This is a genomic window from Cupriavidus sp. D39 (assembly GCF_026627925.1).
GTDB classification, from domain to species: Bacteria; Pseudomonadota; Gammaproteobacteria; order Burkholderiales; family Burkholderiaceae; genus Cupriavidus; species Cupriavidus ulmosensis.
Window position 1 is genome coordinate 57672 of record NZ_JAPNLE010000011.1, and the last position, 115343, is coordinate 173014.

Annotated in this window: 87 protein-coding genes, 2 tRNA genes and 17 pseudogenes (1 of these 106 only partly in view); 40 read left to right on the plus strand and 66 right to left on the minus strand. The window is 59.8% G+C overall.

Going from position 1 to position 115343, the window contains the following annotated elements:
• Nucleotides 1-5: 5 nt before the first annotated feature.
• The 3 genes and pseudogenes from OMK73_RS37285 to OMK73_RS39535 form a co-directional block, all read right to left on the minus strand.
• Nucleotides 6-257 carry a hypothetical protein gene (locus OMK73_RS37285; protein ID WP_267606711.1) on the minus strand — a complete coding sequence of 84 codons (252 nt, stop codon included), beginning with the start codon at nucleotides 255-257 and terminating at the stop codon, nucleotides 6-8.
• Nucleotides 254-1048: an ExeA family protein gene (locus OMK73_RS37290; protein WP_267606712.1), complete on the minus strand. Its 795-nt coding sequence runs from the start codon at nucleotides 1046-1048 to the stop codon at nucleotides 254-256. The genes OMK73_RS37285 and OMK73_RS37290 overlap by 4 nt, the downstream gene beginning before the upstream one ends.
• 3 nt (nucleotides 1049-1051) lie before the next feature.
• A pseudogene (locus tag OMK73_RS39535) lies at nucleotides 1052-1681 on the minus strand (integrase core domain-containing protein); the annotation flags it as partial.
• Between the two features lie 312 nt (nucleotides 1682-1993).
• Between OMK73_RS39535 and OMK73_RS37305 the strand changes: the two are divergent.
• A pseudogene (locus tag OMK73_RS37305) lies at nucleotides 1994-2719 on the plus strand (IS3 family transposase); the annotation flags it as partial.
• 259 nt (nucleotides 2720-2978) lie between these two features.
• Here the strand turns inward: OMK73_RS37305 and OMK73_RS37310 are convergent.
• Both OMK73_RS37310 and OMK73_RS37315 read right to left on the minus strand, forming a co-directional pair.
• Nucleotides 2979-3218 (minus strand): hypothetical protein, encoded by a 240-nt coding sequence (locus tag OMK73_RS37310; RefSeq protein WP_267606714.1) that lies wholly within the window; start codon nucleotides 3216-3218, stop codon nucleotides 2979-2981.
• 7 nt (nucleotides 3219-3225) lie between these two features.
• Entirely contained in the window at nucleotides 3226-3639 is a 414-nt protein-coding gene (locus OMK73_RS37315) for a hypothetical protein (protein ID WP_267606715.1), read from the minus strand.
• A gap of 168 nt (nucleotides 3640-3807) precedes the next feature.
• On the opposite strand from OMK73_RS37315, the gene OMK73_RS37320 reads away from it, so the two are divergent.
• The 3 genes from OMK73_RS37320 to OMK73_RS37330 are packed head-to-tail and all read left to right on the plus strand — an operon-like array spanning nucleotide 3808 to nucleotide 7051.
• Nucleotides 3808-5061, plus strand: a complete 1254-nt coding sequence (locus tag OMK73_RS37320) for a tyrosine-type recombinase/integrase (protein WP_267606716.1) — start codon at nucleotides 3808-3810, stop codon at nucleotides 5059-5061.
• On the plus strand, nucleotides 5058-6029 hold the full coding sequence (locus OMK73_RS37325; protein ID WP_267606717.1) for a tyrosine-type recombinase/integrase: 972 nt from the start codon (nucleotides 5058-5060) through the stop codon (nucleotides 6027-6029). The genes OMK73_RS37320 and OMK73_RS37325 overlap by 4 nt, the downstream gene beginning before the upstream one ends.
• Nucleotides 6026-7051 (plus strand): tyrosine-type recombinase/integrase, encoded by a 1026-nt coding sequence (locus tag OMK73_RS37330; protein WP_267606718.1) that lies wholly within the window; start codon nucleotides 6026-6028, stop codon nucleotides 7049-7051. The genes OMK73_RS37325 and OMK73_RS37330 overlap by 4 nt, the downstream gene beginning before the upstream one ends.
• A gap of 87 nt (nucleotides 7052-7138) precedes the next feature.
• Here the strand turns inward: OMK73_RS37330 and OMK73_RS37335 are convergent, their stop codons facing one another.
• The 3 genes from OMK73_RS37335 to OMK73_RS37345 form a co-directional block, all read right to left on the minus strand.
• A complete protein-coding gene (locus OMK73_RS37335; RefSeq protein WP_267606719.1) occupies nucleotides 7139-7549 on the minus strand; it encodes an ATP-binding protein in 411 nt (136 codons plus the stop codon).
• Nucleotides 7546-8976, minus strand: coding sequence for a DDE-type integrase/transposase/recombinase (locus tag OMK73_RS37340; RefSeq protein WP_267606720.1), 1431 nt, complete (start codon nucleotides 8974-8976; stop codon nucleotides 7546-7548). The genes OMK73_RS37335 and OMK73_RS37340 overlap by 4 nt, the downstream gene beginning before the upstream one ends.
• A 103-nt stretch (nucleotides 8977-9079) precedes the next feature.
• A complete protein-coding gene (locus OMK73_RS37345; protein ID WP_267606721.1) occupies nucleotides 9080-9619 on the minus strand; it encodes a transposase in 540 nt (179 codons plus the stop codon).
• A 286-nt stretch (nucleotides 9620-9905) separates the two neighbouring features.
• On the opposite strand from OMK73_RS37345, the gene OMK73_RS37350 reads away from it, so the two are divergent.
• Both OMK73_RS37350 and OMK73_RS37355 read left to right on the plus strand, forming a co-directional pair.
• Nucleotides 9906-10883, plus strand: coding sequence for a tyrosine-type recombinase/integrase (locus tag OMK73_RS37350; RefSeq protein WP_267606722.1), 978 nt, complete (start codon nucleotides 9906-9908; stop codon nucleotides 10881-10883).
• Complete coding sequence (locus tag OMK73_RS37355; protein WP_267606723.1) at nucleotides 10880-11908, plus strand: tyrosine-type recombinase/integrase; 1029 nt, start codon at nucleotides 10880-10882, stop codon at nucleotides 11906-11908. Before OMK73_RS37350 ends, OMK73_RS37355 begins: the two co-directional genes overlap by 4 nt.
• Before the next feature lie 34 nt (nucleotides 11909-11942).
• Here OMK73_RS37355 and OMK73_RS37360 read toward each other — a convergent pair.
• The 5 genes and pseudogenes from OMK73_RS37360 to OMK73_RS37380 form a co-directional block, all read right to left on the minus strand.
• Nucleotides 11943-12470, minus strand: a pseudogene (locus OMK73_RS37360) (ATP-binding protein); the annotation flags it as partial.
• Nucleotides 12457-12780 carry a hypothetical protein gene (locus OMK73_RS37365; RefSeq protein ID WP_267600164.1) on the minus strand — a complete coding sequence of 108 codons (324 nt, stop codon included), beginning with the start codon at nucleotides 12778-12780 and terminating at the stop codon, nucleotides 12457-12459. The gene OMK73_RS37365 and the pseudogene OMK73_RS37360, both read right to left, overlap by 14 nt.
• Nucleotides 12781-12921: 141 nt before the next feature.
• A pseudogene (locus OMK73_RS39540) lies at nucleotides 12922-12972 on the minus strand (hypothetical protein); the annotation flags it as partial.
• Nucleotides 12973-13163: 191 nt separating this feature from the next.
• Entirely contained in the window at nucleotides 13164-13526 is a 363-nt protein-coding gene (locus tag OMK73_RS37375; protein WP_267600166.1) for a hypothetical protein, read from the minus strand.
• Nucleotides 13523-14026: a hypothetical protein gene (locus OMK73_RS37380; RefSeq protein WP_267606725.1), complete on the minus strand. Its 504-nt coding sequence runs from the start codon at nucleotides 14024-14026 to the stop codon at nucleotides 13523-13525. Before OMK73_RS37380 ends, OMK73_RS37375 begins: the two co-directional genes overlap by 4 nt.
• A 43-nt stretch (nucleotides 14027-14069) precedes the next feature.
• On the opposite strand from OMK73_RS37380, the gene OMK73_RS37385 reads away from it, so the two are divergent.
• On the plus strand, nucleotides 14070-15332 hold the full coding sequence (locus OMK73_RS37385) for an ISAzo13 family transposase (protein ID WP_267606726.1): 1263 nt from the start codon (nucleotides 14070-14072) through the stop codon (nucleotides 15330-15332).
• Here the strand turns inward: OMK73_RS37385 and OMK73_RS37390 are convergent.
• From OMK73_RS37390 to OMK73_RS37410, 5 genes and pseudogenes are all read right to left on the minus strand, one after another.
• Nucleotides 15263-16747 carry an integrase gene (locus tag OMK73_RS37390; RefSeq protein ID WP_267606727.1) on the minus strand — a complete coding sequence of 495 codons (1485 nt, stop codon included), beginning with the start codon at nucleotides 16745-16747 and terminating at the stop codon, nucleotides 15263-15265. The genes OMK73_RS37385 and OMK73_RS37390 overlap by 70 nt on opposite strands.
• The gene (locus tag OMK73_RS37395) at nucleotides 16744-18624 is read right to left on the minus strand and encodes an integrase (protein ID WP_267600168.1); all 1881 of its coding nucleotides are present in this window, start codon (nucleotides 18622-18624) and stop codon (nucleotides 16744-16746) included. Before OMK73_RS37395 ends, OMK73_RS37390 begins: the two co-directional genes overlap by 4 nt.
• Entirely contained in the window at nucleotides 18621-20114 is a 1494-nt protein-coding gene (locus OMK73_RS37400) for a site-specific integrase (protein WP_267606728.1), read from the minus strand. Before OMK73_RS37400 ends, OMK73_RS37395 begins: the two co-directional genes overlap by 4 nt.
• Before the next feature lie 38 nt (nucleotides 20115-20152).
• Nucleotides 20153-20773 (minus strand): annotated as a pseudogene (gene istA / locus OMK73_RS37405) (IS21 family transposase); the annotation flags it as partial.
• Between the two features lie 104 nt (nucleotides 20774-20877).
• On the minus strand, nucleotides 20878-22296 hold the full coding sequence (locus OMK73_RS37410) for a transposase (RefSeq protein ID WP_267606677.1): 1419 nt from the start codon (nucleotides 22294-22296) through the stop codon (nucleotides 20878-20880).
• 93 nt (nucleotides 22297-22389) lie between these two features.
• Between OMK73_RS37410 and OMK73_RS37415 the strand changes: the two genes are divergently transcribed.
• Complete coding sequence (locus OMK73_RS37415; protein WP_267606678.1) at nucleotides 22390-22734, plus strand: DUF6788 family protein; 345 nt, start codon at nucleotides 22390-22392, stop codon at nucleotides 22732-22734.
• Here the strand turns inward: OMK73_RS37415 and OMK73_RS37420 are convergent.
• From OMK73_RS37420 to OMK73_RS37455, 8 genes and pseudogenes are all read right to left on the minus strand, one after another.
• On the minus strand, nucleotides 22635-23684 hold the full coding sequence (locus OMK73_RS37420) for a hypothetical protein (protein ID WP_267606729.1): 1050 nt from the start codon (nucleotides 23682-23684) through the stop codon (nucleotides 22635-22637). The genes OMK73_RS37415 and OMK73_RS37420 overlap by 100 nt on opposite strands.
• Nucleotides 23681-24931 carry a site-specific integrase gene (locus tag OMK73_RS37425; RefSeq protein ID WP_267606730.1) on the minus strand — a complete coding sequence of 417 codons (1251 nt, stop codon included), beginning with the start codon at nucleotides 24929-24931 and terminating at the stop codon, nucleotides 23681-23683. The genes OMK73_RS37420 and OMK73_RS37425 overlap by 4 nt, the downstream gene beginning before the upstream one ends.
• Before the next feature lie 151 nt (nucleotides 24932-25082).
• Nucleotides 25083-25445, minus strand: coding sequence for a transposase (locus tag OMK73_RS37430; RefSeq protein ID WP_267606731.1), 363 nt, complete (start codon nucleotides 25443-25445; stop codon nucleotides 25083-25085).
• Entirely contained in the window at nucleotides 25442-25870 is a 429-nt protein-coding gene (locus tag OMK73_RS37435) for a hypothetical protein (RefSeq protein WP_267606732.1), read from the minus strand. The genes OMK73_RS37430 and OMK73_RS37435 overlap by 4 nt, the downstream gene beginning before the upstream one ends.
• Nucleotides 25871-26234: 364 nt before the next feature.
• Nucleotides 26235-26498, minus strand: coding sequence for an AAA family ATPase (locus tag OMK73_RS37440; protein WP_267606733.1), 264 nt, complete (start codon nucleotides 26496-26498; stop codon nucleotides 26235-26237).
• A gap of 1 nt (nucleotide 26499) precedes the next feature.
• Nucleotides 26500-27834, minus strand: coding sequence for an integrase core domain-containing protein (locus tag OMK73_RS37445; RefSeq protein WP_267606734.1), 1335 nt, complete (start codon nucleotides 27832-27834; stop codon nucleotides 26500-26502).
• A 57-nt stretch (nucleotides 27835-27891) separates the two neighbouring features.
• Nucleotides 27892-28326 (minus strand): annotated as a pseudogene (locus tag OMK73_RS37450) (helix-turn-helix domain-containing protein); the annotation flags it as partial.
• Nucleotides 28327-28454: 128 nt separating this feature from the next.
• Nucleotides 28455-28988, minus strand: coding sequence for a DUF6431 domain-containing protein (locus tag OMK73_RS37455; protein ID WP_267606736.1), 534 nt, complete (start codon nucleotides 28986-28988; stop codon nucleotides 28455-28457).
• Nucleotides 28989-29179: 191 nt separating this feature from the next.
• On the opposite strand from OMK73_RS37455, the gene ltrA (OMK73_RS37460) reads away from it, so the two are divergent.
• From ltrA (OMK73_RS37460) to OMK73_RS37495, 8 genes and pseudogenes are all read left to right on the plus strand, one after another.
• The gene (ltrA, locus tag OMK73_RS37460) at nucleotides 29180-30376 is read left to right on the plus strand and encodes a group II intron reverse transcriptase/maturase (protein ID WP_267606737.1); all 1197 of its coding nucleotides are present in this window, start codon (nucleotides 29180-29182) and stop codon (nucleotides 30374-30376) included.
• A 181-nt stretch (nucleotides 30377-30557) separates the two neighbouring features.
• A complete protein-coding gene (locus OMK73_RS37465) occupies nucleotides 30558-31805 on the plus strand; it encodes a tyrosine-type recombinase/integrase (protein ID WP_267606738.1) in 1248 nt (415 codons plus the stop codon).
• Nucleotides 31802-32737, plus strand: a complete 936-nt coding sequence (locus tag OMK73_RS37470; protein ID WP_267606739.1) for a tyrosine-type recombinase/integrase — start codon at nucleotides 31802-31804, stop codon at nucleotides 32735-32737. Before OMK73_RS37465 ends, OMK73_RS37470 begins: the two co-directional genes overlap by 4 nt.
• Nucleotides 32730-33725 (plus strand): tyrosine-type recombinase/integrase, encoded by a 996-nt coding sequence (locus tag OMK73_RS37475; protein ID WP_267606740.1) that lies wholly within the window; start codon nucleotides 32730-32732, stop codon nucleotides 33723-33725. Before OMK73_RS37470 ends, OMK73_RS37475 begins: the two co-directional genes overlap by 8 nt.
• Before the next feature lie 299 nt (nucleotides 33726-34024).
• Nucleotides 34025-34291 (plus strand): annotated as a pseudogene (locus tag OMK73_RS39545) (DDE-type integrase/transposase/recombinase); the annotation flags it as partial.
• 541 nt (nucleotides 34292-34832) lie between these two features.
• Nucleotides 34833-36068, plus strand: coding sequence for a group II intron reverse transcriptase/maturase (ltrA, locus tag OMK73_RS37485; RefSeq protein ID WP_267606741.1), 1236 nt, complete (start codon nucleotides 34833-34835; stop codon nucleotides 36066-36068).
• An 83-nt stretch (nucleotides 36069-36151) separates the two neighbouring features.
• Nucleotides 36152-36358 (plus strand): annotated as a pseudogene (locus OMK73_RS37490) (IS3 family transposase); the annotation flags it as partial.
• Between the two features lie 35 nt (nucleotides 36359-36393).
• A complete protein-coding gene (locus OMK73_RS37495; protein WP_420715710.1) occupies nucleotides 36394-36828 on the plus strand; it encodes a transposase in 435 nt (144 codons plus the stop codon).
• Here the strand turns inward: OMK73_RS37495 and OMK73_RS37500 are convergent.
• From OMK73_RS37500 to ltrA (OMK73_RS37545), 10 genes and pseudogenes are all read right to left on the minus strand, one after another.
• Nucleotides 36806-36886, minus strand: a pseudogene (locus tag OMK73_RS37500) (IS6 family transposase); the annotation flags it as partial. The gene OMK73_RS37495 and the pseudogene OMK73_RS37500 overlap by 23 nt on opposite strands.
• Nucleotides 36887-37785: 899 nt before the next feature.
• Nucleotides 37786-38719 (minus strand): annotated as a pseudogene (locus OMK73_RS37505) (IS5 family transposase); the annotation flags it as partial.
• A 655-nt stretch (nucleotides 38720-39374) separates the two neighbouring features.
• A complete protein-coding gene (locus tag OMK73_RS37510) occupies nucleotides 39375-39830 on the minus strand; it encodes a hypothetical protein (protein ID WP_267606742.1) in 456 nt (151 codons plus the stop codon).
• 441 nt (nucleotides 39831-40271) lie between these two features.
• Nucleotides 40272-40454, minus strand: coding sequence for a hypothetical protein (locus tag OMK73_RS37515; protein ID WP_267606743.1), 183 nt, complete (start codon nucleotides 40452-40454; stop codon nucleotides 40272-40274).
• A 48-nt stretch (nucleotides 40455-40502) separates the two neighbouring features.
• Complete coding sequence (locus OMK73_RS37520; RefSeq protein ID WP_267606744.1) at nucleotides 40503-40901, minus strand: hypothetical protein; 399 nt, start codon at nucleotides 40899-40901, stop codon at nucleotides 40503-40505.
• 576 nt (nucleotides 40902-41477) lie between these two features.
• A tRNA-Ser gene (locus OMK73_RS37525) sits at nucleotides 41478-41571 on the minus strand.
• Nucleotides 41572-41573: 2 nt separating this feature from the next.
• Nucleotides 41574-41647: transfer RNA gene (locus tag OMK73_RS37530), tRNA-Gly, on the minus strand.
• A 605-nt stretch (nucleotides 41648-42252) separates the two neighbouring features.
• Nucleotides 42253-42606, minus strand: a complete 354-nt coding sequence (locus tag OMK73_RS37535; RefSeq protein WP_267606745.1) for a hypothetical protein — start codon at nucleotides 42604-42606, stop codon at nucleotides 42253-42255.
• 106 nt (nucleotides 42607-42712) lie between these two features.
• Nucleotides 42713-43276: a hypothetical protein gene (locus OMK73_RS37540; protein ID WP_267606746.1), complete on the minus strand. Its 564-nt coding sequence runs from the start codon at nucleotides 43274-43276 to the stop codon at nucleotides 42713-42715.
• A gap of 197 nt (nucleotides 43277-43473) precedes the next feature.
• A pseudogene (gene ltrA, locus OMK73_RS37545) lies at nucleotides 43474-44950 on the minus strand (group II intron reverse transcriptase/maturase).
• A 668-nt stretch (nucleotides 44951-45618) separates the two neighbouring features.
• On the opposite strand from ltrA (OMK73_RS37545), the gene OMK73_RS37550 reads away from it, so the two are divergent.
• From OMK73_RS37550 to OMK73_RS37560, 3 genes are all read left to right on the plus strand, one after another.
• Entirely contained in the window at nucleotides 45619-46122 is a 504-nt protein-coding gene (locus tag OMK73_RS37550) for a hypothetical protein (RefSeq protein WP_267606747.1), read from the plus strand.
• 71 nt (nucleotides 46123-46193) lie between these two features.
• Entirely contained in the window at nucleotides 46194-46715 is a 522-nt protein-coding gene (locus OMK73_RS37555) for a hypothetical protein (protein WP_267606748.1), read from the plus strand.
• A gap of 97 nt (nucleotides 46716-46812) precedes the next feature.
• The gene (locus tag OMK73_RS37560) at nucleotides 46813-47529 is read left to right on the plus strand and encodes a molecular chaperone (protein WP_267606749.1); all 717 of its coding nucleotides are present in this window, start codon (nucleotides 46813-46815) and stop codon (nucleotides 47527-47529) included.
• Nucleotides 47530-47546: 17 nt separating this feature from the next.
• Here the strand turns inward: OMK73_RS37560 and OMK73_RS37565 are convergent, their stop codons facing one another.
• Nucleotides 47547-47753, minus strand: a complete 207-nt coding sequence (locus tag OMK73_RS37565) for a hypothetical protein (RefSeq protein WP_267606750.1) — start codon at nucleotides 47751-47753, stop codon at nucleotides 47547-47549.
• 27 nt (nucleotides 47754-47780) lie between these two features.
• Here OMK73_RS37565 and OMK73_RS37570 point away from each other — a divergent pair, with 27 nt between their 5' ends.
• The 10 genes and pseudogenes from OMK73_RS37570 to OMK73_RS37620 all read left to right on the plus strand — a co-directional run bounded on the left by OMK73_RS37570 (nucleotide 47781) and on the right by OMK73_RS37620 (nucleotide 69378).
• Nucleotides 47781-50318 carry a fimbria/pilus outer membrane usher protein gene (locus OMK73_RS37570; protein ID WP_267606813.1) on the plus strand — a complete coding sequence of 846 codons (2538 nt, stop codon included), beginning with the start codon at nucleotides 47781-47783 and terminating at the stop codon, nucleotides 50316-50318.
• Nucleotides 50319-50409: 91 nt separating this feature from the next.
• A complete protein-coding gene (locus OMK73_RS37575) occupies nucleotides 50410-51225 on the plus strand; it encodes a hypothetical protein (protein WP_267606751.1) in 816 nt (271 codons plus the stop codon).
• A gap of 411 nt (nucleotides 51226-51636) precedes the next feature.
• Nucleotides 51637-52686, plus strand: a pseudogene (locus OMK73_RS37580) (IS110 family transposase).
• 970 nt (nucleotides 52687-53656) lie between these two features.
• Entirely contained in the window at nucleotides 53657-54517 is an 861-nt protein-coding gene (locus OMK73_RS39550) for a hypothetical protein (protein WP_420715704.1), read from the plus strand.
• Nucleotides 54514-56220 carry a ShlB/FhaC/HecB family hemolysin secretion/activation protein gene (locus tag OMK73_RS37595; RefSeq protein WP_267606753.1) on the plus strand — a complete coding sequence of 569 codons (1707 nt, stop codon included), beginning with the start codon at nucleotides 54514-54516 and terminating at the stop codon, nucleotides 56218-56220. Before OMK73_RS39550 ends, OMK73_RS37595 begins: the two co-directional genes overlap by 4 nt.
• Nucleotides 56221-56291: 71 nt before the next feature.
• Nucleotides 56292-56537 (plus strand): ESPR domain-containing protein, encoded by a 246-nt coding sequence (locus OMK73_RS37600; protein ID WP_267606754.1) that lies wholly within the window; start codon nucleotides 56292-56294, stop codon nucleotides 56535-56537.
• Nucleotides 56531-58255 (plus strand): filamentous hemagglutinin N-terminal domain-containing protein, encoded by a 1725-nt coding sequence (locus OMK73_RS37605; protein WP_324291842.1) that lies wholly within the window; start codon nucleotides 56531-56533, stop codon nucleotides 58253-58255. The genes OMK73_RS37600 and OMK73_RS37605 overlap by 7 nt, the downstream gene beginning before the upstream one ends.
• Before the next feature lie 71 nt (nucleotides 58256-58326).
• Entirely contained in the window at nucleotides 58327-60831 is a 2505-nt protein-coding gene (locus OMK73_RS37610; RefSeq protein WP_267606756.1) for a beta strand repeat-containing protein, read from the plus strand.
• 32 nt (nucleotides 60832-60863) lie between these two features.
• Complete coding sequence (locus OMK73_RS37615) at nucleotides 60864-62348, plus strand: beta strand repeat-containing protein (RefSeq protein WP_267606757.1); 1485 nt, start codon at nucleotides 60864-60866, stop codon at nucleotides 62346-62348.
• 25 nt (nucleotides 62349-62373) lie between these two features.
• Nucleotides 62374-69378 (plus strand): YDG domain-containing protein, encoded by a 7005-nt coding sequence (locus tag OMK73_RS37620; protein WP_267606758.1) that lies wholly within the window; start codon nucleotides 62374-62376, stop codon nucleotides 69376-69378.
• Nucleotides 69379-70460: 1082 nt separating this feature from the next.
• Here OMK73_RS37620 and OMK73_RS37625 read toward each other — a convergent pair.
• The gene (locus tag OMK73_RS37625; protein WP_267606759.1) at nucleotides 70461-71438 is read right to left on the minus strand and encodes an IS5 family transposase; all 978 of its coding nucleotides are present in this window, start codon (nucleotides 71436-71438) and stop codon (nucleotides 70461-70463) included.
• 147 nt (nucleotides 71439-71585) lie between these two features.
• Here OMK73_RS37625 and OMK73_RS37630 point away from each other — a divergent pair.
• Nucleotides 71586-72612: pseudogene (locus OMK73_RS37630) on the plus strand (IS30 family transposase).
• A 470-nt stretch (nucleotides 72613-73082) separates the two neighbouring features.
• Here OMK73_RS37630 and OMK73_RS39555 read toward each other — a convergent pair.
• The 7 genes from OMK73_RS39555 to OMK73_RS37660 form a co-directional block, all read right to left on the minus strand.
• On the minus strand, nucleotides 73083-74045 hold the full coding sequence (locus tag OMK73_RS39555; RefSeq protein ID WP_420715705.1) for an AfsR/SARP family transcriptional regulator: 963 nt from the start codon (nucleotides 74043-74045) through the stop codon (nucleotides 73083-73085).
• Nucleotides 73937-74665: a tetratricopeptide repeat protein gene (locus OMK73_RS37635; protein WP_267606760.1), complete on the minus strand. Its 729-nt coding sequence runs from the start codon at nucleotides 74663-74665 to the stop codon at nucleotides 73937-73939. The genes OMK73_RS39555 and OMK73_RS37635 overlap by 109 nt, the downstream gene beginning before the upstream one ends.
• A gap of 38 nt (nucleotides 74666-74703) precedes the next feature.
• Nucleotides 74704-75879, minus strand: a complete 1176-nt coding sequence (locus OMK73_RS37640; protein ID WP_267606761.1) for a hypothetical protein — start codon at nucleotides 75877-75879, stop codon at nucleotides 74704-74706.
• 2524 nt (nucleotides 75880-78403) lie between these two features.
• A complete protein-coding gene (locus OMK73_RS37645; RefSeq protein ID WP_267606762.1) occupies nucleotides 78404-79138 on the minus strand; it encodes a hypothetical protein in 735 nt (244 codons plus the stop codon).
• A gap of 629 nt (nucleotides 79139-79767) precedes the next feature.
• Nucleotides 79768-80217 carry a hypothetical protein gene (locus tag OMK73_RS37650; RefSeq protein WP_267606763.1) on the minus strand — a complete coding sequence of 150 codons (450 nt, stop codon included), beginning with the start codon at nucleotides 80215-80217 and terminating at the stop codon, nucleotides 79768-79770.
• Nucleotides 80218-80670: 453 nt separating this feature from the next.
• Nucleotides 80671-81630: an IS5 family transposase gene (locus OMK73_RS37655; protein WP_267606764.1), complete on the minus strand. Its 960-nt coding sequence runs from the start codon at nucleotides 81628-81630 to the stop codon at nucleotides 80671-80673.
• Between the two features lie 158 nt (nucleotides 81631-81788).
• Nucleotides 81789-82271 (minus strand): RNA-guided endonuclease InsQ/TnpB family protein, encoded by a 483-nt coding sequence (locus OMK73_RS37660; RefSeq protein ID WP_267606814.1) that lies wholly within the window; start codon nucleotides 82269-82271, stop codon nucleotides 81789-81791.
• Here OMK73_RS37660 and OMK73_RS37665 point away from each other — a divergent pair.
• Nucleotides 82266-82478 carry a hypothetical protein gene (locus OMK73_RS37665; RefSeq protein ID WP_267606817.1) on the plus strand — a complete coding sequence of 71 codons (213 nt, stop codon included), beginning with the start codon at nucleotides 82266-82268 and terminating at the stop codon, nucleotides 82476-82478. The genes OMK73_RS37660 and OMK73_RS37665 overlap by 6 nt on opposite strands.
• Here the strand turns inward: OMK73_RS37665 and OMK73_RS38590 are convergent.
• Together OMK73_RS38590 and OMK73_RS37670 are read right to left on the minus strand one after the other, a co-directional pair.
• Entirely contained in the window at nucleotides 82414-82560 is a 147-nt protein-coding gene (locus tag OMK73_RS38590; RefSeq protein WP_324291839.1) for a helix-turn-helix domain-containing protein, read from the minus strand. The two genes, OMK73_RS37665 and OMK73_RS38590, sit on opposite strands and share 65 nt — an antisense overlap.
• Nucleotides 82561-82593: 33 nt before the next feature.
• Nucleotides 82594-82809: a MerR family transcriptional regulator gene (locus OMK73_RS37670; protein WP_267606765.1), complete on the minus strand. Its 216-nt coding sequence runs from the start codon at nucleotides 82807-82809 to the stop codon at nucleotides 82594-82596.
• A 676-nt stretch (nucleotides 82810-83485) separates the two neighbouring features.
• Between OMK73_RS37670 and OMK73_RS37675 the strand changes: the two are divergent.
• From OMK73_RS37675 to OMK73_RS37690, 4 genes and pseudogenes are all read left to right on the plus strand, one after another.
• Nucleotides 83486-84244: pseudogene (locus OMK73_RS37675) on the plus strand (IS30 family transposase); the annotation flags it as partial.
• Nucleotides 84245-84303: 59 nt separating this feature from the next.
• Nucleotides 84304-85870, plus strand: a pseudogene (locus tag OMK73_RS37680) (IS3 family transposase).
• A gap of 41 nt (nucleotides 85871-85911) precedes the next feature.
• Nucleotides 85912-86181, plus strand: a pseudogene (locus OMK73_RS37685) (IS30 family transposase); the annotation flags it as partial.
• Between the two features lie 750 nt (nucleotides 86182-86931).
• Nucleotides 86932-88155, plus strand: coding sequence for a hypothetical protein (locus tag OMK73_RS37690; protein ID WP_267606766.1), 1224 nt, complete (start codon nucleotides 86932-86934; stop codon nucleotides 88153-88155).
• A gap of 85 nt (nucleotides 88156-88240) precedes the next feature.
• On the opposite strand, the gene OMK73_RS37695 is transcribed toward OMK73_RS37690, so the two are convergent.
• The 18 genes from OMK73_RS37695 to OMK73_RS37780 all read right to left on the minus strand — a co-directional run bounded on the left by OMK73_RS37695 (nucleotide 88241) and on the right by OMK73_RS37780 (nucleotide 105772).
• Nucleotides 88241-89218 (minus strand): IS5 family transposase, encoded by a 978-nt coding sequence (locus OMK73_RS37695; protein ID WP_267606759.1) that lies wholly within the window; start codon nucleotides 89216-89218, stop codon nucleotides 88241-88243.
• 94 nt (nucleotides 89219-89312) lie between these two features.
• Nucleotides 89313-91865 (minus strand): beta strand repeat-containing protein, encoded by a 2553-nt coding sequence (locus OMK73_RS37700; protein WP_267606767.1) that lies wholly within the window; start codon nucleotides 91863-91865, stop codon nucleotides 89313-89315.
• 11 nt (nucleotides 91866-91876) lie between these two features.
• A complete protein-coding gene (locus tag OMK73_RS37705; RefSeq protein WP_267606768.1) occupies nucleotides 91877-92191 on the minus strand; it encodes a hypothetical protein in 315 nt (104 codons plus the stop codon).
• An 11-nt stretch (nucleotides 92192-92202) separates the two neighbouring features.
• The gene (locus tag OMK73_RS37710; protein ID WP_267606769.1) at nucleotides 92203-92844 is read right to left on the minus strand and encodes a hypothetical protein; all 642 of its coding nucleotides are present in this window, start codon (nucleotides 92842-92844) and stop codon (nucleotides 92203-92205) included.
• Between the two features lie 11 nt (nucleotides 92845-92855).
• Nucleotides 92856-93170: a hypothetical protein gene (locus OMK73_RS37715; protein ID WP_267606770.1), complete on the minus strand. Its 315-nt coding sequence runs from the start codon at nucleotides 93168-93170 to the stop codon at nucleotides 92856-92858.
• A gap of 11 nt (nucleotides 93171-93181) precedes the next feature.
• Nucleotides 93182-94780, minus strand: coding sequence for a beta strand repeat-containing protein (locus tag OMK73_RS37720; RefSeq protein ID WP_267606771.1), 1599 nt, complete (start codon nucleotides 94778-94780; stop codon nucleotides 93182-93184).
• Nucleotides 94781-94791: 11 nt separating this feature from the next.
• The gene (locus tag OMK73_RS37725; protein WP_267606772.1) at nucleotides 94792-95106 is read right to left on the minus strand and encodes a hypothetical protein; all 315 of its coding nucleotides are present in this window, start codon (nucleotides 95104-95106) and stop codon (nucleotides 94792-94794) included.
• A gap of 11 nt (nucleotides 95107-95117) precedes the next feature.
• Complete coding sequence (locus OMK73_RS37730; RefSeq protein ID WP_267606773.1) at nucleotides 95118-95432, minus strand: hypothetical protein; 315 nt, start codon at nucleotides 95430-95432, stop codon at nucleotides 95118-95120.
• An 11-nt stretch (nucleotides 95433-95443) separates the two neighbouring features.
• Nucleotides 95444-96217: a hypothetical protein gene (locus OMK73_RS37735; RefSeq protein WP_267606774.1), complete on the minus strand. Its 774-nt coding sequence runs from the start codon at nucleotides 96215-96217 to the stop codon at nucleotides 95444-95446.
• An 11-nt stretch (nucleotides 96218-96228) separates the two neighbouring features.
• Nucleotides 96229-96963, minus strand: a complete 735-nt coding sequence (locus tag OMK73_RS37740; protein WP_267606775.1) for a hypothetical protein — start codon at nucleotides 96961-96963, stop codon at nucleotides 96229-96231.
• A gap of 11 nt (nucleotides 96964-96974) precedes the next feature.
• Entirely contained in the window at nucleotides 96975-97289 is a 315-nt protein-coding gene (locus tag OMK73_RS37745; RefSeq protein WP_267606770.1) for a hypothetical protein, read from the minus strand.
• An 11-nt stretch (nucleotides 97290-97300) separates the two neighbouring features.
• Entirely contained in the window at nucleotides 97301-97618 is a 318-nt protein-coding gene (locus OMK73_RS37750) for a hypothetical protein (protein WP_267606776.1), read from the minus strand.
• Between the two features lie 11 nt (nucleotides 97619-97629).
• Complete coding sequence (locus OMK73_RS37755; RefSeq protein ID WP_267606777.1) at nucleotides 97630-98160, minus strand: hypothetical protein; 531 nt, start codon at nucleotides 98158-98160, stop codon at nucleotides 97630-97632.
• Between the two features lie 11 nt (nucleotides 98161-98171).
• Nucleotides 98172-99932 carry a beta strand repeat-containing protein gene (locus OMK73_RS37760; protein ID WP_267606778.1) on the minus strand — a complete coding sequence of 587 codons (1761 nt, stop codon included), beginning with the start codon at nucleotides 99930-99932 and terminating at the stop codon, nucleotides 98172-98174.
• Between the two features lie 68 nt (nucleotides 99933-100000).
• A complete protein-coding gene (locus OMK73_RS37765; protein ID WP_267606779.1) occupies nucleotides 100001-101983 on the minus strand; it encodes a beta strand repeat-containing protein in 1983 nt (660 codons plus the stop codon).
• Nucleotides 101984-102864: 881 nt separating this feature from the next.
• Nucleotides 102865-104208, minus strand: coding sequence for a filamentous hemagglutinin N-terminal domain-containing protein (locus OMK73_RS37770; RefSeq protein WP_267606780.1), 1344 nt, complete (start codon nucleotides 104206-104208; stop codon nucleotides 102865-102867).
• 86 nt (nucleotides 104209-104294) lie between these two features.
• The gene (locus OMK73_RS37775; protein ID WP_267606781.1) at nucleotides 104295-105236 is read right to left on the minus strand and encodes a hypothetical protein; all 942 of its coding nucleotides are present in this window, start codon (nucleotides 105234-105236) and stop codon (nucleotides 104295-104297) included.
• Nucleotides 105233-105772, minus strand: coding sequence for a POTRA domain-containing protein (locus OMK73_RS37780; RefSeq protein WP_267606782.1), 540 nt, complete (start codon nucleotides 105770-105772; stop codon nucleotides 105233-105235). Before OMK73_RS37780 ends, OMK73_RS37775 begins: the two co-directional genes overlap by 4 nt.
• Nucleotides 105773-106785: 1013 nt before the next feature.
• Between OMK73_RS37780 and OMK73_RS37785 the strand changes: the two genes are divergently transcribed.
• From OMK73_RS37785 to OMK73_RS37800, 5 genes are all read left to right on the plus strand, one after another.
• The gene (locus OMK73_RS37785; RefSeq protein ID WP_324291840.1) at nucleotides 106786-108159 is read left to right on the plus strand and encodes a peptide transporter; all 1374 of its coding nucleotides are present in this window, start codon (nucleotides 106786-106788) and stop codon (nucleotides 108157-108159) included.
• Nucleotides 108141-108677: a hypothetical protein gene (locus OMK73_RS38595; RefSeq protein WP_324291841.1), complete on the plus strand. Its 537-nt coding sequence runs from the start codon at nucleotides 108141-108143 to the stop codon at nucleotides 108675-108677. The genes OMK73_RS37785 and OMK73_RS38595 overlap by 19 nt, the downstream gene beginning before the upstream one ends.
• Nucleotides 108678-108680: 3 nt before the next feature.
• Entirely contained in the window at nucleotides 108681-110504 is a 1824-nt protein-coding gene (locus OMK73_RS37790; protein WP_267606783.1) for a methyltransferase domain-containing protein, read from the plus strand.
• A gap of 572 nt (nucleotides 110505-111076) precedes the next feature.
• On the plus strand, nucleotides 111077-112597 hold the full coding sequence (locus tag OMK73_RS37795; protein WP_267606784.1) for a hypothetical protein: 1521 nt from the start codon (nucleotides 111077-111079) through the stop codon (nucleotides 112595-112597).
• A gap of 199 nt (nucleotides 112598-112796) precedes the next feature.
• Nucleotides 112797-114455: an EAL domain-containing protein gene (locus OMK73_RS37800; protein WP_267606785.1), complete on the plus strand. Its 1659-nt coding sequence runs from the start codon at nucleotides 112797-112799 to the stop codon at nucleotides 114453-114455.
• Nucleotides 114456-114905: 450 nt separating this feature from the next.
• Here the strand turns inward: OMK73_RS37800 and OMK73_RS37805 are convergent.
• Nucleotides 114906-115343: pseudogene (locus OMK73_RS37805) on the minus strand (IS4 family transposase); it runs 862 nt beyond the window's last position.

A 115343-nucleotide genomic window follows, 5' to 3' on the forward strand; every position in this document is an offset into this window, starting at 1 on the left:
TGAAGTTAGAAGGGATGGTCGAGCTCGTCGGCGGGATCGTCATCGGGGTCGAGGTCTGGCGGTGGGCGATAGCGGCGCGCCTGCTCGCCGTAGACGGTGTTGAACCACAGCCAGATGTCGTCGAGGATGAGCTGGATGAAGAAGGCGGCCTCGTCGGAGAGCACGGGGTCGGCCAGTCCGGCATTGCGCGTGAAGATGTCCATGATGGCCTCGCGGGTTGGCGTTGAAGTCAGATCGTGTTGGATGGCGGGGCTCACCGCACTTCCTCAATGGCCCGCTGCAGCAGCTCGTCGGGGATATGGTTCAGTCCCTTGGGCACGGCCAGCCGCATGGCGTTGCGCAGGATGCGCCCGGCCTGGCGGGGCACGCCACGCGAGGCCTCGCGCAGTTGTTCGATGCCGGAGTCCGAGAGCAGCGTGTGGTTGCAGCCAGCGGCGGCAAGCGCGTGGCCGATGAGCTGGGCGAAGCGCTCGCGTTCGATGACCGGGGTGAAGTGCACGCGCACCTGGATGCGTCCGTAGAGGGCGGCGTACGGCGCGCGTTCGAGCACGTCGGCCAGCGACGGATGACCGGCCAGCCAGATGGTGATCAGATCCCTGGCATCCATGGCGAAATTCAAGAACGCGGGCAGATCGCGGAAGAATGCGGGTGGCAGGTTCTGGCTCTCGTCGATGACCCAGACCGGCAGCACCTGCCGGTTCTGGGCCAGTTCGGTGATGCGCCGCTTGATGTCGCGCCAAAGGTCGGCGCGCCGGTAGCTGGGCTCAAGGCCGAGCTCGCGGGCCAGCGCCCGGTACAGATCGATGCGGCCGAAGTCGGACTCGGCCGTATAGATGACCTGGTAGCGGTGCGGGTTGAGCGAGCGCGTGATGTGACGCAGCGCGGCGGTCTTGCCCACGCCGGGCTCGCCGGTGAGCAGGCCCACGCCGGGGCTGGTGAGCAGCCACTGGAAGCGTTCATGCAGATGGGCGATCGCGCCGTCGTCCCACAGGCTGGTGGCGTCCTTGTCCAGTGGTGCGCAGCGCAGGCCGAAGTGCTGGCGGTACATGATTCAATGCTCCATGTGCGGATAATGTTGACGGTGGGCGAGCTCGATCAGGTTCGGGCCGGCCACGGCGGGTTCGGCGGTGGCGGGCTCGGCCTGGGGACGCTGGCGCCGGCGCGTGCTGTTGGCCACGGTATCGAGCTCGGTGGCCGCGCCCAGTTGCTGCCCGGCTTCGTTCTCGACGTGCATGACCACGCCGGTATGCGGATCGACGACAAGCCGCACGTGCTGGCCGGCGAGTTCGTACGGCACCTCGAAGCGTTTGCCCTGGTAGGACACCGTGCCGTCGCGGCGCACCAGGCGTGTGATGCGATACCAGAACAGCTGGTCGAGCTGCGCGGCCAGCGGTCCGAGCAGGCGGATGCGCGGCAGGTCCTGCTGGTAACGTGCCAGCGGCGTGAGCCCGCCCAGCGAGGCATGCTTGCTGCGGTGAAAGATCTGTTCGATCCATGGCCAAAGCCGGGCGTTCAGATCGCCCAGCTCGCGGATGCGGCTGGTGTCGAGTTCGGCCAGGAACTGCTCGCGCAGCGTGCGGTGCCATCGTTCGATCTTGCCCTTGGCAGCGGGCTGGTACGGCCTGCAGTAGATCAGGCGGATGGACAGGCGCGCGCAGATGCCCTGTAGGGTTGCGCTGCGATCGAGAACCTGTTCTCACGCCACACTGGTGGGCAAATGCGAGGTGAACGGGTCAAGCGTCTGGATCTCTGGATCAGACACAGGTCAGCGAATTCGGCTTTGCACCGGATGTAGCGCTCGCGATGCAGGCCAATCTGGCGGTGACGCAAACCTTGCAGGAGCAGATCGGAATCCTCGAGAAGCGACTCATGGATCGGGTGAAACTGCAACCCGACTACGTGTTGCTGAACTCGGTGCCCGGCATTGGTCTGATCTTGCCCCCGAAGAGTGGAGTTCTTAGCCTATGTTCAAATACGAGCAAGGAGCTAAGACATGTCAGGCAAGCAAACGCGAGCGAAATACACGCAGGAATACAAGTTGGAGGCGGTTCGCCAGGTGAAGGCCGGCCAATCGATTGCGGTCGCGGCCAAGGTTCTCGGCATTCCCAAGGGTAGCCTTGGGGCTTGGATGCGTCAGAGTGAAAAGGGAGAGCTGGCGGCAGGAACGACTGGCAAGCCGGTGAGCGTCACGCCTGAGCAGATGGAGCTGGCTCGGCTGCGGGCGGAGAATGCGCGCCTGAGAATGGAGCGCGATATCGCAAAAAGCCGCGGCATACTTTGCGCAGGACGTGTTGCAAGGTATGCCTGGATTTACCAAGTGAGAAAGCACTGGCCAGTGAGTATCTCGTGCGAGGTGCTGGGCGTGAGCGTCAGTGGGTATTTCGCTTGGCGCCAACGGCAGTCAACTAGCCCCGGCTCCAGCGGACGCCAGAGCGATGAGGCCGTGCCGGTGCTGGCCCACCTGCGCGCCATCCATGCCGAGGTCAAGCAGGAATATGGTTGGCCCCGCATGCATAAGGAGTTGCTCGCGCGCGGCGTCAGGGTGGGCAAGGAGCGGGTGCGTCGCCTGATGCAGCGGCATGGCCTGCGCGCGCGCACCAAGCGTAAGTTTGTTGTCACCACTGACAGCAAACATAACTTGCCGGTGGCCGCCGACTTGGTGCAGCGCAGGTTCACCCCTGAGGCGCCGAATCAGCTCTGGAGTGGAGACATCACCTATAGTACGCCCAGCCAGCATAGCCCGCCCGTTTGGGGGTGAAGCTGCTTGAGCATGTTTGGAATGCAGGACCCGGTGGAATTGATATTGCAGTACCGGGGCATGCCCTTCCTCTGCTGTGAGGGGAAGTGAGCCGAAGCGGCGGTGACCTGCTGACACTGGCAGGGTGACGTAGTGAGCGTGAGCGCGGGATTTGATGGAGAGGCGATCAAGGTAAATGATGGAGAAGGAGCGAGCCGCGAGAGCGGCTCGGCGAAGACCATCACGGCTGTTGATCGCGATGCGGTGGAATGGTGATGGACGTGCTCACGCCGGCGCTTCCGGCGCTGAGTTGATCTGCGAGTTGGAGTTGCGACTCGGCATGGCGCCGGATCTGCACGAGGTAATGCGACTCGACGAGCATCACCAGTTCGTGGAGATAGTCGAGGATCGCCGCGGCGTCCGCGTCGGTCAACTCGGGCAGGATGGGGCCGAGCAAGGGAAGGAAGGTCTGGTCTGTCATCGGATGCTCAGCGCTTGCCGCGCCGGGTCTGGGTTGCGGTATAGGTTTCGAGGTAGAGCTTTTCGTCGATCTGCGGCAGTTCGCGCTGCGCAGCCTGGGCCAGCAGTTCGCCGGCCAGGTTCATCAGGATGCGATGGTTGCCGGCGGCATGCTCGCAGAGAGTCTGGCGCAGCGGATCGGTCATCAGGCTGGCGTTGCCGGCGCTAGCCAACAGGTGACTCAGGCAGGCCTGCAGTTCGTCCAGGGTGGCGGCCTCCAGGGCCAGGCGCGCGCGGATGCGGCTGCCCAGCGGGATCAGGTCGTCGCGGGTGAACTTGTCGGGCAGGCGGGCATCGCCGGCGAGCACCACGCACAGCAGCGCCTGGGAGTCGAAGCGCGCCGACGCCAGCAGGCGTAACTCCGAGAGGACCGGCGCGCTCATCTCCTGGGCTTCGTCGATTAACGTTATGTGTAACGTTAATCGACTAATGTGAAGTAGTCCGAGATGTTAAGTGCCGCTGATCTCCTCCTGCTCTCCCGTCAAACTGCACGGCGTTTCTCAACATAACTGAATCCGCCGGGCGTATGGTGGTATCTCCGTCTGACGTTGATGGAGGCCATGATGCTTGAGCAAATCTTTCCCAAGGGTCAACTGTCTTACACACAGTCACCCGTCACCAATGTGCTTGAGGACTTCGCCAGCTGGCTTGTCGATGAAGGCTATAAGGGCACGGCGCTTCGCCGCCATCTTTTTCGTTTAAAACAGACACTCGAGGGTGTCGGCAACGTCACTGCAGAATCAAGATTCTCGGCGGCAGACCTAGCGGCGCTGTTTGCAGTTCCAGCTGCAAATCCGCAGGCGGCGAAACTGTACCTGCATACGCAGCACCGCTTCGAACGCTTTCTTTCGGCGCGAGGTCACTTGCTGCCCATGTCACGGCATGATCGCTTCGCGACATTACTGGATGCATACCGGGACTCGCTGTTCAATCAGCGCGGCATGTCGCCCTCGACGGTCCGCAACCACATGCGTACGGCCATGGCTTTCCTGAGCTACGCGGTTTCGCCAGAGACTTCCCTTGCCGAACTGTCGATGCATTCTGTGGATCGTTTTGTGGCTGCCTCGGGCGAGCGCATGAACCGCCAGAGCCTGCAACAGGTGGTCGCGCATCTGCGCTCATTCCTCCTGTTCTGCCACGCCCGTGGCGATATACGCGAGCGCATCGGAACAATCGACACCCCGCGTACGTATCGTGATGAACTGCCACCACGCGCACTCCCGTGGCGCGACGTTCTCGCGCTACTTCATTCCATCGATCGGTCAAGCATGGTTGGCTGCCGCGATCATGCCATTCTCTATCTGATGGCGCACTATGGTTTGCGGCCTGCTGAGATCGCCGCCTTGCAACTGGATTCAATCGACTGGGCGCAAAGCACTCTGCGCGTTCACCAACGCAAGACCCGCTCGGAGCTTCTCCTTCCTTTGTCCATTCAGGCTACCCGCATACTCAAACATTATCTGAACTTCGGCAGGCCAGTTGTCCGCGGTCGAACAGACCTGTTTCTGCGGTCGCATAGGCCCGCAACTGCATTGTGTCCCACCGCGATCAACGAAATCTATAAAAGAAGCATGCTCGCGAGCGGATTGGCTCTACAAGGAAGTTCAGCCTACAGCCTGCGGCACTCCTTCGCCATGAGGCTATTGAACAGGGGCGTTGGCCTCAAGGCAATTGGCGACCTGCTGGGCCACCGATCGCTGGAAAGCACATGCGTTTACCTTCGGCTGCAAATGGAGGTGTTAAGAGAAGTCGGCCTGCCACTGGGGTCAGCAACCACGAACATTCCGCTGTGGAGCTCATCATGAACCACCCTCAGACACCACTCGATCTTGCTATCGAGCGCTATCTTCTGCACTGGCGAGCACTTGGCCGCCGCTACTTCAAGGAAGAGCAGACCCTGCGGTCATTGAGTCGATTCCTGAACGAGCATGGCTTCAGCGACCTAACCCAGCAGGGCTTCGAGACGTGGTGCCAGGCATTCTCCTCCTTGCGAGGAATCACACAACGACACCGGCAGCTGACAGTGTGCAAGCTGTGTCGCTTCCGGCAACGCACCGAGCCAGAGTGTTTCGTTCCGGATCGACGTCGATTCACGCGGAGCAGTCCCCATGATCCTCCAGTTATCGTCTCCGGAACAGATGTCGCCAAAATTCTGGACGCTTGTGATCAACTTCGCGCCACCTGGCAATCCCCGCTTCGACCAGCACTGTGTCGTTTGGGGGTGGCGTTGCTCTACAGCGCGGGGCTTCGTCGTGGCGAGCTCGTACGGTTGACCCTAGCCGATGTGAACGAGGTGCAAGGCGTGCTGCATATCCGCGAGTCGAAGTTCCACCGATCACGGTTTGTACCACTGTCGGAGGATGCTCGCGCGGAAGTTCGCCGATATTTGCGCAAGCGATTGCAGGCGCAGTTCGACTGCGCGCCCGATGCGCCGCTGTTGTGCCACTGTGTCGCAGGGTTTCACGGCTACACCGGCCAAGGATTCCAGCACCTGTTCGCGGAAGTGATGCGCTCGGCCCGCATTCAGGGTGCTGACGAACGCCAACCCCGGATTCTGGATCTTCGACACAGCTTCGCGATTGGCGCCTTGCTACGCTGGTACAGGGAGGGGGCTGATGTGCAGGTCAAACTACCCAAGCTGTCGATGTACATGGGTCACATATCGATCCTTTCTACTGCGCACTACCTGCAGTTGACGCCCTCGCTTGCGCAAGCCGCCAGCGAGCAGTTCGAGGCCGGCTTCGGCAGTCTGATTGATGGAGGTACATCATGAAACCCGATCGGCCGAACTCATTGGGCAAGGCGCTCGTTCGGTTTTTCCAGGAGTATTTGCCGAACCTGCGGGGAATGAGCTCTCATACGATCCACGGCTATCGCGATGCCGTTGTTCTATTCTTGCGCTTCGCCTCCGAACAAACCGGCCGGTCCGTGGAGGACCTCGATATGGCGGATCTCAATGCCGAACAAGTGGTCGCGTTTCTGGATTTCCTCGAGCGCGAACGACGTAATGGCATCTCGACCCGCAATGCCCGCCTTGCGGCACTGCACTGCCTCGCCCATTTCCTCGCCGGTGAGCATCCGGAACGCTTGAGCCAGTTACAACGCGTTCTCGGTGTTCCGTTCAAACGCGGCACAACGCAACATACGATCGAATATCTGGAAGCCAACGAGGTCAAGGCGCTGTTGTGCCAGATTGACCGTTCAACGCGTTCGGGCCAACGCGACTACGCGTTATTCGCATTGATGTTCAACACCGGCGCGCGCGTTCAGGAAGTACTCAACCTTCGCCGATGCGATATCCGGACGGAGCCACCGTATCAGGTGAGACTGCTGGGCAAAGGTGGCAAAGTAAGAACCTGTCCGATCTGGGCCAACACTGCTTCGCTTTTGCGCGGTCTGTCGCAGGCACTACCGGATACGCAGGATAGCCAGGCCACGCTGTTTCGCAACGAGCGGGGTGGTAAATTGACGCGCTTTGGAGTCGGCTATCTTCTCCGCAAATATGTTGCGGGAGCAGCCACAACCGTCGACACGTTGCGCAACAAGCGCATTCATCCTCACTCGGTTCGGCATAGTACTGCTGTCGCGCTTCTGAAGGCCGGCGTTGACTTTGCCACCATCAGTCAATGGCTCGGGCATGCGAGCCTGAACACGACCATGGTGTATGCGCGCGCAGACCTCGATCTGAAACGGCAGGCATTGACGCAGGTCTTTCCGGATGTACTGGCAGCGTCGGCACCGGGACGGCTTACGCACGGAGCCGCCGACCTGCTCGGATGGTTGCGTCACCTTTGAGGGTATTGTTATGTGGAGCGCGAAGCGACCTATCAGCGTCTACGCTTGACTACCGCTTCGTAGCTTCACATCTCGGAGGACTTCACATTAGTCGATCAGCAGCACGCAACGACGGCGACTGGCGTCCAGATGGGCCAGCCAGCGTTCGCGCAAGGCCTTGAAGCCACCCCAGCGGTTCTGCGGCTTGATCGGCACCGCAAAGATGTCGCTCAGCTCCCGGTAGAAGTCGGAGAGGCTGCTCTGTGGGTGGGTAATCGAGCCCACCATCAGGTCGGGCAGACGGGTCAGGCGCTGATGGAGTAGGCGCAAGGCGATGCTCTTGCCGGAACCGGGATCGCCATGCACCATGGCGAAGCCGCCTTCGCGTGCCAGGCCGTTCTCGATGCGCCAGCAGAAGTGATCGAGTCTGGGGTTCACGAAGACCGCTTCGACGGGGATGTCCTGCGCAAAGGGGTTGAACTTCAGGCCGTACAAGGCCAGCAGATTGGGTTGCATCATGGCTTCGCAGGCGGAGTCGGGGGCAGATAGGCGGGAGGCAAACCAGTGGCGGCGTGTTCGGCGAGCAACTGGCGCAGCAAGGGCGCGATGCCGTCCGGGCTGGTTTCGGCTGCGGGTGCGACCCGCACTCGCCCGCGCAGCCCATCGGCATTGGCAGACTTATCCAGTGGGAAGACGGCAACCAGTGGCGTGCCGGTGCGCGCATCGACCAGTTCCACTTGGGAGAGGTCCCAGCGCGCATAGTGCAGGCAGACCTGCTCCAGATGGCGATAGGCGGACGGCACCTCGAAGCGCACGGCGTTGAGGGTGAAGGTGCCATCGGAACGGCGCTGGCGGCGATGTTCCTGGATCCGGAAGGCCCGGCGTAACGCCAGCGCCTCCGGGCAGGTCCGCGACACGTCGGCGCAAGACAGGTAGCGTTCGAGCGGCGCCGCGCCGAGCTCAGAGTGTGGCTTGCGATGGTATTCCTGCTCGACCCAGGCTTGGGTGGCCAGGTTCAGCTTGTCCAGCGTCAGATCAGGGTCGCCTTCGAGCATGGCCATCAGTCTGGATTCAACCTGCGCCCAGAAGCTCTCCTGCTTGGCATTCTGATACGGAGAATAAGGTAAGGTGGTCTGGTGCAGAATGCCCAGATGGGCAAGTCCCTCAGTAAATTCGTCGGCCAGCATGGCTGCACCGTTATCGCTCATGATGGCCCTTGGCAGGCCACGCTTCATGAGCGCCTGCGAGACGCCGTGTACCAGCGATGCGGTCGTTTCGTCGAGGAACCACTGTAGGTGGCAGACCAGCCGGGAGTGATCGTCCATGACACACAGCAGCAAGGGCTTGTGCCACTGACCATCGGGCGTGAGGACCTTGCGCGAGCCGTGGTGGAAGTCCAGGTGCCAGAGCGCGGCCACGTGATCGACTTCGTAGCTGCGCACCTCCCGTTGTTCGCGCCGGGCGGCCGCGGCGATGGCGCCAGGGGTGGTCGAGCGTGGGGTCTTCTGGCGCACGAGGCCGTGGGCTTTGAGGTACCGGCAGACCGTCGTGTAGGAAGGCAGCACGATCGGCGTGCCCTTGAGGGCGGCGACGAGGTTGTCGTAGTGCAGTTGCATGCTCCAGCCGGGATGGGCGCGGTACTGTGCCACCAGCACGTCGGTGATGGCGGCGATCATGCTGGGGAAGTGGCCGTAATCGTCGCGCAGTCGATTCTTGAGTTGGGCGACTGGGTCGTGGACATAACGCGCGCGATAGAACCAGCGCTCGATGGTGGACGCGCCGAAGCGGACGTCGGCGCCGGTGACGGGATGGCGCCAGACCTTGGCCGCCAGCGCCTGCAAGGCGTCCTGCAGCGCGCCCTTGCCCGGCGGCGAGGCCAGCAATGGGCCGATGACCGAGAAGCGCAGGCGCGCCCATCGGTTACGGTGATCGATGGATAGTGACATAGCCCTCCCGAGGGGGTGTGGATGATGGGAAGGGAGGCTACGGGCTGACCAAATGCGCCGCCATCGACAAGTTCTGCGGATCGCCAGCTACATTGGACGCCCCTCAGTCATTGCGATCAGAGCGGGGAAGCAAGAGACGCAGCAGCGCAGTGAGGCGGCCGGTGTCGGTGTCGGCCTGGACCGTCTGCAGCAGGCGCTCGGGATAGACAACGGCATCTGGCGCGGGCGGCAGACGACCCTGCAGCCACCGGCCGACGGGCGTGGCCGGGAAGGTATCGGTCCACCAGAGGCGCCAGCGTTTGAGCGTGACCCAACTGACATCCGGCAGCCCCTCTGTGCCGGAGCCGTGGGTGCGGCTCGATCGCAGCACCAGAATGATGGCCAGGTAGACGCGCCGGCCGAGGAACCGCACCGAACCTGGCGTCGTGCGTTTGCGGCAGCCGGCGCAGCATAGGCTCAGGCGCGTGCTGCAATCCGGGCGCGCCGCCGGCGGGCAACCCCGCGGCTTGCGGGGATAGTCGGCTCGGTGGAGTGGATGGCCACAATGGCAGCAGCCATTCTGATGGGCGGCTTGCATCAGGTCTTCGTCGATCTGGCGCAACAGGGTAAAGAACGCTGGCGTTTGTAGCAGGGCGTGGCACACTGGCGCAGTCTCCTTCATTGCTGGACACAATAAAGGCGACATCTTCTCTCAGGGCAGTGCTTGCACGATCCCTGAGGGAAGCTCTCCGGCTTCCCTCATCGTGCTTGATCAAATCTCACAGATTCGACATCACAAACGCCGCTCATGCTCAGAAGACGATCGGCGATCTGCTTGGTCACGACTGCCTGGAGAGCACGTGCGTCTATCTTCGCCTGCATGTGGAGGCGCTGCGACATGTCGCCTTACCCGTCCCTTGTTGTGGCCACGTCTCGACGAAGGAGGCATCATGAACGACCATGTCGCGTCAACTGCGCTTGATCCCGTCATCACTCGATACCTTGCGCACCGCCGAGCGCTGGGACGTCAATACGACATGCAGGAACGTACCTTGCACTCGCTGACGAACTTCCTGGTCCAGGCTGGCGAATCGGACCTGAGTAGCGGGCTATTCGAATCGTGGTGTAGGATGTTTGAGTCGCTCACCGCGAATGTGCGCCGGGCCCGCCAGGTTGCCGTGCGCAACTTCTGCCTCTACCGGCAACGTACTGAGCCCCGGTGTTTCGTGCCGGACATCAACCGGTTTGCGCGGACGCAGCCGCCTCCCGCGCCAACTATCCTGACTCCTGCGCAGGTGGGTCAGTTACTCGAACTTGCGGACACGCGCGAGGCCACGGCGACATCGCCATTACGACCGTATGTCCTGCGCCTGGCGCTTGTACTGCTGTACACCGCTGGGCTCAGGCGAAGAGAGCTGGTACGGTTGACGCTGGCCGATGTGGACGCGCACGCTGGGGTCCTGCGCGTGCGGGAATCGAAGTTTCACAAATCGAGGTGGGTTCCGCTTTCGTGCGGTGCCCGGCGGGAACTATGCCGCTACCTCGTGCACCGCCTGGCCACCCCGCTCGACACGACGCCGTCGTCACCGTTACTGTGCAATATGCACCATGGTCTGCGGGGCTACACTGGATCAGGATTGCGTCGCGGTATCATGGAACTATTGCATGATGCCGGCATATGGGATGTCGACGGACGTGTTCCTCGCATTCAGGATTTTAGGCACTCCTTTGCAATTGAAGTTCTGATGCGATGGTACCGACAGGGTGCTGATGTTCAGTCCAACCTGCCAAAGCTCGCACTTTACATGGGTCACGTCTCAATCGTGTCGACGGCCTACTATTTGCGCTGGACTCCTGAACTCCAGGAGCTGGCCAGTAATCGGTTCGCCAAGCAATTTGGTTATCTTGTCCGAGGAGAGCAGCGATGAAACGGCGCTCATATTCCGATGAATTCGGTCGGATCCTTGCCCGATTTTTCCAGGATTATCTGCCCGCGTTGCGAGGAATGAGCCGGCACACAATTCATAGCTATCGCGACACGCTGGTACTCCTGTTGAGATTTCTCAGTGCGAAGCGACACTGCGGGATTGAACGCCTGGATCTTGCCGCGATCACCGCGGAATCGGTCGGACAGTTCCTGACATCTCTCGAGCGAGACCGGCACAACGGCATTGCGACGCGCAATATCCGGCTTGCTGCGATTCATACATTCGCGCGGTTCCTGGCAACTGAACGTCCTGAACACCTGGCGGCGTCGCAGGCAATCCTCGGCATTCCATTCAAACGCGGTGCCCGGTCAGCGCCGATCGAGTATCTCGAGCCGGATGAGGTCGAGGCGCTGCTGAATGCGGTCGATCGAACGACCGCCGCCGGACGGCGAGATTACGCCTTGCTGTCGCTCATGTTCAATACCGGTGCAAGGGTGCAGGAGGTACTCGACCTTCGTTTGTGCGACCTGCGCGTGCAGCGGCCGTGCCAGGTCAGACTGCAAGGCAAGGGGAACAAGGTGCGCGTCTGCCCCATCTGGCCGCAGACTGCCAGGTTGCTGGAGCGGCTCGTCGAAGAGCGCCCGCATCCCCTTGACGTGAACGCGGCACTGTTTGTCAATAGTCGCGGCGACAAGCTTACCCGCTTTGGGGTCCGTTACCTGCTTCGCAAGCATCTGGTCGCGGCCGAAGCGGTCGTACCTACCCTCAGGGAGAAACGCATCCACCCGCACTCTCTAAGGCATACGACTGCGGTCAGCATGTTAAAGTCGGGCGTGGACTTCCCAACGATCAGCCAATGGCTGGGTCACGCGAGTCTCGATACAACGATGCGCTATTCGAAAGCAGACATCGACATGAAGCGCCAGGCGCTCCTACAAGTGTTCCCCGACATATTAACGATGGCGCCGACTGACCGCCGAACATTTGAACGCCTGCCGATTATCGAGTGGTTGAAGCGGCTCTGAAACTTATGTGGAGTCCGCGTCCGGGATACCGGCTGTCACCATGCCTCGATCGGCCGGACTCTACATAACTGGGCACTGCACATAGGTCAATGACCAGCACGTCCGGGGTTGCATAGCGGTGCAGGCGTCGGCGCAGGGCCGAGTCGCTGTCGAGCGCGGCCAGTTCGCCGAGCATCTGGCCGGCGGTGGTGAACAGCGCGGTATGACCGTGCACCAGCGCCTGATAGGCCAGATTCAGCGCCAGCGTCGACTTGCCGACGCCGTTCGGGCCGATCAGCACGACGTTGGCTTTATCCTTGAGGAACTCGAGCGACATCAGTTCCTCAACGGTGGCCCGGTCGCAGCGCGATGGCCAGGTCCAATCGAAGTCGCACAGTGACTTGAAGTTGCCCAGACGGGCATCCCGGATGCGTCGTTCCAGCGAGCGACGGGCACGCTCTTCTTCTTCCCACTGCAGCAGCGGCGCGACCCATGGCTCGATCGCAACCTCCGGCCAGTGCGCCAGCAGTCCAACCAGGCGCAAGGCGTTCGCCCGGGCTTGCAGGTTCTCAGGCGTGGTCATCGGCCTCTCCCGTGAGTTGGTCATAGATGTCGAGCCGGTGGGGTGTCACCGGCCTGTCCTTGTGCCGGACGTGCTCGGGCAGATTGACGAGCACTGGCGGAGGCGCGTGTCGCGCCTCGCGCCGGCGTTCCAGCGCCAGACGCACTGGGTTCTGGTGTGGTGCGGCATCGCTGGCGAGCGTTTCGTCGATCGCTGCCTGCAGTTCGGCAGCGCCATAGCGGTCCAGCAGCCGCAGCAGGTGGGTGGTGATATTGCCCAGATTGCCGCCCCGTTCAGCGGCGCGCAGCATCAGCGCCTGGCTGGCCGGCACGGCTCTGGTGAGATGGTCGAGGCCGCGATGGTGGCGGGCTTCGCGTTTGCGCGCAACGAGGGCGTCAATGTGGGCGGCAATCTCGATCTGCGCGCCGCGATCGTAACTGCGCCCATGGGTGGCGAGCAGATCGGCACCATCGAGAATGCGTACCTGGCGGGGATCGGCCCGTACCGTGAGTGTGCGCTGCACATGGGTGTGCGGGATCGTGTTACGCGCAAGAGAGAAAAATGGACATCAGCCAGAGCCTTGAAAATACTGGAATCAGCAGGCTGCCTGGTGTCCATAAAGTCAGCAGAAAAAATGGACACAACGACCGTCGGAATGTCCATCTTCAGTCGCAAGTTTCGCAGCTGATTTCGAGCGAAGATGCCCGCCGCAATCTAGCGCGGCTGCAAGGGCAGGACGCTACCGCCACGCAGCGCGGCCAGTTCCTTGCGCAGGCGGAACACCTGATGCAGCAGAGCAAGTTCACGAGCCAGCGATTCGTCAAGCTGTGCCTGCAGATCCTTCGCGTCGCCCTTTGCGCGGTTCAGACGCTCGGTGAGCTCGAGCTTCGGGCGCCCGGCCACTGCGTTGGCCGCGTCGATCGCTGCGATCAGTTCGGTGAACTGTGGGCGCGACTTCTTGATGCTGCCCTTCTTGCGGCCCGCCTCGATCGCCACGGTGTCGTTGTTGATACGCGCACCCTTGCGGTTCTTCAGCCGCTCAAGGGCGGCATAGTAGTCGGTCATGGCGCCGCTCATGCTGCCTCCGGTTTGATCAGTTTCTCCTGCGCGTCAAGCAGTCGTTGAAGCACCTGCGCCTCGATCCGGTATTCGACGCTCGTCTCATCGACCGCGCGCAGCTTCGCGACCGTAACCTGCTGCGCGTTGATCACGCGCCGAAGCTTCGATGGCACGACCACGAGGTTACGGCAGTCCGATTCAAGGCAATCCAGACGCATCCAGTCGAGCGGCGTCGACTTGCACTGCTCGACACTGGCGCAGCCGCCCAGCACCGTCTCGCGGTACGCCAGCTCGCCCTTCACGAACATCCTCACCGTCTGCTCGCGTGAGTAGACCGACACAGGCGAGGCCTGCACGGCACGGCTCTGCGTCCACGCTGCGTGGCCGCCGAACAGCCGCTCGTCAGAGAACAGCACCTGCTCGGCGTATGCAAGGTACTCGGACAGGCCCTGTGCCCCGGCCCATTCCTTCGCGAAGTGGGTCTTGTCGGCGTCGATGAAGCCCTTAGGAACTGTCAAAAAATAACTTTTACAAGTGGACGTGTTTGTATAGCATGAAAGGATGGATGAAAAAGAAGCTGGAATCGCAGAGAAGTTCAAGTCATTGAGTGAGCTGTTAGATGAACAGCAGCGGCGGCTATGGGCGGCCACGGAGGCTCGCGCGTTGGGTTATGGCGGGGTAAGCATCGTTGCGCGAGCGACCGGACTGACGCGTCCGACGATCGTTGCAGGACTCAAGGAACTCGACGATGCGAAGGGGCCTGCATCGACAAAGACGCAGCGGCGTGTGAGACGAGCTGGAGCGGGGCGTCCGCGAGTGACGCACAGTAATGCAGAGCTGCGTCCGGCGTTGGAGGAACTGGTCGAACCGACCACGCGAGGCGATCCGATGTCGCCGCTGCGCTGGACGTGCAAGAGCGTGCGGATTCTGGCGTCGGAGTTGACCCGCCAAGGCCACCCAGTCAGCCATCAAAGCGTGAGTGCGTTGTTGCAAGAAGCTGGCTACAGCCTGCAGGCCAATCGCAAGACACGCGAGGGTGCCTCGCATCCGGACCGCAATGCGCAGTTCGAGCACATCGCCAAGCGTGCCCGGCAATTTCAGCGACGCGGCCAGCCCGTGATCTCGGTGGATACCAAGAAGAAGGAACTGGTCGGAGACTTCAAGAATGCCGGGCAAGAGTGGCATCCCAAGGGGCAAGCGCCCCAGGTGCGTGTGCATGACTTCCAAGACAAGGAGCTGGGCAAGGCCATTCCATATGGCGTCTATGACCTGAACGCCAACGCCGGATGGGTCAGCGTCGGTGTCGACCACGACACGCCGGAGTTTGCGGTCGAATCGATCTGCTGTTGGTGGCGACGCATGGGGCGGAAAACCTATCCCGACGCAACCGAGTTGCTGATCACCGCCGATGGAGGCGGCAGCAACAGTTCGCGCGCACGGCTGTGGAAGGTGGCGCTGCAGCGCATGGCCGATGCCACAGGGCTGAAGATATCGGTGTGTCACTTCCCGCCGGGCACCAGCAAGTGGAACAAAATCGAACACCGGATGTTCTGCCATATTACCGAGAACTGGCGCGGACACCCTCTCGTGAGCCACGAGGTGATCGTCAACCTGATCGCCGGCACAACCACCGCGAAGGGGTTGCGCGTGAAGGCTGCTTTGGACAAAAGATCCTATCTGACAGGCGTACAGGTTGACGACTCGACGATGGCGTCGCTGCATTTGAAGACCGACAAGTTCCACGGCGACTGGAACTACACACTATCTCCTGCTGCGTCGGTTCGATCCGTAAAATCATCCATCAAGTCGCGCGAAAAGTTGTAAAAGTTATTTTTTGACAGTTCCTTAGCGAATGCCGAGCCACGAGCGTAGTACATGCTCATCTCCTGCGTGACGTGCTGCAACTGACGTTTGAGCGTCGGCAGCGTCACGAGTCCGCTCCGATGGGCGTAGAGGGCCAGGGTACGGCGAAGCTGATGGCGCGTGAACGGCCACTGCTGCCCGACCGCGTACTTCGGCTCGTCTTCCCACGCGCGGTGCATGTCGACACGCTTCAGTTCAGCGATGTCCTCGACCGTGATTGTCGGGAAGACGCGCTCACGAAAGGCTTCGATATCGTTATGAACGGTACTCGCCGCCCGGTTTGCTACGTACCCCAAACGCAGCCCCATCCGGCAGAACAGCAGGTGCGAACCGTCCGTCGATTCGGCGTAGCCCTGCGCGCAGTGCGCACGGTGTGCCTCGCCCGACAGCCGTTGCGCGAGCCTGACGGCACGGGCAGCGAGCTGGCTGGTCACCCAGCATGCGCGCCTGGAACGACCGCCCGACAGCTTGGTCGTGATGCCCTCGATCGTGTAGTGCGTCACGCCATCCAGACGGGTCTCGCTCAGGCAGTTGTACGGCAGGTTCTCCGCTTCTGCCGCACGCATGCCGGTGAACGACAGGATGACAAGCTGGCATAGCCCGCCGATCGCCGCTACAAGAAACGACACAACGTAAGGGGAGTCCTTGCACCCGAAGTGCAAAGCAGTCCTCGCCAGTTCCACAGAGACGCCCGGCCTCTCTCCAGCGTACCTGCGTGCGAGGTAGTCCGACAGCATGTCAGCGACGCCCTCTGCGATGCTGAGGTCATGCTCACAGGCCGACAGGAAGTGCTGGTAGATCCGCGTCGGGATGACAGGGTGTTGTGAGTATCCAGCACGTTGCGCGAAGCGCTCGAGCAGAGGCTTGTGCAGTTGGCCCAGTGGTACGCGCAGCCCTGTGGTCCCGACGCCCAGACGGTGAAGCTTTACCAGAATCGAATGAAGGATCTGGGCCTTCGTCTCCATCCCGGTTTGCGCCGCATAGTCCAGAACAACAGCGACAGTGGACAGGCCCTCGTAGAGCGTAAGCTGACGTGCGGCGGCAAAGAACGCGAACGCCCTCAGGTGATTTGAACGAGCGTGTAGCGTACCGGACGCCGGGACCGTATCGGTAACTTCGTGCATCAGAAAGTACATCACCTGCTTCCACTGACGCGTAGTCGCCTCTGAAAGGGCGCGACTCGCGCCGTCAGGCAGGTGTCCCCTGAAATGGATGTGGGTGCGACGCAGTCCGATCGTATATGCCTGGATGTCCCAGGCGTCGTCACCAAACAGCGAAACCGCGTTTCCAGCCTTGTCGCGCGTGACGACCGTATCATCCTCGACCCGATACCAGTCGGGGCACTCAGCGATCGGTGAGATCAGCGTGTTGTTCATGCCACTCCCAATTCGTAAAGCTGGTCGAGCTTCGTCGACCAGAAAGCGTCCAGGTTCCCCTCAATATCAACGTCCTGCTCGATCTGATTGACCAGCGCGGCGTCGCGCTTACGCAGTTCATCCAGCAGGAAGTCAACGCGGCGCAGCACCGCGCCGAACGAGCTGTCGTACTGCTCGACCGATCCAGCACGCCCACTCACGAGCCTGATGCAGTGACGGCAGCCCAGCAGCTTGCGGATGTCGGTGGCGTCGGCGTGCACGCGGTACTGGTCGCAGAAGAGGCACCCTTCGGTCGAGCGGCAGTCAGGCTGCACGGTGACCGAGTCCGCGATCGGTGCAGGCTTGTGGAACCCGATGCAGATGCCCACCGCGCCCCTGATGCTGCCAGCTGGGTCGTCGCCGGGCTTCAGCACGGTCTTCTCGACCGAAGCGAGGAACGCGCCCATCTCAGCCTTGTGCGCGGCATCCGTACCGTTGGAGTACGAGCGCAGCGCCGTGACCAGCGAGTGCCCCATCAGCGTGGCTGCGACGACAGGGCCGTGGTTGCTCACCGCCCAATCCTGTTTCACCGCACGCCATTGACGTGCGCTAATGCGTGGCAGCACGATCCCGAACGTGTCGAGTCGACGGTAAAGCTGAACCAGAAACTGGGGTGAGAGACCCACTGGCTGTCGTCTCTGTGCAGAACACCCGACTACCATGAACAGTCCGTCGTAGTCTGCGTCCTGCACCAGATACTCGCGCAATGCCAGATACGCCTTGAGCTTCGGCATGAAGCCCAGCGAGACGGTGAACGTAACGTCCCTACCGCCTGCACGGTACTTGACCTCACGAAACTTCTGACGTGCAACCGACGCATCCTGCAGGCTCGCGGCAAACTCCGGGCTCCACCTCATGGCCAGCAGTTGTGCGGGGTTGACGCCCGTTTCGGCCAGAAACAGCGCGGCAAAGCAAAAGACCGCCATCGAAGCATGTGAGCGACGGATCGGTGACTGCGCGTCCTCGTTCGCCGCCGCAAAATGTTTAGCCGCACGCGTCGCGATGTCCCCCGAACGCTTAAAAGGGTTTTTAGCGCCAGCCTCCGCCATGCGCATCGTGAGTTCTTCCCGGGTGCGCGGCTCTCCCGTTTCCAGATTCCAGCCGGCCAGGCCGTGCGAGCCGTCGCCTTCGCGACGATGGTGTCTGTACGGAACAAGGCAAAGACTCTCACCTCGCGCGGTAGTCACGTGCACCGGGTACGGCTTGAAGTCGAGCACCAGCGTGCTGATGCCGCTGAAGAGCGCGTCAGCCCACGCGAGCAGGGCGGCTTGTGCCCCGGCGTCAGGCACAGCCGTCGGCACAGAAGCATCCAGTTGACGGCGTAGCACCTTCTCATCGGCGCAGAAGTCGTCGTTTCGAAATAACTCACGTAGCATCGACAACAGATAACGCTGATTGGTGCCGACGGAATTGCGCTTCAGGTTGCCCAGCGAGACCTGTTCGCGCTTCTCACGGAAGTAGCGATGAACGGCCTCCGCCGTAGCCTTCTCGTGACAAAGCGTCTGATGCAAGCCCTGCCTGTCGGCCCAGTTGACGAACTCAAGCACGACGCGCAAATACATGGAGATCGTCTCCGGGCGCCTCGTGCCAAGGGTCATACGCCCGGAAATCTGGGTCACCAGCAGGCGCACGACCCTGGCGCGTTCGCTGCTGAAGCTTGAGTGCTCGAAAGTGTGTCGCGTGCGCTGCGGACTTGACGTGTCACGCGTCAGATAGCAGATCTGACCGATATCGGAACGGCTGTTGGTGCCTTCCCACTTGAGCAGCGCGCGCTCGGGGTGCAGCAGTGTTGTGCCCTCCGCGAGCGGCATGTGCACTTCCTCGTACTGGCGACTCATGCTGCCACCGCCGTGTCGAGGGTGCGCGCAACCAGCGTCGACAGATGCGCGCCCCAGCCGTCCTGTACCGCGTCGAACAGCTTGCAATTCTCGCGGTAAGCGAGGTAGCGCTCGGTCGTAGACGGTTGTACGTGCCACATCAACTGCCGCAACTGATCGAGCGCCCGCGTGTACTTCGTCTCATTCGCTGTCATCGTGTCGACCATGTTCAGCCCGAAGGTGGCGCGCAGGTCGTGGAAGCTGAACTCGTACCTGGGGTTGCCAAGCTGCACGCGCATCACGGGCAACAGTTCGTCCCTGATGAACTGGCGCACGGCCTGCCCGGTCTTGACATGGCGGCGTACCTGCGGGCCAGCGCTGAGCGGGGCACGCGACGCGCGATCCTCGTAGAGTGGCGCACCGCGATGGCTCAAAAAGAGCGGCTGGTCGGGATGATCGCCGCCGTCTGCCAGCTGGCGACGCTTGCGAGCACGATCGCTGTGCACGTAGATGTACAGCCGCTCGTACAAACCGCGCGGCAAGTGCAACACGCCCTTGACTCCGCCCTTCGTGTCGATGCCCGTACCCGGCCCGCAGGCGAGACGGATGTCGTCGCCGTGATACCCGCCAGGCTTGCGCATCACGTGTTTCGCTCGCACGGTCAGTACCGTCTGGATACGAGCGCCTGTCAACAGCGCGAACAGATGAACGAGCGTCATCTCGGTGTTGCCGAGTGCGGCTAACGATTGGAGCAGCACCGACTGCTCGGAAGAGGACAGTGGGCGCAGGCGACCGCCGTCCTGAATGTGATCGTCCCACGGGTCTTCGGCGCGCCGACCACTGATCGACAGGTCGGTAGTCTTGACCTCGACCGCGCGGCTGAAGCCCTTCTGGTCCTTGAACTCGATGAAACGGCCAGATTCGACCCACGGCGCGTTTGCGGGCCTGAAGCCTGCTTCGGCCATGAGCCAGCGATAGAAACGCACCACGGCACCCATACGACGCCTGGCAACGCCCGGAGACAGTTCGCCTGCCTGCACAGCCAGCCTGATCGAGGCGCTGTAGCGGTAGGTGGGCCGTTGCCGTTTGTTCGCGGGGAACATCAGCCAGTCGACGTCCTCGTCATCGAGATAACGACGGAACGCCACCAGGTCGTCTGCGATGCTGGCGAACGTCAGCATGTTTGGCGACGACTTCGACTCCATCATATCAATGAGCCAGACGTTTGCCTCAGCCCACGGCGCGCCGTCAGCGAGCCGGACAACGGGAAAGAGAGGGAAAGTGCCTGCGATCCACTGCGGGCGGGCGTCGCGTCGCCTGCCGGTGTCAGGGTCTGCGAGTGGGACCGTGTGATAGATAGTGCCGCCCTCGGAGGCGGTGATGCTGACCGGCGTCGCACCGGGTGTGTCGCGGTCAACGACCTCGGTCAGCGGCAGTTGCCGGATGGTCGTTCGTCTTGCTGTCATCGTGCAGATCCTCTGCTGTGTTTGTGCGGGTGTCCGCTTTAACACAGCCTGCGAGTATCCGGAAATCGTTCTTCACTTGCGCATATCGTGTAGTCGTTCAGGTCGAAGCGCACGTACGGCGTCTTGCCGACCTTCACGGCCAGTTGCAGTTCGCACGGGTACGGATTCTCCGGCAACGCGAGCAGACTGGGCTGTTCGCGGGCGAAGGCTTCGCGCACACTGATCGTGGGCTCTTCCCGGCAGGGGCGATCGGCGGCGGCACCTGCGCACCAGAGCGCAGCCTGAGCGTTGAGATCGTCGAGATCGACGAATTTGCGCGCGGCAAAGAAGCTATCCCGTACAAACCTGATTGCTCTTTCGACGCGCCCCTTCTCGTTGCCCCGAGCGACCGCCACGGGGCGGGGCTCGTAGCGATGATGCGCAGCAAACGCGAGCAGCGTCGGGTGGAAGCGGATCGCATCCCCTTGGCGCTCAAGGACTGCGCTCTTCAGGTTGTCGTAGAGCAGGACCCTGGGCAAGCCGGACCAGGCTTCGAAGGCCCCGGCATGGCCGGCCAGGAAGCTGTCCATGCGGGCATCGAGGAAGAAGCGCAGATAGACCTGCCGCGACCACGACAGCACCATCACGAAGGCCATCAGCGGCCGGCGAGCGCGGCCGATCTGCAGATGACCGAAGTGAGCCCAGTCGACCTGTCCCTGTTCGCCTAATCAGAAGCACGTGGTAATAAGAAGGAAATGGCCTGCCTCCCGGCGTTTTCTGGGCGGCAGGCGGCACGACCTTCTCATTATCTGGACAGTGCCAAGTTCTTCTACGCTGCCCGCTGCATGGGTGGCCAATCGTGGAGGGGACCGTCTTGGCGCCTATATTTGTCGAGGATTTTCGTGAGGCCTGGTACCGAACTGCAAGTCGCGAAAAATGTTGGCAGGCCTGAGCGCAGGGCGTTTGCCACGACCAGTTCCGATGGAGGCATCGCGACATTCATGGTGCGCAGCCAACTCCAAAATCCATGCCAAACCTTCGCTGTGTGGTTTATGGCCAGGTGCAGCAGGAGTCCCTGTGCGACGGCGCCGAGCTGCACATAGGCATGGAAGGCGCGCATCTTTCGGCGCACGCCATCGCGGTACTCTTGTGATTCTCGGTGCAGATACTGGTCGCCACTGCCGCGGCGCAGCGGCTTCATGCCGGCCATCCAAAAGTGATAGGCATATGCACCCAGCACATGCACCGCTTGACGAAACCCCAATTCGATTTTGAAACGGTAGCCGTAAAGCGACAGAATCTGCAATGGTTCAAGTGTCAAGTCGGTACAGAGCAGGAAAATTGTGCCTCGCTGGGGATGGTGAACGATCACGAAACGCACCAACCGGCCAACGGGTCGCCACATCAAATTCAGCGCGCGATACCGCAGCGTCACGTTGCTGTCGCCGTAGACTGGACTTGGTGCGCTGGTGAAGGCGCCTTCGTCGCTGGCCAGGTCCTTGAGGCGCACCTTGCTCCCATAGATGGCAGGGCGTCCCTTGCCTCGTCGCTCAGGCTGAGCAGCAGGCAGATAGGCTACCGCATTGCTTTTGGCGCGCGAAATCAGGTGATGCCCAGCTGCCAAAAGAGGGGCAATAACCTTGGCGCTGGCGTAATATGCATCGGCAACAAGCAGCACCTGGCGATCCATGTCAGTGGCCACACGCTTGAGCAATTTCACCAACTTATCAAGCAGCGTGGACGAGTCACGATTGGAGAACACCAGCCCTTCGTGAATGCGCGAGGTCAGCGGCACTGCTGCCACTTGCCCCGCTGCGGAGTGCACCAACAAAGATATCGCCTGTAGCGAATGACCCATGATGTACTCGGGCTTGGTGTTCGAAGCCGACTGCTGATGTAACAACTTCACGCCCGGCATGCGTTTGCCCTCCTTGGGTGCCTTGATGCCGTCGGCAAGCAGAACCACGCGCGAGCCGATCTCGAACGGCTGAAACAGCTTGAGGCACAGGCGAGACCAGCAAGCAGTCAGCACATCCAAGTCCAAAGCGTCGCTATGAAACAGGTGCAGAAAGCGGTGATATGCCGCATCGCCGAAGTTGAGTAGACGCACAAAGCTGGTGACCCCTGCATTGTCGCTGCGACAGCAAAGACCGACCAGAGTAAGCAGCATCCAGAGAAACGTTCGTGCACGAGAACAGGCGGGGCGAAGCTCAGCAACGGCGGCGAGCCAGTGGGACCAAAGAGTCATCAGAAAGTTTTTTGATAATTATCCGATAGCACTATAATACTATCGGTAAAATCTGAAAAACTTTTGTCACACGAAACCGTGGAAGTTCAAGTCATGAGCACTCGTCGCGAAGCAACGTTGGAAAAGCAGATAGAGAAGACCAAACAACAATTGGTCGAGATAGGCGACATGCGTCCGGGCACACTGTCAACGCAGTACAACGTATGCGGCAAAGCGGGGTGCCGTTGCAAGGCAACGCCGCCGCAAAAGCATGGTCCCTATTACCAGGTCAGCTATACGCGCAAGGGGAAGAGCGGCAGCAAATTCGTGAAGAAGGAGGATTTGCCAGAGGTGCGCCGTCAACTGAAAAACTTTGAGCGCATGAAGATCCTGTTGGATCGCTGGATCGACCTATCGATGGAGTTGTCAACTTTGCGGCTGGCCAAAACCGGGGACTGAGCTACCGGAAGAACTTGGCACTGTCCAGTTATAAAACTTCGTCTCCCGAATCTCGAAAGTCTGCTCACGTAGATCGACATCGCCGAGCACCAGACGCGCGATCTCACCCCCCGAAGACCGGCACAGTACGCCAGCACGAGCATTGTGAAGAGGGTGACAGGACGCCACGGAGCCTTCGGCGAGGGATACAACAGCGCCGTCTGCAGAATGCGCTGTATCTCGTCGTCCGTGTAGAGATAGGGAACTCGCTGCTGCTGCCGAGCCGCACGAGCTACCCCATCGCCGATGGGCAAAACCGGCACCCGCGGGTCAAGCCGGTGCATCGCTTTAGACACGATGCGGCCGGTGCTTCGAGCTTCAAACAAGTGGTACGGTGACGGTTCTTCCTGGCTCCAATTCTCAATGAGTTCGGCCAACGTAAGCCCGGCCAGCTCAGGATGACATTGCAAGAAGCGATCGAAGCGCAGCAGCCCTTGCTCTTCGGTACGATAGCGATAGCCGAGGACGTGCATGTGTGTAACATGCTCATCCATCAATAGTCCGAGGAAACTTCGAAAGCGAGGAAGCCGTCGCTGCTTCTGAAGCGCTGCCTTGCTATCCTCACTGACGAGGGCTCGAACAATCGGTGTGGTGCGCGGACCGTACTGCCGATGTAATTCGGCGAATGGATTTGACGCGATGAGTCCCTGATCGTGCAGCCACTGAACATATCGCTCGATCAGGAGGGTTCGGTGATAGAGGATGTGTGCCTGCCACTTGAGACTGTGTTCCTTCAGCCATTGCTGCACGATGGAGACGTCCGGTGAAGTAATCGCGCCGCGGTTCGTGAGAAAGCTGTTGAAGTTGCAGAGGAGGTTCGCATAGTTCTTGTGCGTGGCAGGATGGCGAAATCGTTGCGCCTGCAAAAATTGCTCGACGGATGCTGCATCGATGGACGGGAAGTGAGTCATGGCAAAATTCCTCCTGGCAGATCAAGTCCGATGGTTCGCAGATCCTCGGTCGCGAGCTTCAGATACTCTGCGGTCGCGGCAGCAGACGTGTGGCCCAACACGTCGCCGATGATCTTGAGCGGTACTCCAGATCGGAGCAGGCTCACGGCGCGTGCGTGGCGGAAGGCGTGAGGGCCTTTCCTTCCTAGCGGCGTGACTCCAGCCGCCCTCAGACGAGCGCTCGTGACACAGTTGAGGATCGATCCGTTCTTGAACGGGCGGTGCGGCGCCTGGATGCGTAGGAATAACTCCCGATGTATGCTTGACGGGCGCGCCTTCTCCACGTATCGGAGCACGGCTTCGCCCGGTTCGCGTAGCAATGGAAGCTCGGAGTAGGTTCCTGTCTTTGAGTGGCGCACGCGAAGAATGTCCCGCCTCCAGTCGATGTCGTCCAGGCGCAAATTGACGACCTCTGCAGCACGTAATCCGTAAGTCGACAACAGGATCAAGATGGCGTAGTCGCGCAGACCAACTGGCGAGAGATCCTTCCGAGTCACCTCCAGAACGCGCTGCACTTCCTCTGTCCGAAGGGCGACCGGAATATCTTCGTGCTCATAGATGTGCGGCCCAATCACGGTGCTCGCGAGATCGACGGCCGTGCAGCCCGTGCGCCATAAGTGGCGAAGGAAATCACGGAGGCAGGCGGTTCGATCTTCGATGGAACTGCGCCGCAATCCGTCACAACATTGCTTCAAGTACGCGTCAAGATCGCAAACGCCCAGATCAGCAAGACCCTGGTGGTCTGCTCGCTGCCCGAGTGACGTCAGGAATTGCAGCGCATGCTTGGTGCGCTTGGCTCGTGTCAGTGGGTGCAGTCCACGCAGGTCGCGCAACCACGCATCGTAGTCCTTGACGATGTCGCGATGAAAGACTTCGAGCGCGGTGCACGGTGGATCCGGAACTGGCCATGTTCCATGCACAAGACGCATCATCATATTGATGGCACCGGTGTATCGATGTCGCCACGTCTGAAACGGTGGCAACTTGCTGTACCGTCTCTGTGCGAGCCGATATTGCCCACGCAAGAACCGCGTGACCTGCCCCGAACGAACGGTTTCGATCGATAGTCCATTACGGTTGCAGTAATCCAGTAACTGACGTACGCGAGCTGGATACCACCGCTGGATGCGTAGGGAGTATCCCTCGTCCCTAAGGTGAGCCAGCAGTTTCTGAATCAACATCTCATCAGTTGATGACGGAGCGGACATGGGAACCTCCTCGGAGAAGACCAAACCTGAGGATGCCACTTGCCCATAATGAAAAGCAGAATCGCGAAAAGATACGAACTGTCCTGGGACTCGGCAGTGTCCTTCCGATTACGGGATTCTTCGTATTAGGCGAGTAATCGAAAGCTTGCGATTACTCACCGGGCAGCGTACGCAGCCGCAGATAGGCCTCGGGAACGGAACGCGGCCGGTGCCGTGAGATCAGGTGCCGGAAGTGGTGGGCATTGCCCCGGTAGCCACGTTCGGTGACCATCGCATACAGGCGGCTAGCCGTAAGCGATGGAAACCTCTTCAGCGTCTCATGGATGAACGGCAGGTAAGCATCGATTTGCGAGGGCCGCAGCACGGCACCGATCCGGGGCAATCCGGCCTGGGCCAGCACGCGTTGGACAGTGCCGCGGTGCACATGCAGTTGGCGCGCGATGGTGCCGGCGCGCCACTTCTCGACATGGTAGTAGCGCAGGATTTGCGCTTCGAGTTCGGGTCCAATGGTCATGGGTCGCATCCTGTCGTAGGAACTTCAAGGAAGACCCGACGGCGCAATGGCCCAAGGCGTACGAAGCCAGAACAGACGCCGTGGCAGAAGTGGCAATGTTCAGGAACCCGTGCGGCAGTAGCGGATGTCGATGCGTTGGCCGGCGTCGTCGAAGTCAGCGGCAGTAGAGCATTGGCGGCTGGCACCACGGAACCGTGATGCGTCACTTTCTTCTGGCGGTTGCGATAGCGGCGCATCCGCTCGGCATGCGCAAAGCGGCCTTGACGGCTGCGCTGGTAGCGCCGGCCAGCCTCGCTCAGGCTGGCCTGGCGTGACACCTCGGAGCAGTCGCCGTCGCAATAGATTTGGCCGCGGTCGCAACGGCGGCAAACGATGACCTGCGCCCGGCAGCGAGCGCACACAAAGAGGCGGCCCGTGGCCAGCATCGGCAATCCCTGTCAATGCCGAAACGGTATCGACGGGGCGGGCGGGCCATGCCATACTGGACCGGCACCCGTGCCCCGTGCGCGCGTGGGGCTCGACATCGGAGTGAACCTGGCAGTTTGTGCCGGTGTCGGGCCTGTTTCTTCGGCGGTAAGCTGTTCTTCTACCGCATCCCGACTTCTGCGTCATCCCTTCACGAAGCGAGCCATACCGGGAGCGTCTGCACTCGCCCTCCGGGCTCCTTCCGACGCTCCCGGTACCGCCCCTCAATGCCGTCGGCAACAAACACTAATCAGCTCCACAGAACGGGAATCGTTTCGCCTTTCTGATCGATGCCGCCGTCTAGTGTCGGATTTGGACCGCCGTTCACACCCGGTACAGATCGACGCGCCCGAACTCGGTCTCGGCCAAGTAGATGACCAGATAGCGATGCGGATTGAGCGTGCGGGTGATGTGGCGCAGCGCGGCGGTCTTGCCCACGCCGGGCTCGCCGGTGAGCAGGCCGATGCCGGGGCTGGTCAGCAGCCACTGGAAGCGCTCAGTCAACTGGGCGAGCGCACCGTCGTCCCACAGTTCGGTCGAATCCTTGTCCAGCAGCGCACGACGCAGGCCGAAGTGTTGTCGGTACATGTCATGCCTCCGGTGCGTAGTGGCGCTGGTGAACGAGCTCGATCAGATTGGGCCCCGGCGAGGCAGGTTCGCCGGTCGCCGGTTCCGACAGGGGCTTGCGACGCCGGCGGGTGAGGTTTGCAACGGCGTCGAGTTCGGTGGCGGCGCCCAGCGGCTGTCCGGATTCGCTCTCGACCCGCCTGACCGTCGCGGTATGCGGATCGACGACGAGCTGCACGGTCTGGCCGGTCAGCTCGTACGGGACCTCGAAGCGCTTGCCCTGGAACGACACCGTGCCATCGCGACGCACGTGGCGCGCGACGCGATGCAGGAACAGCTCATCGAGTTGCGCGGCCAGCGAGCCCAGCGAGCGGATCCTGGGCAGGTCCTGCTGATAGCGGGCCAGCGGCGTTTGGTTATCGAGCGCGCTGTGTGGGTTGCGGTGATAGACCTGCTCGACCCAGGCCCACAGGCGGGCGTTCAGGTCGGCCAGGTCGCGCAGATGGGTGATGTCGAGCTCGGCGAGGAACTGCTCGCGTAGGGTCCGGTGCCAGCGTTCCAACTTCCCCTTGCCTTCTGGTGCGTATGGCCGGCAATAGACCAGTCGGATCGACAGGCGTGCGCAGATGCCCTGCAGGGTCGAAGCGCGATACGCTGCGCCGTTGTCGAGCGGGCGCAGGCGGCCGCCATCCTGAATGCGATCGTCCCACGGGTCCTCTGCGCGCCGACCACTGATCGACAGGTCGGTGGTCTTGACCTCGATCACGCTGCTGAAGCCCTTCTGGTCCTTGAACTCGATGAAACGGTCAGATTCTACCCACGGCGCGTTCGCGGGCCTGAAGCCTGCTTCGGTGATGAGCCAGCGATAGAAGCGCACCACGGCGCCCATACGACGCCTGGCGACGCCCGGAGACAGTTCGCCTGCCTGCACGGCCAGCCTGATCGAGGCGCTATAGCGGTAGGTCGGACGTTGCCGCTTGTTCGCGGGGAACGCCAGCCAGTCGATGCCTTCGTCATCCAGATAGCGACGGAACGCCACCAGGTCGTCAGCGATGCCGGCGAACGTCAGCATGTTCGGCGACGACTTCGACTCCATCATATCGATGAGCCAGACGTTCGCCTCAGCCCACGGCGCGCCGTCAGCGAGACGGACAACAGGAAAGAGAGGGAAGGTGTCTGCGATCCACTGCGGGCGTGCGTCGCGTCGCCTGCCGGTATCGGGGTCTGCGAGCGGAACGGTGTGATAGATGGTGCCGCCCTCGTGCGTGGTGATGCTGACCGGCGTCGCGCCGGGAGTGTCGCGGTCAACGACCTCGGTCAGTGGCAGTTGCCGGATGGTAGTTCGTCTTGCGGTCATCGCGCAGATTCTCGTGCTGTGTTTGTGGGGATGTCCGCTTTAACACAGCCTGCAAGTATCAGGAAATCGTTCTCGACTTGCGCATAGCCCATGCGTCTGAAGCAGGCGGTGCACCGCGCAGCGCGAGAGCGAGTCGCGCGGCACAACGCCGCTGGCCTCGAGCAGCAGGCGAATCTGGCGAATCGAGCGGCGCGGGTTCTCGCGCTTGGCGGCCAGCACCGCGGTTTGCACCGGCTCGGGCAGCTTGGAGCGGCCGGTATCGGTGCGGGGCTTGTCGGCCAGCCCCGCGATGCCCTCGCGCCGCCAGGCGTAGTACCAGGCCTGCAGGGTCTTCTCGCCGATGTGGCGCCGGCGCGAGCCGGGGATCGCATACTCCTGGCGGGCCAGTTGCCGCAGGAGCTGCTGCAGCTCGCCGCGGCCCAGCTTCTCGCGGCTGACCAGCGGGCCCAGCACGGACAGGCGAAACAGTGCCTTCGGATCGATGTCATTCATGAACGTTCCTCGTAAAAAGGGAAACGCCATGAGACCTGCAATCCGAATCCGGCGGCAGTGGGCAAAGTGTGTGGAGTCCCGGTGCCAATGCGAATTGGCCCATCGCGGCCCGCGTTGGAGTCAATTGATCACGGGACATCCTGGTCGTCGTGATCGAGCCAGGCCATTGCCTCACACAACGGCATTCGCGCGAAGCAGGTGAGCCAGAACGTGGTGGAATCGGCGGCGCGGCCCAGTTCGGCAAAGCGGCTGCGCAGATGGAACATGAAGGTCGCGCCGTGCGCCTGGAGCCAGTGCCACCAGCGCCGCACGGTGTGGTAGCTCAGCGCGAACACGGCGGCCACGCGGCGCAGCGATGCGCCGATGAGCAGGAGCAGCAGGACTTGCTGCTGCAGTGCCCAGTCGTACCAGCGGCGTGGGCAGATGCACAGCGGCAGGCGCGAGCAGGTGCGGCGGCACGTTGGGCAACGAAAGCGTGGAACCGGTGCCGGATTGAGCGAGCCGTCCTCACCGCGGTCGGCCTTGCGGTGGTAGCAGCCATGGCACCACAGACAGGCGCCACCGCAATGGATGCAGACCTTGGGCCGGTACGACTGCGGGGTGGCACGAACGGCGCGAAGATGTTGTTCGAGAGTGGGAAACGCGAATACAATCCGATGCATAGGCCAGTCTGTTCTGATGTTCGTACGAGGTCCGGAAACGTCGCACGATATCAGAGGAGTACTGGCCTTCTTTACGCCCGTCGTGTCTCGCGATGGTCAAGGCGATGTTCCTAAACTCGCTCTTGCCGAAACCGCGACAAACACCCCTCGCCAAACCTCAAAATTGGCGGGACGTAACACATGTCTGCAAGATGGAAACGCTGCGCGAGGCGTATGCGCTGGCCAGAAGGAATAACGGCGCTCCGGGTATCGACGGGGTGACGTTCGAGGTCATCGAGGCGCAAGGCGTAGAGGCGTTCCTTGAGCAGATACAGGGCGAACTGATCGAGCGCACCTACATACCGCTACGAGCACGGCGGCAGGAGATACCGAAGGACGGGGGCAAGGTCCGCGTCCTATCGATTCCCGCTATCCGTGACCGGGTGGTTCAAGGCGCGCTCAAGCTCCTACTGGAGCCGATCTTCGAAGCAGACTTCCAACCGGGGTCGTTTGGCTATCGTCCCAAGCGCACCGCGCATAAAGCGGTGCATCGGGTGGCGACGGCGATCGTTCAGCGGAAGACCCGAGTCATCGATCTGGATTTGCGCGCCTACTTTGACACGGTTCGGCATCACCTACTGCTTGAAAAGGTGGCGCGACGAGTCAATGACGACGAGGTCATGCGTTTGCTGAAGTTGATGCTGACGGCGTCGGGTAAACAAGGCGTTCCGCAAGGCGGGGTGATTTCGCCGTTGCTCAGTAACATCTATCTCACTGAGGTGGATCGGATGCTGGAGCGCGCGAAAGAAGCCACGCGCAACGGGAAGTATAACTACGTCGAGTATGCCCGCTTCGCTGACGATCTGGTCGTGCTGATCGACGCCCATCCGCGCAATGCGTGGTTGCTGGGTGCGGTGAGCAAGCGACTTCGGGAAGAGTTTGCCAAGCTACAAGTCGAGATCAACGAAGAGAAGAGTTGCACCGTGGAATTGGACTGCGGGGAGAGCTTTGGCTTTCTCGGATTTGACTTCCGTCGACTCCGCAGTATGAAGAAGCAGGTGTGGCGGGCGCACTATACGTCGAAGTTGAAGAAACGCACGGCGTTGCTGCGCAAGCTCAAGGAGGTGTTCCGGCGATACCAGTCGCAGCCAGTGGATCGGGTGGTGCAACTGATCAATCCGGTTCTGCGCGGTTGGGTGAATTACTTCGCCGTCGGACACGCCAGCGAGTGTTTTAGCTTCGTAAAAGACTGGGTCGAAAAGAAGGTCAGACGCCATCTGGGGCGATCCCGGAATCGCCGGGGCTTCGGCTGGACGAGGTGGAGTAGGCGCTGGCTCTACGACGAACTGAGGCTGTTTAACGGCTACCGCGTTCGTCGTGGACCATCGACGAAAGCGTCTCCGGCATGATAGGTCCCATAAACCTTGAAATGAAGCAAGCAGGAAAGCGTAGTGCGATATGTGGTGTTGGCTCAAATGTGGTCTTGCGGGGACAGGACGAGGTTCGTCAGCGGTGTATGCCTGTTGAAGGCCACATAAATTAGCGCCGGAGTAGTGTCGGAGATCCGAAGGTTAACTCGGAGATCCGATCATGTTCGGTACGTTGTTTCATTACCCTCGTGTACTGGCTCGTCATCGCAATGGTCCATCGGCCGATGATCGAGAACGCTATCTGGCCCACTGCGCACAGGGCGGTGCAGCCCACTCAACGCTGTTGAGCCTTGCACCTGAGCTCCTGGCAATTTCCCAGCGCATCGCGCTCGACAACGGACGATTGATTCCGTCTGCTGAGGTCGAGATGGCAGCCGATCGCTGGGTTCGTTACCAGCGACGGCATCAGCGAATCTTGACGGCAAAGTTCTCGCGGGAACGGTTTATTCAGACCGCTACGGCCTGGCTTCGCTTCCTGGGACGACTGCAGGAGCCGCAACCTGAAACGCCGCCATTCGTCGATCTTGTTCAACGGTTCGACAGCTACTTGCGCGAGGAGCGCGGCCTGTCGTCACACACGATTCACAATCGATGCTGGCACGTTCAGGCGTTTTTGTCCTGGCTCAGTGAGCAAGGAAGCAGCATCGGCGAGATGCGACTCGAACAGGTCGACGCCTTTTTTGCACTGAGACGAATGCAAGGCTGGTCCCGGGTATCGATGGCCAGCCTTGCCGGCGCGATGCGAAGTTTCCTCCGCTACGCCGGTGAGCAAACCTGGTGCTCGAAGAGAATCGCCCCCGGTATCGAAGGACCGCGTCTGTTCAGCCACGAGACGCTTCCAGCCGGGCCAAAGTGGGAAGACGTGCAGCGACTCATTCGCAGCACCGATACGGACAGTCCCCATGATATCCGGGACCGCGCCATTCTGTTGCTCCTCGCAGTCTACGGGCTGAGAAGGGGTGAAGTCGTGGGCCTGACTCTGGACGACGTGGACTGGGAACATGACATCCTTCACATCAGCCGTCCAAAGCAGCGGAGCAAACAGGACTACCCGCTTGCAGCCGAGGTAGGTGAAGCAATTCTGCGATATCTGGAACAGGTGCGACCTCATATTGTCTCGCGCTCTTTGTTTCTCACCATACGAGCCCCGTTTCGTCCACTCGCGCCTACGAGTCTGCACTACCTGGTCAACCGACGATTGCGGGTTCTGAATATCAGTTGCCGTCGTGGTGGACCGCATTCACTTCGACACGCGTGCGCGACCTACCTTGTGGCTGAGGGACTTTCACTCAAGGAAATCGGTGACTACCTGGGTCATCGCAGCGCTTATGCAACGCGCACCTATGCCAAGGTCGATTTGGCTGGCCTGAGGCAGGTTGCAGACTTTGCCCTGGGAGACTTGCTATGAAACTGCCTGAAGCGGTTGTCGCGTACGTGGCCTACAAACAGTCACTGGGGATGCGCTTTGCCACTGAGGCGCGTACCTTGAAGTCCTTTTATCGAACGCTCGGCGACATCGATATGCGCGAGATCGACGCCGATCGTGTCTATGCGTTCCTTGCTGGTAAGGGTCCCATCACGGCTTTCTGGCATCGCAAGCTCAGCGCGCTGCGCGGCTTCTACCGCTTTGCCATTGCTCGCGGCTACACCACCAGTTCACCATTACCCTTAACGGTACCCAAGGAACCCCGGACCTTCGTCCCGTACATCTATTCGCGAGAAGAGATGAAGCGTCTACTGGCGGCGACGGCGGATCGTGAGCGCTGCAATTTGTCATCGCTCACCTGCCGGACGCTCCTGCTACTGCTCTATGGTACCGGGCTTCGCATCGGCGAGGCTGTCGGTCTGAATCTGGCGGATGTGGATCTGGACTCTGGAATCCTTTGCATCCGTGAAAGCAAGTTCTACAGGACACGGCTGGTGCCGACCGGACCAGATCTGACATCGGTGCTGGTTCAGTATGCCGTCGAACGCAACAAATGGCCGCCGCTCAACCGCGACGCTGCCTTCCTGTTGACGAAACGCGGACAGCGCCTGTCCAGAGCCGGCGCCGAGTATGCCTTCAAACAATTGCGTGAACGCGCACAGGTACGTCGTGACAATAGCGCACGGTATCAGCCACGACTTCATGACATTCGGCACACCTATACGGTTACCCGGTTGGTCTCCTGGTATCGCGAAGGCGCCGATGTACAACGCTTGCTGCCTCAGTTGGCAACCTATCTTGGTCACGTGCATATTGCCGCCACCCAACACTACCTGACCATGACGCCAGAACTGCTGCGACAGGCGAGCTTACGGTTCGAGCGCTACGCCCGGGGAGGTGACGATCATGCGTGACACAATGCTACTTGGCCCATGGGTCCGGCGCTTCCTGCTCGAGTACCTGATTGGCGAGCGGAACCTCGCTCGCAACACCCAGCAGAGCTACCGCGACACGCTGTGCCAACTGATCCCTTTCGTTTCAGGTCAAGCCCACAAACCGGTCGACCGGCTGGCAATGACAGATGTGTCGGCCGAGATCGTCCGGGACTTCCTCTCAGATATCGAAGTCTGTCGCGGATGCAGCGTCGCGACGCGGAATCAGCGTCTGGCTGCTATCCATGCTTTGGCTCGATTCGTTGGCGAGCACAGCCCGGAACATATCCAATGGTGCACCCAGTTGCGCTGCATCCCCTACAAGAGGACTACAAGAGCGGTGGTGACCTATCTCGACAAAGCTGAAATGGATGCGCTCCTTGCTTGTCCAGATCGACGTACATCTCAAGGTCGCCGTGACTACGCCCTGTTGCTGTTTCTCTACAATGCCGGTGCGCGGGCGGACGAGGCGGCCCACCTGACCATCGGCAACGTCGATGCGATCTCCAGCAGCGTGAGCGTTCTCGGCAAGGGACGCAAACAGCGTCAGTGTCCACTATGGCCTGACACCATGCAAGAGTTGTGCAACCTCGCTGGCCAACGACCACCGCAGGAACGGGTATTCCTCAATCGCTGTGGGCAACCCCTGACGCGTTTCGGTATTCACGCGGTCGTAGAGCGTTACGCTGTCAAGGCGCGAGCCAATATGCCCTCGCTCGCATCCAAGCGCGTCAGCCCGCACAGCATTAGACATTCAACAGCGACCCACCTGCTTCGATCCGGCGTCGATATCAACACAGTACGGGCGTGGCTTGGTCATGTCTCCATCGATACGACCAACGTTTACGCCGAAATTGATTTGGAGACGAAGGCTAATGCCCTGGCGCGGCTTACTATCCCTAGCGATCGAAAGGCGAATAGGCGGTGGGCCAAAGATCCCGAGTTGATGGCGTTTCTCCGGTCCTTGTAGCAGGCTTTATATGTGGCGTTCGGCCGGCCAGATCCTGTCAGGATCGCGGCTCGGGCGCCGCAAGACCACATTTGAGCCAACACCACATATCGCACAAAATGAGTTCGATCACATTTGTCGCGGGAAAACCGCATGCTGCGTTTGACGTGGCGGGAGCTGGAAACGTGATCATGGTTGCCGGATTGCGGGCCATTGCGAAAGCGGTGGAATCACCACCGGCGCCTACCGGTGCGCGCGCCAGTTCTCGACCCTACCGGAGAGGAGAGGCAGGGAAATAGTCCGACTACGCCCTGTCTCTTACTCTACTCGCCACCGATGAGGGGTGGTTGTACCTGGCCGCGGTCATTGACTTGTTCAGCCGCCAGGTGGTGGGCTGGAGTATGGCGCCACACATGCAGACCAGCCTGGTCCAGGACGCCTTGCGGATGGCCTGGTTCCGGCGCCGCCCGGGTCGGGGGGTGATCTTCCATAGTGACCGGGGCAGCCAGTATTGCAGCCATGAATTCCAGCGCACCATGCGCGACTGGGGCATGCGCTCGTCCATGAGCCGGAAGGGGAATTGCTGGGGTGTGCCAAGAACGTGAGCGTCAGTGTACCGACGTTTGCGGTGCTTTACTGGAGATGAAGGTAGGCCCTTCGGAGTCGGCTTGCAGGAGCGGGCTCCAAACCACCACGAGCTGCGAGGGTAAAGAGCCCTCGTGGTGAGCGTCGATGGAAAAGGCGGAGAGAACTCTGTCAGGTAGGAATCAAAGAGATGAACGCAAGTGAACCGCTGACGACGTGTCGATAAACCTACAACGATGTCAAAACCGAAGAGCCCAACAGCTTCGGGACAAGATTGGACGATGCCTGTTGACGGTCCAGTCGGCATCCGGCATATAGGCGGCATGACTTTGATTCAGGCTTCAGTAAGGAACTTGGGAACCTGTCGTCCCGATGCTAAGGGAGAAATCCAAGTGGAAGGCCTCCACAAGGATGAGAGTACCGACGCGGGGCACAGGGACGGAGACGTCCGTAGTAGGGGTGAAGGTCCTGTAATGGGACTGGACCGAAGGGCCGTCATCGTTCGGCGTTACTACGTCGGCAACTTGAGAAAGGAGGACCGGCGTGGATAAGGCAAAACCGTTTTGTATTTCCAAACACGAGGTGTGGGAGGCTTATAAGCAGGTAAAGGGAAATCGTGGAGCCGCAGGCGTGGACAGGCAATCGATGGCGGAATTCGAGGAGGATCTGAAGAATAATTTATATCGGATCTGGAACCGGATGTCGTCCGGGAGCTATGTTCCGCCGCCAGTTCTGCGGGTTGATATACCCAAAGCGGGAGGAGGGACGAGGCCGTTGGGAATACCTACGGTATCGGACAGAATCGCGCAGATGGTAGTCAAACGATATCTGGAACCCATCGTGGAGCCGGTGTTTCATGAGGATTCTTATGGATATCGTCCTGGGCGGTCGGCACATCAAGCACTCTCGGCTGCACGACAGCGATGCTGGCGTTACGACTGGGTGCTCGATCTCGACATCAAGGGTTTCTTCAATAATATCGATTGGGAGCTTCTGATGCGGGCGGTGCGTCGTCACACGGATTGCGCATGGGTGCTTCTGTATACCGAGCGTTGGCTCAAAGCGCCAGTGTGCATGCCGGATGGGGCTTTGGTGCACCCCGACAAGGGTACACCGCAAGGCTCGGTCGTCAGCCCAATACTCGCGAATTTGTTCCTGCATTACGTGTTTGATCGGTGGATGCAAAAACACCATCCGGAAGTTCCCTTCGAGCGCTATGCTGACGATGCCATCTGTCACTGCAAAAGTGAAGCGCATGCGCGTTCACTCAAGCAGGAACTGGAGGCGCGGATGGCGGAATGCTTGCTGGAGCTTCATCCAGAGAAAACCAAGATCGTGTACTGCAAGGATGCAAACAGACGAGGAACCTATTCGATCTGTCAGTTCGATTTCCTGGGCTACACATTCAGGGCGCGAAGCGCACTGAACCGAATGGGGAAATTGTTTGCAAGCTTTACTCCAGCGGTTAGCAACAAGGCTGCGACGGCGATGCGGCAAGATATGCGTCGGCGTGGTTGGCTAAGGCGCTACGATTTTGGACTAAACGAGCTGGCGGACCGAACTCGTCCGATCCTGCGCGGCTGGATTCAGTACTACGGGCGGTTTCACCGGTCTGTGCTTATCAATGTCCTACGCGCAATCGATTACGCGCTGGTGCACTGGGCCCAACGGAAATACAAAACCCTTCACGGTCGCAAAGCGCGAGCGTGGGCATGGCTGAACGGCGTCAGAGCTCGCCAGCCGGGCCTGTTCCCGCATTGGTCGTTGGAGGGAGGTTGAACGATAGGAGCCGGATGAATCGAGAGATTCACGTCCGGATCTGTGAGAGCGTGGCGGTGAGACTCCTCTGCGCTACTCGACATAATGCGCCGACCGAGAGCTTCTGGGGACGGCTCAAGACCGCCAGTTTGCACGGAAGAAAGTTCGCCACCCGGCGGGAGGCCATGGACGCGGTGCTCGACTGGATAGCCTTCTATAATCACCGACGGCTGCATTCCACGCTGGGTTATCTCAGCCCCATCCAATACGAGCAACGCTGGCATGCGGCACAGCGTAAAAAGGCCGCATAACCCGAGCGCTAAGAGCTACACCAAACAGGGGCAACATCAGTCCGGTTCTCGCAACCACGATCATGCTGGAAACCGGAACCATCTCGCGTTTCACCGAGGTTGGTGATTTCAGTTCGTACTGCCACTGTGTGGACAGCCGGCGCGAAAGCAACAGCAGGAAGAAAGGCGAAAGCAACGCAAAGAACGGCAACAAGTATCTGGCGTGGGCATTTGTCGAGGCGGCCAACTTCGCCATGCGCTCGTGCCCGGAAGCCAGGCGCTTTTACGAGCGCAAGAAACGCGCACGTAACGGGATGATCGCGATCAAGGCGCTGGCGCACAAGCTGGCGCGCGCCTGCTATCACATGCTTCGGGAGCACAAGCCATTTGACGTAACCCGCTGCTTTTGGCTAAAAGGCGGTGCAAGGGGAACGAGCCCAGTATCGCGACTGGTGAAAAGCCGGGTCCCAGCGGATAGTGCAAACGCTTGAGTACCTTGCCTATCCCTGCGGGCAGGCCCGTGCGGGGCGTCTTCGCTGACTGGCTCATCATATCGCTTCTGAACTTTTGTCCGCAGATCCTACCCGAGCGCCTTATCGCGACAGCCCCTCTTTTGCAGGGACGACTATCGAATGCCATTCCGCCTCGGAATTGCTCATGATTCTTCTATCTCATGTGTGTACCATTAAACCACTCAATAATCTTTGAGTGGCTCCTCATTAAACATGAAGAGCAGAAGATGGGGTAAACGTCCTTTTGCAGCAGATTGATACGGACGCGCCGCCAAATTTCTTGTGAATCAACGACTTGCGAAAGAGTCGACATTCTCGACAAAGGGAAGTCGGAAAGCCTTGCTGGGAGCGGCTTTCCGGACGGTCACCGTATCAATCTGCAGCAAAAGGACGGTCACCCCAAGATCAGCCAATTCTTTGGGGATGAGTACTATGCAAGAGTTGACACTTGAACAGATGGACGCCATTGGCGGTGGCATCAATTGGACTGTGGTTGGAGGAATGACTGCCGCCGGGGCTTTTGGGGGCGCTGCGGGCTGGGCGGCGATGGGGCCTGGTGGTGCTATCGCAGGTGGCATCATTGGGGGCCTGGTAGGTGCGGGGATTGGCGCTGCAGTAACTTCCTCTTAATGCTGATATGACTCCCCGTGTCAATCTGGATTGGTTTGATTTCAGTTCCACAGTTGCATGTTGTTCCCCCAATTTCCTGAGGGCGACGTAGCAGTAAGTCTCGACGGTGGATAACGCTGATATCCGCGGGTTGGTTACCGCATTACAGAGGTCCGCCCAATGAGCCTGCCGCTATCTAACGCCGCAAGTCGGATGCAATCCGTTGCCTAGCATTGTCGCGGGTTGCTCGTGTGCCGGGCTACGCGGCGTTGGTGCATGGATCATGAGACGAACGAGCTTGGCTCTTTGAGATGGAGTTCTACGGGAGGCGCCCCTCACTGCGGACGGAGTGGCGGCGGCCAGCATCCGGTTGAGCACGGCCACGCCGATGGCTGCCTCGGTGTGCTGGGCAGCCGGATCGCGTGCGCGCAGACGCGGCCCGATCAGCGCCTTGTAGCGGCCCATCGTGGTCTCGACCCGGGCGCGTTTGCCGTAGCCGGTGGCCACCTGCCAGGCCAGCCACCCCTTCGCCTCGATCACTTCGAGATGGCGGTCTCGCTGGGTGGGCCGGGCGCGGCGGAATCACGATCATAATGCCCTCGCCATATTGTGCGATCGTCTGATACGTCGGCGCGCCGTCATAGGCCCCATCGGCGGTGACCTTTGCGATTTCGCCGTCGATCTGATCGAGCAGTGGCGCTACCTGTGACGGATCATCGCCGTCCTGGTCCGTGAGCGTCTGCGCCACGATCATGCCGCTGTCGGCATCGACCGCCAGATGCAGCTTGCGCCAGCCCCGGCGGGATTTTGCTCCGTGTTTGTCCTGCAGCCACTGTCCCGCGCCGAATACCTGCAGCCCGGTGCTGTCGATCAGCACATTCAGTGGCCCGTCGGGCAAACGGGGCCGGCTAACAGCCGGGCGCTTCTTCGCACGACGGCTCATGGTCGTATGATCAGGGACCGGCACCGTCAGTCCCATCAGCGCGATCACCGAGCCCATCAGGCCTTCGGTCTGGCGTAGCCGCAGTTTGAAGGCGCAGCCCAGCATGAGCGTGGTTTCTATCGCCAGATCCGAATACCGTGCCTGTCCACCGCGCGTCGTGCGCGGTTCGGCCTGCCACTGCACTACGGCTTCGGGCGTCATCCAGAGTGTCAGACTGCCCCGGCTGCGAAGGCCCGCTTCATAGGCAGACCAGTTTGTCACCCGGTGCGGCATCTTCGGGATGTGATGCCGCCCAGCGGCGTTGTGCTTGTTCGGCATGCCTCTGCAGCGAAGGGAGGGATCCACCACTTTATCCTCAATCCTTTCAAATCGCTATCCATGCACCAATGCCCATCAAATAGGTAATGGGAATTACTTTGGCGCCACTCTACTGAACAGTACAGACGGTGCTGGCGACCCGCTTACTTTGTTCCCAGCCTGGCCAGTGTTGCCACTGGCACTCGTGTTGTCGTCCACACTCGCGGTCGGAATCACATAATGCCGATGCCGCTTGATGGTGACGATGACCGGCTTTGGCACCCCGGATCCGGCTTGTGCGGCCGGCATCTTCGCCGGTTGGGGGATCGGTAGCGTTTCCAGTTCGCCCATCTTGCGCGAGCAACGCCGGTAAGGGTGGCCGACGCCATGCCCGTGGCCATCACGCAATGGATGCCCGTCGTGCTCATTCTCCTGTTGGAACAGCCCTACTTGCCCGGGGCGAGTCATTTTTTCCTGGCCTGTTTCGGGCCAATCAGTCTCGATAGACCCGGATGTTAGCGTGAAATGCGCGGGACGACATCCAACAATCGTCAAGTCAAAAGCCGCACTTCGTTTTTTGCACAAAATAGGGCTAAGAGCTCCGCTGCACCTTGACCATCCATCTAAGCAAGGTAGCCGTCAAGAATGTGCCAAAGGTCGGCAGCGGTAAGCGCGCTCAGGCATTCACCGACTGCCGTATCGTTTGTGTCGTAGATCGCTGCGGAACACTTCGCAGCGCGGCCAGCTCGTGCAGCTCCTCCAGCGCGAATGCATTGTTGATGATGCCTGCCGGACCGCCGCTCCACGTCGATTTCCGTGGCATCTGGATACGCCATGCAGCAAGCAAGTTATCGAAGCACATCGCTCGTGGTCTCGCTGGTGACCGGGCCGCCCTGGGCGGGCTCAGCGGTACCTCCGTCGCTTCATAGCGTACATCGCGGGCCGGCGCGTTGGCGCTGACAGTGCAACGACGGATGGCGCCGGCGGCCCGTAGAGACTTGAGCGCGCGATCGAGCTCCTTGTCGGTAAGCAAGCCTTTTGCCAGCATGCCACGCCGGCCTAGCGCCTTGTTTTGCCGCAAAGCCGTCAGGATGATTTCCGTACACTCGCGGGTGGGTCTGTCTCGGTCCATTGTGGAAAAAAATAGCGAAATTGAGCTGGCGTCTCTGGAGGCGCGTTTCGATACCCTTGACCTCCTCGCCCTGGCATATCATAACAATGACTGCTGGTCCTCATGTTACGCCTGCTTGGCGGACATCCCCCGCAAGGCTGCACCGGGCTGTCTTCATTCCGCTGTTGTCGCAGCCATTCCAATGAGCGACGCCATGGAGCGAGGGCAATCATAGGGTTGGCCGCGAAGTACCGCAGCAGACCATTATGCTTGGCACGGGCGATCAGCTCTTGAAATTGTATCGATCTGGTTCCTTTTTGCCAAGATCCGGCCGCGCCTCCATCTGCAATCTCTGCGTGATGATTTCCGCTAGCGCCTGCGCATACAGGCTGCCCTTGTCCGGCAAACGGTCGTAGGCGTCGGACAGCGGGACATCGCGTAGGTGGGCTTCGCAGTCATGGGTTAGCCCTTCTTCTTGCCACGGATCTCATCTTTCTTTGTTTCCCGTATCGCGGCCTCCAGTCGCTCGCCTTCCACGATCAATGCGGCTAGTGCTTGCCCGAGTTCGCTGTGTGGGTCGGCTAGCTTTTCGTAGGTCGCGCGCAGTTCTGTCAGTGCGCGGGTATTGGGGAGACGTCGAATCATCTGGTGTTCTTGGCATACAGAAGCCGGCAACGCGCAGCGGGCGGGCCATCACGTGCCGTGGTTGGCTGGTGGCTCTTCAGCAGCCTCATCAGCCCTGTCTTGCACGGCATCCCAGTGGATGCGCAGTGCGACGCTTTGTGCCGCGTCGGCCAACTCGACGGGCGACTTGGTGGCGGCGTGGGGGCGCACGGCAGCCAGGCAATCCAGGGCGGCGGCGATCGCTTCTTCGGAGGCTTGGCCGGCCTCGAGGAGACGGGCCATCCGGTGCAGTGGTTCCACGTCCGGGCAGCCGGGATCCCGCATTCTCACGACGCTGAAGATTTCCGCGAAAGCCTTGAGCGCGACAATCACTTCGTGAACCTTGCCGCTTACACGCGAGGCGTAGAGCAAGTCCCCATACCCGCCTGCATCCCACAGCGTGCCTTGGCGCGCGACATGGTGCAGCATTTCCTCCAGCGGCCCAAGCGTGGCTTCCAGTACCCAGAGCTGGGTGCGCGTGGGTCCTGTGAGATTGGGTGGGCGCGGTCGGTACCGTCTGCGCGGCTTGTGGCTTTTTCCCATGCTGAATGGCTGCGGGACGAGCGCGGCCTGTTATACGCGAAGCTGCACGCGCCAGGGCTGGCGTCCCGCTTGCGTGGAGGCGACACGGCGGTCAGATTGACGATGTGGTTGGCCCATATCCATGCGATAACGTATTCAGCAGAAAAGAAAAGGGCCAGCCGGTCTAGCATGGCGCTACGCCATCGATGATGATGGCGTGCGCTAAGCCAAAACAGGCTAGCCCCGTGTTCGTGAGCCCTGCACGGCCGATGCCGGCGGGCTCTTTTCATAGAGCAGGAGCTTAAACTCATTTCCGTCCGTGTCAAGAGTTCTCGAACCGGCACGACTTGGGGGATTAAGTCCCCTGCGTCTACCCATTTCGCCACCCGGGCAGGTGATGGGCCTCCCGTGAGTCGAACACGGCACCGACGGCACCGATGGATATGAGTCCACAGATCGAACCAAGTATGAGCAAGAGGCCCTTGGCGGAAACGGAGGGATTCGAACCCTCGATGCGGGTTTTAGCCTACATGCTCCCTTAGCAGGGGAGTGCCTTCGACCTCTCGGCCACATTTCCTCTGGAGCGGGTGAAGGGAATCGAACCCTCGTCGTAAGCTTGGAAGGCTTCTGCTCTGCCATTGAGCTACACCCGCACAGTGCAACGGATTTTACAGCTAGGTCACTGAGGAGAAACCGTGCCCCCAAATCAGTGCGCCCTGCCGGCGCCCCAAAAAAACCACACCGTGAAGTGTGGTTAGCGGGAAAGCGCAGATCGACCGGGGGCCGTCACGCGAGGATGCACGCATCGAGCTCATCCAGGACCGATGTTATGCTCAACGGAAGTTGCGTTTCTGAGAAATTGTGAGCGACCGGAGAACACGCGGGAGATAGTATCCAATGGGGCGGCACACGACCGGCATGCTCCGCTCGATCAACGGGTTGTCGTCCTCGAGCTCGATCCGCTGGAGTCCGAACTGGTTTGTCTTCTGCAACCGCGGCGGCCCTGGACCTCACTGCGCGGCACAATCCCTGATCTGCGTTCCCCGATTCTAACGACAAAGAGCTTTCGCGGCATTCTGCTGAAGGCAGAGGCTTGCCGCGCACCGGGTCAAGGGGCATTGTCGCCAATCCGAAGCCCCCGAACTCCGGGGCTGCTTTCCTCAACGGTGGTTACAACACCGTCAACGTCACGTCATCCAGCAGAAAGGACGTCTGTCGCCTTGCCCTTCTCGCCGGGTAGCTGAGTCCACCAGGTCGCTCATCCTGCCGGACCGCCGCGCCGCTTCGACTTGCGCGGCATCTGGATGCGCCATGCCGCAAGCAAGTCCTCGAAGCAAAGCGCTGGTGGCTTTGCCGCCGGTGACCGCGCCGCTCTGGGCGCGGTCACCCAGACATCGGTTACCTCATAGCGGACGTCGCGTGCTGGCGCATCGGCGCTGGCCGCGCAGCGGCGGATGGCACCGGCAGCCCGTAGGAACTTGAGCGCGCGCTCGACCTCTTGTTCGGTGAGCTGGTTCCTGGTCAGCAGGCCACGCCGGCTAAGCGTCTTGTGCTGCCGCAAGGCGGCCAGGATGATTTCCGCGCACACGCGGGTGGGTCTGTCTTGGTCCATTGCGGTGATCAAAGTCGTTCGACCAGGAAGGGCAAGCCGAGCAGAACAATCGCAGCGGCGAGCAGGAGGTAGTAGCGGATGTTGTGGCGAGAGCGTGGAGCGTGTTTCAGGTGGAAGTTTCGTCGGGGTCTCGATAGCGGTTGGGGAAGTATTTTGCATCACGAGCGCGATCCCGTTCGATTTTCTGCGCCGGGGTAAGCAGCTTTGCCTGAGCGGGGAGGAGGTGCCCGGTACGCCAGTCGTTAGGCAGGGAGGGATGGACTTTCTCAGGTGGAATTGGAACGAATGAGGCCGGGGAGCGCTGTACTTGTGTGGGAGCGTTTGTGTGCGGAGTTACGGCGTTTGTGGTTGCGGCGCTGCTACTTGGTGCTGAAGCGGCGTGACGAGGGGCAGTACTGGAAGCCGATTGCAGCGGTTGTGCTGGCGACAGCGCTGGAGCGAGGCTGGCGCGTTTTCGCAGGCGATACATGGCCTTATCGAATGCGGCAAGATTCATCGCGATGCCGTTGTCATTCAGCGTGGCGAAAATCTGTTCACGACGGATTCCTATGCTGAGGGCGGTCTCGATTTTTTCGAAATATGGTCGAAGGCGAGCGGCTTGGGATGGCGCTGCATTGTTGGCAACAAGCGAATCGAGCGCGTTGTCGATGACGTCGGCGGCGTTGTCCAAATCGTGTCCAATATCAGTCCAATCGGCGTCCAATAAGTGTCTTATAAGTAAGCGTCAGCGGAACCCATCTGTAATGGACTTGACGCCTTCCTCTGACCGTGGGTGACGGCTACAGATCGACCACTTATCGCGGTAGGAATACCCATTACTGGGCACCCCGCACAGATCCCGGCGTGCCCAATTCGGGCACCGGGCTCCTACCTTGGGTGTTTGACGGCAAAGCGCTGGTTTGGCCATGGATGAAGAATGCGAGGTTTGGGGAGCCAGGCGTCAGCGATCTTGGTGATCCGCTCCCAGGTCATGCCATCCTTCTGACTGCGCCGCCGTAGCGTGCGTCGCCAGAGATCAGTGACGTGGTGACGGAAGGCGCCAAGTGCCCGCGAGTTCGTGGGCACCGCGTGATATGCGAAGTAGCCACTGACCACCTGTTTGAACCACCGGCCCTGTACGGGGATCGGGTCATGCATACGCTTTCGCAACTGCTCCTTCACCCGCCTGAGCGCTTCTCTCATACGGTTGCGGCGCGTCTTCCGGTGAAGCAAGAAGGAGCCGCGCCGCGATTTCCCGCATATATGGATAAAGCCCAGGAAGGTAAAAGTCTCCGGTTTGCCAAGTCCGCGGCGCGCCCGGCTTGCCGCTGCAAAGCGACCAAACTCAAGCAACCGGGTCTTGTCCGGATGAAGCACAAGCGAGAATTGCTCAAACCTCGCCCGCATCGCGTCCCAGAAGCGCCGAGCGTCTGCTTCTTGCGCGAAGCCAACAACGATATCGTCCGCATAGCGCAGGATAATGACGCTGCCTTTGGCTTCTCGCCGCCGCCATTGCTCGGCCCAGAGATCGAAAACATAGTGCAGGTATATGTTCGCAAGCAGCGGTGATACCACTGCTCCTTGCGGCGTACCTGTCACGCTGACGCTCCATTCTCCGTCCTCCAGAACACCCGCCTTGAGCCACTTGTGCATCAGGCGGATGATGCGTTCGTCGCCGATCCGGTGCCTCAGGAATCGGGTCAGCCATTCCTGGCTTACCGAGTCGAAGAACGCTCGGATATCGGTGTCTAGAATCCAGTTCACCGGGGTGGTGGTGATACCAACCGCCAGCGCGTCCAGCGCATCGTGTTGGCTGCGCCTGGGCCGGAAGCCGTACGAAAACCCGAGGAAGTCTACCTCGTAGATCGCATTCAGCACCTCGACCACCGCTCGCTGGACGATTTTGTCTTCCAGCGCGGCGATCCCCAGTGGACGCTGCTTGCCGTCCGGCTTCGGTATGTACTGTCGCCGTACGGGCAGTTGCCCGGTACGCTCCGCTCTGAACTGCCGCATGCAAGGCGTGGAGGTGATCTTCCAGCCCTGCCTCGTAGTCCTGCCACGTCAGGCCGTCCACTCCAGGTGCCGCCTTGCGCTTGAGCGCAAAGAAAGCCTCCCGGAGCACGTCAACCGTAACGTGGTGCATGAGCGCGGTGAACCGCTCCTTCTTCCGCTGCCTTGCAGCGTGCCATACACGGTCCAGCCCCTGTGGCACGCTTTCCCGGTTCTGTGCCCGGCACGTGTGTGGCTGACCCGCGTTCCCCTTGGTCTCCGCCCTTCGCTCCACCCACTCCGCCGCCGGTTTCTCAGCCTTGTTCGCAGGTTTCGTCGCTACTATTGCGGAGTCTGACTTCTCTTGTCCGTTCATCATCGGCTACGGCTCCTCGCCTTCCCGACACGGACCAGCCCGTGCTGCAGCTGGCCAGACAAGAGATCTACCGGTTCCCGCGCAAGGAACGTACGTACATGCCAGGGTCTCCGACCACGCTGGGTCGTCCAGGCGCTCGCTATAACGCGCCCGGTCGTGTTGCCTTCCATGTTTAGAACCATGTCTGCACCCAGGATAGCTCAACTGTCGCGGCTCAATGGCTGGCCTGTACGCACCCCTACCGACGCTTCGCCGACGTCCTCGCGGACGCCTGCGCACGGCTCGGGGCCGACGTGAGTTGCTAGCTCTTCATCGTAACGGACTTCCACCGTCTACTCCTTGCCGGTCTCCCGGCGCACTCTAATGTTGAGTACCTTGATGCGACCCATAACCTTCAACGTGACAGCGCCGTCGGCTTCATCTCGCAACGCAGTTCCGTCCAGCGGCTTCCTCTCAGATTTGCTCATGCAGAAAAACGTGTGATCTGCCATTCTTTGCAATCGGAACCACCGGTTTGGTGGCGGCACAGTTCGGGGGGCAAACTCAACCATATGTACCATAGCGTTGACTTAGATCATGTGCCCAAGCGTTTGAAGAGCTGGAAGCAGGATGCCGGGTGCTGGCATTTCGCCACCCGTTCATGTCGACCCCTTTGCAAGGAGAAAATCATGAAGAAGCTCGCCCTGGTTTTGGTGCTTGGCGCTGGATGCCTGTGGGTTGGCCAGACGTACCCGGCTACGGTGGGTGCCAACTTCAGCGCGTCGGTGACGCTGACCTCGGTTTGTCGTGTGAAAACCGGGTCAGACAATCTCACGTTGGACTTTGGAACCTATACGGCGTTCGGTGCTGCAAAAGATGCTACGTCGATCAACGTAGATTTTGAATGCACCCGTGGTTTTGCTGCAACTCCCAGCGTCTCCTTTGATACGGGCACCGACAAGACCAGTACTTCCGGCGCCTCCGCTAGTGGTGTTGGTGTAGTGTCCGGCCTTCAGTATTCAATAGGCGCCGCTGCCGGCGTTCAGACCGCAGGGTCTGCGGCAACGACTGCTAGTATCGGCACACCGGATACCTATCGCTATGTGGTTTCAGGAACGATCGCGGCGGCGCAAGCCGGTACGACCTCCACAGGCATTCAGACCCAGGCCCGTGTGGTGACGATAACTTACTGAGTTTCATAAAACGTGACCTCGGTAGTTTCCGTTGCCTCGGTCGGGAGAGTCTAGTAATCTAGGTGATCCGCATGAAGCAAACCAACATGGCAAGAAACGGGAGCCATCGTGGCGACCGGTTCACCCTGCCAGTAGCGAGGCAGACCCAGCGCGGTCCATCAGTTCAATGTCTCTATCGATTGGCGTTATCGGCCTGCCTTCTGACCGCTAGCCCTGGCATGATGGCGGCGACTGCCTCTGCAGGCTTGCAGATACGGGTGCAAATTGTTCAGACTAACGATCTTTGCGCCGGCGAGACTTTGCGAATTCGTAGCGATGCTTCGGTCCGAGTTGTGTGCGGCGGCGAGCAGTTCGTTAGTGTCGAGGCCAGTACCAATCGAACGGTCCAGGTGATGCGCGCCACACCGGTGTTTTACAACTTCGGCGCTACGAGCGCCACTACCAATCAAGCTGGTTTGGGACGGATACCTGATCTCTCACGCGCGTCGCCTCAAGTTACCGCCAGTAGCGATACTGCGATGGTTCGCGGCATCGATGTCCAGAATACGCGCGAGTTCAAAGACGATGCGGTTGTAATGCTGGTCACATTCTAGCCCAGCGAAGCCCGCGTTCTGCTTCAGGTCTTCTGGCCCTTGTTTTGCTTATTGGTTGTACATGCGTATTCAATCTGTCTTTTGGTTTAGTCAGCGCATGGCGGCTGCGCTGACATATACGGTATTGTCAGGCATTATCGCTGTAGCTGGGCCAGCATTCGCGGGTTCGTTCTCAGTGTCGCCGGTCCGAATATATATGAAGCCACGTGACCGCGCCGTGGCCGTGGCAATCGTCAACGAAGGCAATTCTGAGCTTGTCCTGCAGGCAGATCTGAATGCTTGGTCGCAGCAGCCCAACGGTGCTGACGACCTCGTCCTGAGCGACGACCTTATTCTCTCGCCTCCCATCATCAAGCTCGCACCCAACGCACGCCAGGTCGTACGGCTGGCGCAGCTCAAGCCGCCCGATTTGAGCAAGGAGCTCACTTACCGACTCGTTGTGCGCGAGGTGCCAGAAGTTACGCAGTTGAAGGACAAAACGGTGCAGCTTCCGATTGCGCTGGCGCTTTCGATGCCGGTATTTATTACGCCACCCAACGCCCAGCGAAAATTGGAGTGCCAGTTGGTGGGGGCAGCCAAGGCGTTAAGTATAACCTGCGCGAACAGCGGAACAGCCTATGCGCAAGTCCGGGAGGTATTGCTTACCCGCGATGGGAACGTCCTGACCCGCTTCAATGGTGGCGTATACATTTTGCCAGGTGCCAGCAAGACATGGGCGTTGCCCGCTAGCAGTCCGTCCAGTGCAGGAGCGGCAAAGATGAATGTGGGCCTTGACGATGGACAGTCTCAGATGTTTGATGTCTATCTGCCGTGACGCTAGTACGCGAGCGCCTACATGTGCCCCGTACCTGCATGGCATGCCTTGCGCTTGCGCGAGATCATCTCTGTTTGCCCGCTTATCGCCCAAATCCTCTGCTGCATGGTGATCATCACGCCTGCAGCAGCCGTGTTGGCCAGCAACGAAGAAGCCTTTCCAGGGGAGATGTCCGTGTACAGTCCCCACGATACGACGGGCGTGATACTGGCGAGGCTGTCCATATCAGCCTTGAGCAACGCTTGATTGCCATGGCGAACTCGGGCATCGCGGCGGAATCGTCCGCGCTTGAAAAGGCATCCATGCGATCAGGCCCGGATGCACCGTTGGCGGCATCTCAGGCGGCAGGCGCAACTACCTTCCCGTCAGCGACCTCGGACAAGGAATTTCCCAGTCCCTCGACAGCGATCGCTGTCGATCCGGCAGTGACTCCGGCTCGTCCTCAAGGTCTTCCGGCAAAAAGGTCTGGTGCCCAGTCCAAGATCCTATCATCCGCCTCAAACAGTTCAGCAGCATCCGGCCCTCACGGAATGCGCCTCCTTCCGCTGGAGATCGTTCTCAATGGTGCGAATGTTGGAAGCTGGACGTTGTTGGAGTCCCACGGCGAACTCTATGCTCCGGCGGAGGCCTTTGAAGAATGGCGTGTCACGCTAAAGCACGGGGAGCAAGCCATCGAATACCGGAACCAGCGCTGGTATGCACTGGGGGCCGTTCCGGGTTATCGGGGAAACCTGGACTTCTCCAGCATGTCGCTCGATGCGAAGTTTTCCGTCCAGGCCTTCATTGCAACCCATATTGCGACAGAGCAAGAAATGCGTCCAACGGTCGCACCAGCCATACCGGCAGTATTTGCTAATTACGATTTGAGCTTTACCACGATCGCGCAAAAGGGGAGTCCCGCCACGCAGGATTTGGGGGCGCTCACCGAACTCGGCATGACTGGGCGTCTCGGTGTACTCACATCGAGCTTCTACGGAAGCAACCTCGCCGGCGCAAACGCTGGATTGCCGCCGCAGGTACGCCGACTCGAAACCACACTGACCCGTGATTTCCCAAGCAGCAACACGACGCTGCGGCTTGGAGATTCATCCACGCGCGCGCGCCTCATGGGGCGCCCGGTCTATTTCGGAGGCATTCAGATTGGCCGCAATTATGCGCTCAATCCAGGGTTCACCACGCAACCAATTCCGGTGTTGGCGGGCACGGCGGGAGCGCCAAGTACAGTGGAACTGTACATCAACGATGCACTGCGCCAGACGTCGAGTGTGCCAACCGGTCCTTTCACGATCAACAATGCTCCCCAGATTTCAGGTGGCGGTGAGGCGCGTCTGGTAGTGCGCGACGTACTGGGACGAGAAACGGTTGTGAGTCAACCATTTTTTACGCATGCTGACCTGCTCGAGCAGAGCTTGCACGACTGGAGCGCGGAGTTGGGGGCTACAAGGCAGAATCTTGGCACCGCCAACGCGGACTATGGAGAAAAATTCGTCTCGGGCCTTTGGCGCTACGGTTGGTCAAAGTCGCTGACTGTGGAGGCGCGTGGTGAGATCGGGAAGGCGACGCGTGATGTCAGCATGGGAAGCACCATTGCCCTGCCGTGGCAGACTCTGGGCCAGGCTGCGGTGGCAGCGAGTAGCCGTGCCCATACTGGAAGCGGGCAACAATGGCTACTTGGTCTCGAGCGCGCTGGCACGCGCCATAGTTTCTTGATGCACGCAGAGGGGGCCAGTGCGGGCTATCGATGGATTGGCAATCCGGACAACGAATCTCCGAGATGGCAGTTCTCGGGTAACTATAACTATACGAGTGAGAGCTTCGGCTCCTTTGGAGCGGCCTTTGGCAAAGTACACATACGAAGCAGTGGTATTCAGGAATTTCGCAGCCTGAGCTACTCCTTGCGGATCGGACAAGCTGGCTCGGTTACGCTGTCGGCAACCCAGGCACGCGGCGCAGCTACCTCTGGTGCCGCTTTCGGCATTTCCTTTGTCATACCGTTGGGCAATCAGGCCAGTGTATTCACCAGCGTCACTCAGCGTAGCGGGCGCACTGAAGGCTATACCAGCGCCAACAAGGGATTGACCGCAGAAACGGGTACGGCATGGCGGACCCTTGCGGGACGGCGTGGAGGCGAATTGTTCAGTGAGGGCGGGCTGTATTACCAAAGTACCAGGATGCTGCTCACGGCGGATGCTACGGCGGGAACCGCCCAGCAAGCGCTGCGGCTTGGCGCGCAAGGCGGTATGGTTGCTGCCGACGGTCAGATATTTGTCACGCGCACTGTGCAGGACAGCTTTGCGATTGTGGAGGTACCAGGCTACGCAGATATCGGCGTTGGCTTTCAGGGCAGCAAACTGACCCGCACGGATAGCGACGGTGTTGCCTTGCTGCCCCGCCTGCAGCCCTATGTCAACAATAACATCCGTTTAGACCCGACTGAGCTGCCCATCAGCGCGGAACTGGACAGCATCGAACAGACGGTGGCCCCAAGCTGGCGTAGCGCTGTCAAAGTACGGTTCCCTGTGCGCAGCGGCCGTGGGGCTCTTTTGACTATCAGGCTTGATGATGGGGAGCCCGCCCCGGCCGGCGCCGAGATCGAACTGATTGGTGACCACCAGACTTTCTTTGTTGCACGCCGCGGCGAAGCCTTTGTCACAGGCTTGCAGCCAAGTAACGAACTGCGTTTGAAATGGAAGGGCGTCAGTTGTCGAATGAACGTCGAACTTCCAAGCGGCGGCATTGACGAGATCGTGCGCATTGGACCGCTAGCCTGTTCGGGAGTAAAACCATGACATTACACTCCCTGCCTATCGGCGGTTTCTGCGCCTTCCTTTTTTCGTATCAGCCATCCTGCCGGGGCGCGCCGGTGCCTACAGTTGCAGCGTGACAGCTACCAGCGCAGGAGTGCTCTATAATTCGAGCGCCAATACCGACACCAACGGTACCACGACACTAACGTGCATGCGGACTTCCGCGGAAGCGAATTCGCTGACATACCGCCTGAAGGCTGACACCAGCAGTAATTACAACGGAAATCGGCGTGTCAGCCTAAGCTCGACCAGCAACTACCTCACGTACTATATGCGCCGTGGAACATCCGGGGGCGGCTCCGCAACCTGCAGCAATTCCAGCAACTGGTTCGCCCCTACTACCGGAACATCGAACGTCATCACTGGGACGCTCAGCTTCGGTGCAAGCCTGATTGCGTCGGCCGTATGGGGCTATTGCCTGCGCGTGCGCGGCACCGCCGGCGGGAATCCTTCGGCGCCGACAGCAGGGATATATACGGATCTAATTGACGTTTTTGCCCAGTATCCCGGTAGCGATTCAGGCACTCTGACAGCCATGGCGCAGGTCACGTATGCTGTTGGCGTCACTAATCAATGCGTCTTTAATACGTTCCCCGGCAGCATAAGCTTCAACTACACGGCGTTTAGCACGACAATTCAAACCGCTTCGACAAGTTTTGCTTTGCGCTGCAGTAACGGGCTGCCATGGTCCATCTCAATTTCCCCCGGCACAACCACCCTTCTGGGCCTGAACTACAGCATCACAGCCTCGCCGGCAGCGGGAGTCGGCAACGGCAACACCGGGCAGACGGTGTCATTGACGGGGAACATGCCAGCAAACCAAGCAGGTACGTGCTCGACAGGTACCTGTACAGCGTCGCAAGTCCACACCGTCACAATCACATACTAGTGGGCCGTAACGTTTGAATTGGAAGGAATTCGCCGCGCATGACGCGATAGATGGCTGGTCCCCCGGGATGTGTCTCGGAGAACGTGGGGCACTCCTACAACGAACCCCGATATCAGATATATTATCTGCTCATATTTGCTCATTAATATTGAGGGTTAGAGTTGTATCATCGTCACCGATGCTTCCACTCACGTGGGCGTCGTGGCGTGATGACCTTTGACCCTGGTTATCGTGCATTTTCCCGCACCCCCACGCCTTCGGGCGTGGGTTTTTGGGGTGCGCCCGGCAGGGCGCACTTACTTGGGGGGCAAGTCAATCCACCCTATAAGGAGCCTCGCCTTTAGCCCCACCGGCACAATCCCATGCCATCATGGTTGACATGCCGACCAGCTTCCAGGAAGGAGGGAAACCATGAACACGATTGCCCGCATCGGAGTCGACCTTGCCAAGAACATCATGCAGATCCATGCCGTCGACCAATCTGACCACATCGTCACGCGCAAGGCGATTAGTCGTGCAAATTTCCTCAACTGGTTCGCGAATCTCCCACCCTGTCTTGTGGCCATGGAAGCCTGCAGCGCCGCGCACTACTGGGCCCGCAAGCTCCGTTCGCTCGGGCACGACGTACGCCTCATTCCACCGCAATTTGTGGCGCCATACCGCAAGGGCGGCTCGCGCATGAAGAACGACGCGCTCGACGCCGAAGCTGTCTGCGAAGCCGCGAGCCGTCCACAAATGCGCTTTGTGCCGGTCAAGTCCCCGGCTCAGCAAAGCGTGCTGGTGCTCCACCGTCTGCGCACCGGTTATGTCGAGGAACGCACAGCACTCGTGAACCGACTGCGCAGGCTGCTTGTCGAATTCGGCGTGTTTCTCCCGCAGGGCATAGATCAACTGCATGCTCACTTCATCGAAAGTCTTGAGGGCGGCACCAACGAACTGACCGGCACCGCACGTGAGGCACTGATGCGTGGCTAGGCGCAGTGGCAAGCACTTGACCAGGAAATCGCCTGGTTCGACCGGCAGATCGCCACGCATGCCCGTCAGGATCCCCAGGCAAAGCGATGCATGGATATGTGCGGCGTCGGGCCGCTCACCGCGTCCGCCACCGTCGCCACCATCATCGATGCCCGGCAGTTCAAAAACGGCCGGCAGATGGCGGCTTGGCTCGGCACCGTGCCCAGACAGAAGAGCAGCGGCGGAAAGCAGCGCCTGGGCCGCATCACGAAGCAGGGCAACGACTATCTGCGCATGCTGCTCTTCCTTGGCGCTCGTGCTGCACTCCATACCGCGCCCCGACGTAACGACCGGCTCTCGCGCTGGATTGTCCAACTGCAGGCCCGCGTCGGCTACTACAAGACCTTGGTTGCAATAGCCAACAAGCACGCCCGCATCCTTTGGGCCATCCTCGCGAAAGGGGAAAAATTCGATCCCGCCCATGCCCGCCCGAGCGCGGCCAGGTGAGCGTGACACTTCCTGCAATTACATCCAACCGCCAGGACGCAACAGGCAACGATAGCGACAGGCAGACCGGCAGCAGGCGAACTCGGCAATCCACCAGGCGCCACATCACGTGTATTCGCCGCATCTTGGATGGAGTCCTGCTGCGCGGTTACTATCCGGGCCCGGATGTGCAGTGACTCCGTCCACCAAGGCCGATTATAGGTGTGCAGTCTCTCCCGCCGCTTCATGCCAACTCGTCCCCCCCAAGGAAACGCTCCCCTCACCACACCTCGAAACCCACCACAAACCGATCTTGTTAAAAGGCGAGGCTCCTTATAGGTGGATTGGGGTCAAGTCCCCCAAGCACCCGGCGCGCGTCAACATCGGCAGGCGGAGTGCTGCTCAAAGGCGCACTGCGTAAACTGATCACCGCCGCTGGGAAGCGGCGACTGTGATAGAGCGATTTGACTTCTTCATCTCGCCATCTTACTCGAGCGCCTCGGGTGAGAGACAGCGCCAGCTCTGGTGATAGAGCTTGCGGACCGCGACAGCCGGATAACGGCGAGTGTCGAGCATGAAGGCGATCAGCGTTGGCAGAGTAGCGCGCTGCGTGACGTTGCCAAACGCGATTGCCTTGGAAACCCTCAGATTTTCTGGATTGCGTAAGTGATCGGTGGGATGTTCATATCTTAAACTCTGATATAAATAAAATGAATTCAGCGCTTGACGCTCGGCTCGGCATGCTTGGGGGTTTTTAGTTATGTCGCAGGGGGCATCGCAAAAAAACTCAATGTCCTGAGTGCTGGATCTTGTGATGTGAATAATTTACTCGGTACTGACTTGGGAAAGCTGTTCGTTGCATCGAAGTACATGACTCATCGACGATGCTTCGTGGTTCTGCAAGTCGCCAATCGGTAACCGAAAACGGTTGGGGTAAGGCGGAGGTCAAAGCGGCCCCCGTGCCAATAGATTAGCGAGCAACGAGGTAGGTATGACCGTCAACAACTCATCCAAGGCAACGATGGCTGCCGTCAAGAATGTGTCCGATCCGGGCGCAACTCAAGGAGCCCGGATCGGCGACGCTGGCGTCAGCGTCCGGCACCGATTCAGAGGTCGTTGGTCGCGCTCGGCGCAGGCAATTTCCAACGCCGACAAGCGCCGCATACTGGAGGCGGCTGACCGCTGCACCAAGCCCGGAGAGATCGGCGCGCTGATGCGCCGTGAAGGCGTGTACTCGTCGTCCTTGAGCACATGGCGGCGCCAGCGCGAGGCTGCCGAACTGGCTGCCCTTGCCCCACAAAAGCGCGGACCCAAATACGGCCCTGTCAAAGCCCGAGGTGTTAGCACTCGAGCAGCGCGCCTGATGCTCGCGTATGAGCCGTGCAATCGGAAGAAGAGCTCATGGCATGTCCGCGAATGCCTTACGCACGGCTCGAGGCGTGCGGCGCCGGCTCCGTGCAAGACCGCTTTGGTTGGGCGCATGAAACACAACCGCTGCAGGCTGGGCATCCCGAAGACTTATACGCCCGACGAGGCCTGCCTGGGCGATGTGGCGTTGATGGTTCAGTGGTGGGGGACCTTGGGCATCAAGGCGATCTGGCGCGGCGGTTATCAGCTTTCGCCCGCCGCGTTTCCGCTCGCGGACAACGGCAGCTTCAACGTCCAGATGCCAATCGGCCTGGTGTATCGCATCGTCTTCGGTACTGCCGCCGAGTCTGGCGCAATGAAGCGCCATGGATACTACTTCAACACGGATAGCTTCCAGAAAGGAGGGGCGGGTGAAGGTCGTGCCGCGCACGACGCGCTATCCCTTGTCGCAATAAATGGCGAAGTCTCCCGCACGAACTCATGAAAAATAGCAAACGACGGAAGCACTTTGTACTGGCGGGCTTGAGCCTAGCCAAGTGGAATCGTCAAATCCCGCGTCTCTCCGGGTCGCTGACGGCTGCAATCTTCATTTGGGCGTCCGGGCTGCCGACTGCCCGTGCAGAGGGTCCTGCACTCTTGACAGAGATCGCCGTGCGCTCGGTGACATGGGAAGGCATAAAAGGGGAGAAGGTTCGTTTGGTGTTAGATAGGGCACTGGAAAGCCAGCGACCTGAGGCCATCAACAGGGAGCAAGTTGATAAACTTGCGGCGCTCCTAACGGAGCGATTACGCAAAGCCGGATTTCCCATTGCGCAAGTGATGGTCTCCCAGGAAGACTGGACGTTATTCGAACAGACGGGGGAGCTCAAATTCCGTGTGTTCGAAGGCGAGATCGGTGCGCTTCGGGTGGGTAAAAACACTTCACGCATTGCCACTTCGCGGCTGGAACGCACAGCGCGGGACGCGCTTTGTCCACAGGGGGTGGGTGATGTCTGCGTGATGACAACCGAGCGGTTTGAGCGCGCATCGTTGCTCCTGCAAGACCTCCCGGGTGTTAGGTTATATCCCGTTGAGTTAAGTCCGGAAGGGGTCGGTCGAGGACAGACGGCAGTGGTTGTGAGCGCGGAGCCGAGCCAACCTCCCTATTCGGGGTCCGTGACTGTAGACAACTATGGAGCGCAGGCGACGGGTACGAAGCGGTTAGCGGCAAGCATCATGGCTAACAACTGGCTGCATATGGGCGATGTATGGCAGGGTACGGTACTCGCTACCAATCGCGAACAGTACACCGGCAGCCTTGGCTTTTCTGCACCACTTAGCTACACGGGGCTGCGCACACAAGCTAACTTGTCGCATACCACCTATACGGTAAGCGCAGTTAACGCTCGGGGAACGGCCGACAGCGGCTCTTTAGGGCTGGCATATCCGTTAGCCCGTGGCCTAGGACGCAACTGGACGATCGGGCTAGACGGCGCGGACATACTTTCAAAGCTTGAGGTTGCCGGTCAGCAAGCCTCGGCTCCACGGCACATTGGGAAACTGCAATTCACGCTTTCGGGCAACTCGGGCGATCAATCTGTCCAGGCGGGCAGCGACTACTGGAGTGCGGGGGTGTCGGCTGGGGGAGGACGCGTAACGCAAAGCTTGGTGGGCGTGGACCCGAGCGATACGCGTGGCAATTACGGCAAGTTGGCGTTTAACGTGCTGAGCAAAATCAATCTGGCAAGCGACAAGTGGTACACGTTGCTCAACCTGCGTGGCCAGTGGGCATTGCGCAATCTAGACCCGTATGAACAGATGGCGATTGGTGGGCAAACGGGAGTGCGTGCCTATCGACCAGATGAGGGCTCGCTTTCGCAAGGAGCATTGCTTAGCGTGGAATTACATAGGCTTGTCAGCTTACCTAATGGAGATAGACTCGCTCCGGGGGTATTTGTCGATTATGCCAACGGCTGGATTCTGCATCACCCCTACGCTAGTTGGCAGACGAATCTGGGATTTGTCGATGCCAGTTTGTCCAATCACCGTGTGCTCTCTGACATTGGCATTGGGATCGACTGGGTGTCCTCCCATGGCATGACGGGCGGACTAAGTATCGCCACCCGGTTACCAAGCAGCCGCGACTCAATTAACCATCCTGGGAGCGCTCGATGGCGGGTATTTGCATCGCTCGGCGTCGGGTTTTAGCGAGCGTGTGCGCGAAAAAAATACGCAGCACAAGATGACTGACCGTCCACGTCAAGTATAAGAGATTCATTATGAACACAATCTATCGCCTAGTCTTTAGCAAAGCGCGTGGCATGCTTGTCGCTGTGAGCGAGCACGCAATCGGGAACGTCAAGGGCAGTGGCAGCGGATCTGGCAGTGGCGTTGTGTGCGATGGACTGGTACGCATTTTGGCAGCATCTTTCAACCCATTGGTGGCTGGCGCGGCATTGCTGATGGGTAACGTTTACCTAATGGAAGTGCACGCAGGCGTCTTGCCGCAGGGGGCGTGGTGGTAGGGGGAGCGGCAATCATTCAGACACCCAATGCCAACCAGATGGTGATCACGCAGAGCACCCCGCGTGCAGCGATTGATTGGCATAGTTTTAACGTCGGTGCGGGCAACACGGTCCAATTCGCGCAGCCGTCGACTTCCGCACAAGTATTGAATCGGGTGGTCGGGTTGACCGGGACTTCGCAAATCCTGGGTACGATCACAGCAAACGGCCAAGTTTATATTGTCAACCCGCAAGGCGTTGTGTTTGGCAAGGGGGCAGTGGTCAATACAGGGGCCTTGCTGGCTACCACACGCGGTGTGGATCCAGCTTCGTTCATGGCGGGTGGGGCCAATACGCTATTGTTGGCAGCAGGTTCGAATGGCAGCTCAATTATCCAGAATGACGGCAATCTGTCAGCTGCCCCGGGCGGGTGGATCGTCCTTGCTGGAGACCAAGTGCGCAACACGGGTAACCTGAGGGCTCCGTGTGGCACTGTGGCGCTGGCCGCGGGTGATCAGGCGACACTTGCGCTCGCTAACGGACAAATGGTGAGTCTGACACTTGGGGCAGCCTCAGCCAACGCGACTATCGATAACACTGGCGTGATTCAGGCCAGCGACGGACGGGTGTGGATTGCCGCTAATGCCGCAGGGGCCCTCCTGAACAACGTGATCAATCTCTCGGGCATGGTAGATGTCTCTGGGAGGCAGGCCGCGGGGCATATTAGTATCGACGGAGGGTTGGCGGGTACGGTGAATGTAAGTGGCGCCGTGCTCTATGCCAGTTCCGCGATGGGTGTGGGCGGCAATGTAACCATTTCCGGCCAAACGGTAGGGCTGTACGGATCGGCAATAAACGCCACGGGCGCGAATGGTGGGGGCACGGTGCTCGTTGGTGGCGGAGCGCATGGCCAGGACTTGCTCGTGCACAATGCGCAGACATCAGTCATGGATGCAGCCTCCGTGATCGACGCAAGCGCTGGTAGCAACGGCAGAGGCGGCACGGTGGTCTTGTGGAGCGACCATGAAACCCGTGTCTATGGCACCATCGCGGCGCGCGGCGGGATGGCGGGTGGCGACGGAGGGACGGTGGAGACGTCAAGCCACGGCAACCTGCGATTCGCTCCGGCCGCACCGATCGATTTGCATGCACCACGAGGCGCTTGGGGTACCTTGCTGCTCGATCCGTTGAACATTGTCATCACTCACGGATCGGCAGACTCGAACACGCCGACGACCGTCAACGCGCTGAGTTCCTCGACGAACGGTACCCTTACCGATGCCGACCTTGTCAACGCATTGACCAGCGGTAGTGTCGTGATGTCGGCCACAAATAATATCAGTGACTCATCTGGCGTGACGGTGACTTCGAGCAATGTCGGGTCATCGCTTACTTTTAATAGCGTTAATGCCGTGTTGATCGGCAATTACGGTGTGACTGGCGGATTGATATTCAATACATCCGGCCAAAACTCCATTGTGTCAGGAGTGATCTCCGGTACCGGCGGTCTAAGTCAGATTGGCACGGGTACGGTGACGTTGAGTAATGCGCAGAGCAACACCTACACTGGCAACACGACGGTGAGCGCGGGGACGTTGGTAGAGAGGAATGGCGCAGGGGAGCGTCGTGGACTCGATCCTCGGGCAATACCACGATTGCTTCCGGGGCTACACTCAGGCTTGATTTTTCTGCAGAGACATCCGGTCACGTTTCAAATTATCTCAGCAATATCAGTGTAGGCAGCGGCGGTACGCTGGACCTGTATGGAACGGCAACGGGGATCGACGTAGTAATGTTGGATGGGGGACTGGTGTCGGGCACCGGCACGATGAATAAGAGTGGAGCTGGATATATTGATTTTCATGGTGCAAATCCAATCAGCGGTTTCAATGGCCTCTTCAACGTGGTTTGCGGCACGTTGGCAGTGAACAACGGCAACCAGGGTTCAGGCATAGCCACCTTGAATATCGCGACGGGAGCTGCGCTTGATGTGCGCACCGGGACATTCATCGTCGACGGGTTGAATGGTGGCGGTACCGTACAATCCAGCTCGACTGGCACGTTGAGTATTGGAAACAACAATGGCAGTGGCTTGTTCAGCGGCGTCTTGCAGGACTCGGGTGCCGTGCTGTCTTTCACGAAGAACGGCACGGGGACCGAGACGCTGACTGGCAGCAGCAACACATACAGCGGAAGTACCACTATCTCTGGCGGGACGCTGCAGATCGGAAATGGCGGGACATCGGGCAGTCTAGGGCAGGGAGCGATAGCGGACAATGCGAACTTGGTTTTCAATCTGTCAGGAAGTACGACGTTTAGCAATCCGCAGATTAGTGGAAGTGGGAATGTTACGCAAGCGGGCACGGGTACGGTGACGCTGAATAATGCGCAGAACGATCTTTACACTGGCAATACGACAGTGAGTGAAGGAACTCTTGTCGAGAAGAGTGGAGTGGGGGGAACGTGGACTCGAACCTCGGGCAATACCATGATTGCTTCCGGAGCTACACTCAGGCTTGATTTTTCTGCAGAGACATCCGGTCACGTTTCAAATTATCTCAGCAATATCAGTGTAGGCAGCGGCGGCACGCTGGACCTATATGGAACTACAACGGTGATCGACGTAGTATTGTTGGATACGGGAGTGGTGTCGGGCACGGGCACGATGAATAAGACTGGAGCTGGATATATTGATTTTCATGGCGTAAATTCAATCAGCGGTTTCAATGGCCTCTTCAACGTGGTTTGCGGCACGTTGGCAGTGAACAACGGCAACCAGGGTTCAGGCATAGCCACCTTGAATATCGCGACGGGAGCTGCGCTTGATGTGCGCACCGGGACATTCATCGTCGACGGGTTGAATGGTGGCGGTACCGTACAATCCAGCTCGACTGGCACGTTGAGTATTGGAAACAACAATGGCAGTGGCTTGTTCAGCGGCGTCTTGCAGGACTCGGGTGCCGTGCTGTCTTTCACGAAGAACGGCACGGGGACCGAGACGCTGACTGGCAGCAGCAACACATACAGCGGAAGTACCACTATCTCTGGCGGGACGCTGCAGATCGGAAATGGCGGGACATCGGGCAGTCTAGGGCAGGGAGCGATAGCGGACAATGCGAACTTGGTTTTCAATCTGTCAGGAAGTACGACGTTTAGCAATCCGCAGATTAGTGGAAGTGGGAATGTTACGCAAGCGGGCACGGGTACGGTGACGCTGAATAATGCGCAGAACGATCTTTACACTGGCAATACGACAGTGAGTGAAGGAACTCTTGTCGAGAAGAGTGGAGTGGGGGGAACGTGGACTCGAACCTCGGGCAATACCATGATTGCTTCCGGAGCTACACTCAGGCTTGATTTTTCTGCAGAGACATCCGGTCACGTTTCAAATTATCTCAGCAATATCAGTGTAGGCAGCGGCGGCACGCTGGACCTATATGGAACTACAACGGTGATCGACGTAGTATTGTTGGATACGGGAGTGGTGTCGGGCACGGGCACGATGAATAAGACTGGAGCTGGATATATTGATTTTCATGGCGTAAATTCAATCAGCGGTTTCAATGGCCTCTTCAACGTGGTTTGCGGCACGTTGGCAGTGAACAACGGCAACCAGGGTTCAGGCATAGCCACCTTGAATATCGCGACGGGAGCTGCGCTTGATGTGCGCACCGGGACATTCATCGTCGACGGGTTGAATGGTGGCGGTACCGTACAATCCAGCTCGACTGGCACGTTGAGTATTGGAAACAACAATGGCAGTGGCTTGTTCAGCGGCGTCTTGCAGGACTCGGGTGCCGTGCTGTCTTTCACGAAGAACGGCACGGGGACCGAGACGCTGACTGGCAGCAATACGTACAGCGGAAATACCAATATCTCTGGCGGGACGCTGCAGATATGGAATGGAACGGGTTCGAATATCAGCGCGGGCCTGTCGCCCAACAGCACCTATAACATTAGTAGTGGCGCGACGCTGTTTCTTGATTATGGTGGTCTTTCAGGGGCCAACTATAGTTTTTGGAGCCAGATCCGAGGGGCTGGTAATCTGTCGCTCTATAGCAACGGTACGGGCGGTACGGGCGGTACGGGCGGTACTGAGTGGGCGTATCCGAATCTGGCCTCGGGTTTTACGGGAAATCTGATTCTTCAACAAGGACGACTAGATATGTCGTCGCCATCACAATTGGGGGGCGCGTCGACCTTTTTTATTAGCAACGGGGCTCAACTTCTTTCGTTCGGTGGAACCCACTCCCAAAGCTTTGTGTTGAATGGGACGGGATGGGGGAGGTGGGCCAACCGGGTGCAGTCAGGGTAATCGGAAATGCCACGTTCACCGGGAATGTGACGTTGGCGGGCAATACCACCCTGCTCGCGAATGGTGGGAATTTATTCAATGTGGCTGGTCCCATCGGCGGGACGGGGAATTTGACGCTCATAAGTCCCACGGGTAACACGTTCATTTTTGCTGCCAACAACACCTATGTTGGCGGCACCACTGTTGCCAATGGTACGCTGCAAATCGGGACTGGGGGAACCGCAGGGTCTGTGGGAACCGGAACCATTATTGACAATGGCAACGTCGTGGTTAACGTATCAGGTAATGCGACAATTGCCGGCATCAGTGGTACGGGTAACTTCATGCAGGCTGGCACGGGCACGACAACCCTGATGAGCACAAGCCTCACTAGCGGGTCTACGGCGGTCAATGCCGGCATGCTGGCCTTCAATCTCGCTGGCAACGCGACGCTCGCAGGCAATATCAGTGGGAACGGCAATCTCGGTGTCACGGTATCGAATGGTGCGTTGACCTTGGTCAATATGACCGGCAGTATCGGCATGTTAACCGCGACGGCTGATAATGGCATGAACGTGGCATCGACACTGAATGCCACTAACGGAGTTGTCCTTACGACAAAAGCAGGCAATCTTACAGTCGGAGGTAATATTTCCGCATCGAGCGGAAATATCACGCTGACTGCGGGAGCGAGTTGCTCTATCGGGCAAGCCAGTGGTTACGACACCTGTGGCGATGTGGTGCCAAGTGCTGGGTTTATAGCGACAGCGGGCGCTGGAAAAACTGTCGTGATTCGTTCGGGTAATGCCAATTCGGCAGCTCTGCGTGGGCTCGTCTCAGGGGCAACGTATTATAAAGTATTTAATACGAGTGGCACGACACCGGATTCAAATTACGCAATTGATTTGTTTTATCGATCGTTGCCGGTTATTTCGGGTAATGGCACAGCACAAAGTCGTGGTTACGACGGAACTGTGTTTGTTAATGCGACGCTGGTAGCATTTAGTGGTACGGGAATCTTTGATCAAGACACGTACACGTATAGTTTTGCGGGTGGCAGCACCAATGGAACGATTGGTGACACCCACGTCGGAACGAACAAGCTCGTTGCGGTTGCGCCTTCCACGCTGAATGTCACTGGAACAGCGAGTAGCAATAGTTTGGTGGCGAACTACAACCCAGTGGTGTACGTCGGCAACGTCATGGTCAACATCACGCCGGCGGGGCTGACGGTGGCGGCGAGTGGTGGGACGAAGGTGTACGACGGGCTGAACGGGTCGGTGGCGGTGGCGACGGTGACGGGGCTCAAGGGCAGCGACACGGTGAGCAACGCGTCGCTGGCGGAGGTGTACGCGAGTCCGCACGTGCAGGGGTCGAACGGCTCGGTGCTGAACGTGGCGGCGGCGCTGGGCAATGCGAGCCTTGGCGGCGGTGGTTACGTGACGGACTACAACGTGAGCTACGTGGCAGCGAACGGCACGATCACGCCGGCGACCGTGACGCTGTCGGGGGGTAACGGCGAACAACAAGGTCTATGACGGCACGAGCGTGGCGGGGGTGAACGTGAGTGGGGCGACGGCGAGCGGCGTCAACGGCGAGACGCTGGTGGTCACTGCCAATGGAGCGGTGGGGGTCTTCAGCACCATGCACGCGGGCAACAATCTGGCGGTGTCGATCAGCAACGTGACGGTGGCCAACGGCACGGGCCTGGTGAGCGACTACAACGTGACGGCACTGGCGAGCACGGCGACGGCCAACATCACGCCGGCGGGGCTGACGGTGGCGGCGAGTGGTGGGACGAAGGTGTACGACGGGCTGAACGGGTCGGTGGCGGTGGCGACGGTGACGGGGCTCAAGGGCAGCGACACGGTGAGCAACGCGTCGCTGGCGGAGGTGTACGCGAGTCCGCACGTGCAGGGGTCGAACGGCTCGGTGCTGAACGTGGCGGCGGCGCTGGGCAATGCGAGCCTTGGCGGTGGTGGTTACGTGACGGACTACAACGTGAGCTACGTGGCAGCGAACGGCACGATCACGCCGGCGACCGTGACGCTGTCGGGGGTAACGGCGAACAATAAGGTCTATGACGGCACGAGCGTGGCGGGGGTGAACGTGAGCGGGGCGTCGGCGAGCGGCGTCAACGGCGAGACGCTGGTGGTCACTGCCAATGGAGCGGTGGGGGTCTTCAGCACCACGCACGCGGGCAACAATCTGGCGGTGTCGATCAGCAACGTGACGGTGGCCAACGGCACGGGCCTGGTGAGCGACTACAACGTGACGGCACTGGCGAGCACGGCGACGGCCAACATCACGCCGGCGGGGCTGACGGTGGCGGCGAGTGGTGGGACGAAGGTGTACGACGGGCTGAACGGGTCGGTGGCGGTGGCGACGGTGACGGGGCTCAAGGGCAGCGACACGGTGAGCAACGCGTCGCTGGCGGAGGTGTACGCGAGTCCGCACGTGCAGGGGTCGAACGGCTCGGTGCTGAACGTGGCGGCGGCGCTGGGCAATGCGAGCCTCGGCGGCGGTGGCTACGTGACGGACTACAACGTGAGCTACGTGGCAGCGAACGGCACGATCACGCCGGCGGGGCTGACGGTGGCGGCGAGTGGTGGCACGAAGGTGTACGACGGGCTGAACGGGTCGATGGCGGTGGCGACGGTGACGGGGCTCAAGGGCAGCGACACGGTGAGCAACGCGTCGCTGGCGGAGGTGTACGCGAGTCCGCACGTGCAGGGGTCGAACGGCTCGGTGCTGAACGTGGCGGCGGCGCTGGGCAATGCGAGCCTTGGCGGTGGTGGTTACGTGACGGACTACAACGTGAGCTACGTGGCAGCGAACGGCACGATCACGCCGGCGACGGTGACGCTGTCGGGGGTGACGGCGAACAACAAGGTCTATGACGGCACGAGCGTGGCGGGGGTGAACGTGAGCGGGGCGTCGGCGAGCGGCGTCAACGGCGAGACGCTGGTGGTCACTGCCAATGGAGCGGTGGGGGTCTTCAGCACCACGCACGCGGGCAACAATCTGGCGGTGTCGATCAGCAACGTGACGGTGGCCAACGGCACGGGCCTGGTGAGCGACTACAACGTGACGGCACTGGCGAGCACGGCGACGGCCAACATCACGCCGGCGGGGCTGACGGTGGCGGCGAGTGGTGGGACGAAGGTGTACGACGGGCTGAACGGGTCGGTGGCGGTGGCGACGGTGACGGGGCTCAAGGGCAGCGACACGGTGAGCAACGCGTCGCTGGCGGAGGTGTACGCGAGTCCGCACGTGCAGGGGTCGAACGGCTCGGTGCTGAACGTGGCGGCGGCGCTGGGCAATGCGAGCCTCGGCGGCGGTGGCTACGTGACGGACTACAACGTGAGCTACGTGGCAGCGAACGGCACGATCACGCCGGCGGGGCTGACGGTGGCGGCGAGTGGTGGCACGAAGGTGTACGACGGGCTGAACGGGTCGATGGCGGTGGCGACGGTGACGGGGCTCAAGGGCAGCGACACGGTGAGCAACGCGTCGCTGGCGGAGGTGTACGCGAGTCCGCACGTGCAGGGGTCGAACGGCTCGGTGCTGAACGTGGCGGCGGCGCTGGGCAATGCGAGCCTTGGCGGTGGTGGTTACGTGACGGACTACAACGTGAGCTACGTGGCAGCGAACGGCACGATCACGCCGGCGACGCTGACGGTGGCGGCGAATGGTGGGACGAAGGTGTACGACGGGCTGAACGGGTCGATGGCGGTGGCGACGGTGACGGGGCTCAAGGGCAGCGACACGGTGAGCAACGCGTCGCTGGCGGAGGTGTACGCGAGTCCGCACGTGCAGGGGTCGAACGGCTCGGTGCTGAACGTGGCGGCGGCGCTGGGCAATGCGAGCCTTGGCGGTGGTGGTTACGTGACGGACTACAACGTGAGCTACGTGGCAGCGAACGGCACGATCACGAAGGCGGGGCTGACGGTGACGGCGAGTGGTGGGACGAAGGTGTACGACGGGCTGAACGGGTCGGTGGCGGTGGCGGCGGTGACGGGCCTGAAGGGCAGCGACACGGTGAGCAACGCATCGCTGGCGGAGGTGTACGCGAGCCCGCACGCGCTCGGGTCGAACAGCTCGGTGCTGAACGTGGCGGCGGCGCTGGGCAACGCGAGCCTTGGCGGCGGTGGTTACGTGACGGACTACAACGTGAGCTACGTGGCAGCGAACGGCACGATCACGAAGGCGACGGTGACGCTGTCGGGGGTGACGGCGAACAACAAGGTCTATGACGGCACGAGCGTGGCGGGGGTGAACGTGAGCGGGGCGTCGGCGAGCGGCGTCAACGGCGAGACGCTGGTGGTCACTGCCAATGGAGCGGTGGGGGTCTTCAGCACCACGCACGCGGGCAACAATCTGGCGGTGTCGATCAGCAACGTGACGGTGGCCAACGGCACGGGCCTGGTGAGCGACTACAACGTGACGGCACTGGCGAGCACGGCGACGGCCAACATCACGCCGGCGACGCTGACGGTGACGGCGAATGGTGGCACGAAGGTGTATGACGGGCTGAACGGCTCGGTGGCGGTGGCGACGGTGACGGGCCTGAAGGGCAGCGACACGGTGAGCAACGCATCGCTGGCGGAGGTGTACGCGAGCCCGCACGTGCAGGGGGCGAACGGATCGGTGCTGAACGTGGCGGCGGCGCTGGGCAATGCGAGCCTCGGCGGCGGTGGCTACGTGACGGACTACAACGTGAGCTACGTGGCAGCGAACGGCACGATCACGCCGGCGGGGCTGACGGTGACGGCGAGTGGTGGCACGAAGGTGTACGACGGGCTGAACGGCTCGGCGGCGGTGGCGGCGGTGACGGGCCTGAAGGGCAGCGACACGGTGAGCAACGCATCGCTGGCGGAGGTGTACGCGAGCCCGCACGCGCTCGGGTCGAACAGCTCGGTGCTGAACGTGGCGGCGGCGCTGGGCAACGCGAGCCTTGGCGGCGGTGGTTACGTGACGGACTACAACGTGAGCTACGTGGCAGCGAACGGCACGATCACGAAGGCGACGGTGACGCTGTCGGGGGTGACGGCGAACAACAAGGTCTATGACGGCACGAGCGTGGCGGGGGTGAACGTGAGCGGGGCGTCGGCGAGCGGCGTCAACGGCGAGACGCTGGTGGTCACTGCCAATGGAGCGGTGGGGGTCTTCAGCACCACGCACGCGGGCAACAATCTGGCGGTGTCGATCAGCAACGTGACGGTGGCCAACGGCACGGGCCTGGTGAGCGACTACAACGTGACGGCACTGGCGAGCACGGCGACGGCCAACATCACGCCGGCGACGCTGACGGTGACGGCGAATGGTGGCACGAAGGTGTATGACGGGCTGAACGGCTCGGTGGCGGTGGCGACGGTGACGGGCCTGAAGGGCAGCGACACGGTGAGCAACGCATCGCTGGCGGAGGTGTACGCGAGCCCGCACGTGCAGGGGGCGAACGGATCGGTGCTGAACGTGGCGGCGGCGCTGGGCAATGCGAGCCTCGGCGGCGGTGGCTACGTGACGGACTACAACGTGAGCTACGTGGCAGCGAACGGCACGATCACGCCGGCGGGGCTGACGGTGACGGCGAGTGGTGGCACGAAGGTGTACGACGGGCTGAACGGCTCGGCGGCGGTGGCGGCGGTGACGGGCCTGAAGGGCAGCGACACGGTGAGCAACGCATCGCTGGCGGAGGTGTACGCGAGCCCGCACGCGCTCGGGTCGAACAGCTCGGTGCTGAACGTGGCGGCGGCGCTGGGCAACGCGAGCCTTGGCGGCGGTGGTTACGTGACGGACTACAACGTGAGCTACGTGGCAGCGAACGGCACGATCACGAAGGCGACGGTGACGCTGTCGGGGGTGACGGCGAACAACAAGGTCTATGACGGCACGAGCGTGGCGGGGGTGAACGTGAGCGGGGCGTCGGCGAGCGGCGTCAACGGCGAGACGCTGGTGGTCACTGCCAATGGAGCGGTGGGGGTCTTCAGCACCACGCACGCGGGCAACAATCTGGCGGTGTCGATCAGCAACGTGACGGTGGCCAACGGCACGGGCCTGGTGAGCGACTACAACGTGACGGCACTGGCGAGCACGGCGACGGCCAACATCACGCCGGCGACGCTGACGGTGACGGCGAATGGTGGCACGAAGGTGTATGACGGGCTGAACGGCTCGGTGGCGGTGGCGACGGTGACGGGCCTGAAGGGCAGCGACACGGTGAGCAACGCATCGCTGGCGGAGGTGTACGCGAGCCCGCACGTGCAGGGGGCGAACGGATCGGTGCTGAACGTGGCGGCGGCGCTGGGCAATGCGAGCCTCGGCGGCGGTGGCTACGTGACGGACTACAACGTGAGCTACGTGGCAGCGAACGGCACGATCACGCCGGCGGGGCTGACGGTGACGGCGAGTGGTGGCACGAAGGTGTACGACGGGCTGAACGGCTCGGCGGCGGTGGCGGCGGTGACGGGCCTGAAGGGCAGCGACACGGTGAGCAACGCATCGCTGGCGGAGGTGTACGCGAGCCCGCACGCGCTCGGGTCGAACAGCTCGGTGCTGAACGTGGCGGCGGCGCTGGGCAACGCGAGCCTTGGCGGCGGTGGTTACGTGACGGACTACAACGTGAGCTACGTGGCAGCGAACGGCACGATCACGAAGGCGACGGTGACGCTGTCGGGGGTGACGGCGAACAACAAGGTCTATGACGGCACGAGCGTGGCGGGGGTGAACGTGAGCGGGGCGTCGGCGAGCGGCGTCAACGGCGAGACGCTGGTGGTCACTGCCAATGGAGCGGTGGGGGTCTTCAGCACCACGCACGCGGGCAACAATCTGGCGGTGTCGATCAGCAACGTGACGGTGGCCAACGGCACGGGCCTGGTGAGCGACTACAACGTGACGGCACTGGCGAGCACGGCGACGGCCAACATCACGCCGGCGACGCTGACGGTGACGGCGAATGGTGGCACGAAGGTGTATGACGGGCTGAACGGCTCGGTGGCGGTGGCGACGGTGACGGGCCTGAAGGGCAGCGACACGGTGAGCAACGCATCGCTGGCGGAGGTGTACGCGAGCCCGCACGTGCAGGGGGCGAACGGATCGGTTCTGAACGTGGCGGCGGCGCTGGGCAATGCGAGCCTCGGCGGCGGTGGCTACGTGACGGACTACAACGTGAGCTACGTGGCAGCGAACGGCACGATCACGCCGGCGGGGCTGACGGTGACGGCGAGTGGTGGCACGAAGGTGTACGACGGGCTGAACGGCTCGGCGGCGGTGGCGGCGGTGACGGGCCTGAAGGGCAGCGACACGGTGAGCAACGCATCGCTGGCGGAGGTGTACGCGAGCCCGCACGCGCTCGGGTCGAACAGCTCGGTGCTGAACGTGGCGGCGGCGCTGGGCAACGCGAGCCTTGGCGGCGGTGGTTACGTGACGGACTACAACGTGAGCTACGTGGCAGCGAACGGCACGATCACGAAGGCGCCGCTCACCGTCACGGGCATTGCGGCAAGCGATAAGACGTATGACACGAATAATCTCGCGACGCTAACGAGCACCGGCACATTATCAGGCTTGATTGGTGCTGAGACTCTAGTACTGAATACCAGTGGAGTAGGAGCTACCTTTAGTGACGTGAATGCGGCACACAACAAGACAGTGACGGCTACCGGCTACGCGCTCGCGAACGGTACCAATGGTGGCTTGGCATCGGACTATCAGATAGTCAGTAACCCGACAACTACGGCGTCGATTCTCCAAATCAACGAGCTGACTCCAGCACAAATTGCTGCGACATCGCCCAGCATTGTGGCTGTACAGCAACCAGGGTGGGTGAGTTCGATGAATAGCACGCAACTATCGGCGCTTGCGGCCTCGAGTGTAGTCGCTCTGCCAACAACCGCGCTGGACGCACTGAGTCCGGCCCAGATTGCGAGCCTGAGCCCGACGGCCCTAACGGCGCTCATGCCCGCTCAACTGAGCTCGTTATCAGTCTCCCAAGTGCAGGTACTAACGCCAGCCCAGATCGCGAGTCTGAGCCCGACGGCGCTAGCGGCGCTCACACCCGCTCAACTGGGCTCATTAACACTATCTCAAGTGCAGGTGCTAACGCCGGCCCAGATTGCGAGTCTGAGTCCGACGGCGCTAGCGGCGCTCCCTCCCGCTCAACTGAGCTCGTTATCAGTCTCCCAAGTGCAGGTGCTAACGCCAGCCCAGATCGCGAGTCTGAATCCGACGGCGCTAGCGGCGCTCACACCCGCTCAACTGGGCTCATTAACACTATCCCAAGTACAAGTGCTAACGCCGGCCCAGATCACGAGCCTGAGCCCGACGGCCCTAGCGGCGCTCACACCCGCTCAACTGAGCTCATTAACACTAACCCAAGTGCAGGCGCTAACGCCGGCCCAGATCACGAGCCTGAGCCCGACGGCCCTAGCGGCGCTCACACCCGCTCAACTGAGCTCATTAACACTAACCCAAGTGCAGGCGCTAACGCCGGCCCAGATCGGGGTACTCTCGGGAACCCAGCTGGCCGCTGTTCAGGGGAGCAAGTCAGCACTAGCACTTCGAGTCTGACTTCAGTGCTGACCGCGGTTGGGAGTTTAATTAGCCAAACCAGCGGAGTTTCATCAGGCGGACTGGTGTCGCCAGGAAGTGCGAGTGACTTGTCACCTACACCGTTCATTAATTCGCCAGCACAAGCGATATTGACGATGGGAGCGAGACCCGCGCTGCAAAGAATTGACTCAGAGCCGAATTTGGGGGGCGCGCTATGCTCTTCGGATGATTGTAATCAGAAAAGCGCGGACCATTAAGGGAATCATTAAGGGGAAAGCAAAGATCTGATCTTCCTGCCTCTCCCTCCGTTTCTTATGGAGACGGGTATTTTTTCAATATTTGATGGATATAGCGATTATATCTGTCATCGATAATGAGTCACGAAAGATCGAAAGATCCATTTATACGACTATGCTAGCTAGACTCATTCTAAGAGTATTTAGTCTTGTGACCTTGATTAGTGTGGTCGAAGCTATAGTTGGATGCACGACGCATCACACACTGGAAGTGCTTCAACCTGGAGTTATATCAAACGTAACGACGAATGCAGTTGTTCGCCTTGCACATCACGAGCAGGATAACCATTTCATTGAAGAATATTGCAGGAACCCTTATTCAAAGAAGAACCCGCTCTGCGAGGATCCCCGAGAGGTTGATTACATTGCGTTTGAGGTCGGTTACACTTCTTGGCGGATCCAGCTTGCCGACCTCCTTGCACCAAAGTCGGCCAACGTTCACGTTGGGGATGTCGTCGCTTTGCGGGGACCCACCAGCAGCGAACCGTACACGAAATTTCTTGGCATTGTCGGTCGCGTGGGAGCTCCTGCATTCGTTCGCCGCCCCGTTCCTCAACAATAGCAACCCAAAGCCGGCCGGCACTTAGGACATCGCCGGTCTTCCCCGATCGCCGCGGTGCGGCCGCGTTCGCCATGTCGCTAGGAATGACTCTCAATATGGTGCGCTAAAAAGTAAGCACCCGGCGAACACACCTTGATCGGGGGGATGTTGAGGGCGAGGATCGTGTCCATCTAAATTTGGCATGGACAGGCGTTGGTGCATGGATCGTGAGACGAACGAGCTTGGCTCTTTGAGATGGAGTTCTACGGGAGGCGCCCCTCACTGCGGACGGAGTGGGGGCGGCCAGCGGCCAGCATCCGGTTGAGCACGGCCACGCCGATGGCTGCCTCGGTGTGCTGGGCAGCCGGATCGCGTGCGCGCAGACGCGGCCCGATCAGCGCCTTGTAGCGGCCCATCGTGGTCTCGACCCGGGCGCGTTTGCCGTAGCCGGTGGCCACCTGCCAGGCCAGCCACCCCTTCGCCTCGATCACTTCGAGATGGCGGTCTCGCTGGGTGGGAGGGCCGGGCTCGCCGCTGCGCACCGCCGTCGAGCGCGGCGGAATCACGATCATAATGCCCTCGCCATATTGTGCGATCGTCTGATACGTCGGCGCGCCGTCATAGGCCCCATCGGCGGTGACCTTTGCGATTTCGCCGTCGATCTGATCGAGCAGTGGCGCTACCTGTGACGGATCATCGCCGTCCTGGTCCGTGAGCGTCTGCGCCACGATCATGCCGCTGTCGGCATCGACCGCCAGATGCAGCTTGCGCCAGCCCCGGCGGGATTTTGCTCCGTGTTTGTCCTGCAGCCACTGTCCCGCGCCGAATACCTGCAGCCCGGTGCTGTCGATCAGCACATTCAGTGGCCCGTCGGGCAAACGGGGCCGGCTAACAGCCGGGCGCTTCTTCGCACGACGGCTCATGGTCGTATGATCAGGGACCGGCACCGTCAGTCCCATCAGCGCGATCACCGAGCCCATCAGGCCTTCGGTCTGGCGTAGCCGCAGTTTGAAGGCGCAGCCCAGCATGAGCGTGGTTTCTATCGCCAGATCCGAATACCGTGCCTGTCCACCGCGCGTCGTGCGCGGTTCGGCCTGCCACTGCACTACGGCTTCGGGCGTCATCCAGAGTGTCAGACTGCCCCGGCTGCGAAGGCCCGCTTCATAGGCAGACCAGTTTGTCACCCGGTGCGGCATCTTCGGGATGTGATGCCGCCCAGCGGCGTTGTGCTTGTTCGGCATGCCTCTGCAGCGAAGGGAGGGATCCACCACTTTATCCTCAATCCTTTCAAATCGCTATCCATGCACCAATGCCATGTCACAACGATATTTTTTAATGGGCGGCCTCAAATCTGAAGTGCAACACCTTGCTTCGGGTAAGGTGTTCAGATGCAAAGCAGAACTTCGTACCAACAACTTCAGCCAGAGGAGCGCATGACGATTGCGAGCATGAGCCAGAGCGGTTCGAGTGTGCGGGCCATGGCCCGCACACTCGGGCGCTCGGCGGGCACCGTCAGTCGTGAACTGAGGCGAAACAGTTGTGCGCTGCGTGGCTACGCGAGCCTGTCGGCGCAGGCCATGAGGCAGGCGCGGCGGGTTCAGGCGCGCCCGGTAGCGAAGCTCGATCCGCAACACGCTCGGTGGGGCGCGGTGCTGACTTTGTTGGATTGGAAGTGGTCGCCGCAACAGATCGCCGGTATCCTGAAGCGAGTGTGGCCCGAGGACCCCAGCATGCATGTATCTCACGAGACGATCTACACGGCCATTTACGCGCCAGCCCAGGGGCGAGTTGCGCCGTCAGCTCATCGCCTGTCTGCGCCATGGCCGCAGCACACGCATGCCACGCAAGCGCGGGGTTGATCGACGCGGGCAGATTCCTGAGATGGTCAGCATCCATGTGCGCCCGCCCGAGGTCGAGGACCGCGTCATGCCGGGCCACTGGGAGGGTGACTTCATCAAGGGCGCGGGCAACAAGTCTTCGGTGGGCGTGCTGGTCGAACGCAGCAGTCGTCTGGTGCTGTTGGCCAAGATGGATGACGCTACTGCGGCCTCGGCGCTGGCCGGCTTTTCTGCCAAGCTCAATTCGATTGCTGAGCCGCTGCGCCAGAGCCTGACGTACGACCAGGGAAAGGAGATGACGCGCCACAGTGAGCTTAGCGCCAACACTGGCGTCAAGGTGTACTTTTGCGATCCGCACAGCCCCTGGCAGCGTGGCACTTGTGAGAACACCAACGGGCTGCTGCGCCAGTACCTGCCCAAGGGCACCGACTTGTCCGTGCACACACAAGAAGAACTCGACGCAATTGCCGACAGCTTGAACAAACGACCTCGTGCTACGCACGCGTTCCACTCCCCACTGGAGGTGTTCGCTCGTATGCTCAAACAAGTTTCTCACCTCCCAACTTCAATTCACTGACGCGGGTGTTGCACTTGGGACTTGAAACCGCCATGTTTAATATCGCCAGATCAATAAGAAATGGTCGTTACAATGTAAATTCCAGACAAGGTCCCAATCGCAACACCAATTAATCTACCGATCAGCGCCGCAGCGATCTCATCATCCAGTACAAAAGGATATCTGTCTCTCAAAAAATATTTTATTTTAATAAATCTCAACATAAAAATGAAAACACTAAATGAAATAGAAAGAGGAATAGATATATATCTTTCAGAAAAAATGCTATTAGGATTAAATTTTGTCGATATCTCACATAGAATTATGAGTGCCGCGGACTCGAAGACGAGTCCAATAATTATTCCATTTAATAGCCTGCTCGACGGATTCATTGGGTTCATAAAATTTTCAATTCCACTATTCATGGACAATTAACTGCACGCAACATTTCTGGCACTCCGATTAATCTGGTCGGTTTCCAGCCGTCGCATTTACTCCCCACAGCGGTCCTTTCGGATGGAATCCGCCCTCAACACCCCTGAGTAAATAATTTCCGGTTCAGCATCGGGCCGATTGATTCGGCCGGTCAAGGGATTCGGGAGACCAGGGGCAATGCCTGTTACCTCAGAAACCCCTATTCCGATACTTTGGGTAGTTTCGCGAGATTCTGTAGGGACGACTAAGTAGCCCGAGCCCTGCCTCGTCAATTCCCTGTAGAGCGAGGCCGTTCTCTCTGATGGCGCAATACAAAGAACCACTGAGAGCATGTGTCTGCATCTCCGATACGTCTCCATCGCGTCGGACAGGCTGCCTGCGCGGCGCTGGCACTCCATTAGCGATCGATACAAATCTTCCGAAAGATTATCGACTTCGAGTCCTCTGCGGTAAAGCTCGATCGCACATATCCAGTTCCCTTCCCTCTCTAGGAAATTACCAGCCTTATTAATAAATCTAATCAGTTTACTCTTTATCTTATCTCGTGGTGATATTATCCATTGATTGCTTTCCTCAAAACACAAAAAATCACCGCGGTATATTTTAAGGACACGATCCACCACATCGACAATCCTTCTCCCTGAATCGTCGGATATAATCCCATGCGCCCCACGGTGAAAGTCAGAAGAAACAAGCTGGGTAAACTCCCACAGATCCACCCAACAAATATTCGTATTAAGCGAAATGCCTCTATTGGTGAGAATCACCAAGTCATTCGCCGTCAACTTCCTTAACCTGTGCAGTGTCGTATCAAATGATTTCTGGGCTGCATCCCCGCACGAGTCTGGCCACAAGGAATTCATTATGATATTAATGTCGACGGATCTCCCTCCGTTTGCGACTAACACCTTCAATAGATCCAGAGGTTTTCGCTGTGCCTTACCCGTGAACCGTAGGGGACGCCATCCATCGATAGCGAGAAATCGCCAAGCGTGTAGATCTTGAATCGCCAAGGCCATCTTTCATTTAGCCTCTCGAAGGTCGGCATCAAGCTTTTCTGCAATACAATCGTGGATACATCCGACTCGGACAGCCCGTTCTCTAATGCTATCGTGCAAAGCAGAGAAAGATTTTCTGAAGATACGAATAGATTCCGCACTCCAGCTAGACTACGCATCAATCGAAATACTTTGACGAATGCGGACCTTAGCCCCGCAACATCCCCGCATAGCGTTGCAATCTGCGAGATAAGCAAATGTAGGTGCAACTGGCAATAGTTACTTCCCGACTGAGCGACCTCGACGTTCAATTCTTCCAACATCGCCGCAGCGCTTTGCCAGTCACCACTTGCCGTCAACGCATAGGCCAAACTCATCGCGGCATAGACGCGAGGTCGAGTCTCCAACACGTTCCGTGCCGCACCAACAGCCGTTTGCGCGTGACGCAGTGCTTTTGCAAGATCACCGCTCTGCATTGAAATAGCAGCATGAGCGACATTAATCATACTCCACTCGCTCGGACTCAACCTGCCGCTCCAATTCAACTCGACATTCCTCATCAATTCCAAAGCCATGAAATTACTATCTTCAAGTAGATAGATTATTCTCTGAATAGCGCAGGCTATCCGCAGATATTCCACGTTCTCATGTCCTGCCGCGTCGCTATACGCCTCCTCAATCAGCCGATATGAAACATCCCGTTCCCCCTCCCATGATGATGGGCCGCGACTACCATCTTCCATTTTATAGTCAGAGGTATCCCGATCAAGTTTGTGTTTGAAATAAACTCTGCTCTTGAAATTAAAGGCGAGAACGACCCATGAGTTCCTGTCTCACCTTCGTACCACAATAGCGAAATTGCACCAATCAACCTTGTTTCATCGTCAACCGATTTTCTATACAGAAGCTCTTGTAACTTCACAACAAAATGAGGGGCTCTTTCTTTTATCACGTTAGATATATCGAATCCGTGCATTATCGCAGAAAGACACAAGATACTCAGCCTGTCACCCAACTCCGGCTCCTTCCAATCGAATACTTCGACAAGACTCTCTAGCCGCCCCACGGTCTCCTCACGAGCGCTCTCTGACAAGCTTGCTGCAATAATTGTCCAGGCGATACAATGAATATATTCACTTGATTTCTTTCTCAAGTCGAGCAAGGATAGTGCTCGTTCGAATGAGCGGCACGCGGCGGACGGATCGATTTTAAGTAAGCATCGACCAAGCCAGTATTGAACATCTGAGTCTGCTTCCAGGATATTTTTTGGGAATGCCAACAAAATATCTTTCAGGCACCTCCAAAGGCCACCCGACACCATTTCTTCGGCGCATTCGCTGACTAAATTTCGTGCTGACCACCAGTCGCCAGCCTCGGCGTGTACCATGAAGAGCGACTCAACCAACTTTTCCTGACTCAGCAACCTCGAAGACATTTTCCGTAGTGCACATATACGATCGCTGGTGAACCTTACGTCGGCTTCATCAAGGAGGAACTTTCTAAACAATAGATTCCATGAGAATCCAAACTCGCCTTCTCGCTTCGTACAAATATATGGGAATCGCTCTATAATAGAGAGAAGAGTGCTATTGCAATCTCGTTGACCGCTAATCTCTAACGCGCTTTCTTTCGTCACTTCCGGAAGAAAGGCGCACTGAAGAAGAAGATCGTACGCCCCCTCTCTGATGGCACAGGACCTGATATCCCGGTATATCGACGGTAGCCCTTCTGCTAAACGCTCAAAATCAATTTGCCTCTGTCCACGCTCGTCAAATGTCGTATGATGGCTCAGAAACATAAGATGACCAAGAAGCCCGCTCGATAGCGAGTGCATGCGCCCCACAAATGCGGACATTGGATCCGAATTTAATAATATCCCAATCTGGTCCAAGCTCAATCTCGGTATTGTGCAATGCGTTATCTCTGCATCGCAGCCCAAGGTCAATGGTAAGGTGCGTATTTGCGGTGGATCAGAATTACTTATTGAGATACATTTTATCCCCGAGTTGAGATTAGTAACATAGCTCACCGTAAGCTCGAATTGTAGTTTAAAATACGCAGTTTCCTCATCTGCTTGGATAACTATTGCGAGCTCAGGCGCAATCTCTGCACTAGCGATAGTTCGCAATAGCTCTTCCCACGAATGGCGACCTACAATGAGGCCCCTTGGTAGCGACAGCTTCGATAGTCTCGCGTTAACGAGCGATTTTTCACTGAAGCTGAGAATCAGATCGTCCAATGTCCGAGGTAGAACGTGGAGACGACACCACAGAGCGCATCTCCCTCCTTTGCTAGAGCCTCTTGTACAAGATACTCCCTTCCGACTGGACTGGGATCAGATATCCATGCGATCCTGGCTTGAGCAACTTTGTCGACCGTGTCTGCCAACACTTCACGGAACATCGGCTGGGTCGACACCACTTCTGACGGAGCCCTTTTCAGTTGTCGCGCGCGATTTGGTACGGCAGTTGCGATGGACAACTGGAAGCAGGAATCGCTGATCTCAATGCGGTCCATTATTCCCCATATATCGTTTATTTGCTGTACTCGTCATTGCGGCAATTTTTCCCAAATTTCTCGGACGCGAAGAGCCTCCTGTGGCCCCAAGATTCACGCAACATTGCGAGAGCCGCTCACCAGACCTACGCGGATCACCGCCTCGCTTTGCAAAGGACCGCGTGTCGCGTCCCCGGACGATTGCCCGTGAGTGCCTTTGAGTTGCACATCGGTCTCTCAATGAGCAAGGTCTGGCGGTAGTTCCCGCACCGTCACATTGCCGGCGCTGTCATTTATCCTTGTCTGCCCGCAGGATGTCTTCCGTCATCTCGCTTGCTTCAACGAAACGCGGGCTCCTTCACCCCAAAATTGCTTACAACCAACCTACTACGGCATAACCTCCAACTGATCGCTAGCGCTTAACTCGAAATCAGCGCCAACTACAATCCACCATCGGAATGAACGCATCTGCCGAAGACCCTTCCGCGAAACATCGATATCGCTATCTGGCAATCCATCCGCTCTTTGCCATGTGGATCACGAAAATAAGCCTTACTGATTAGAGTCAGTAAAAACTGACTTTGCCTCTAGGATGGTCTCGTGTAAGCATTATTTGCATGAGCAAATCTTAGGTAACGATGCGATAAGGTGTGAGCGTAAGCGCGAGATGGAGAGACGATCAAGGTAAATGATGAGGGCAGTGCAAGCCGCGCGAAGCGACTCGACAATGGTCATCACGGATGTTGATCGCGACGACGTGGATTGTTGATGCGCGGGCTCACGCCAGTGTCTTCAGCACGCAGTTCCTCGGTGCGTTGCCGCTTCGATCTGGCATGGCGCCGTTTTCAGCGGTGATGCCTGGAGCAGCGCTTGCCGCTCCGGATCGGTCTCGCAGCGGTTGAAGCGGCCCCAGCCTGAGGAGCGTGAACTTGTGTGGATGATTCCGGCCCATCATCACGTCACGTGGACTTTTCGAGCCGAGCTCCGAGTGCTTCGCGTTTCGACCGCATTCCGCTGGCAATACGGGTCCAGATACTGGCCAGCGATTCGAACTGCCGCTGGATGTGAAACACGTCGCTGTGACAGAGTGTGTTTTGCCTTGTGCATTTTCCGGTAGACGAGCGGGCGGCTCGCGCCGTGCCGGGCGGCAGCCACGGGCGCTGATCGGTTCAGCGCCCGCTAAAGCCCGAACGGCCATGACCTTGCGTTCGTTGGCAATCACCTTCACGGTTGCAGCACAGGTCGATAGATGCATGGAGGCGTAACGGTGAAAAATGGGGCACCGTGATCTCTTGCAGCGTCATTCGGCTCCTCATATGTAACGCGCGTTGAAGCCGCCACAAGATATAAATTTCTGCTTGCATTTGCTTGGATTTTTCTCTTTGAGAATGCCTACAATTGGATCTGTAGGCATTCCGTTAGCGCGGAATTCTTGCACGCTGTACGGTCGACTCCCCGTTGACCTTCCTCTCCCCCACACCATGTCCGGTGTGGGGTTTTTTTGTGCGTCCGGCAGGGCGCACTCACTATAGGGTTGAAGTCCCTTACACACCCGGCAAGGGGAAGTGTTAGCCAGAGGCAAGGGTTCCCCGGGCGACTGGGGGTCTGAAGGAAGCCCGAGGCAAAGCGCTGGCCTGACGAAGAGGAAGCGGATACGAGGCGAAGCATCGGGGTAGGCAGCAAAAAAGCCAAAGCCCAGTACGTGCACTGAACGATGCGGCGCATAGGCCACATACCATCGCGCCCAAGTCAGCATCACGTCCGCGGATAGTGCAGGCGATTCAAGACCTCGCGACTTCCGGATTCATGCCCGTCTCACTGCACTGAATTCAATATCGCTAAATTCCATCGGATGCTTACTGCGACAGAACGCTCGCGCCGTCCTATCCCACTCGGCCTGGGACTTCCGGTTCGTTGGCTAACGAAGGGTAGTAGATCCAATGGCGGCCGTTATCGCTGAACCATGCGTACACCACGAATGCAGAGCAAACAGCTACCACCGACGTCCACACGAACGCTCCCGATGTTCCCGTAGCTCGGAGGCCAGCGCTTATCAAAGACTCATCGGTCCATCCCATTCTGGGCGACCACGCATCCGCGATGGAGAAGCACACGGTGCTGAACATCAGGGAACCCAGTTGTTTGATCGAACGCTCAGCGCGTTCAAGTCGACGAAGGGAATCGTCATAGATCTTCATGAGGAAGGCGCTCTGTCCTTCAATTGCATGCTGATACACCTTGTAGACACTGACATATCCATACGGCCGGGGATACAGATTCTTGCTTACCAACGTCGAGAAGCCAGGCACGTCCCAGATAAACTCATTCAAAAATCTCTTCAGAAAAAACTCGAGCGCAGGAAGCACGATCGCCACCAGCAATCCAAAAACCGCAACCGCAACTGCAACCAGCCCTAAGTTCTGCAGCAAGTCTTCGCCTGCAACTGGCCAACCAAGCAAGCCATGCCGACTATAGACTATGAGCGCCAAATCCGAGAACAGCAATACCGAGCTTATCCTCAGTGCCCAAGCTGCTTCCCAAGCTTTCTCAATCCAGACCGGGCCACCACTGAAGGCCGACTTGGCGGTGTCTAACTTCTGCTCTGTAGCGTTCAACATGTTAGTAAGATCTCAATGGACTGTCGCATCCAATTATCGTCTGTACTCATTCAGCACTTGGGTCATAGATCGCCGGCCTCGTGCCGTACCTCATCGACCGACACGGCGCAATAATGGCGTACGCGGTCTCCGCTCGGGCTGGGCGTGTCAATGCCGGGTTCTTGGGACGAATAGGAGCAGCTGATTGCGTACCTGGCGATGCCAACTTGCCGAACCGGTGACCCCCGATGAGCCCTTTCAGAGGCCCACGGGTATCATCCATCTATAGCCGCGTTATCCTTGGTGAATCGATCCTTTCTACTGCAAACAGCACAAGTCAACCTATGGCTTTGAAAGAAGGCTCCCATTTTTTCCCGGCCTCCGGACGACGCTGATGGTCACAACATCACCTCATCTAGGGTAGAGGCTCGGGCAAATAGCTCAACACCGTATCCGCCCACGACGAAACACCGCCGCATAAGCATGTACCGACTAGGCTATGAACGGCACCGGCGCACGGTATTTGCCAATCTTTGATATTTACATAAGCCACAATCGGATACCGAGCAAATACGAGCAAAACTATGTGTGTTTTGCGGTGCCGGCTCCGCGTAGTTTTTGTATTCATCCAAGGGTGAAACTGCGCTCTTTCAGAAGGGTAGTTTTAACTGCAATGCCACACAGCCATCTACCTTATCCTTGAGGCTAGGTATCCAGATAAGGTTTACGCCAACGTACCGAGTCTGAAATGTGATAACCGGCAATACCAATGGGAAGAACTTTCCGCCGTGTATCCCGGGATACCCATCAGCGGCGCCCGCGAAGAAGCCGAAGCCAAATTGCTCCCAATGCCATGGCTGCCACACAATCCCACCATAGCTCGTCGTGCGGTGTATGCTATTCTTGTAGGTGCCCACCGCCACGGAAATGATCTCATTGAATTGATATTCCGCACCCATCCCCCAATTCCGCTCGTTATAGTTGGCGTGTCTGTTGAAATGATGGGAAACGAATCCTGAATTTAGCCAAAAATTTTGAACGGAGCGTTCTTCGACTGGTAAATCGTCCCGCTGATAAGCCATCGCTTGTAGCGGCGGCACATACAGAGTGCATGCGAGAGCTATCCAAGCATGGGTGAGATACCTGCAAGTACATGCTCGGAGCAATGGCAGCTGGCTTACGAGAATTGCAGTAGGTCTGATTACCTTTCCTTTGCCGTCGAGTCCACCATGGAATGCCGAGGCGCGCTATCGGACGGTCCACCGCCATCGACTGCCCGCTCATCATTGTGATCCCATGATGAATAAGTAATCGCTATTGCGGCCGCGGAGATACAGGCACCCAACGATAGACTAGCTGTAATGATCCCCACAATTTGCAACCAAGTCAAAATTATGTCTGCATTCATAGCACGATGGCGACCATTCTCAGTCTGGCCGGATCAAATTTGTCGTCGGGTTCGCGATACGATGAGTCGACAGAATCGACCGCATCAAATGGGCGTTGTTGCATAAATCGGACTTAAAAACACAGAGACTCCTGTGATCCGAAATTCAGACGATGCGGACGGACTTCGGGCGTGCAAGAGCCGCCATGCGGTTAAGCACGCCTACGCGGATCGCCACTTCTGTTGCTTGCGAGCCGATGCCACGCGCCCAGAGGCGATTACCCGTGAGCGTCTTGAGCCGGTACATCAGGTTCTCGACCAGCGAGCGGCGGTGGTAGTCGCAGCTCTTCTTCCATTCCCCTCGCCCGTTTCGCGCAATGGCGTCGATGGCCTCGTTGCGCCACTGGGCGCCGGGCGTTTTCTCAGACCAAGGCGCAGCCCCTTCGCGCGGTGGGATCGACGGTTGCGCGCCGCGGGCTTCGATTTGAGCGTGACATTCCCGCGTGTCATACGCGCCGTCACCGCCAACGGTTCCGATCGGCACGTCTGCAGGGACCTGATCGAGCAGATCGGGCAACACATCGGCATCGGCGACATCCTGATGCGTCATCAGCGCCGCGCATACCTGGCCGCTCTTCGTATCCAGAGCCAGATGCACCTTGCGCCAGGTGCGCCGCTTCGAGTAGCCGTGTTTGCGCACCTTCCATTCGCCTTCGCCGTACAGCTTCACGCCGGTGCTGTCCACCAGCAGGTGCATCGGTTCGCCGTTGTACATGGCGGGCAACTTCACCGCGAGCTCCTGCGCTCGGCGGCTCAACGTCGTGTAGTTGGGTACCGGCAACTCGGGGAATGCGAGCTTGCGCAGGCTACACGCGAAGCCCTGGAGGGCCCGCAGAGGCAGATGGAAGACCTGCTTGAGCCCAAGCAGCATCTGAATCGCTGCGTCCGAGTAGACGTGCGGCCGCCCCCGCCTGGGCGATGTGCCCTCGGGCGCCGTGCCCAGTACGCTTTCGTCAATCCACATCGTCACGTCGCCTCTCGCAATCAAGCCAGCGTTGTAGCTCGCCCAGTTCCTGACACGATAGACACCTTTCGGCTCGCTTCGCTCGTGTTCGTCCTTGCGCATCTTCTCGGGAAAAAGTCGAGAATCTACGCAAGTCCCCGGAAAGTTAACAGACGTGCCACCCTGGCTGTTGCGCGTAAACGTCAGCTAGCACAGCCGGATTTATGCAACAACGCCCATCAAATGCGCTCAGTATCTCATCGTTCCGTTCTGTCAAAAGCCTACTCAAATTTTCCCAAACAGATCCAAAGCTGACTTCCTGCTTCGTCGAGACTGGTTTCCTTACCCCCAGGACCAGAGCCTTCCTCTCCATAGGCTGACACCGTGGAACTCACGGCGTAACTGCGCAAGTTGATCGCGGCGGTCACGTCACGGTCGTGAGGTGTGCCGCAACTCGGGCACGTCCACTCCCTGACGGACAGCGGCAGCGCATCCATCTTGTATCCGCAGCACGAACACGTCTTGCTGTTGGCGAACCAGCGATCCGCCACCACCACCACGCCCCCTAGCATCGCCGCCTTATACTCCATCTGCCGGCGGAACTCGAAGAAGCCCACGTCAGCGACCGAGCGCGCCAGATGTCGGTTCTTCGTCATTCCGCGCACATTCAGGTCCTCGATGCCGATGGTGTGGAACCGGCGCGCCAGGTCGCTGGTGAGCTTGTGCAAGGCATCGTAACGAATACAGGAGACCCGGGCATGCAGCCGGGCGAGCTTGGCTTTGGCCTTCTTGCGGTTGGCCGAGCTTTTCTGCTCTTGATCGCATCACCCAGCTGCATGATCGCCATCTGCGGTGCGTTCTTCGCGACTTCCAGCATCCAGGGGAACTGCTCGCGCTTCACCGCGTTCAACTGGCGGCGCAACGCGGCTTGCGATGGATCGGCTGAGTGGAACCGGCCTTGTGTGCGTTGAATTGGCGTTTCCACTCGGCTAGCGCCCAGTTGTAGGCGAAACGCGCCACACCAGCCGCCCGAGCGAAGTAGGTCGCCTGCACGTTGTTTCGGGGCAAGCGCGATCTTGTGAGCAATCAGCATGTTTGAGATTTCTCCTGCGCCACGCGTCTCATCCCATCAAGTAGCTCCAACTGGTCAGGCACGAGGTACAGATCGGGCCGCAGCTTCGTCAGATCATAGCGTCGATGGCCGCCTGCCATATACGCAGCAATCAGCTTCCCATTGGCCTCCCACCGACGCAACGTCGTCACCGACACGCCCAATGCTCCAGCCGCTTCGCCTATGCTCACAAATCTTTCCATTCTGCACAGACTCGCATAGGTTTGGTTAGGTTCCGATCAATCTGCTAGCGCCTCATGTGGCTGTCTCGCGAATGGACGCTAAAACGCCGGACGCCACTTCAGCAACTCGGCGCTAGCCGTGAACAGCGCCTCTCCCAGTCGCTGGGGCGCATAATTTCGATGGTCCAGACGAAGTCTCACACGCCACAAAGCATGGAAATCTGAGCATTTATGACGGTACTCCAAAGGCTTATACCGTACCGCCCGCGCGCGCCCCCGCCCGCAGGAAGACGTCGCGGTCCATGACAGCGCACATTCGTTCACTTCCTGGTCGATGCTTTGGGCGCATGATGATAGGGCACCCCAATACTCAGAAGCGCTCATGCACAATGAACGTCCTGAGATCTATCCTCGGTTGTATACTTTCCGTTTCGATCCCAGTCGATGGCCCCCGTCTGTTGGCTGGCATTTTCCCAAGCGACGCGCGCCCAAACGCGATCTCGTCGCTTGGGCGTTTTGTCACTAAGCGCCCTCTTCAGCTTGCTGTCCGCGATTGGACGTGGTTCGAGGTTGGCGGCGGTGCGCACGTTTGTGCGCCATACCGCGTGTCGCACTCTGAGTTCTGATTTTTCCGGGGCGGCCTCAAATCTGAAGTGCAACACCTTGCTTCGGGTAAGGTGTTCAGATGCAAAGCAGAACTTCGTACCAACAACTTCAGCCAGAGGAACGCATGACGATTGCGAGCATGAGCCAGAGCGGTTCGAGTGTGCGGGCCATGGCCCGCACACTCGGGCGCTCGGCGGGCACCGTCAGCCGTGAACTGAGGCGAAACAGTTGTGCGCTGCGTGGCTACGCGAGCCTGTCGGCGCAGGCCATGAGGCAGGCGCGGCGGGTTCAGGCGCGCCCGGTAGCGAAGCTCGATCCGCAACACGCTCGGTGGGGCGCGGTGCTGACTTTGTTGGATTGGAAGTGGTCGCCGCAACAGATCGCCGGTATCCTGAAGCGAGTGTGGCCCGAGGACCCCAGCATGCATGTATCTCACGAGACGATCTACACGGCCATTTACGCGCAGCCCAGGGGCGAGTTGCGCCGTCAGCTCATCGCCTGTCTGCGCCATGGCCGCAGCACACGCATGCCACGCAAGCGCGGGGTTGATCGACGCGGGCAGATTCCTGAGATGGTCAGCATCCATGTGCGCCCGCCCGAGGTCGAGGACCGCGTCATGCCGGGCCACTGGGAGGGTGACTTCATCAAGGGCGCGGGCAACAAGTCTTCGGTGGGCGTGCTGGTCGAACGCAGCAGTCGTCTGGTGCTGTTGGCCAAGATGGATGACGCTACTGCGGCCTCGGCGCTGGCCGGCTTTTCTGCCAAGCTCAATTCGATTGCTGAGCCGCTGCGCCAAAGCCTGACGTACGACCAGGGAAAGGAGATGACGCGCCACAGCCCCCGTGGCAGACTAGTTGACGCCTCTAAATTCTTTTCAAGAGAAAGATAGAGGCATAGATGAAAGCAAAGTATTCTTCGGCATTCATAGAGCAAGCGCGGGTCAAGGCGTATTCCCGCGGAGAGCGGACAGTACATGCCGTGGCGGAAGATCTGAACGTCAGCTATCACACCTTAAAGAACTGGATGAAAAAGAAACCGGCAGGCCAGGTTGGCGCGCTAGCGCAGCATGAGAGACGCCCGCAGGATTGGCGGGCGGAAGAGCAATTGCTGGCGCTGCAGGAAACGCACGGTCTGTCGGAGGAAGCTTTGCATGCATGGTGCCGGGAAAAAGGCTTGTTTGCCCATCACCTGGCGGAGTGGAAGGCGGCGTTTTGTCTCCAAGGCAAAGGTGTCGCGACCGGTGCTGGTCCGGAGTTGCGTGGGCTGAAAGAAGAAGTAGAGCAGCTCAAGCGAGCGCTGCAGCGCAAAGACCGCGCCTTAGCGGAGGCGGCGGCATTGCTGGTGCTGCAAAAAAGTTCCGAGCGCTCTGGGAGGACGAGGTCAGATGACCGCCCTGACAGAGCGCAATCAGATCATTGGTTTGCTGGAAGAGGCCATGACGATGGGGGCACGGCAGGATCGGGCTTGTGCGGCGATCAATCTGAGTGAGAGCACCTTGCAACGCTGGCGGCGCGATACGCAACGAGGCGATCAGCGGCCTATGCGGGTGCAACTGCCTAAAAACCGACTCAGCGCCCTGGAGCGCCAGCGCGTGTTGGCAGTGGCCAACTCGGCCGAATTCGGTCATCTCCCGCCCAGCCAGATCGTCCCGCGGTTGGCCGATCAAGGGCAGTACCTTGCCTCGGAGTCGACATTTAATCGCATTCTGAAAGCGGAAAACCAGCTCAAACACCGAGGTGCCCAGCAGCCGGCCCAGCCTCGCAGCAAGCCGCGCGCGCTATGCGCGACGACCTCGAATGAGTTGTTCAGTTGGGACATCACCTATTTGCCTACCCATGTGAAAGGCCTGTATTTTTACTTGTACTTGTTCTTGGATATTTTTAGCCGCAAGATCGTTGGCTGGCAAGTCTATGAAACCGAGAGCAGCGAACTGGCCGCCCAGGTGATGCGCGATATTTGCCTGCGCGAGCGTATTGCGCCGCATCAGGTTGTGCTGCACTCGGACAACGGCAGCCCAATGAAGGGGGCCACGATGCTCGCTACCCTGCAAGCGCTGGGCGTAGCGCCTTCGTTCAGCCGCCCCGCGGTCAGCAACGACAACCCGTTCTCTGAATCGCTCTTTAGAACGATGAAATACCGGCCCACTCATCCATGCCGGCCGTTCGCCACTGTGTTCGCCGCCCGGCATTGGGTCGACACATTTGTACAGTGGTACAACCACGAGCATCGTCATAGTGCAATCAACTTCGTCACGCCCGCGGAGCGACATGCCGGCTTGGACACTGCGCTGCTCATCCAACGCGCTGCTGTCTACGAAGCTGCAAAAGCACGGCACCCGCATCGCTGGAGCGGCCCGATTCGTAACTGGCAGCCGGTCCTCGTCGTCCATCTCAACCCCGATCACCACGCCACCGAACAGCGACGCCAACCATTGGAGGGCTTAGACTCAAAACTTGCCGCTTAAAGTCAAAAGTTTAGGCGTCAACTAGCTTGAAATCCGCCGACAGTGAGCTTAGCGCCAACACTGGCGTCAAGGTGTACTTTTGCGATCCGCACAGCCCCTGGCAGCGTGGCACTTGTGAGAACACCAACGGGCTGCTGCGCCAGTACCTGCCCAAGGGCACCGACTTGTCCGTGCACACACAAGAAGAACTCGACGCAATTGCCGACAGCTTGAACAAACGACCTCGTGCTACGCACGCGTTCCACTCCCCACTGGAGGTGTTCGCTCGTATGCTCAAACAAGTTTCTCACCTCCCAACTTCAATTCACTGACGCGGGTGTTGCACTTGGGACTTGAAACCGCCCGGATATATATTTCATAATGACTTCGCATATCAAATGCTCAGATAAGTCCGCCGAACTACCCAATATCATGCCTCTGGTGTCTTTAATATTTCCTGCGGACTGTAACCGGAAAGGGATTCGTAGGGATGAGGATGTGTGCGGCAACTGATCGCCATCGCCCCCCTGAACCGTGCGCTGACAGCTCAGCCGAGCGCCTTTTGCAGGACCGGCATAGTTTTGTTTCGCCTTTTCGCTTGTCGCCGGTGCGTATTCGTCAAATAGCGGCGCGTCAGGAAGACCTTTTGGATTTGTCTGAGGCGGCGCCTACGCTGCTTGCCCCAGATCAACTCACGCGATGTTATTGTAAGCATCCGGTCGCGTTGCACTCATGTAGTTTGATCACGTACGCGCCGCGTGTACCGCTTGGGCAGCACCCCCATTATTCTGGTAAGCCGTTTTTACGATGAATTCGATGAAAGCCCTCTTGGAGGGAGAAAAGAAGCTCAGGTCACTGGCGCGCCGCATCCGTGGAGCTAAATGGGAAGGGTGGATCGAGCTCGTCACCAAGATCAACCTGGTGACACTGCCTTGTCTTGACCGAATATGGCTTGATTTTTGGACGGGCCGGAGAGCACGGTCCGATTCGATCATATTACGTCTCTGTGCAGGGGTTATTGTGAGCTCGCTATAGAGAGTCTCTATACGCAATCAGTCAGAGCCAAGGAGGATCACCTAGTATTGATCCTGTCCGATAGCCTACCCTCTGACACCACTGTGGAAAACCAGGTAGCCGCTTTGTGGCGCCATTGCGTGCGCTGGTCTGCCATGCGATATGTGTCACCCAGTCGTAAGCATTGGCAGATGGCGCTACCCTTCCTGGTTGCTTCTGTTCAAGGCTCAGCGCGCAACCCCACGGATCAGGCCAGGGTCGATCTGATCGCGGGGCTCCTGCTCGGGGCCATTGACACTCACAGAATGCGCCGACGGCACATTATGAATGTCGACATGCAAACCGAGCGTCTGATTTTTCAGCGACTTGGCGCTCGTGCTAACAGGAAGCAGAGCGTGGTATCAGCAGCGGGCTATAGGGCGTTTGATTCGGATCAGTACCTTGGTATTGAACTCGACGTTGGGGAGCACGATTCTTTCGATCCGACTGCCCTCATTCAATCGTTACCAAAAGAGGTCGTCCGGGACCCCAATGATTGGGACAGGGATACGCGCTCCGTGCCATTGCCTGCAGAAGCTCGCCTTGTGCTTTCCTACAGCGACTTCGGTTGCCTGTTGTCAGATAATCCACGCGCACAGAATCCAACGACGCCAGGAACAGCAGATTTTGGTCTGGAGGTGTTCTTCGCGCACGGTTGCAGGATGCTCATCGACGCGGAACTACAAGTTCACCGCGGCACTTTTGATCCAAGATTAAAAGGATATCAATGCGCCATCCGGCACGAGAAGACAGGAGCTGATGATGGGATGGTCAAGTTGCAGTCTGATCTGCAAAGTATGGCGCTCTGGCCTGGTCAACTGCTTGGATTCCGACAAATCAGTTTCATGGGCGGACAGCTCTATATTGGAGAAGCGACGGCCATTCGGCGTGCCAATGACAAGACTTACGTCGATTATCGGCTGATTGGCTTAGGCCGGTTAGTGCTGCTCAAGCCCATGGCGCCGAGCACGATTCGGTTACCGTACTGGGGTATCTTGGTCGACACCCGCTCCGGTCCGTTGAAACACACCCCAGAAGACTTCGCCATCGTTATCCCCAAAGGGGCCGCGAAGGGCCTAGCGGCCGTGGAAATTCCTGACCGGGGAGAGTGCTTCTCATGTCAATGTGTGATGGAGAGGGATGACGCTGAATATGACATTGTCGCTTGCTCGCCTCTTCCTTTGTCCGGTGCCATCAGTAATCGAGAGCCCGACTCTGCGATTTTGGCCCCACCGCGCGAATATCACAACTGAGAAAACGACTATGTCACGTTTCCAGCGTGGTGGCGTTGGTGCATGGATCATGAGACGAACGAGCTTGGCTCTTTGAGATGGAGTTCTACGGGAGGCGCCCCTCACTGCGGACGGAGTGGGGGCGGCCAGCGGCCAGCATCCGGTTGAGCACGGCCACGCCGATGGCTGCCTCGGTGTGCTGGGCAGCCGGATCGCGTGCGCGCAGACGCGGCCCGATCAGCGCCTTGTAGCGGCCCATCGTGGTCTCGACCCGGGCGCGTTTGCCGTAGCCGGTGGCCACCTGCCAGGCCAGCCACCCCTTCGCCTCGATCACTTCGAGATGGCGGTCTCGCTGGGTGGGAGGGCCGGGCTCGCCGCTGCGCACCGCCGTCGAGCGCGGCGGAATCACGATCATAATGCCCTCGCCATATTGTGCGATCGTCTGATACGTCGGCGCGCCGTCATAGGCCCCATCGGCGGTGACCTTTGCGATTTCGCCGTCGATCTGATCGAGCAGTGGCGCTACCTGTGACGGATCATCGCCGTCCTGGTCCGTGAGCGTCTGCGCCACGATCATGCCGCTGTCGGCATCGACCGCCAGATGCAGCTTGCGCCAGCCCCGGCGGGATTTTGCTCCGTGTTTGTCCTGCAGCCACTGTCCCGCGCCGAATACCTGCAGCCCGGTGCTGTCGATCAGCACATTCAGTGGCCCGTCGGGCAAACGGGGCCGGCTAACAGCCGGGCGCTTCTTCGCACGACGGCTCATGGTCGTATGATCAGGGACCGGCACCGTCAGTCCCATCAGCGCGATCACCGAGCCCATCAGGCCTTCGGTCTGGCGTAGCCGCAGTTTGAAGGCGCAGCCCAGCATGAGCGTGGTTTCTATCGCCAGATCCGAATACCGTGCCTGTCCACCGCGCGTCGTGCGCGGTTCGGCCTGCCACTGCACTACGGCTTCGGGCGTCATCCAGAGTGTCAGACTGCCCCGGCTGCGAAGGCCCGCTTCATAGGCAGACCAGTTTGTCACCCGGTGCGGCATCTTCGGGATGTGATGCCGCCCAGCGGCGTTGTGCTTGTTCGGCATGCCTCTGCAGCGAAGGGAGGGATCCACCACTTTATCCTCAATCCTTTCAAATCGCTATCCATGCACCAATGCCGCTGCTGCCTGTACTGATTATTTATTGTAACTCTCCTGAGTTGGTCGAGTTGACGTTCGACAGATTCATCACGCTTGTCGTATTGGCATCAACCAGCAGTGTCAGCGTCCGTTCGATCAGCGTGATTGAGGAAAGCTGCCGCTGTGCCGCAACATCCAGACTCAATGGAGCAGACAACATGCCACTGGTCAAACGATCGCTGCCCCCGATCAACTGCTGCTTTCCTGTTGAGGCAATCGAGGTGAGTACCAGGCTCGATTGACCTTGCGTCACGCCCGAGAGCTGCGTCAATATCGTGTTGTCATTCGGTACCGTCATGTTCGACAGCGTCGTGTTACTTACTGTGCCGTTGGTTACATTGGATTGCGTTGAGTTGCTTTCCGAGATCTTCGTTACGGTCAAGTTGCCCGCGCTTACTCCTGTAACAATTGCCGCGCCATTAGAGGCAATAGTCACATTTACGGTGCCATTCAGCGTGTTGTTCGAACCGCTGAGCACCACACTGCCATGGGCAGCCGTGAACGTTGCGGCACCACTCACGTTCAATGAGCCGTTGGTAGCCTGAGCGACGCTGCCTGTCACACTGGTCAGTGTGGCGTTCGTTGCCGTCACATTGGCCAGCGTCAGGTTCCCTGCGCTCGCCAGATTCACCGTATTGCCAGCCGTCGCCGTCACCGTGCCCAGCGCGCTGCTCGCGTTCGCCACCGTGATCGACCCATTGCCCGCCACCAGCGTCGTCGCGCCGCTCACGTTCACCACGCCCGTGTCCGTCACGCTGCCGCTCGTGCTCGACAAGCTCAGGTTCCCCGCGCTCACGTTACTCAGCACCACGTTGTTGTTCGCGCTCAGGGTCGCGTTGCCGCTCACGTTCACCGTGCCGCCCGCGGTCTCCACCACGCTGCCACCCACGCTCGTGAGCGTCGCGTTGCCTGCCGTCACACTGGCCAGCGTCAGGTTCCCCGCGCTCGCCAGGCTCACCGTATTGCCAGCCGACGCCGTCACCGTGCCCAGCGTGCTGCTCGCGTTCGCCACCGTGATCGACCCATTGCCCGCCACCAGCGTCGTCGACCCGCTCACGTTCACCACGCCCGTGTCCATCACACTGCCCGTCGTGCTCGACAAGCTCAGGTTCCCCGCGCTCACGTTACTCAGCACCACGTTGTTGTTCGCGCTCAGGGTCGCGTTGCCGCTCACGTTCACCGTGCCGCCCGCGGTCTCCACCACGCTGCCACCCACGCTCGTGAGCGTCGCGTTGCCTGCCGTCACACTGGCCAGCGTCAGGTTCCCCGCGCTCGCCAGGCTCACCGTGTCGTTGGCCGACGCCGTCACCGTGCCCAGCGTGCTGCTCGCGTTCGCCACCGTGATCGACCCATTGCCCGCCACCAGCGTCGTCGACCCGCTCACGTTCACCACGCCCGTGTCCATCACACTGCCCGTCGTGCTCGACAAGCTCAGGTTCCCCGCGCTCACGTTACTCAGCACCACGTTGTTGTTCGCGCTCAGGGTCGCGTTGCCGCTCACGTTCACCGTGCCGCCCGCGGTCTCCACCACGCTGCCACCCACGCTCGTGAGCGTCGCGTTGCCTGCCGTCACACTGGCCAGCGTCAGGTTCCCCGCGCTCGCCAGGCTCACCGTGTCGTTGGCCGACGCCGTCACCGTGCCCAGCGTGCTGCTCGCGTTCGCCACCGTGATCGACCCATTGCCCGCCACCAGCGTCGTCGACCCGCTCACGTTCACCACGCCCGTGTCCATCACACTGCCCGTCGTGCTCGACAAGCTCAGGTTCCCCGCGCTCACGTTACTCAGCACCACGTTGTTGTTCGCGCTCAGGGTCGCGTTGCCGCTCACGTTCACCGTGCCGCCCGCGGTCTCCACCACGCTGCCACCCACGCTCGTGAGCGTCGCGTTGCCTGCCGTCACGTTGGCCAGCGTCAGGTTCCCCGCGCTCGCCAGGCTCACCGTGTCGTTGGCCGACGCCGTCACCGTGCCCAGCGTGCTGCTCGCGTTCGCCACCGTGATCGACCCATTGCCCGCCACCAGCGTCGTCGACCCGCTCACGTTCACCACGCCCGTGTCTGTCACGCTGCCCGTCGTGCTCGTCGCGCTCAGGTTCCCCGCGCTCACGTTACTCAGCGCCACCGCGTTGGCCGCGCTCAGCGTCGCGTTGCCGCTCACGTTCACCGTGCCGCCCGCGCTCTCCACCACGCTGCCACCCACGCTCGTGAGCGTCGCGTTGCCTGCCGTCACGTTGGCCAGCGTCAGGTTCCCTGCGCTCGCCAGATTCACCGTATTGCCAGCCGTCGCCGTCACCGTGCCCAGCGCGCTGCTCGCGTTCGCCACCGTGATCGACCCATTGCCCGCCACCAGCGTCGTCGCGCCGCTCACGTTCACCACGCCCGTGTCCGTCACGCTGCCGCTCGTGCTCGACAAGCTCAGGTTCCCCGCGCTCACGTTACTCAGCACCACGTTGTTGTTCGCGCTCAGGGTCGCATTGCCGCTCACGTTCACCGTGCCGCCCGCGCTCTCCACCACGCTGCCACCCACGCTCGTGAGCGTCGCGTTGCCTGCCGTCACACTGGCCAGCGTCAGGTTCCCCCGCTCGCCACGTTCAGCGTATTGCCAGCCGTCGCCGTCACCGTGCCCAGCGCGTTGCTCGCGTTCGCCACCGTGATCGACCCGTTGCCCGCCACCAGCGTCGTCGATCCGCTCACGTTCAACACGCCCGTGTCCGTCACGCTGCCCGTCGTGCTCGACAAGCTCAGGTTCCCCGCGCTCACGTTACTCAGCGCCACCGCGTTGGCCGCGCTCAGCGTCGCATTGCCGCTCACGTTCAACACGCCGCCCGCGGTCTCCACCACGCTGCCACCCACGCTCGTGAGCGTCGCGTTGCCCGCCGTCACACTGGCCAGCGTCAGGTTCCCCCGCTCGCCACGTTCAGCGTATTGCCAGCCGTCGCCGTCACCGTGCCCAGCGCGTTGCTCGCGTTCGCCACCGTGATCGACCCATTGCCCGCCACCAGCGTCGTCGACCCGCTCACGTTCACCACGCCCGTGTCTGTCACGCTGCCCGTCGTGCTCGTCGCGCTCAGGTTCCCCGCGCTCACGTTACTCAGCGCCACCGCGTTGGCCGCGCTCAGCGTCGCGTTGCCGCTCACGTTCACCGTGCCGCCCGCGCTCTCCACCACGCTGCCACCCACGCTCGTGAGCGTCGCGTTGCCTGCCGTCACGTTGGCCAGCGTCAGGTTCCCCGCGCTCGCCAGATTCACCGTATTGCCAGCCGTCGCCGTCACCGTGCCCAGCGCGCTGCTCGCGTTCGCCACCGTGATCGACCCATTGCCCGCCACCAGCGTCGTCGCGCCGCTCACGTTCACCACGCCCGTGTCCGTCACGCTGCCGCTCGTGCTCGACAAGCTCAGGTTCCCCGCGCTCACGTTACTCAGCACCACGTTGTTGTTCGCGCTCAGGGTCGCATTGCCGCTCACGTTCACCGTGCCGCCCGCGCTCTCCACCACGCTGCCACCCACGCTCGTGAGCGTCGCGTTGCCTGCCGTCACACTGGCCAGCGTCAGGTTCCCCCGCTCGCCACGTTCAGCGTATTGCCAGCCGTCGCCGTCACCGTGCCCAGCGCGTTGCTCGCGTTCGCCACCGTGATCGACCCGTTGCCCGCCACCAGCGTCGTCGATCCGCTCACGTTCAACACGCCCGTGTCCGTCACGCTGCCCGTCGTGCTCGACAAGCTCAGGTTCCCCGCGCTCACGTTACTCAGCGCCACCGCGTTGGCCGCGCTCATCGTCGCATTGCCGCTCACGTTCAACACGCCGCCCGCGGTCTCCACCACGCTGCCACCCACGCTCGTGAGCGTCGCGTTGCCCGCCGTCACACTGGCCAGCGTCAGGTTCCCCCGCTCGCCACGTTCAGCGTATTGCCAGCCGTCGCCGTCACCGTGCCCAGCGCGTTGCTCGCGTTCGCCACCGTGATCGACCCGTTGCCCGCCACCAGCGTCGTCGATCCGCTCACGTTCAACACGCCCGTGTCCGTCACGCTGCCGCTCGTGCTCGACAAGCTCAGGTTCCCCGCGCTCACGTTACTCAGCGCCACCGCGTTCGCCGCGCTCAGCGTCGCGTTGCCGCTCACGTTCACCGTGCCGTTCGCGCTCTCCACCACGCTGCCACCCACGCTCGTGAGCGTCGCGTTTCCCGCCGTCACACTGGCCAGCGTCAGGTTCCCCGCGCTCGCCACGTTCAGCGTATTGCCAGCCGTCGCCGTCACCGTGCCCAGCGCGTTGCTCGCGTTCGCCACCGTGATCGACCCATTGCCCGCCACCAGCGTCGTCGATCCGCTCACGTTCACCGTGCCGCCCGCGGTCTCCACCACACTGCCACCCACGCTGGTGAGTGTCGCGTTGCCTGCCGTCACACTGGCCAGCGTCAGGTTCCCTGCGCTCGCCACGTTCAGCGTATTGCCAGCCGTCGCCGTCACCGTGCCCAGCGCGTTGCTCGCGTTCGCCACCGTGATCGACCCATTGCCCGCCACCAGCGTCGTCGATCCGCTCACGTTCACCGTGCCGCCCGCGGTCTCCACCACGCTGCCACCCACGCTCGTGAGTGTCGCGTTGCCTGCCGTCACACTGGCCAGCGTCAGGTTCCCCCGCTCGCCACGTTCAGCGTATTGCCAGCCGTCGCCGTCACCGTGCCCAGCGCGCTGCTCGCGTTCGCCACCGTGATCGACCCGTTGCCAGCCACCAGCGTCGTCGCGCCGCTCACGTTCAACACGCCCGTGTCCGTCACGCTGCCGCGTCGTGCTCGACAAGCTCAGGTTCCCCGCGCTCACGTTACTCAGCGCCACCGCGTTGGCCGCGCTCAGCGTCGCGTTGCCGCTCACGTTCACCGCGCCGCCCGCGGTCTCCACCACGCTGCCACCCACGCTCGTGAGCGTCGCGTTGCCTGCCGTCACGTTGGCCAGCGTCAGGTTCCCCGCGCTCGCCAGGTTCAGCGTATTGCCAGCCGTCGCCGTCACCGTGCCCAGCGCGTTGCTCGCGTTCGCCACCGTGATCGACCCGTTGCCCGCCACCAGCGTCGTCGCGCCGCTCACGTTCAACACGCCCGTGTCCGTCACGCTGCCGCTCGTGCTCGACAAGCTCAGGTTCCCCGCGCTCACGTTACTCAGCGCCACCGCGTTCGCCGCGCTCAGCGTCGCATTGCCGCTCACGTTCACCGTGCCGCCCGCGGTCTCCACCACACTGCCACCCACGCTGGTGAGTGTCGCGTTGCCTGCCGTCACACTGGCCAGCGTCAGGTTCCCTGCGCTCGCCAGGTTCAGCGTATTGCCAGCCGTCGCCGTCACCGTGCCCAGCGTGCTGCTCGCGTTCGCCACCGTGATCGACCCATTGCCCGCCACCAGCGTCGTCGATCCGCTCACGTTCACCGTGCCGCCTGCGGTCTCCACCACGCTGCCACCCACGCTCGTGAGCGTCGCGTTGCCCGCCGTCACACTGGCCAGCGTCAGGTTCCCCCGCTCGCCACGTTCAGCGTATTGCCAGCCGTCGCCGTCACCGTGCCCAGCGCGTTGCTCGCGTTCGCCACCGTGATCGACCCGTTGCCCGCCACCAGCATCGTCGCACCGCTCACGTTCACCACGCCCGTGTCCATCACACTGCCCGTCGTGCTCGACAAGCTCAGGTTCCCCGCGCTCACGTTACTCAGCGCCACTGCGTTCGCCGCGCTCAGCGTCGCGTTGCCGCTCACGTTCACCGCGCCGCCCGCGGTCTCCACCACGCTGCCACCCACGCTCGTGAGCGTCGCGTTGCCCGCCGTCACACTGGCCAGCGTCAGGTTCCCCCGCTCGCCACGTTCAGCGTATTGCCAGCCGTCGCCGTCACCGTGCCCAGCGCGTTGCTCGCGTTCGCCACCGTGATCGACCCGTTGCCCGCCACCAGCGTCGTCGATCCGCTCACGTTCAACACGCCCGTGTCCGTCACGCTGCCCGTCGTGCTCGACAAGCTCAGGTTCCCCGCGCTCACGTTACTCAGCGCCACTGCGTTCGCCGCGCTCAGGGTCGCGTTGCCGCTCACGTTCACCGCGCCGCCCGCGCTCTCCACCACGCTGCCACCCACGCTCGTGAGTGTCGCGTTGCCCGCCGTCACACTGGCCAGCGTCAGGTTCCCCCGCTCGCCACGTTCAGCGTATTGCCAGCCGTCGCCGTCACCGTGCCCAGCGCGTTGCTCGCGTTCGCCACCGTGATCGACCCATTGCCCGCCACCAGCGTCGTCGACCCGCTCACGTTCAACACGCCCGTGTCCGTCACGCTGCCGCTCGTGCTCGACAAGCTCAGGTTGCCAGCACTCACGTTGCCTACCGTCAAATCTCCCTTCGTGCTCAGCCCCAGCGTTCCTGATATCGTCAACGTTCCATTGACTCCAGAAATACTGCCATTCGTGCTGTTGAGCAGCACGTTGTCCGCCGACAAGTTCCCCATCGAAATGTTGTTCGACGCGCTCAGATTCAAGGTCTCGTTCGCATTCAGGTACTGCCATGAGACAGAGCCATTCGTACTCACAACGCTGATATTGCCTGCGCTAACGGTCCCGAGCGCCAAGTTGCCTGCTTGCATTAGGCTCAAGTTTCCGCCTACATTCAAATCTAGGCTACCGCCAATCCTCGAAATGCTGCCATTCGCGCTCGAGAGCATCAAGTTGTAGCTGGACACATTCGCAACGGTCAAATTACCGCTGTTCGCCAGCGCTACTGTTCCACTTGCGCTATTCGTCGACACGGTCACCGTGCCATTCAGGTTGTTGCTCGTGCTATCCAGCACCACGCTGCCGTTGGCCGCCGTCAGCGCCGTATTGCCGCTCACGTTCACCGTGCCGCCCGCGGTCTCCACCACGCTGCCACCCACGCTCGTGAGCGTCGCGTTGCCTGCCGTCACGTTGGCCAGCGTCAGGTTCCCCCGCTCGCCACGTTCAGCGTATTGCCAGCCGTCGCCGTCACCGTGCCCAGCGCGTTGCTCGCGTTCGCCACCGTGATCGACCCGTTGCCAGCCACCAGCGTCGTCGATCCGCTCACGTTCAACACGCCCGTGTCCGTCACGCTGCCGCTCGTGCTCGACAAGCTCAGGTTCCCCGCGCTCACGTTACTCAGCGCCACCGCGTTCGCCGCGCTCAGCGTCGCGTTGCCGCTCACGTTCACCGCGCCGCCCGCGGTCTCCACCACGCTGCCACCCACGCTCGTGAGTGTCGCGTTGCCTGCCGTCACACTGGCCAGCGTCAGGTTCCCCGCGCTCGCCACGTTCAGCGTATTGCCAGCCGTCGCCGTCACCGTGCCCAGCACGTTGCTCGCGTTCGCCACCGTGATCGACCCATTGCCCGCCACCAGCGTCGTCGATCCGCTCACGTTCACCGTGCCGCCCGCGGTCTCCACCACACTGCCACCCACGCTGGTGAGTGTCGCGTTGCCTGCCGTCACACTGGCCAGCGTCAGGTTCCCTGCGCTCGCCAGGTTCAGCGTATTGCCAGCCGTCGCCGTCACCGTGCCCAGCGCGCTGCTCGCGTTCGCCACCGTGATCGACCCATTGCCCGCCACCAGCGTCGTCGATCCGCTCACGTTCACCGTGCCGCCTGCGGTCTCCACCACGCTGCCACCCACGCTCGTGAGCGTCGCGTTGCCTGCCGTCACACTGGCCAGCGTCAGGTTCCCCCGCTCGCCACGTTCAGCGTATTGCCAGCCGTCGCCGTCACCGTGCCCAGCGCGTTGCTCGCGTTCGCCACCGTGATCGACCCGTTGCCCGCCACCAGCGTCGTCGATCCGCTCACGTTCAACACGCCCGTGTCCGTCACGCTGCCCGTCGTGCTCGACAAGCTCAGGTTCCCCGCGCTCACGTTACTCAGCGCCACCGCGTTGGCCGCGCTCATCGTCGCATTGCCGCTCACGTTCAACACGCCGCCCGCGGTCTCCACCACGCTGCCACCCACGCTCGTGAGCGTCGCGTTGCCCGCCGTCACACTGGCCAGCGTCAGGTTCCCCCGCTCGCCACGTTCAGCGTATTGCCAGCCGTCGCCGTCACCGTGCCCAGCGCGCTGCTGGCGTTCGCCACCGTGATCGACCCATTGCCCGCCACCAGCGTCGTCGCACCGCTCACGTTCAACACGCCCGTGTCCGTCACGCTGCCGTACGTGCTCGACAAGCTCAGGTTCCCCGCGCTCACATTCCCCGACAGCGACACCGCGTTGTTCGCACTCAGGGTCGCGTTGCCGCTCACGTTCAACACGCCGCCCGCGGTCTCCACCACGCCGCCACCCACGCTCGTGAGTGTCGCGTTGCCCGCCGTCACACTGGCCAGCGTCAGGTTCCCCCGCTCGCCACGTTCAGCGTATTGCCAGCCGTCGCCGTCACCGTGCCCAGCGCGTTGCTCGCGTTCGCCACCGTGATCGACCCATTGCCCGCCACCAGCGTCGTCGATCCGCTCACGTTCACCGTGCCGCCCGCGGTCTCCACCACGCTGCCACCCACGCTCGTGAGCGTCGCGTTGCCTGCCGTCACGTTGGCCAGCGTCAGGTTCCCTGCGCTCGCCAGATTCACCGTATTGTCAGCCGTCGCCGTCGCCGTCACCGTGCCCAGCGCGCTGCTCGCGTTCGCCACCGTGATCGACCCATTGCCCGCCACCAGCGTCGTCGCGCCGCTCACGTTCACCACGCCCGTGTCCGTCACGCTGCCGCTCGTGCTCGACAAGCTCAGGTTCCCCGCGCTCACGTTACTCAGCGCCACCGCGTTCGCCGCGCTCAGCGTCGCGTTGCCGCTCACGTTCACCGCGCCGCCCGCGGTCTCCACCACGCTGCCACCCACGCTCGTGAGTGTCGCGTTGCCTGCCGTCACACTGGCCAGCGTCAGGTTCCCCCGCTCGCCACGTTCAGCGTATTGCCAGCCGTCGCCGTCACCGTGCCCAGCGCGTTGCTCGCGTTCGCCACCGTGATCGACCCATTGCCCGCCACCAGCGTCGTCGATCCGCTCACGTTCACCGTGCCGCCCGCGGTCTCCACCACACTGCCACCCACGCTGGTGAGTGTCGCGTTGCCTGCCGTCACACTGGCCAGCGTCAGGTTCCCTGCGCTCGCCACGTTCAGCGTATTGCCAGCCGTCGCCGTCACCGTGCCCAGCGCGTTGCTCGCGTTCGCCACCGTGATCGACCCATTGCCCGCCACCAGCGTCGTCGATCCGCTCACGTTCAACACGCCCGTGTCCGTCACGCTGCCGCTCGTGCTCGACAAGCTCAGGTTCCCCGCGCTCACGTTTGCAAGGACAAGACTACCCGATTGGGTCAGGCTCAACGTTCCAGCCACATTGAGCGACCCACTCACGCCGTTGATGCTGCCATTCGTGCTCCACAGATAAACGTTAGCCGCAGCTACGTTGGCCAGCGTTAGATTGCCTACGCTCGCCACGTTCAGCGTATTGCCAGCCGTCGCCGTCACCGTGCCCAGCGCGTTGCTCGCGTTCGCCACCGTGATCGACCCATTGCCCGCCACCAGCGTCGTCGACCCGCTCACGTTCAACACGCCGCCCGCGGTCTCCACCACGCTGCCACCCACGCTCGTGAGTGTCGCGTTGCCCGCCGTCACACTGGCCAGCGTCAGGTTCCCTGCGCTCGCCACGTTCAGCGTATTGCCAGCCGTCGCCGTCACCGTGCCCAGCGCGTTGCTCGCGTTCGCCACCGTGATCGACCCATTGCCCGCCACCAGCGTCGTCGACCCGCTCACGTTCACCACGCCCGTGTCCGTCACGCTACCGGTCGTGCTCGTCGCACTCAGGTTCCCTGCGCTCACGTTGCCCGATAGCGCCACCGCGTTGGCCGCGCTCAGCGTCAGGTTCCCGCTCACCGTCACCACCCCACCGGCGGCCTCCATCACCACACCACCCGTACTCCACAGCGTCACATTGCCCGCCGTCACGTTGGCCAGCGTTAGGTTGTTTGCACTCGTCAGATTCAGCGTTCCGCTCGAGTTCACCGTCGCGCTCACCGTGCCCAGCGCGTTGCTCGCGTTCGCCACCGTGATCGACCCATTGCCCGCCACCAGCGTCGTCGATCCGCTCACGTTCAACACGCCGCCCGCGGTCTCCACCACGCTGCCACCCACGCTCGTGAGCGTCGCGTTTCCCGCCGTCACACTGGCCAGCGTCAGGTTCCCCGCGCTCGCCACGTTCAGCGTATTGCCAGCCGTCGCCGTCACCGTGCCCAGCACGTTGCTCGCGTTCGCCACCGTGATCGACCCATTGCCCGCCACCAGCGTCGTCGATCCGCTCACGTTCACCGTGCCGCCCGCGGTCTCCACCACGCTGCCACCCACGCTCGTGAGTGTCGCGTTGCCTGCCGTCACACTGGCCAGCGTCAGGTTCCCTGCGCTCGCCACGTTCAGCGTATTGCCAGCCGTCGCCGTCACCGTGCCCAGCACGTTGCTCGCGTTTGACAGCGTCACCGACCCGTTGCCAGCCACCAGCGTCGTCGATCCGCTCACGTTCACCGTGCCGCCCGCGGTCTCCACCACGCTGCCACCCACGCTGGTGAGTGTCGCGTTGCCTGCCGTCACGTTGGCCAGCGTCAGGTTGCCACTATTTATCAGGGTCAGTGTATTACCCGCTGTCGCCGTCACTGCGCCTCCCAGTGTCCCAGACGCCGTGATGCACTGTGCTGCTGTGATCGCCGTCGATCCATTCACGTTCAATGTGCCGAAGATATGCACGTCACTGGCGGTGGTCGTAGCACTGAAGTTCCCCCAACCGTTACATTAACGATTGGAATGCCCGTCTGAGCCGACAGCGTCATGTTGCCAGTCGCAATCCAATTGCGAGGACCACTTCCAGTTGCTGTTATGCCGGATCCAGTGCTCGTTACATTCAAATTGTTAGCTGAAATGCAGTTAAGGATGATCTGTTGAGCAGCGGTCAGATTCGCATCGCCGCTCACGTTCACCGTGCTATTCCCGTTCGCCGTGATCCATCCCGACGCGCTCGTGATCGTCGCGTTGCCCGCCACCACGTTGGCCAGCGTCAGGTTCCCCGCGCTCGCCACGTTCAGCGTATTGCCAGCCGTCGCGCTCACCGTGCCCAGCGCGTTGCTCGCGTTCGCCACCGTGATCGACCCATTGCCCGCCACCAGCGTCGTCGATCCGCTCACGTTCACCGTGCCGCCCGCGGTCTCCACCACACTGCCACCCACGCTGGTGAGTGTCGCGTTGCCTGCCGTCACACTGGCCAGCGTCAGGTTCCCTGCGCTCGCCAGGTTCAGCGTATTGCCAGCCGTCGCCGTCACCGTGCCCAGCGTGCTGCTCGCGTTCGCCACCGTGATCGACCCATTGCCCGCCACCAGCGTCGTCGACCCGCTCACGTTCACCACGCCCGTGTCCGTCACGCTACCGGTCGTGCTCGTCGCACTCAGGTTCCCTGCGCTCACGTTGCCCGATAGCGCCACCGCGTTGGCCGCGCTCAGCGTCAGGTTCCCGCTCACCGTCACCACCCCACCGGCGGCCTCCATCACAACACCACCCGTACTCCACAGCGTCACATTGCCCGCCGTCACGTTGGCCAGCGTTAGGTTGTTTGCACTCGTCAGATTCAGCGTTCCGCTCGAGTTCACCGTCGCGCTCACCGTGCCCAGCGCGTTGCTCGCGTTCGCCACCGTGATCGACCCATTGCCCGCCACCAGCGTCGTCGATCCGCTCACGTTCAACACGCCAATGTCCGTCACGCTACCGTACGTGCTCGTCGCGCTCAGGTTGCCCGCCGTTACGTTTGCAAGGACAAGACTACCCGATTGGGTCAGGCTCAACGTTCCAGCCACATTGAGTGACCCACTCACGCCGTTGATGCTGCCATTCGTGCTCCACAGATAAACGTTAGCCGCAGCTACGTTGGCCAGCGTTAGATTGCCTACGCTCGTCAGATTCAACGTTCCGCTCGAGTTCACCGTTGCACTCACCGTGCCCAGCGCGTTGCTCGCGTTCGACAGCGTCACCAAACCGTTGCTCGCCGTGAGCGTTGTCGATCCGCTCACGTTCACCACGCCCGTGTCCGTCACGCTGCCGTACGTGCTCGACAAGCTCAGGTTCCCCGCGCTCACATTCCCCGACAGCGACACCGCGTTGTTCGCACTCAGCGTCGCGTTGCCGCTCACGTTCAATACGCCGCCCGCGCTCTCCACCACGCTGCCACCCACGCTCGTGAGTGTCGCGTTGCCTGCCGTCACACTGGCCAGCGTCAGGTTCCCCGCGCTCGCCACGTTCAGCGTATTGCCAGCTGTCGCGCTCCCCATGCCCAGTGCGTTGCTTGCGTTCGCCAGCGTCACCGACCCGTTGCTCGCCACCAGCGTCGTCGACCCGCTGACATTCACCACGCCCCAGCCCGTCACGTTACCCGTCGTGCTGGTCACGCTTAGGTTTCCCGCTGTGACGTTGCTGTAGAACATCACATCGCCATTACTCGTCACAGTGGCACTGCCAACGTTCAAATCTCCTGGCCAGAAGGTGACGCCCCCATGTAGGGCAGTCAACGTGAGATTCTGCACCGTCAGCGGTACGGTATTTGAATAGGCAATAGCGCCGCCACTACTGCTACATCCAACAATCGCAAGATTGACTGCCGATATATTGACGCCATTTGAAATGAAAACCCCATCGGTAGAGCTGCTGTACCCGATTAACGCCATAACCCCATTAGTCTGAGTAATGTTCGTAGCAATATATATACCTCGAGCAGAACTCGAATTTCCAAATAAGCTTATATATCCACCCCCCGTTTGATTAACATCTCTTATAAATATTCCATTTCCCGACACAGAATTTCCAATTAGGGAAATACTTCCATTGCCGTTCTGAATTAACGACGAACCCCCTTGATCGAGGCCAATTCCATTTCTGCCAGAACCGCTGGTACACCCATAAATCGTTAAGTTTCCTCCGCCATTCTGGATAACTGCTGCCGAAGTCTGTATCCCTGCCGACGACGTAGCCGTTCCATTTATTGACAGTGAACCAGCACCAGATACAGTAAGATTACTTCCAATCGAAACCCCTGCCGGGGAAGACGAGATTACTCCAGTTCCACCCGATAAATTAATTGAGCCCGCCGCGCCACTAAATTGAATCCCATAACCGTTGCCAATCACCCCCTGCGGTTATATTTAAATTTCCACCATTAGTGTTAATGACAAAACTATCAAGCTCTACCCCCGCTAGGCGCCAGCATGCTCACATTGAGCTGGTTGCTCGACGAGGTAATGTTGCCCTGGTTGTAATAGATGTTGCGATCGGCAGTCAGCGTCAGGCTGGCATTGCCACCGCTGCTCTTAACGATGTCGCTGCTGATCGTGATGTTGCCGGCCGCGCTCCCCCGCTGGTCGTACTGATCGTCACCGACGTACCGCTATTCAGGTCGCTCGCGATGCTGGCATTGTTGATCACGGACGCGGCGTTCGTCACCGTCCAGGTCCCGCTACTGTCCGTCGCATTCGACGTGGCACTGCTGCTGATGACCACATTTGTCGGATCCAGTAGCCACTCGCCGCCTTTCCCTGCGGCGCACTCGCATCTACGGACCCAAATGCTTGAAGGTGATTGTGGCTCGAGGTCTCCACAAATCCTCCATCACCCCTTGCGCACCGCCCCGCGCCGTGATCGTCCCCTCGAAATCCGTGGACGCGTCCGACCACACCGCTACATTGCCGCCCCGCCCGATTTGCGTGGCCGAAGCATCGATGCGGGAGCTCGCATCCAGGATCGTCATATTGGCGTTCGTCACGTTCGCGTCCGTGCCGTGGAAGCTTCCACCCACCAACACCGTCCCTCCGCCAGTGGCCCCGTTCGCATTGATCTCGCTGCCGTTAAAGAGCCCCACATACTGGCCCATTACCGTCACGTTCCCGCCCTGACCCGTTTGGCTCGACACATCGATCGTCGCACCCGTGAGGTTCACCACCCCTTGCGCGCCGCCATCCAGCGTGACTTGGCCACCATTGGACGCATTGATCACCCCGCTCAGGTTGATCACATTGTTCAGCAGCGCGTTGGCCGACTTCGCGCTGAGCAGCACCTGACCACCCTGCGCATCGATTTGACCGGCGTTCTCCACCAGCGCGTCAGCCGACGCCGCATCCAGTGTTACCCCAGCCAGCAGCCCGTTATTGAGCACCACCGTCGCACGGTCCCCAGCCAGCAGCACCACCTTCCCGCCGTTGGCCTGGATCGTTCCCGTGTTACGCACCTGGTCCCCCAGCAGGACCACATAGCCGCCGGGCGCGTTAATCGTCCCGTCGTTCTGCACCAGGCCCGTCGTATTGCTCGAGCGCAGCAGCGACAGCGTCGCACATCCGGCCATGAAGGCGTCCGTGTTGATATCCTTGGTCGACGCAAGAATGCTCCCAACATTGATCACCGCGCCGTGTCCAAACATCACCCCGTACGGGTTAACGATGAACACTTGGCCGTTGGCCGTCAGGCTGCCCAGGATCTGCGTCGTGCTGCCCGACACCACCCGGTTCAGAATCTGCGACGTGCTGCCCGGCTGGATGAACTGCACCGCGTTGCCTGCGCCAATATCGAAGGAATTCCACTGCACCACCGCACGGCCGGACTGCTGAACAATCTGCAACTGTTGCGCACTTGGTTGCGTCACCGTGACCTGGCCTGCGACGACATTGGCCCCGCTTGGCAGCGAACCGGCCGACATTGCGCCAAGCGGCCACGCCGTCCCCGCGGCCAACGACGCGCCCAGCGCCACCCATTTCACCCGGCACAGCCACACCTGTGCCTGCCGCGCGAGCATCGCTCCACCCTCGCCCGGTTGGTTCTTCTTGCAGCTGACCACCGTCTCGGCCACGGCCACAGTCATCCCGCGCTTCTTGTCGAATACCAGGCGATAAAGGTTCTTGTTCATTTTGGTATAACTCGTGTGGTATTAAAGCAAAACAGCCCGCAGCAATGCTAAACGGGCAGAGTTCGGTGTCTCGGGGCAAGGAAGCCCTAAAATCGGTATCCGAGCGTCAGCCAGACATGCGCTCCGGCGTTCGCGGGATCGTTGATCGCGCTGCTACTTGTCGCAAAGCGCCTGGACCAGGACAGGTTCAGCAACAGCCGGTGCGGGCTGACCCAGTCGATGCCGATGCCGTAACCGGCCAGCACTCGATGGTTACTCAATGTGCTGTTTCGATAGCCGCTCAGGCTCTGCCAGCTCGCGTAAGCGCTGTGATTGGCATAGCCATTCACGTAGTCAATGAACAGGTTCGGCGCGAGCTGATCGCCTGTACTAAAGGTGAAGCGCCGAGCCAGCGCCAGCGTCGCCAACACGCCTTCATCGAGGGAACCTTCCCCGCCGCCGAACGCGCGCACGCCTGTGGCTCCACCTACGCCCAGCTTCTCGTACCCGTCCATGTTGCCGCTTGTGAGCTGGCCGCGCGCCCGCATCAGCAGGTACCACTCCCCGCCTGTCGTCAGATTCTGCTTGCGCAGCGCATCATACGAGAGCTTGGCGTAGTGTCCGAGCTGGTGGCCTGGATCGGCCAGTGCCGCGCCGTCGCGCACGTCTCCCATGAGCAGCGACACACTGCCCGACCAGTAGCTGTTGCCACCCTGAATGGCGCGATCCCCCGAGTCGCCGGTGATTGAGAGCTGGCCAGCATATAGACTCTTGTTTGACGTGTTGATGCCCAGCATGTCGACGCTCGAATGCACGGCCTTGCCATCGAGCACCGCCACCCAATTACTGTCCAGCGAGCGAACCAGCGGATACGCGATCCCCAGTGTCCCCACATCCGCCTTGCCATCGGCACTCGTGCTCGGCAGCGTATAGAGCGTATGCGCGACGCTACTTGTCCAGCGCAACCCTCGAGATCCCAGCGGCGCACTCACGCTCAACTGCCCCGTCGTCTGCTGGCGGCTGCTCTCGAACGCCGACAGATTGATCACGTCCCCCCATGAAAGAGGTTCGTCGCCGTGCCGGTCACGCCCAGCCGGTTGTGACCGGTCGCCGAGACGCCACCGTTGTCTACGCTAACAAATCCCGAGAACAAGCGGTCCTTCTGCTGCACCTCCACTACCAGCTTCGTCTGCCCTATGCCCACGCCCTGCGCGGAAAACTCTGGCGCACCAATCTGCACGCCCGGCGTGTCGCGCAACAACTGCAATGCCCTCTCTAAGTGCGCTGCCGTCAACGCGCATGCAGCACTCGCGTCCGGACACAGCGCGCTCGTCACCACCTGCCGCAGATGTTCTGTACTCACCCGTGAGCTGTTCCTAATTTCGATATCGCCCACTTCTCCCGCAAACAGCGTGACCTTCAGCTGTCCCGTCTTGAGGAACCGCTCCCGCTCGCTTGGCCTCACGATCGCTACCGCGACCAGATAACCGGCCCGTCGCAATGCCAGTGTCAGGTCTGACTCCAACTGCGCGAGCGATGCCGTGTCCAGAATTCGCCCCATCAGCGCCTGGCGTTGCTGCTCCATGACGCCCACCAGGCCCCGATGTTCGCCTTGGATCTCCCACTCTACCTCCTGCACGCTTACGCGCTGGCTCGGCTCACCTTGCAATGTATTGGGTTGCGCTCCCGCCTCCCTAGGAGGTGGGCCCAGTACCATCAACATCAGTAGCACCGCTCCTGCAATCTGCGTCCGCCATACCTTCGTCTGTCCGCCTTCGGTTTGCAAGCTAGATCTCCGCTTTCTCTGCCGCTGTAACATATCGTTCGAGTTCTTTTTAGCTTCGGCCGCCGCCAGCGGGCGCGCCCGGATAGGAAATACCATCAGCCTTCAGGCACGAAAATACCGGGCGCGCGCCCACGGAAGACTTACATTTCCCCACCAAAGGCTCGGATCTAAGGCAACCCCTTGAAGACCCTTTGTCCATCACCAGCCCGCAGCAGAAAGAAGAACTCGGCCCCGGCATCCATTCGGCGTGCGCCGCTGGACCTACCAGACCGGAACGCAGGTGCACGTGCCAGGAATCGAAAAACTAAAGGTCAGCGCCGACGTAAACCTCACCCACAGTGGAGTGAACCGGTCATCTGGGCAGATGGCCGGCGCGCGCGGATGTTGAACATCAGCAAAAAACTGGGGCCACTCGTGCCTGGACATCGAATCGGGCTTCCCGCTCGACAAACGCCCGCGTCGCGCGCACGCTAAAGTAGTTGCACCGCTCGGAATTTTGAGGTGCCGTGTCGCAACTGCGCGAATCGCTATGCCGTTTTGCCTGCCGGAGCGCTCGCAGTAGGCTTTGTCTTGGTATCGTTCCTCGCGGCCCCCAAGAAATGTAAGTCATCTGCGAGTGCGTTTCAGTTAGCCTCCAAGTGGCTCGAAGCTGACCCGCCTGAGGGCAAGAAAACGTCGGCTGGCAACAAGAACCCCTGACGCAGGACGACATAACGATCAAAGCAGCACTGAGGCGACAATGCCGAAGGTGTATCCGAACGCAGCTAAACATGAATAGCGCATCCCCCGCTGGATGACGACTGAGGTGTACGATGAGCTTCAATCTAGAAAGATTCGAGTATTGGGTCTACAACCACCGGTACGAGGAAGCAGGCCGAGAATTGCTCGTATTGTTGCAATCACTTGACGGCCAATATGGGTCGCTGGACGGTCAGTTCGAGGCCGTGGTGCAGTCGCCGGCAGCTATTGATGCCGTGGACGATCACTTGCTAAGCCGACTTGCCGGGGCGGTGACGACGCTGGTCGTGGATCCCGCGTTTCAACTCTCCGATGTCGGATTTGCGACCACCTTAAATATGCACCGATGGCTCTCGGCGCTATTTGCCGCAAGTCCCTATCGCAACGCGGATCATATTCTGCGCGCGCTTAATCAAGATGGTGCCGGTGCAACCACCATACGGGTGGCCTATCGGGATCTCCGGAAATTCGCGTTATTCTATCTGACGGAATCAGAGCTGCCGCTGGACATCAATGAACTATGGGGGTTCGACAAGAAACTGATGGCCGGGTTGGCTATGACGCTGATTTCGCCTCGCTTTCTGGGTACGCCCGCGGCACATGGCAAGCGGGAGGCACTACTCCAATGGTTGTCTTCCCATCTCGCAGAGGTGGATCTGGACGACCTGCCTGGCGGAATCTTGCACGACGTCTACATGCACTGCAGCTACGCAGACTATGCCGGCAAGCATGATATTAAAAAACCGTTGAACGAGCTGATTCGCCGCAAGCTACACGCGCGCGGGCTAGAGGACTTGCGCTTTGGAGCGCAACGCCCAAAGCCGGGCCAAAAACCGACACTACTGGTTGTGCTCGAATGGTTTACAGAAAATCATTCCATCTACCGTACCCACTCGCTGACCATCGAGGGGATGAGGCGGCATTTTCATGTCATTGGAATTGGCTACGCCGACCGCGTCGATACCGTCACGCGACAGGTCTTCGATGAGTTCGTTGAACTCGCGGAAGCCGATGTTTGGCACAGTGTGGCTCGCATGAGAGACATCTGTATAGATCGCGATGTGCAGGTTTGTTATATGCCAAGTGTCGGGATGTTTCCGCTGACCATGGTCCTGTCGAATCTGCGGGTCGCCCCGTTACAGTTGATGGCATTGGGGCATCCAGCCACAACACACTCGCACGCCATCGACTTCGTCGTGGTCGAGGAAGACTATGTGGGGGATCCGACGTGCTTTGGTGAGCCACTTTTGACCTTGCCTAGGGACGGCATGCCGTACCGGCCGCCGGCCGGCATGAAGGCGCTGGAGTTAAAACGCACACGCGATGACGATGCACATGTGGTGCGGATTGCTGTGGCTGCGACGACAATGAAACTAAATCCTGGTTTTTGGAAGCGTGTGCAAGAATCGCTGAACGGGCGCAGGCGCCGGTGCAATTCCATTTTCTGATCGGACAAGCCATTGGACTGGTGCTGCCACAGGTCCAGCGTCTGATCAGGCGCTACCTGAGTGACAAGGCCATCGTCTACGGGCATCAAGCATACGCGGACTACATGCGTGTCATCGCCAACTGCGACATGTTCCTGAACCCGTTCCCGTTTGGCAATACCAACGGGATCGTGGACACGGTCTTTGCAGGACTTGTCGGTGTGTGCAAAACGGGGCCCGAAGTGCACGAGCATATCGATGAAGGAATGTTTGGGCGACTAGATTTTCCACGGTGGCTAGTCGCAGACACGGTGGATAAGTATGTCGAGGCAGCCCTGATATTGATTGACGACGCCGGCGAGAGGAAGACGCTCGCGCAAAACCTTGCAGGGCCAGCCGCCATCAACAAGGTCATCTTCGCCGGCCGTGCCGAGATACTTGGCGACAAAATCGAGGCTCTTTGGAAGAGCAGACTCTCGCAGCATGCCGCCCCGGCAGCCGCCAAGACAGGTTCGCTCGGAACGGTGATGGAGGTCTAAGCAATGCGCGAAGCGGATAAGGCAGCCCGGCGGAGATTGCAGGAGCGCGTGTTTGTCGAGCGCTACTTCGTCGGCACTGGCATCGATATCGGTGCCGGCGAAGCACCTTTGTCCAGTTATGTTGGCAAGTTCAACCGCATGAAAAGCGTTAGAGCTTGGGACATTGGCGATGGTGATGCTCAGTTAATGATCGGCGTTGCCGACGAAGCGTATGACTTTGTACATTCAAGCCACTGTTTGGAGCATCTGGAGAACCCAAGTATCGCGTTGCGGAACTGGCTGCGCATTCTCAGACCAGGCGGATACTTGATCGTCACGGTACCTGACGAGGATTTGTACGAGCGCGGCCATTGGCCGTCCCAGTTCAATTCGGACCACAAGTGGAGCTTTACGCTATGTAAAGCAAATAGTTCTCTGCCTCGCTCTGTGAACGTAGTCTCATTGCTGCATGAGTTTGCTAACGAGGTACAGTGTGAGCGGATTATCCAGTTGCGCGATCAGTACGACGAGCGTGTGGCGAGTACCGTTGACCAAACTCTAGGTGATGCCGAGTGTGCAATCGAATGGGTGTGGCGGAAAGTTGATCCGAACGTGACGGTCCGTGTCGAGAAATCGACTGGCCAGTGGCTACACGAAGGCATTGTTGCAGAACATCAAGCGAACGATGATCAGACGGCGGAACATGCCTATCGTGCTGCAGTGGCTGCACAGCGCCCATCGCTTGACGCCTATAACGCGCTCGCACACTTGCTGACGCGGCTGGCGCGCTACGACGAAGTAGAGGCACTTTGGAGCAACGCTGCGCAGCGTTTGCCAAATGCGCAGACGCGCATATTTCAGGCGCTATTCCTATTACAGCTCGGCAAATTCAGGGAAGGATTCCGAGTCCGGGAGGCGAGTGTCTCTGATACCCGCCGCACGCCGACTCTACCCGAAGTCCCATATCCACGTTGGCAGGGCGAACGCTTGGAAGGCAAATCCATCGTGATATGGACGGAGTTTGGTTTCGGTGACGAAATCATGTTTAGCCGCTTCGCGCTGGATCTGAAAACGCACCTGAATGCCGATCGCGTGACCGTACTTTGCCAGGACGCGCTCTATCCGCTATTGCGAGATGCGCTGATCGGTGCCGATTTGGTGATGCCCGTTTCGCGTCGAGCGGATTTGCCCCTCCACGACTATTGGGTGTTTCCACACTCGATCCCAGTCTATAGAACGCTCTCGGAGCATTCGATCCCGGGAGCACCGTATTTGCACGTAGCTGCGATCCGAGAAATGGAGATCGAACGCGGCTGGCGTTGGACAGACAATCGGTATAAGGTAGGCTTGGTTTGGCACGGTAACCCGACGCATGAAAACGATGCAAACCGCTCATTGTCGTCACTTGCTCTGTTGCAAGACGTCCTGAGTGTGCAGAACGTGACCTTTGTAAGTCTGCAGAGCGGCAAAGGAGAGGAAGAGGCCAGGCAACGAGCGCGTACTGACCCAAAGTTCTTCGCGCTTGGACATCGATTTAGCGATTTTAGGCAGACAGCTGCCGCAATCGCAAACCTGGATCTTGTGATTTCGGTCGATACAGCTGTCACTCATTTGGCCGGGGCGATGGGAAAGCCCGTCTGGTTGTTACTGCCCACTGTCTGTGACTGGCGTTGGATGCTCGAACGACAAGACAGTCCCTGGTATCCGGCAATGCACATTTTTAGACAAGAACGGCTTGGACAATGGCAACCGGTCCTGAGTCGGGTTGCATTCGAGCTCTCACGATGGCGCGACAGAGCTAAGATACCACGTAACTTGCGTCGCGACCGTCACGCTTCGTTGAAATGATCGAACGCCGGTCATCCGGTTTCACTTTGATTGGGAGCGAGCATGCCGTGCCCATCGCAGGGCTGAGTTCTCGCAACTGCCTGTTCGGTCTTTAAGAGCACCGATCTCCTATTCCTCAAGGCACTGCGCGCGCGCATCCAGTGGCCTCCCTGATGATCGTCGTTCCCCAATTCGCTAACGGTGGCAACACTCCGAGCGTTGTGCATGGGCTTCATTCCACTGTGCGACGCCTGGATTTGGGTAACAACGCCATACCAGAAGCCTAGTTGGCGCGCGCTTTTACTAAGATGGCGCCGGCATGGGATGCGCCGAAACCCTCAATCGGAACGCACGATATCGGTCAGCTCATGACACGACTTTCGCCATCCGCAGCATGTCTTTAGGCAAAAGTAAGCCAAAGGCGGGGCATCGTGCAATAGCCTAAATATTCTAATCGCTATCGCCCAGCCAAGTGGTTTCCGCAATAGACGAATAAGGATTCCTGATTTCGCAGGACCATGTCCGCGAGTTGTGTATTTTTACTCACTTGGCGGCTGGACACGGACGCTACCTGTAGCACGAAACGAAAAGGAATGTTGGTGACCACGACAAAACCCCTGATACTAGACCAGGATGCCCTACCGCCGGCTGAGATTGATTGCGCACAGACGGAATGGTCGACACTCACGAGTCTGCGCTGTTCGCTGGAGGGCGTCGCCAAGTTCGGAAGTGATTCGGTCTACTGCGTAGAGTCAAGCCGTGAGCTGCTTTCGCACGTCACGAGCGCACTTCAGGCCATTGAGGCGTTGTGGTATGAGTGCGGAAATGTCTGCCAGGAAGATTCGTTTCATCGCATTTGTGCTAGTGCTGACCTTCTGAGTGGCTGGTTACTGAACGCGGTTGTCCCGCATGTTCAGAAACTTGAACGTGGCATGACAGAAGGTCTGTTTCCCACATGGAATACCCTGCTCACGTCTACCATGAGCATTGCTCGCTGGAACGCTCGGTGGTCTTGGCTGCGCTATAAGCAGCCATCTATCCGCTTTTGGACGATGGCATCTTACCTCTACGAGGTTGCGGAGCGCTGGAGCAAGGAACAAAAAAATAGGTCGCTCGTGAATGACCAAGGACTATCTGTGTCCACGGAGCGAGAGTATGTAAGGCTTCTTTTTGGTCAGTGGGTAGCGCCCGCGTCGCTCTCGCCTGCCGCACAGTTCTTGATGGAAACACTGCTCGCTGGTTGTATGGGGAATCTAAGGATCGCCAGCCTAGCCGACGCAGGTACCCAAGAGCAGTTGGACCTATGCAGTGGTTTGATTGTCTTGCAGACCGCCCACAACATTCCTCGTGATCGCGTGCGTTACATCTCGCTGAGTCCACTTCGGGATCAGGTTTGTACAAAATTGTCCGATCTTATCGCCTCAGGCCAAGTGCAGGCAGATAGCGCATCGGAACTATTTCGGACGGTGGTTGGACGCCGGACACGTTATCTTGTGCGCATGGGACGGCGCACGGAGACCATGCGTATGGCTCGCGCATGCGTAGGATACCAGCGAATCTTGGGAAGCGTTCACGGCAAGCCATCGGCGGCAAGCCACGCGGCTATATTCGAATCCCTAGCTTGGTCCGACTGTCTTGTACTCGATCGCAGCGTCGACGGTTGCCGCCTCAGCCTACCAAAGCACGCAGATAATGCATTATGTGTTGGCGCACTGGTTGGCCTAAACAACGTTTACGACAATGAGTACTGCGTTGGCATGGTTCGCTGGTTGCGCCGAACCGACGCGGATGGCTGGGAGGCTGGTGTTTGGATGATGCGCGGGCAAATATCTGTGCAACGGATGCGCGTTGACGGCGGGGTGTGGCCTTCCCAGAATATCAGTGAGGTCGTCATCACAGTGGTCGATGCTAGCAAGACCTCAATGCACCAAGTGCTGGCTATACTTCCCAAACATAGTTCCCGTGCAATCAAGAAGATTGATGCCGAGACTCACAACGTACAATATACAGTCCGGCTTTGCCTTCACCCCGGCGCGGATTTCGATCTCGTCATATTAGATCAGATGGAACCGACAATTTATAAACTATCGCCAGCGGAATCGTTGCCTCACTAAGCAGACCACCAGCAATAGTAAGGGGCGCGTGGTATGGCTTTCTTGTGACACGGCTTCCCGGACTAGAAGGGCTGAGCGGTGTGAGAAGCCGTTTTCGTTCGAAATACAACCACCAAAATAGAACGATAATTGCGGCGCTCTATCGTATCGCCTTCTATGACATATTTCTCTCCCGCTTCGATCTTTCTCGCAAAATGAAATGACTGCTGCACACTCAGTAGACCCAGGCGTTCTAGAGTTAATTCGAGAGGGCGTCATTATCCTCGGACCGACCGGTCGAATCAGCCATATGAACTCTGCGGCATCCCGCTTGACGGGCTGGAAGCTGCAGGAGGCCCAAGGGAAAATCATCAACCAATTTCTACATTTCTACGATCCAGTAGGGAAACCGGTTGTTCTAGAGCCTTATCGCAATACGCCGATACAGCGCGATTTGGTGCTAGTGAGACGCGATGGTCGCATGGTACACGTTTCGTGCCGGTTCTTGGAGTTTCCTTCGTCTGTGGAGGCTAACAGCCAAGCATTGGTGCTACGCGACCGACGCCGAGTGGAGCGCATGGCTCGTCATCTTTATAATCTAAGTTCTATTGACCCTCTAACAGGACTGATCAATCGAAGGGCCTTCATTCGTGAGATAGAGAAACGGCGGCTTCTACCTGAGCAATGGGTTATGGAAATTCACGTCGACTGGATCGGCGCGACATATTCTTTAGCTATCGGCGAGTCTTTTGATGGATTGATGAAGAGAGTTGCTGAACTTCTAGAAATCTACTCGGCTATCAGTAAATCCGTGGTGGCCAGGTTGGGAGAAAGTACTTTCGGCGTTGCGTTCTCGGCGGACACGCAAGCGATTGCGCTTACTTGGTGCTCTCGCCTTCAAGAGCTTCTATCGAGTTTTGAGCATCAAAAGGATGATCGCGCGCTTGAACTTATACCTGCCGTTGGACTGGTCCAAATCACTCCTTTGTACGGTGCCAGCTCGATCTTGGACGCCGCTCACGTGGCTAGCCTCATAGCCAGAGGCAATGGCCAACCTTCCATATACGTCGTAGAACCAAACGACATCGTAGTTCAACGGCATTACGAAAGAGCCAACGTTCACAGTCAGGTCAGTGACGTGCTACGAACAGAGAAGATTGAACTATTCTATCAACCTATCGTTCCTCTACTCGAGCCCGAGACGGAGCCCGGAGACCGCTTCGAGATGCTGTGCCGGATAGCTGATGATCAGGGTAGGAATATTTCTGCGTTCGGTCTTATCTCTGCTGCCGAGAATCACAACTTGGTCGGCAGGTTGGACCGACTCATCGTCAAGCACGCGTTCTCCAGTCTAGCACAGGTTTATTGCGACTCTCTGGCCCGAACTCTTGTCAGCGCATCTATAAATTTATCTGCAAGTTCTCTTGGTGACGAAACGCTCCTTCAACTAATTCTGACAGAGTTTGATCTAGGATTAATTAAACCTCAGCAGATATGCTTTGAAATTACCGAATCTTCTTCGATTAAAGACTTTGCCGAAGCGCGATCTTTCATAGCTCAGCTACGAAATATTGGATGTTCGTTTTCATTGGACGACTTTGGGAGCGAGAGCGCATCGCTTATTCGGTTAGTAGAACTTGGCGAGCTCGACTACTTGAAGATAGATGGGGCTCTTATCCAACGGCTAGACCAAGACCCCGTGGCCATAGACGTTGTCGCAGCGATCAGCCAGATAGCCGCGCGTCTGAACATGAAAACCGTTGCGGAGTTTGTTGACCGTGATCCACTCTTAGCTCCATTGCGGGAGATCGGGATTGACTACATCCAGGGTTATTACGTCGGAGAGCCGCGATCGCTAAGCAGTATCAGGTATGGATGATTGCTCTAGCCGCCGGCCGCTTGCCACTGCACGATCTTGTCGCGCCAAGCGCCAAGCCTCCTGCGGCGACATGCAACTAGACGGCAGCGGTGCCGCCGTGCTATCGCGGCTAAACTGCTCAGCGAGTTGGGCTCGATGGGCAATGGTGTCGCGATAAGGTATTGCGATAACATTCTGTCGATAATAATTGGCAACTTCGACGATGGCCAGGACGACGAAGACGCTCCGAAAGACACTGGCGCTTGGCATAGTCAAGGTCTTGAAACGTAAGCGTCAGCGGAACCCGTCTGGCGAGTAGCGGGCATCGATGAGAAGGCAACGGATTCACGGTAGGCGGGAGTGGAGCGATGGCCGGTACGAGCGGACGAGCAAAGGCAAGGCATGACCGACACGGTATGAATCCCGCCGTAAGCCGCTCGATCATCTGCCTCCGCCCCTCAAACCATGCGGTTATACACAACTGTCTCCATCATCGACGGATCGTAACCCTCGCAAAGTCTTCGCAGCGACATGAACTTCTTTCAGGCCAAGCCAAATCGTCTTCACGCCGGGCTCGCCATCGCTCTTGCGGCCGAGGAAGCCGCCAAGTCGTGCAATCAGGCGAAGCACTTCATTCAGCGTTGGCTTGGCAGGCTGTTTGACACGGGTCAGCAGGTAGGCGCCTCGTATTTCATCCGGGTCGAAGAACAAGTCAGCGTCCAGATCCGGACAAGTGCGTCCGAGTCGCATCAGATGCGCTATGCGCCAAGCGACGACCATGAACAACGCCAAAGCGCGCTCAAGACGTTCTATTGCCGACAACTGGAGCGCTTCAACGCGACAGGCGTTCTTCAGGATGTTGAACAGCGTCTCTATCTCCCAGCGCGCGCGGTACCAGTCAATAAGCTC

Bases quoted from the DNA above. Each gene is read 5' to 3' on its own strand.
- OMK73_RS37340 (WP_267606720.1), bottom strand. From the start codon at position 8,976: ATGTCACTATCCATCGATCACCGTAACCGATGGGCGCGCCTGCGCTTC.
- OMK73_RS37565 (WP_267606750.1), bottom strand. From the start codon at position 47,753: ATGGACAGCCTCGCCAGTATCACGCCCGTCGTATCGTGGGGACTGTAC.
- OMK73_RS37355 (WP_267606723.1), top strand. From the start codon at position 10,880: ATGAAACGGCGCTCATATTCCGATGAATTCGGTCGGATCCTTGCCCGA.
- OMK73_RS37510 (WP_267606742.1), bottom strand. From the start codon at position 39,830: ATGGACCGAGACAGACCCACCCGCGAGTGTACGGAAATCATCCTGACG.
- OMK73_RS37420 (WP_267606729.1), bottom strand. From the start codon at position 23,684: ATGACTCACTTCCCGTCCATCGATGCAGCATCCGTCGAGCAATTTTTG.
- OMK73_RS37515 (WP_267606743.1), bottom strand. From the start codon at position 40,454: ATGATTCGACGTCTCCCCAATACCCGCGCACTGACAGAACTGCGCGCG.
- OMK73_RS37320 (WP_267606716.1), top strand. From the start codon at position 3,808: ATGGAGGCCATGATGCTTGAGCAAATCTTTCCCAAGGGTCAACTGTCT.
- OMK73_RS37790 (WP_267606783.1), top strand. From the start codon at position 108,681: ATGCGCGAAGCGGATAAGGCAGCCCGGCGGAGATTGCAGGAGCGCGTG.
- OMK73_RS37330 (WP_267606718.1), top strand. From the start codon at position 6,026: ATGAAACCCGATCGGCCGAACTCATTGGGCAAGGCGCTCGTTCGGTTT.
- OMK73_RS37465 (WP_267606738.1), top strand. From the start codon at position 30,558: ATGTTCGGTACGTTGTTTCATTACCCTCGTGTACTGGCTCGTCATCGC.
- OMK73_RS37430 (WP_267606731.1), bottom strand. From the start codon at position 25,445: ATGACCATTGGACCCGAACTCGAAGCGCAAATCCTGCGCTACTACCAT.
- OMK73_RS37470 (WP_267606739.1), top strand. From the start codon at position 31,802: ATGAAACTGCCTGAAGCGGTTGTCGCGTACGTGGCCTACAAACAGTCA.
- OMK73_RS37390 (WP_267606727.1), bottom strand. From the start codon at position 16,747: ATGAACAACACGCTGATCTCACCGATCGCTGAGTGCCCCGACTGGTAT.
- OMK73_RS37440 (WP_267606733.1), bottom strand. From the start codon at position 26,498: ATGTACCGACAACACTTCGGCCTGCGTCGTGCGCTGCTGGACAAGGAT.
- OMK73_RS37325 (WP_267606717.1), top strand. From the start codon at position 5,058: ATGAACCACCCTCAGACACCACTCGATCTTGCTATCGAGCGCTATCTT.
- OMK73_RS37520 (WP_267606744.1), bottom strand. From the start codon at position 40,901: ATGCTGCACCATGTCGCGCGCCAAGGCACGCTGTGGGATGCAGGCGGG.
- OMK73_RS37535 (WP_267606745.1), bottom strand. From the start codon at position 42,606: ATGGACCAAGACAGACCCACCCGCGTGTGCGCGGAAATCATCCTGGCC.
- OMK73_RS37315 (WP_267606715.1), bottom strand. From the start codon at position 3,639: ATGAGCGCGCCGGTCCTCTCGGAGTTACGCCTGCTGGCGTCGGCGCGC.
- OMK73_RS37560 (WP_267606749.1), top strand. From the start codon at position 46,813: ATGGCGGCTGCGCTGACATATACGGTATTGTCAGGCATTATCGCTGTA.
- OMK73_RS39555 (WP_420715705.1), bottom strand. From the start codon at position 74,045: ATGGCCTTGGCGATTCAAGATCTACACGCTTGGCGATTTCTCGCTATC.
- OMK73_RS37625 (WP_267606759.1), bottom strand. From the start codon at position 71,438: ATGCCGAACAAGCACAACGCCGCTGGGCGGCATCACATCCCGAAGATG.
- OMK73_RS37570 (WP_267606813.1), top strand. From the start codon at position 47,781: ATGGCGAACTCGGGCATCGCGGCGGAATCGTCCGCGCTTGAAAAGGCA.
- OMK73_RS37375 (WP_267600166.1), bottom strand. From the start codon at position 13,526: ATGAGCGGCGCCATGACCGACTACTATGCCGCCCTTGAGCGGCTGAAG.
- OMK73_RS37475 (WP_267606740.1), top strand. From the start codon at position 32,730: ATGCGTGACACAATGCTACTTGGCCCATGGGTCCGGCGCTTCCTGCTC.
- OMK73_RS37425 (WP_267606730.1), bottom strand. From the start codon at position 24,931: ATGTCCGCTCCGTCATCAACTGATGAGATGTTGATTCAGAAACTGCTG.
- OMK73_RS37435 (WP_267606732.1), bottom strand. From the start codon at position 25,870: ATGCTGGCCACGGGCCGCCTCTTTGTGTGCGCTCGCTGCCGGGCGCAG.
- OMK73_RS37555 (WP_267606748.1), top strand. From the start codon at position 46,194: ATGAAGCAAACCAACATGGCAAGAAACGGGAGCCATCGTGGCGACCGG.
- OMK73_RS37655 (WP_267606764.1), bottom strand. From the start codon at position 81,630: ATGCGCAAGGACGAACACGAGCGAAGCGAGCCGAAAGGTGTCTATCGT.
- OMK73_RS37310 (WP_267606714.1), bottom strand. From the start codon at position 3,218: ATGACAGACCAGACCTTCCTTCCCTTGCTCGGCCCCATCCTGCCCGAG.
- OMK73_RS37665 (WP_267606817.1), top strand. From the start codon at position 82,266: ATGCAGCCGGGCGAGCTTGGCTTTGGCCTTCTTGCGGTTGGCCGAGCT.
- OMK73_RS37640 (WP_267606761.1), bottom strand. From the start codon at position 75,879: ATGTCCGCATTTGTGGGGCGCATGCACTCGCTATCGAGCGGGCTTCTT.
- OMK73_RS37335 (WP_267606719.1), bottom strand. From the start codon at position 7,549: ATGATGCAACCCAATCTGCTGGCCTTGTACGGCCTGAAGTTCAACCCC.
- OMK73_RS37410 (WP_267606677.1), bottom strand. From the start codon at position 22,296: ATGACTCTTTGGTCCCACTGGCTCGCCGCCGTTGCTGAGCTTCGCCCC.
- OMK73_RS37290 (WP_267606712.1), bottom strand. From the start codon at position 1,048: ATGTACCGCCAGCACTTCGGCCTGCGCTGCGCACCACTGGACAAGGAC.
- OMK73_RS37765 (WP_267606779.1), bottom strand. From the start codon at position 101,983: ATGGCGTTAATCGGGTACAGCAGCTCTACCGATGGGGTTTTCATTTCA.
- OMK73_RS37600 (WP_267606754.1), top strand. From the start codon at position 56,292: ATGAACACAATCTATCGCCTAGTCTTTAGCAAAGCGCGTGGCATGCTT.
- OMK73_RS37800 (WP_267606785.1), top strand. From the start codon at position 112,797: ATGACTGCTGCACACTCAGTAGACCCAGGCGTTCTAGAGTTAATTCGA.
- OMK73_RS37455 (WP_267606736.1), bottom strand. From the start codon at position 28,988: ATGCATCGGATTGTATTCGCGTTTCCCACTCTCGAACAACATCTTCGC.
- ltrA (WP_267606737.1), top strand. From the start codon at position 29,180: ATGGAAACGCTGCGCGAGGCGTATGCGCTGGCCAGAAGGAATAACGGC.
- OMK73_RS37795 (WP_267606784.1), top strand. From the start codon at position 111,077: ATGTTGGTGACCACGACAAAACCCCTGATACTAGACCAGGATGCCCTA.
- OMK73_RS37770 (WP_267606780.1), bottom strand. From the start codon at position 104,208: ATGAACAAGAACCTTTATCGCCTGGTATTCGACAAGAAGCGCGGGATG.
- OMK73_RS37595 (WP_267606753.1), top strand. From the start codon at position 54,514: ATGAAAAATAGCAAACGACGGAAGCACTTTGTACTGGCGGGCTTGAGC.
- OMK73_RS37785 (WP_324291840.1), top strand. From the start codon at position 106,786: ATGAGCTTCAATCTAGAAAGATTCGAGTATTGGGTCTACAACCACCGG.
- OMK73_RS37780 (WP_267606782.1), bottom strand. From the start codon at position 105,772: ATGGAGCAGCAACGCCAGGCGCTGATGGGGCGAATTCTGGACACGGCA.
- OMK73_RS37645 (WP_267606762.1), bottom strand. From the start codon at position 79,138: ATGTTGAACGCTACAGAGCAGAAGTTAGACACCGCCAAGTCGGCCTTC.
- OMK73_RS37350 (WP_267606722.1), top strand. From the start codon at position 9,906: ATGAACGACCATGTCGCGTCAACTGCGCTTGATCCCGTCATCACTCGA.
- OMK73_RS37395 (WP_267600168.1), bottom strand. From the start codon at position 18,624: ATGAGTCGCCAGTACGAGGAAGTGCACATGCCGCTCGCGGAGGGCACA.
- OMK73_RS37695 (WP_267606759.1), bottom strand. From the start codon at position 89,218: ATGCCGAACAAGCACAACGCCGCTGGGCGGCATCACATCCCGAAGATG.
- OMK73_RS39550 (WP_420715704.1), top strand. From the start codon at position 53,657: ATGACCGTCAACAACTCATCCAAGGCAACGATGGCTGCCGTCAAGAAT.
- OMK73_RS37550 (WP_267606747.1), top strand. From the start codon at position 45,619: ATGAAGAAGCTCGCCCTGGTTTTGGTGCTTGGCGCTGGATGCCTGTGG.
- OMK73_RS37445 (WP_267606734.1), bottom strand. From the start codon at position 27,834: ATGACCGCAAGACGAACTACCATCCGGCAACTGCCACTGACCGAGGTC.
- OMK73_RS37415 (WP_267606678.1), top strand. From the start codon at position 22,390: ATGAGCACTCGTCGCGAAGCAACGTTGGAAAAGCAGATAGAGAAGACC.
- OMK73_RS37385 (WP_267606726.1), top strand. From the start codon at position 14,070: ATGGATGAAAAAGAAGCTGGAATCGCAGAGAAGTTCAAGTCATTGAGT.